Annotated in this window: 82 protein-coding genes and 1 tRNA gene; 18 read left to right on the plus strand and 65 right to left on the minus strand. The window is 67.0% G+C overall.

Translation table 11 applies throughout. The features are described from left to right. Positions 1-647: 647 nt before the first annotated feature. A complete protein-coding gene (dapD, locus tag ACFWP0_RS11270) occupies positions 648-1,625 on the plus strand; it encodes a 2,3,4,5-tetrahydropyridine-2,6-dicarboxylate N-succinyltransferase (protein WP_377842037.1) in 978 nt (325 codons plus the stop codon). A gap of 81 nt (positions 1,626-1,706) precedes the next feature. On the opposite strand, the gene ACFWP0_RS11275 is transcribed toward dapD, so the two are convergent. From ACFWP0_RS11275 to ACFWP0_RS11355, 17 genes are all read right to left on the minus strand, one after another. Beyond that, positions 1,707-2,324 carry a hypothetical protein gene (locus ACFWP0_RS11275; RefSeq protein WP_377842039.1) on the minus strand — a complete coding sequence of 206 codons (618 nt, stop codon included), beginning with the start codon at positions 2,322-2,324 and terminating at the stop codon, positions 1,707-1,709. Between the two features lie 126 nt (positions 2,325-2,450). Continuing rightward, positions 2,451-3,290 (minus strand): class II glutamine amidotransferase, encoded by an 840-nt coding sequence (locus tag ACFWP0_RS11280; protein WP_377842040.1) that lies wholly within the window; start codon positions 3,288-3,290, stop codon positions 2,451-2,453. Between the two features lie 76 nt (positions 3,291-3,366). Further along, entirely contained in the window at positions 3,367-5,430 is a 2,064-nt protein-coding gene (locus tag ACFWP0_RS11285) for a UvrD-helicase domain-containing protein (RefSeq protein ID WP_377842042.1), read from the minus strand. 204 nt (positions 5,431-5,634) lie between these two features. Further along, the gene (locus ACFWP0_RS11290) at positions 5,635-7,725 is read right to left on the minus strand and encodes a primosomal protein N' (RefSeq protein WP_377842043.1); all 2,091 of its coding nucleotides are present in this window, start codon (positions 7,723-7,725) and stop codon (positions 5,635-5,637) included. A gap of 354 nt (positions 7,726-8,079) precedes the next feature. Next, positions 8,080-9,153, minus strand: coding sequence for a uroporphyrinogen decarboxylase (gene hemE, locus ACFWP0_RS11295; RefSeq protein ID WP_377842045.1), 1,074 nt, complete (start codon positions 9,151-9,153; stop codon positions 8,080-8,082). 121 nt (positions 9,154-9,274) lie between these two features. Next, on the minus strand, positions 9,275-10,117 hold the full coding sequence (locus tag ACFWP0_RS11300) for a helix-turn-helix domain-containing protein (protein WP_377842047.1): 843 nt from the start codon (positions 10,115-10,117) through the stop codon (positions 9,275-9,277). 194 nt (positions 10,118-10,311) lie between these two features. Next, on the minus strand, positions 10,312-10,737 hold the full coding sequence (locus tag ACFWP0_RS11305; protein ID WP_013391134.1) for a F0F1 ATP synthase subunit epsilon: 426 nt from the start codon (positions 10,735-10,737) through the stop codon (positions 10,312-10,314). A gap of 9 nt (positions 10,738-10,746) precedes the next feature. After that, positions 10,747-12,150, minus strand: a complete 1,404-nt coding sequence (gene atpD / locus ACFWP0_RS11310) for a F0F1 ATP synthase subunit beta (protein ID WP_171666857.1) — start codon at positions 12,148-12,150, stop codon at positions 10,747-10,749. A 43-nt stretch (positions 12,151-12,193) separates the two neighbouring features. Beyond that, complete coding sequence (gene atpG / locus ACFWP0_RS11315) at positions 12,194-13,099, minus strand: F0F1 ATP synthase subunit gamma (protein WP_377842049.1); 906 nt, start codon at positions 13,097-13,099, stop codon at positions 12,194-12,196. Positions 13,100-13,197: 98 nt separating this feature from the next. After that, a complete protein-coding gene (gene atpA, locus ACFWP0_RS11320; protein ID WP_377842050.1) occupies positions 13,198-14,739 on the minus strand; it encodes a F0F1 ATP synthase subunit alpha in 1,542 nt (513 codons plus the stop codon). A 28-nt stretch (positions 14,740-14,767) separates the two neighbouring features. Further along, positions 14,768-15,307 carry a F0F1 ATP synthase subunit delta gene (locus ACFWP0_RS11325; RefSeq protein WP_377842052.1) on the minus strand — a complete coding sequence of 180 codons (540 nt, stop codon included), beginning with the start codon at positions 15,305-15,307 and terminating at the stop codon, positions 14,768-14,770. 12 nt (positions 15,308-15,319) lie between these two features. Further along, positions 15,320-15,790, minus strand: coding sequence for a F0F1 ATP synthase subunit B (locus tag ACFWP0_RS11330; RefSeq protein ID WP_039882659.1), 471 nt, complete (start codon positions 15,788-15,790; stop codon positions 15,320-15,322). A gap of 144 nt (positions 15,791-15,934) precedes the next feature. After that, on the minus strand, positions 15,935-16,177 hold the full coding sequence (gene atpE / locus ACFWP0_RS11335; protein ID WP_003815363.1) for a F0F1 ATP synthase subunit C: 243 nt from the start codon (positions 16,175-16,177) through the stop codon (positions 15,935-15,937). 119 nt (positions 16,178-16,296) lie between these two features. Continuing rightward, entirely contained in the window at positions 16,297-17,178 is an 882-nt protein-coding gene (atpB, locus tag ACFWP0_RS11340; protein WP_171666865.1) for a F0F1 ATP synthase subunit A, read from the minus strand. A gap of 83 nt (positions 17,179-17,261) precedes the next feature. After that, entirely contained in the window at positions 17,262-17,675 is a 414-nt protein-coding gene (locus ACFWP0_RS11345; RefSeq protein ID WP_377842341.1) for an ATP synthase subunit I, read from the minus strand. A gap of 395 nt (positions 17,676-18,070) precedes the next feature. Further along, on the minus strand, positions 18,071-19,636 hold the full coding sequence (locus tag ACFWP0_RS11350) for a DUF1254 domain-containing protein (RefSeq protein WP_377842054.1): 1,566 nt from the start codon (positions 19,634-19,636) through the stop codon (positions 18,071-18,073). Between the two features lie 254 nt (positions 19,637-19,890). Next, complete coding sequence (locus ACFWP0_RS11355; protein ID WP_377842056.1) at positions 19,891-20,667, minus strand: enoyl-CoA hydratase; 777 nt, start codon at positions 20,665-20,667, stop codon at positions 19,891-19,893. A 28-nt stretch (positions 20,668-20,695) separates the two neighbouring features. Here ACFWP0_RS11355 and ACFWP0_RS11360 point away from each other — a divergent pair, with 28 nt between their 5' ends. Then, positions 20,696-22,474 carry a M61 family metallopeptidase gene (locus ACFWP0_RS11360; protein WP_377842058.1) on the plus strand — a complete coding sequence of 593 codons (1,779 nt, stop codon included), beginning with the start codon at positions 20,696-20,698 and terminating at the stop codon, positions 22,472-22,474. A 602-nt stretch (positions 22,475-23,076) separates the two neighbouring features. On the opposite strand, the gene ACFWP0_RS11365 is transcribed toward ACFWP0_RS11360, so the two are convergent. From ACFWP0_RS11365 to ACFWP0_RS11435, 15 genes are all read right to left on the minus strand, one after another. Beyond that, entirely contained in the window at positions 23,077-24,039 is a 963-nt protein-coding gene (locus tag ACFWP0_RS11365) for a Bug family tripartite tricarboxylate transporter substrate binding protein (protein WP_377842059.1), read from the minus strand. A gap of 35 nt (positions 24,040-24,074) precedes the next feature. Further along, entirely contained in the window at positions 24,075-24,773 is a 699-nt protein-coding gene (locus tag ACFWP0_RS11370) for a 3-oxoacid CoA-transferase subunit B (protein WP_377842061.1), read from the minus strand. Position 24,774: 1 nt separating this feature from the next. Further along, positions 24,775-25,440, minus strand: coding sequence for a 3-oxoacid CoA-transferase subunit A (locus tag ACFWP0_RS11375; RefSeq protein ID WP_377842063.1), 666 nt, complete (start codon positions 25,438-25,440; stop codon positions 24,775-24,777). After that, entirely contained in the window at positions 25,441-26,409 is a 969-nt protein-coding gene (locus ACFWP0_RS11380) for a Bug family tripartite tricarboxylate transporter substrate binding protein (RefSeq protein ID WP_377842064.1), read from the minus strand. A 227-nt stretch (positions 26,410-26,636) separates the two neighbouring features. After that, complete coding sequence (locus tag ACFWP0_RS11385) at positions 26,637-27,266, minus strand: ANTAR domain-containing response regulator (RefSeq protein WP_377842065.1); 630 nt, start codon at positions 27,264-27,266, stop codon at positions 26,637-26,639. After that, positions 27,266-28,420, minus strand: a complete 1,155-nt coding sequence (locus ACFWP0_RS11390) for a transporter substrate-binding domain-containing protein (RefSeq protein WP_377842068.1) — start codon at positions 28,418-28,420, stop codon at positions 27,266-27,268. The genes ACFWP0_RS11385 and ACFWP0_RS11390 overlap by 1 nt, the downstream gene beginning before the upstream one ends. 94 nt (positions 28,421-28,514) lie before the next feature. Then, positions 28,515-30,500, minus strand: coding sequence for a nitric oxide reductase activation protein NorD (locus ACFWP0_RS11395; RefSeq protein WP_377842069.1), 1,986 nt, complete (start codon positions 30,498-30,500; stop codon positions 28,515-28,517). 2 nt (positions 30,501-30,502) lie between these two features. Continuing rightward, positions 30,503-31,309: a CbbQ/NirQ/NorQ/GpvN family protein gene (locus tag ACFWP0_RS11400; protein WP_377842070.1), complete on the minus strand. Its 807-nt coding sequence runs from the start codon at positions 31,307-31,309 to the stop codon at positions 30,503-30,505. Positions 31,310-31,378: 69 nt separating this feature from the next. Next, positions 31,379-32,416, minus strand: a complete 1,038-nt coding sequence (locus tag ACFWP0_RS11405; protein ID WP_377842072.1) for an aliphatic amidase — start codon at positions 32,414-32,416, stop codon at positions 31,379-31,381. A 25-nt stretch (positions 32,417-32,441) separates the two neighbouring features. Beyond that, positions 32,442-33,131, minus strand: a complete 690-nt coding sequence (gene urtE, locus ACFWP0_RS11410; RefSeq protein WP_377842074.1) for an urea ABC transporter ATP-binding subunit UrtE — start codon at positions 33,129-33,131, stop codon at positions 32,442-32,444. A 13-nt stretch (positions 33,132-33,144) separates the two neighbouring features. Beyond that, positions 33,145-33,906: an urea ABC transporter ATP-binding protein UrtD gene (gene urtD, locus ACFWP0_RS11415; protein ID WP_377842342.1), complete on the minus strand. Its 762-nt coding sequence runs from the start codon at positions 33,904-33,906 to the stop codon at positions 33,145-33,147. 32 nt (positions 33,907-33,938) lie between these two features. After that, complete coding sequence (urtC, locus tag ACFWP0_RS11420) at positions 33,939-34,985, minus strand: urea ABC transporter permease subunit UrtC (RefSeq protein ID WP_377842075.1); 1,047 nt, start codon at positions 34,983-34,985, stop codon at positions 33,939-33,941. Positions 34,986-34,989: 4 nt separating this feature from the next. Then, positions 34,990-35,892 (minus strand): urea ABC transporter permease subunit UrtB, encoded by a 903-nt coding sequence (gene urtB, locus ACFWP0_RS11425; protein WP_377842077.1) that lies wholly within the window; start codon positions 35,890-35,892, stop codon positions 34,990-34,992. Between the two features lie 58 nt (positions 35,893-35,950). Further along, a complete protein-coding gene (gene urtA, locus ACFWP0_RS11430) occupies positions 35,951-37,144 on the minus strand; it encodes an urea ABC transporter substrate-binding protein (protein WP_377842078.1) in 1,194 nt (397 codons plus the stop codon). A gap of 399 nt (positions 37,145-37,543) precedes the next feature. Next, positions 37,544-38,446 (minus strand): LysR family transcriptional regulator, encoded by a 903-nt coding sequence (locus ACFWP0_RS11435; RefSeq protein WP_377842079.1) that lies wholly within the window; start codon positions 38,444-38,446, stop codon positions 37,544-37,546. Between the two features lie 98 nt (positions 38,447-38,544). Here ACFWP0_RS11435 and pcaD point away from each other — a divergent pair, with 98 nt between their 5' ends. Then, positions 38,545-39,342, plus strand: a complete 798-nt coding sequence (gene pcaD, locus ACFWP0_RS11440; RefSeq protein WP_377842081.1) for a 3-oxoadipate enol-lactonase — start codon at positions 38,545-38,547, stop codon at positions 39,340-39,342. Here the strand turns inward: pcaD and ACFWP0_RS11445 are convergent. Continuing rightward, the gene (locus ACFWP0_RS11445) at positions 39,339-40,241 is read right to left on the minus strand and encodes an NAD(P)/FAD-dependent oxidoreductase (protein WP_377842083.1); all 903 of its coding nucleotides are present in this window, start codon (positions 40,239-40,241) and stop codon (positions 39,339-39,341) included. The genes pcaD and ACFWP0_RS11445 overlap by 4 nt on opposite strands. A 123-nt stretch (positions 40,242-40,364) precedes the next feature. Between ACFWP0_RS11445 and folB the strand changes: the two genes are divergently transcribed. Further along, complete coding sequence (gene folB, locus ACFWP0_RS11450; RefSeq protein WP_057286296.1) at positions 40,365-40,724, plus strand: dihydroneopterin aldolase; 360 nt, start codon at positions 40,365-40,367, stop codon at positions 40,722-40,724. A gap of 2 nt (positions 40,725-40,726) precedes the next feature. Then, the gene (gene ttcA, locus ACFWP0_RS11455; RefSeq protein WP_377842085.1) at positions 40,727-41,695 is read left to right on the plus strand and encodes a tRNA 2-thiocytidine(32) synthetase TtcA; all 969 of its coding nucleotides are present in this window, start codon (positions 40,727-40,729) and stop codon (positions 41,693-41,695) included. 183 nt (positions 41,696-41,878) lie between these two features. Here the strand turns inward: ttcA and ACFWP0_RS11460 are convergent, their stop codons facing one another. The 5 genes from ACFWP0_RS11460 to apaG form a co-directional block, all read right to left on the minus strand. After that, entirely contained in the window at positions 41,879-42,841 is a 963-nt protein-coding gene (locus tag ACFWP0_RS11460) for a D-2-hydroxyacid dehydrogenase family protein (protein ID WP_377842086.1), read from the minus strand. A 64-nt stretch (positions 42,842-42,905) separates the two neighbouring features. After that, positions 42,906-43,697, minus strand: coding sequence for a DsbC family protein (locus tag ACFWP0_RS11465; RefSeq protein WP_377842088.1), 792 nt, complete (start codon positions 43,695-43,697; stop codon positions 42,906-42,908). A gap of 194 nt (positions 43,698-43,891) precedes the next feature. Further along, on the minus strand, positions 43,892-45,061 hold the full coding sequence (locus ACFWP0_RS11470) for a UbiH/UbiF family hydroxylase (protein WP_377842089.1): 1,170 nt from the start codon (positions 45,059-45,061) through the stop codon (positions 43,892-43,894). Further along, positions 45,058-46,359 carry a murein transglycosylase A gene (locus ACFWP0_RS11475; RefSeq protein WP_377842090.1) on the minus strand — a complete coding sequence of 434 codons (1,302 nt, stop codon included), beginning with the start codon at positions 46,357-46,359 and terminating at the stop codon, positions 45,058-45,060. The genes ACFWP0_RS11470 and ACFWP0_RS11475 overlap by 4 nt, the downstream gene beginning before the upstream one ends. A 38-nt stretch (positions 46,360-46,397) precedes the next feature. Continuing rightward, positions 46,398-46,772 carry a Co2+/Mg2+ efflux protein ApaG gene (apaG, locus tag ACFWP0_RS11480; protein ID WP_056319266.1) on the minus strand — a complete coding sequence of 125 codons (375 nt, stop codon included), beginning with the start codon at positions 46,770-46,772 and terminating at the stop codon, positions 46,398-46,400. Between the two features lie 127 nt (positions 46,773-46,899). On the opposite strand from apaG, the gene rpe reads away from it, so the two are divergent. The 6 genes from rpe (at position 46,900) to trpC (ending at position 52,595) form a co-directional block, all read left to right on the plus strand. Next, on the plus strand, positions 46,900-47,628 hold the full coding sequence (gene rpe / locus ACFWP0_RS11485) for a ribulose-phosphate 3-epimerase (protein WP_377842091.1): 729 nt from the start codon (positions 46,900-46,902) through the stop codon (positions 47,626-47,628). Positions 47,629-47,644: 16 nt separating this feature from the next. Beyond that, a complete protein-coding gene (locus tag ACFWP0_RS11490) occupies positions 47,645-48,352 on the plus strand; it encodes a phosphoglycolate phosphatase (protein ID WP_377842092.1) in 708 nt (235 codons plus the stop codon). Positions 48,353-48,616: 264 nt separating this feature from the next. Beyond that, positions 48,617-50,137 carry an anthranilate synthase component I gene (gene trpE / locus ACFWP0_RS11495; RefSeq protein WP_377842093.1) on the plus strand — a complete coding sequence of 507 codons (1,521 nt, stop codon included), beginning with the start codon at positions 48,617-48,619 and terminating at the stop codon, positions 50,135-50,137. A 62-nt stretch (positions 50,138-50,199) separates the two neighbouring features. Next, entirely contained in the window at positions 50,200-50,766 is a 567-nt protein-coding gene (locus tag ACFWP0_RS11500; RefSeq protein WP_377842094.1) for an anthranilate synthase component II, read from the plus strand. 12 nt (positions 50,767-50,778) lie between these two features. Then, a complete protein-coding gene (gene trpD / locus ACFWP0_RS11505; protein ID WP_377842096.1) occupies positions 50,779-51,810 on the plus strand; it encodes an anthranilate phosphoribosyltransferase in 1,032 nt (343 codons plus the stop codon). After that, a complete protein-coding gene (gene trpC / locus ACFWP0_RS11510) occupies positions 51,807-52,595 on the plus strand; it encodes an indole-3-glycerol phosphate synthase TrpC (protein WP_377842098.1) in 789 nt (262 codons plus the stop codon). Before trpD ends, trpC begins: the two co-directional genes overlap by 4 nt. Positions 52,596-52,608: 13 nt before the next feature. Here trpC and ACFWP0_RS11515 read toward each other — a convergent pair whose 3' ends face one another. Then, a complete protein-coding gene (locus ACFWP0_RS11515) occupies positions 52,609-54,492 on the minus strand; it encodes a sigma-54-dependent Fis family transcriptional regulator (protein ID WP_377842100.1) in 1,884 nt (627 codons plus the stop codon). Between the two features lie 296 nt (positions 54,493-54,788). On the opposite strand from ACFWP0_RS11515, the gene adh reads away from it, so the two are divergent. Together adh and ACFWP0_RS11525 are read left to right on the plus strand one after the other, a co-directional pair. Further along, positions 54,789-56,318 carry an aldehyde dehydrogenase gene (gene adh / locus ACFWP0_RS11520; RefSeq protein ID WP_377842101.1) on the plus strand — a complete coding sequence of 510 codons (1,530 nt, stop codon included), beginning with the start codon at positions 54,789-54,791 and terminating at the stop codon, positions 56,316-56,318. A 67-nt stretch (positions 56,319-56,385) separates the two neighbouring features. Next, positions 56,386-56,763 carry a DUF779 domain-containing protein gene (locus ACFWP0_RS11525; RefSeq protein ID WP_377842103.1) on the plus strand — a complete coding sequence of 126 codons (378 nt, stop codon included), beginning with the start codon at positions 56,386-56,388 and terminating at the stop codon, positions 56,761-56,763. Positions 56,764-56,945: 182 nt separating this feature from the next. Here ACFWP0_RS11525 and ACFWP0_RS11530 read toward each other — a convergent pair whose 3' ends face one another. Genes ACFWP0_RS11530 through ACFWP0_RS11540 form a run of 3 tightly spaced genes read right to left on the minus strand, consistent with a single transcriptional unit; the run spans position 56,946 to position 58,058 of the window. Further along, positions 56,946-57,128 (minus strand): hypothetical protein, encoded by a 183-nt coding sequence (locus ACFWP0_RS11530; RefSeq protein WP_377842104.1) that lies wholly within the window; start codon positions 57,126-57,128, stop codon positions 56,946-56,948. A 43-nt stretch (positions 57,129-57,171) separates the two neighbouring features. Continuing rightward, positions 57,172-57,822, minus strand: coding sequence for a 2-hydroxychromene-2-carboxylate isomerase (locus ACFWP0_RS11535; protein WP_377842106.1), 651 nt, complete (start codon positions 57,820-57,822; stop codon positions 57,172-57,174). Between the two features lie 26 nt (positions 57,823-57,848). Continuing rightward, positions 57,849-58,058: a DUF2917 domain-containing protein gene (locus ACFWP0_RS11540; protein WP_377842108.1), complete on the minus strand. Its 210-nt coding sequence runs from the start codon at positions 58,056-58,058 to the stop codon at positions 57,849-57,851. Between the two features lie 171 nt (positions 58,059-58,229). On the opposite strand from ACFWP0_RS11540, the gene ACFWP0_RS11545 reads away from it, so the two are divergent. Beyond that, on the plus strand, positions 58,230-59,147 hold the full coding sequence (locus ACFWP0_RS11545; protein ID WP_377842110.1) for a LysR substrate-binding domain-containing protein: 918 nt from the start codon (positions 58,230-58,232) through the stop codon (positions 59,145-59,147). Positions 59,148-59,169: 22 nt separating this feature from the next. Here ACFWP0_RS11545 and selD read toward each other — a convergent pair whose 3' ends face one another. After that, the gene (selD, locus tag ACFWP0_RS11550) at positions 59,170-60,231 is read right to left on the minus strand and encodes a selenide, water dikinase SelD (RefSeq protein ID WP_377842111.1); all 1,062 of its coding nucleotides are present in this window, start codon (positions 60,229-60,231) and stop codon (positions 59,170-59,172) included. 139 nt (positions 60,232-60,370) lie between these two features. On the opposite strand from selD, the gene ACFWP0_RS11555 reads away from it, so the two are divergent. Next, positions 60,371-61,468, plus strand: coding sequence for a transglutaminase-like domain-containing protein (locus ACFWP0_RS11555; protein ID WP_377842113.1), 1,098 nt, complete (start codon positions 60,371-60,373; stop codon positions 61,466-61,468). A gap of 23 nt (positions 61,469-61,491) precedes the next feature. Then, positions 61,492-62,031, plus strand: a complete 540-nt coding sequence (locus ACFWP0_RS11560) for a redoxin domain-containing protein (RefSeq protein ID WP_377842115.1) — start codon at positions 61,492-61,494, stop codon at positions 62,029-62,031. 147 nt (positions 62,032-62,178) lie between these two features. On the opposite strand, the gene ACFWP0_RS11565 is transcribed toward ACFWP0_RS11560, so the two are convergent. The 7 genes from ACFWP0_RS11565 to fdnG all read right to left on the minus strand — a co-directional run bounded on the left by ACFWP0_RS11565 (position 62,179) and on the right by fdnG (position 71,321). Beyond that, positions 62,179-62,271: transfer RNA gene (locus ACFWP0_RS11565), tRNA-Sec, on the minus strand. 12 nt (positions 62,272-62,283) lie between these two features. Beyond that, positions 62,284-64,230 carry a selenocysteine-specific translation elongation factor gene (selB, locus tag ACFWP0_RS11570; protein WP_377842116.1) on the minus strand — a complete coding sequence of 649 codons (1,947 nt, stop codon included), beginning with the start codon at positions 64,228-64,230 and terminating at the stop codon, positions 62,284-62,286. Next, on the minus strand, positions 64,227-65,657 hold the full coding sequence (selA, locus tag ACFWP0_RS11575; RefSeq protein ID WP_377842118.1) for an L-seryl-tRNA(Sec) selenium transferase: 1,431 nt from the start codon (positions 65,655-65,657) through the stop codon (positions 64,227-64,229). The genes selB and selA overlap by 4 nt, the downstream gene beginning before the upstream one ends. Positions 65,658-65,660: 3 nt before the next feature. Then, complete coding sequence (fdhE, locus tag ACFWP0_RS11580; protein WP_377842120.1) at positions 65,661-66,593, minus strand: formate dehydrogenase accessory protein FdhE; 933 nt, start codon at positions 66,591-66,593, stop codon at positions 65,661-65,663. A 125-nt stretch (positions 66,594-66,718) separates the two neighbouring features. Beyond that, complete coding sequence (locus ACFWP0_RS11585; protein WP_377842122.1) at positions 66,719-67,351, minus strand: formate dehydrogenase subunit gamma; 633 nt, start codon at positions 67,349-67,351, stop codon at positions 66,719-66,721. Beyond that, positions 67,344-68,243 carry a formate dehydrogenase subunit beta gene (gene fdxH, locus ACFWP0_RS11590; RefSeq protein WP_377842123.1) on the minus strand — a complete coding sequence of 300 codons (900 nt, stop codon included), beginning with the start codon at positions 68,241-68,243 and terminating at the stop codon, positions 67,344-67,346. Before fdxH ends, ACFWP0_RS11585 begins: the two co-directional genes overlap by 8 nt. A gap of 9 nt (positions 68,244-68,252) precedes the next feature. Further along, positions 68,253-71,321 (minus strand): formate dehydrogenase-N subunit alpha, encoded by a 3,069-nt coding sequence (gene fdnG, locus ACFWP0_RS11595; RefSeq protein ID WP_377842125.1) that lies wholly within the window; start codon positions 71,319-71,321, stop codon positions 68,253-68,255. Positions 71,322-71,622: 301 nt separating this feature from the next. Here fdnG and ACFWP0_RS11600 point away from each other — a divergent pair, with 301 nt between their 5' ends. Further along, on the plus strand, positions 71,623-73,125 hold the full coding sequence (locus ACFWP0_RS11600; protein WP_377842344.1) for a DUF1254 domain-containing protein: 1,503 nt from the start codon (positions 71,623-71,625) through the stop codon (positions 73,123-73,125). Between the two features lie 77 nt (positions 73,126-73,202). Next, the gene (locus ACFWP0_RS11605; protein ID WP_377842345.1) at positions 73,203-73,712 is read left to right on the plus strand and encodes an acyl-CoA thioesterase; all 510 of its coding nucleotides are present in this window, start codon (positions 73,203-73,205) and stop codon (positions 73,710-73,712) included. A 45-nt stretch (positions 73,713-73,757) separates the two neighbouring features. Here the strand turns inward: ACFWP0_RS11605 and ACFWP0_RS11610 are convergent, their stop codons facing one another. The 15 genes from ACFWP0_RS11610 to ACFWP0_RS11680 all read right to left on the minus strand — a co-directional run bounded on the left by ACFWP0_RS11610 (position 73,758) and on the right by ACFWP0_RS11680 (position 87,389). Next, entirely contained in the window at positions 73,758-74,765 is a 1,008-nt protein-coding gene (locus ACFWP0_RS11610; protein ID WP_377842126.1) for a sterol desaturase family protein, read from the minus strand. Between the two features lie 2 nt (positions 74,766-74,767). Continuing rightward, complete coding sequence (locus ACFWP0_RS11615; protein ID WP_377842128.1) at positions 74,768-75,568, minus strand: polysaccharide deacetylase family protein; 801 nt, start codon at positions 75,566-75,568, stop codon at positions 74,768-74,770. After that, positions 75,552-76,532 (minus strand): YncE family protein, encoded by a 981-nt coding sequence (locus ACFWP0_RS11620; protein WP_377842129.1) that lies wholly within the window; start codon positions 76,530-76,532, stop codon positions 75,552-75,554. Before ACFWP0_RS11620 ends, ACFWP0_RS11615 begins: the two co-directional genes overlap by 17 nt. A 174-nt stretch (positions 76,533-76,706) precedes the next feature. After that, positions 76,707-77,555 carry a DUF2950 family protein gene (locus ACFWP0_RS11625; protein WP_377842130.1) on the minus strand — a complete coding sequence of 283 codons (849 nt, stop codon included), beginning with the start codon at positions 77,553-77,555 and terminating at the stop codon, positions 76,707-76,709. A 23-nt stretch (positions 77,556-77,578) separates the two neighbouring features. Further along, entirely contained in the window at positions 77,579-79,069 is a 1,491-nt protein-coding gene (locus tag ACFWP0_RS11630; protein WP_377842131.1) for a DUF3300 domain-containing protein, read from the minus strand. 131 nt (positions 79,070-79,200) lie between these two features. Then, the gene (locus ACFWP0_RS11635) at positions 79,201-79,416 is read right to left on the minus strand and encodes a molybdopterin-binding protein (RefSeq protein ID WP_006227327.1); all 216 of its coding nucleotides are present in this window, start codon (positions 79,414-79,416) and stop codon (positions 79,201-79,203) included. A 64-nt stretch (positions 79,417-79,480) separates the two neighbouring features. Then, a complete protein-coding gene (locus ACFWP0_RS11640; RefSeq protein WP_377842133.1) occupies positions 79,481-80,380 on the minus strand; it encodes an ATP-binding cassette domain-containing protein in 900 nt (299 codons plus the stop codon). Positions 80,381-80,415: 35 nt separating this feature from the next. Continuing rightward, positions 80,416-81,243, minus strand: coding sequence for a MetQ/NlpA family ABC transporter substrate-binding protein (locus ACFWP0_RS11645; RefSeq protein WP_377842134.1), 828 nt, complete (start codon positions 81,241-81,243; stop codon positions 80,416-80,418). A gap of 16 nt (positions 81,244-81,259) precedes the next feature. Beyond that, complete coding sequence (locus ACFWP0_RS11650) at positions 81,260-81,922, minus strand: methionine ABC transporter permease (protein ID WP_377842136.1); 663 nt, start codon at positions 81,920-81,922, stop codon at positions 81,260-81,262. Continuing rightward, positions 81,922-82,731, minus strand: a complete 810-nt coding sequence (locus ACFWP0_RS11655) for a methionine ABC transporter ATP-binding protein (protein WP_377842138.1) — start codon at positions 82,729-82,731, stop codon at positions 81,922-81,924. The genes ACFWP0_RS11650 and ACFWP0_RS11655 overlap by 1 nt, the downstream gene beginning before the upstream one ends. Positions 82,732-82,741: 10 nt before the next feature. Then, a complete protein-coding gene (locus ACFWP0_RS11660; protein ID WP_377842139.1) occupies positions 82,742-83,983 on the minus strand; it encodes an acyl-CoA dehydrogenase family protein in 1,242 nt (413 codons plus the stop codon). After that, positions 83,983-84,786, minus strand: a complete 804-nt coding sequence (locus ACFWP0_RS11665; protein ID WP_377842141.1) for an ABC transporter permease subunit — start codon at positions 84,784-84,786, stop codon at positions 83,983-83,985. The genes ACFWP0_RS11660 and ACFWP0_RS11665 overlap by 1 nt, the downstream gene beginning before the upstream one ends. Beyond that, a complete protein-coding gene (ssuD, locus tag ACFWP0_RS11670; protein ID WP_377842142.1) occupies positions 84,786-85,958 on the minus strand; it encodes an FMNH2-dependent alkanesulfonate monooxygenase in 1,173 nt (390 codons plus the stop codon). Before ssuD ends, ACFWP0_RS11665 begins: the two co-directional genes overlap by 1 nt. A gap of 14 nt (positions 85,959-85,972) precedes the next feature. Beyond that, a complete protein-coding gene (gene ssuE, locus ACFWP0_RS11675) occupies positions 85,973-86,566 on the minus strand; it encodes an NADPH-dependent FMN reductase (protein ID WP_377842144.1) in 594 nt (197 codons plus the stop codon). A 22-nt stretch (positions 86,567-86,588) separates the two neighbouring features. Then, a complete protein-coding gene (locus tag ACFWP0_RS11680) occupies positions 86,589-87,389 on the minus strand; it encodes a MetQ/NlpA family ABC transporter substrate-binding protein (protein ID WP_377842146.1) in 801 nt (266 codons plus the stop codon). Between the last annotated feature and the right edge of the window lie 821 nt (positions 87,390-88,210).

Raw genomic sequence — 88,210 nt, forward strand, 5'->3', positions numbered from 1 at the left:
CGAACTAGGTGTCTGACACCCATGAGAACTAGGTGTCTGACACCCATGAGAACTAGGTGTCTGACACCCATGAGAACTAGGTGTCTGACACCCATGAGAACTAGGTGTCTGACACCCATGAGACGGCGGCTCAAGCTGAAGGTTGTCTCACACGGGTGTCAGACACCGGCAGAGCAACGACAGGCCCAGAATTTTCCGCTCGCCGCCAATCGCCATTTCAACTTCACTGCCCGCCGGGCGACCTACGAAGAATCGAGACCAGCGCAACACCCGCGAGGCAACCCGAACTAGGTGTCTGACACCCATGAGAGGCAACGCGAACTAGGTGTCTGACACCCATGAGACGGCGGCTCAAGCTGAAGGTTGTCTCACACGGGTGTCAGACACCGGCAGCACACGGGTGTCAGACACCGGCAGAGCAACGACAGACCCAGAATTTTCGGCTCACCGCCAATCGCCATTTCAACTCCACTGCCCGCCGGGCGACCTACGACGAACCGAGACCAGCGCAACACCGGCGAGGCAACTCGAGCTGCCTCAAAAAGAAACCACAAACGTCGCCCAGGCAGGCACAAACGTAATGCCACCAGCGCCCGGAACATTCGCCTAGAATGTCCCCACCAAGCAACCCGCCAGTCAAAAGCATCATGTCTGACACCCCCACCAGCGCCATCGCCTACGGCCTCGCCACCCTGGCCGCCGACGGCTCCGTCCTTGACACCTGGTATCCGCGCCCCTCGCTGGCCGACAACTCCCCCGCCTCCGGCACTCGCCATCTGACCCCTGAAGAAGCGCGCGCCGCGCTCGGAGAACACGTTCCCACTGCCCTCGTCCGCGACACCCGCCGCAAGGTCGACATCGTCGCCGTGCGCACCGCTATCTCGTCGCTGGACGAGCCGCCCGTCGACGCGCATGACGCCTACCTGCGGCTGCACCTGCTCAGCCATCGGCTGATCCGTCCGCACGACGCCAATCTGGACGGACTGTTCAACGTGCTGTCCAACGTAGCGTGGACCTCGGCCGGGCCTTGCGCGGTGGATCAGGTGGACGCGCTGCGCTGGCAGCTGCGCGCCACCGGGCAGGTCCTGGAGATCCGCGGCGTGGACAAGATTCCCCGCATGACGGACTACGTCATGCCCGGCGGCGTGCGCATTGCCGATACCGCGCGTGTGCGGCTGGGCGCGCATCTGTCGCCCGGCACCACCGTGCTGCACGAAGGGTTCTGCAACTTCAATGCCGGAACGCTGGGCGCGTCGATGGTCGAAGGGCGCATCAGCGCGGGCGTGACCGTCGATGACGGCACCGACATCGGCGGCGGCGCGTCCATCATGGGCACCATGTCGGGCGGCGGCAAGCAGGTGGTGTCCATCGGCAAGCGCTGCCTGTTGGGCGCCAACTCGGGGCTGGGCATTTCGCTGGGCGACGATTGCGTGGTGGAAGCCGGCTGCTACATCACCGCCGGCACGCGCGTGCTGACGCCGGAGGGCGCTGTGGTCAAGGCCGTGTCGCTGGCGGGCCAGCATGGGCTGCTGTTCCGCCGCAACTCCCAGACCGGCGCGGTGGAGGCGCTGGTGCGCACGGCTGCGTGGGGCACCTTGAATCCCGCGCTGCACGCGGGGCATTGAATAAAAAGGGGCCGCTGACAGCGGCCCTTTCTGCTTGGCGCGGCACGCGCACGGCGCGCGCCGCCTGCGGGCGGTCCCGCTTCAGGCGTATTCCGCCGTCTGTCCCAGCTGGTCATAGACCAGGTTCACAAACAGGTCGGAGCTGAGGATGCGCGTGGCAACGCACGAAAACACCGTCTTGCCGCTGTCGTCCAGCAGGCTCACGGTTTCGGTCCAGTCGTTCAGGTCGATGCGCTGGAGCGACTCGTAGGGCCAAGTCGCGCCGTCGATGTGCAGGCCTTGCGCCGACAGGGACAGTTCGCGCGTTTGCAGGTCCGGAAAGTCGCCGCCCACGATATAGCGGAACGTGACGCGCTCGCCTTGGCCGGTCAGGTCTTCCAGCACGGGCAGGCGCTGCGCGACATAATGCGAGCGGAACGCGTCCATGAACTTGCTGAATTCGTCGACGCCGGACGCCACGGTCCAGGCGTTTTCCGCGCGGCTGCGATAGGCCAGGCTGTTGATCAGGCCTGCTGCCGCATCCGGCTGGGAGGCGTACAGGCAAAGGTCCTGGATATCCGCGAATGCGGTGTAGCTGCGGGCGTCGCCTTGCTGGCTGACAACGCCTTCTTCGTGCAATTCAAAGCAATCCGGGGAGCTCCCCGTGCGCGTAAACACCGCTAATGCATCCGAGGCCTGCGGGGTTCGGCTATCTGTCATGCAACTTCCTTATTGAAATTAGGGTGCTTTCGCGCCCCAGGACGTCGCAAAGTCATGCGATCCGTATTCTCCCCTATATGGGCGATACGTGCTTGATGACCCTTATTTCCAGGATTTACGGGCGATTCACTCGCCCGGCGGGATCGGCGCGAACGAATAGTGGCTCACATCGCCGCGCCCGGCGATGATGGCGGTAGCCTCGGGCACTTCTTCCCAGGCGCCGGGCATCTCGGACAGCGGTTCGGACAGCAGCAGGAAGGCGTCCTCGTCCAGCGCGGCGATCTGCGGATCGTTGGGATAGAGCTCGCGCAAGTGGCGCACGCAGGTGTTGTGGAACAGGGTGCGCGAGTCGCCTTCGCTGGAATAGCGCACCGCGATCAGGCGCTCGCCGTCCAGCGCGCAGACGGTCATGTTGATCGGCTGCGCCACGCCATGGCGCCGGCCGGCCTCTTCCACGGCGCCCACCATTCTGGCAAGCGCGCGGATCGGGTCTTCATCCAGGCCGAAGGTCAGCGCCAGCAGGAACATCACCTCGGAGTCCGTGGAGCCTTCCAGCGATCCGAAATACGACGGGGCGATCATCAGCATCAGGTCGCGCCTGAGCAGTGGATAGTCGCGGATGAGCCCGTTGTGCACGAACAGCCACTGGCCGTGGCGAAAGGGATGGCAGTTGGTTTCCTGCGCGGGCGTGTCGGTGGCCGCGCGGATGTGCGCCACGAACAGGGGCGCGTGGATGGCGCGCGCCGCTTCGCGCAGGTTGCGGTCGTTCCAGGCCGGATGCACGCTGCGGTAGCGGAATGGGGGCTCCGGCGGCCGGCCGTACCAGCCCAGGCCGAATCCGTCCCCGTTCGTGGTGGTGGCGCCCAGGCGCGAATGCAGGCTCTGGTCGATCAGGGAGTGCTTGGCCTTGAACAGCACGCTCTCCATCTGCAAGGGACTACCTGTGTAAGCGAGCCAGCGGCACATGATGCGCTCCTTCAATACGGACTGGTCCAGTGTAGGAGCGACGGGCGCTGTTCTACAAGCTCGCCCGGCGCGCCCGCTACTTCTTCAGCAGCGCCTTCAGCATGGCCATGCGTTCCTTGGGATTCATGGCTGCCGTGGCCTCGTCTTCCTGGACGCGCACGTCGCCCAGCCCCATTTCCTCGATGAAGCGCGAGGGCTCGCGCACCAGGTCCTCGCGCGCGCGCCGCCGGCGCTTGCACCAGCTCAGGTTCAGGCTGCGCTGCGCGCGCGTGATGCCCACGTACATCAGGCGGCGTTCTTCCTGGATGCGCGTGGCCAGGTTTTCGGCCGCCCGCGCCGGATCGCCGACCTCGTCGTCCTTGCCCAGGTGGGGCAAGAGCCCCTCTTCCACGCCCGCCAGGTACACGTGCGGATACTCCAGTCCCTTGGACGCATGCAGGGTGGACATCTTCACGGCGTCGGGCTCGTCTTCCTCGCCGCGCTCAAGCATGGTGACCAGCGCCACGTGCTGCACCAGGTCAAAGAGCGTCATGTTGTCTTCCTCGGCCTTGCGCTTGAGCCAGCCGGTTAGTTCCAGCACGTTCTGCCAACGGGTCTGCGCGGGCCGCTCCTCGAACAGCTCGAACAGGTGGCGTTCGTATTGGATGGCCTCCAGCAGGTCGTCCAGGATCGCGCCCGCGGGTTCGGCGGGCGCCGCCTCTTTGCCCGATGCGGCGCCGCGTCCGGCGCGCCACTGCATGCGGCGGATGAACTCCGCGAACGTGCGCAGCTGTTCAAGCTGGCGGGGCGCCATCTGGGTCTCCAGCCCGGTCTCGGCCACGGCGGCCAGCAATGAAATCTCGCGGCTGGCCGCGTACTGGCCCAGCGCCTGCAAGGTGGTCTGGCCGATGCCGCGCTTGGGCGTGGTGGCCGCGCGGATGAACGCGGGATCGTCCTCGTCGTTGGCCAGGAGGCGCAGATAGGCCAGGATGTCGCGCACCTCGGCCTTGTCGAAGAAGCTCTGCCCGCCCGAGATCGTGTACGGAATCTTCAGGTTGCGCAGCGCCTGCTCCAGGATGCGCGACTGGTGGTTGCTGCGGTACAGGATGGCGAAGTCCTTCCATTGCGCCTGGCGCTCGAAGCGCGACGCAGAAACCTTCATGGCGATGGACTCCGCCTCTTGCTCCTCGCCGTCCATGGCCGACACCAGGATGGGCTCGCCCACGCCCAGTTCCGACCACAGCTTCTTTTCGAACAGCTTGGGGTTCTTCTCGATCACCTGGTTGGCGGCCGCCAGGATGCGCTGCACCGAACGGTAGTTCTGCTCGAGCTTGATGAGCTTGATGCTGGGGTAGTCGGTGGTCAGCTTGGCCAGGTTCTCGATGGTGGCGCCGCGCCAGGCGTAGATGGCCTGGTCGTCGTCGCCCACCGCCGTGAACATGGCGCGCGATCCAGTCAGCAACTGCACCAGGCGGTACTGGCACACATTGGTGTCCTGGTATTCGTCCACCAGCAGGTAGCGCACGCGGTTCTGCCAGCGAGTGCGCACTTCCTCGTTGCTGGCCAGCAGCAGCGCGGGAATCCGGATCAGGTCGTCGAAGTCCACCGCCTGATAGGCGGCCAGGGTGGCGGCATAGCTGCGGTAGATGTTGGCGGCCTCCACGTCGCCCGGCGTGATGGCCTCGCGCGCGGCGTCGTCCGGCTCCAGCAGCGCGTTCTTCCACAGCGAGATGATGCCTTGCACATGGCGCAGGCGCGCCTTGTCGGTGGTGGCCAGCAGTTCCTGGATGATCGCCATGGCGTCGTCGGCGTCCAGGATGGAGAACGTGGGCTTCAGGCCCGCATTGCGCGCCTCTTCCCGCAGCATCTTCACGCCCAGCGAGTGGAAGGTGCTGATGATCAGGCCTTTGGACAGCTTGCGGTCCACCAGGGTCTTCACGCGCTCGTCCATCTCGCGCGCGGCCTTGTTGGTGAAGGTCAGCGCCACCACGTTGCGGCCCATGTAGCCGCATTCGCGCAGCAGGTAGGCGATCTTCTGGGTGATGACACGCGTTTTGCCGCTGCCGGCGCCGGCCAGCACCAGGCAGGGGCCGTCCAGGTAAAGCACCGCTTCTCGTTGAGCGGGGTTCATGCCTAGGGCTATCGTTTCGCTTGCGGACATTGGAGTCGGAGAGTCATGCATCGCGATGGCCGCAATGCGGGCGCGGCCGGCAAGCGCGGGGCTTGCGGCCGCCCGTCAGCGGGCCGGGGGAACGCGAGAAAATGGGGACGGGCACAGCCGCCGCGGCGGGCCTGCCGCGCCGGCGCGATAGAGGAGGATGATCATAGAACAATCGGATCGTTGGCGCATCGGCGGGCGCCGTCGTCAGATTTCCAGCGGATCAACTTCCAGTTGCCAGCGCACTCGCGCTTCGTTGGCCAGGTACGGCAGATGGTGCGACCAGGACGCCAGGAACGCCTGCAGGGCCGGACGGCTGCTGCTTTCCACCAGCAATTGCGCCCGCTCGATGTTGGCCACGCGCACCACGCGCAGCGGCACCGGGTCGTACAGCATGATCGCGTCCAGGCCGGGGAAATCGGCCGCCCACTCGCCTTCGGGCAGCACGCGGGCCCGCTCCAGGAAGGCCTGCGCCACCTTGAGCTCGCGCGCTTCGGCGGTCAGCAGCGCCTGGTACACGAACGGCGGCAAGCCAGTGCTTTCGCGCTCGTGCAGCGCGTGGCGGGCGAATCCGGCGTAGTCGTGGCGCAGCAAGGCCTGGTACACCGGCTGCTCGGGGTAGCCTGTCTGGATCAGCACCTCGCCGTTGCCCTGGTGGCGGCCGGCGCGGCCCGCCACCTGCATCAGTTGCGCGAACAGGCGCTCGGGCGCGCGGAAGTCGTGCGCAAACAGCATGGAATCGGCGTTCAGCACGCCCACCAGCCCCAGCCGCGCGAAGTCATGTCCCTTGGCCACCATCTGCGTGCCCACCAGGATGTCGACCTCGCCGGCGTGCACGGAGGCGAACAGGGCCTCCGCGCTGCCCTTCTTGCGCGTGCTGTCGGCGTCGATGCGCAGGATGCGCGCTTCGGGAAACAGTTCGGCCAGATGCTCTTCCACCCGCTGCGTGCCGCGTCCCATGGGCGCCAGGTCCTGGTCGCCGCATTCGGGGCAGGCATGCGGGACGGGGGCCTGGTAGCCGCAGTGGTGGCATTGCAGGCGATGGCCGCGTCCGTCGGTGCGATGCAGCACGGTAAAGGCGGTGCAGCGCGGGCAGTTGCTGACCCAGGCGCAGGACTGGCAGTGCAGCACCGGCGAATAGCCGCGCCGGTTCAGGAAGATCAGCGACTGCTCCTTGCGTTCCAGCCGCTGGCCGATGGCCTCGAGCAGTTGCGGCGACATGCCATGCTTCATCTGCAGCCGGCGGGTATCCACCAGCCGCATGGACGGCAGCGTGCTGGACCGCGCCCGCCCCGGCAGGGTCAGCCGCAGGTAGCGGCCGCGTTCGGCGTGCTGCCAGGTTTCCAGCGACGGCGTGGCCGATCCGAGCACCACCGGGATGCCCAGGTCGTGCGCGCGCCACACGGCGAGGTCGCGCGCCGAATAGCGCAGGCCGTCCTGCTGCTTGTAGGAGGCGTCGTGTTCCTCGTCCACCACGATCAGGCCCAGCTTGCCCAGGGGCGCGAAGATCGACATGCGCGTGCCCAGCAGCATGCGCGCCTCGCCGCGCTGGGCGCGCGCCCAGGCCTGCAGGCGCTCGCCGTCGGACAGGCCGCTGTGCATGACCGCCAGGCCTTCCGGCCCCACCAGGGCTTCCAGGCGGGCGCGCAGCGCGCCTTCGAGCTGCGGCGTCAGGTTGATTTCGGGCACCATCAGCAGGACCTGCCGTCCGGCCGCCAGCACCTGTTCGGCCGCCCGCAGGTACACCTCGGTCTTGCCGCTGCCCGTCACGCCGTGCAGCAGCACGGGCTTGAAGCCCGTCAGCGCGCCGATGGTGTCCACCGCGGTGCGCTGGGCATCGTTCAGCTCGGGCGGCAGGTCGGCCGTGACCGGCGCGCGGACAGTCTTGCGCTTGCGTCCGTCCAGCCGCGCCACCGGACCGCCCGCGGAGCGCTTGCCCTGGTATGCCGTGGGCTTGCGCAGCGGCGGCGGCAGCGTGGGCAGCATCACTTCGCCCAACGGCCGCTGGTAGTAGTCCGCCGCGAAACGCGCCATGCGCAGCCAGTCTTCGTCAAAAGGCGGCAGGTCCTCCAGCACTTCCTCGATCGGCCGGATCTGCTTCGGGTCGAACGAGGGCTCGGCCGGGTTGTCCACCACCACCCCGATCATCTTGCGCCGGCCAAACGGAACGATCACCCGCAAACCGACCGTAACCGGCGTTTCGCTGCGGTAGTCGAAGGGGCCGGGCAAGGGCACGTCCAGCGCCACGCGGACCCAGCAGACCCCTGCGGGATTCGTATTGGCCTGCGCGTCAGACATGGAGGATCGAAGGGGGCATATAACGAAAAAGACCTAGCTGAAAGGATGAGGGCCGGCGGGCGCCGCCGCCGGGGTATTGTGGCCTCCGGACGCGCGCCGCCTCCAGCTCCTGCCTGTGGATAACTTTGGGGAAAAGGCTGGGGGAACATCAGAAATTGGAATATGGCAAGAATGCGCCAACTGTTGCATTCCTGTTGAAAACTCGAATTTCACGTTATAAAACAGTGAGTTATAGCGGCTTTCAAGATTGTAAACCAGCTTCTAGAGGGTTTTCCCTGAGCAAGATTTTATTGTGCACAAGTCCCCGCGGGAGCCCCCGCCGCTTCGGCCCTTGGGGCCGAAGCGTTCACTCACTTACCCCCGCAGCGTCCGGCTGTGTTGGTGGACTTCATCGACCAGTTCGGCTACGGCGTCCGGCGGAGTGAACCGCGAAATGCCATGCCCCAGATTGAAGACATGGCCGCCCTTGCCCACCGGCCCGAAAGCGTCCAGCACGCGGCGCGCTTCCGCGCGGATGGCGGAAGCGCCGCCGAACAGCGCCATCGGATCCAGGTTGCCCTGGAACGCCACGGAGTCGCCGGTGCGGCGGCGGGCCGCCGCCAGATCCACCGTCCAGTCCAGGCCCACGGCGTCGCAGCCGCAGGCCGCGATCTCTTCCAGCCACTGTCCGCCGCCCTTGGTGAAGACGATGGCCGGCACTCGGCGGCCTTCGCGCTCGCGGGTCAGGCCGGCCACGACCTTGCGGGTATAGGCCAGGGAAAACTGCTGGAACAGGCCGTCGGCCAGCACGCCGCCCCAGCTGTCGAACAGCATGACGGCTTGCGCGCCCGCGGCGATCTGCGCGTTCAGGTACTGCAGCGTGGCCTCGGCGTTGATCTCAAGAATGCGATGCAGCAGGTCGGGGCGCGCGTACAGCATGGTCTTGATCAGGCGATAGTCGTCGCTGCCCTTGCCTTCGACCATGTAGCAGGCAATCGTCCAGGGGCTGCCGGCAAAGCCGATCAGCGGCACCTTGCCGTCCAGGTCGCGCCGGATCACGCCGACCGCGTCAAAGACGTAGCGCAGCTTGTCCATGTCCGGCACCGCCAGGCGCGCCACGTCCTGCTCGGTGCGCACCGGGTGTGCAAAGCGCGGGCCTTCGCCCTCGGCGAAATCCAGGCCCAGGCCCATGGCGTGAGGCACCGTCAGGATGTCCGAGAACAGGATGGCCGCGTCCAGGTCGAAGCGCTCCAGCGGCTGCAGCGTGACTTCCGAGGCGTAGTCCGGATTCTGGGCCAGGCCCATGAACGAACCCGCGCGCGCGCGCGTCTCGCGGTACTCGGGCAAATAGCGACCCGCCTGGCGCATCAGCCAGATGGGAGTGTATGGCACGGGTTCGCGCAGCAGGGCGCGCAAGAACACATCGTTCTTCAAACGGGGAGCGGACACGACTAGCCTCGATGATCGGAAGCCGTGAGTTTACTTCCCCTGGCTGACTCGGGGCGCCCGCCCGGGGATCCGGGCTTGCGCCGGCGCAAGCCCCGCCCGGCGGCAGGCTGCGCGTCCCCGCTTACAAGTCCCGTCCGTGCGCGGCCCGGCGGTAAGGCGCGGCCTCGATGCTGTGCTTGCGCATCAGCGCCCAGAACGCGCGCCTGTGCTTGGAGCAGGCGCGCGCGGCCTGCGCCACGTTGCCGCCGTGGCGCGACAGGGCGTGGCGGATGTATTCGCGCTCGAACCCGTCCACCACCCGCGCCTTGGCCAGGCGGAAGGACTCCTGGGCCGCATGCCGATGCTGGAGCGGGTGCTCAGGCTGGTGGCGCATGCTGACCAAGGCGTGCTCCATGACCTTGGTTGCGACCCGGGGCCGGGAGGCCGCCGCGGCCTTCTCCCAGCCTGAGCCGGCGCCGCCGGCCGCTTCCGCGCCCAGATAGCTTGCCGGGAACTCTTGCACGCCGGCGGCCGCGTGATCGGCGTCGCGCCAGGGAGCCTGCCTGCCCAGGCGGCCCAGCCGCACCCGCATGCTTTCGGCGCAGGCCGGCTGCGCGATGAAGTCCGCCGCGCCCAGGTTCAGCAGATCCAGGATGGCCGGCGCCTTCATGTCGTGGATCAGCAGCAGGATGGGGGTGGCCAGCACGTCGCCGGCCTGCTGCAGGGCCATGCGGGCCCAGGCGAGCGAGAACGGCGCCACGGGCAGGATGCAGCCGTCGTAGCGCCTGAGCGCCAGGGCCAGGCGGGCGAGCGCGTCCGGGGACGGCGGCGCGACCTCCGCGCCGCCCTGGCGTGGCCGCGGCGCCAGGGGCACCGGGTGCAGCCGCACGCGCGTCAGCCTGGCCTGCTGGGCCGCTACCCAGTCGTCCATCGCCCTTTCGTGGCCGTGCGCCAGCAGCACCCCGCAATCCAGCACGTCTCGCATGCCGCCCTCTCCGCTCGCATCGCAAAACTGAAGGCTACTGTTGCAGAAGCGGGCCAGCTATTCGTAGTGAACGCATTGCGGTTGCCGCCTGGCGCGGTTGCCGGACCGCCAGGCCAGGCGTACGCGCATGAAAAAAGCGGCCCGCGGGCCGCTTTTTTCAATCCGGGGCGAACCCCGGGGCACTGCTTTGCCGCTTAGTGCGAACGGCCGCCTTGACGCAGCTTGCGCGCCGCGATGGCTTGCGCAGCCAGCATGGCGAGTTCGGCTTCGACGACAGCGATGTCAGCCTTGTCCTTGGCGTTGGCCAGGGCCTGTTCGGCCTTCTGGCGCGCTTCCAGGGCGCGGGCTTCGTCCAGGTCGGCGGCACGGATAGCCGTGTCGGCCAGGACCGTCACGCTGCCCGGCTGAACTTCCAGGATACCCCCGGCGACGAAGATGTTTTCCTCGCCTTGGTCGGCACGAACGATCTTGACCGTTCCGGGGCGTATGCGCGAGATCAGCGGGGTGTGGCCGGGCAAGATGCCCAGTTCACCCGCTTCGCCAGGCAGAACCACGAACTTCGCCTCACCGGAGAAGATCGCTTCCTCTGCGCTGACCACATCCACATGCAGGGTAGCCATATCGGTTCCTTATTGCAGTTTCTTGGCCTTCTCGAAGGCCTCGTCGATCGAACCGACCATGTAGAAGGCCTGTTCCGGCAGGGCATCGCACTCGCCGTTCACGATCATCTTGAAACCACGGATGGTTTCGGCCAGCGGGACGTACTTGCCGGGGGAACCGGTGAACACTTCGGCCACGTGGAACGGCTGCGACAGGAAGCGCTGGATCTTGCGGGCGCGGGCCACGGCTTGCTTGTCGTCAGGCGACAGTTCGTCCATGCCCAGAATCGCGATGATGTCGCGCAGTTCCTTGTAGCGCTGCAGCGTTTGCTGCACGCCACGCGCAACGGCGTAGTGCTCTTCGCCGACGACTTGCGGGTCGAGCTGGCGGCTGGACGAATCCAGCGGATCCACGGCCGGGTAGATACCCAGGGCGGCGATGTCGCGCGACAGCACGACGGTGGAGTCCAAATGCTGGAAGGTCGTGGCAGGCGACGGGTCGGTCAAGTCATCCGCGGGGACGTAGACGGCCTGGATCGAAGTGATCGAGCCCGTCTTGGTCGACGTGATGCGCTCTTGCAGCTTGCCCATTTCTTCAGCCAGCGTGGGCTGGTAGCCCACGGCCGACGGCATGCGGCCCAGCAGTGCGGACACTTCGGTGCCGGCCAGCGTGTAGCGGTAGATGTTGTCCACGAAGAACAGGATGTCGCGGCCTTCGTCGCGGAACTTCTCGGCCATCGTCAGGCCGGTCAGCGCCACGCGCAGACGGTTGCCCGGGGGTTCGTTCATCTGGCCGAACACCATCGCAACCTTGTCCAGAACGTTCGACTCTTCCATTTCGTGGTAGAAGTCGTTGCCTTCGCGGGTACGCTCACCCACGCCGGCGAACACCGACAAGCCGCTGTGCTGCTTGGCGATGTTGTTGATCAGTTCCATCATGTTGACGGTCTTGCCCACGCCGGCGCCGCCGAACAGGCCGACCTTGCCGCCCTTGGCGAACGGGCACACCAGGTCAATAACCTTGATGCCGGTTTCCAGCAGTTCCACCGACGGCGACAGTTCGTCGAAACGGGGAGCCGGCTGGTGAATACCGCGCTTTTCTTCGTGCTGGATCGGGCCGGCTTCGTCGATGGGACGACCCAGCACGTCCATGATGCGGCCCAGCGTGCCGGTGCCGACCGGCACCGAGATCGGGGCGCCCGTGCCCGCGACCTTCATGCCGCGGCGCAGACCGTCGCTGGAGCCCAGCGCAATGGTACGCACCACGCCGTCGCCCAGCTGTTGCTGCACTTCCAGCGTCAGACCCTTTTCGGCGAACGAGGAACCCTCGTCGTCGGCCAGAGTAAGCGCTTCATAGATCTTGGGCATCTGATCGCGGGGGAACTGAATATCCACCACGGCGCCAATGCACTGAACGATGGTTCCGTTGCTCATGTCGATTCCTTGCTTGATAGCTTTTGACGGGATGCTGCCTGCCTTAAACGGCGGCAGCGCCCCCTACGATTTCCGAAATTTCTTTGGTGATCGCGGCCTGACGGGTCTTGTTGTAGACCAGTTGCAGATCGCCGATGACCTTCTTGGCGTTGTCCGACGCCGCCTTCATGGCGACCATCCGGGCCGACTGCTCCGAAGCCATGTTCTCGGCCACGGCTTGGTACAGCAGGCCTTCAACGTAACGCTGCAGCAGGTCGTCGATCACGCTACGGGCGTCGGGTTCGTAGATGTAATCCCAGCTGTAGTCCGACTTCACTTCCGAGGTCTTGGCCAGGCTATCGGCGCCCGTCTGGTACGGATCATCCAAACCGCTGGCCAGAGGCAGCAGGCGCAAGAACATCGGTTCCTGCTTCATCGTATTGACGAAGCGGGTCGAAGCCACGTACAGCGCATCGATGCGGCCTTCCAGGTAGGCGTCCAGCTGCACCTTGATCGCGCCCAGGAGGCGGTCGAGTTGCGGCTTGTCGCCCAGTTGCACTTCCTGGGAAACCAGCTTGGCGCCGATACGGCTCAGCACGCCCACGCCCTTGTTGCCGAAGGCGGTCATTTGCACGGCAACACCGTTCTTGTCGAACTCTTTCAGCTTGCCCAGCGTCACGCGAGTGATGTTGGTGTTCAAGCCGCCGCACAAACCCTTGTCGGTCGTCACCATGACCACGCCGACCGCCTTGACTTCGCGTTCGACCAGGTACGGGTGGCTGTACTCGGGATTGGCCTGCATCAGGTGCGCAGCAATCTCGCGCACCTTGGTGGCGTACGGACGGCCTGCACGCATCCGTTCCTGCGCCTTGCGCATTTTGGATGCGGCGACCATTTCCATCGCCTTGGTGATCTTGCGCGTGTTTTGCACGCTCTTGATCTTGGTTCGGATTTCCTTAATTCCGGGCATTGCGCTTTCCTGTGAAGACTGGCCGATGGGTTCCGCTCACGCCTCAACCATCCGGTAAGGATGGGTGAGGCGTCGCGGACGCCTAACCCATCACTTTCTTAAAAAGCACCGTGCTTCTTGAATTCCTGGACGGCGGTGGCCAATTCGGCTTCGTCGTCCTTGGACAGTTCCTTGGTGTCTTCGATGCGCTGGATCAGGGCCGCATGCTTGGCCTTGAGCTGATCCTTCAGCGACTTCTCGAACGACAGCACTTGGGCGACGTCCACGTCATCCAGGTAGCCGTTGTTGACGGTGTACAGCGTGACGGCCAGTTCCCACACTTGCAGCGGCTGGTATTGCGGCTGCTTGAGCAGTTCCACCACGCGCTTGCCGCGTTCCAGCTGGCGACGGGTCGCGTCGTCCAGGTCGGAAGCAAACTGCGCGAAGGCGGCCAGTTCACGGTACTGCGCCAAGTCGGTACGGATACCGCCGGACAGCTTCTTGACGACCTTGGTCTGAGCAGCGCCACCCACGCGCGACACCGAGATACCGGCGTTGATGGCGGGACGGACACCGGCGTTGAACAGGTCGGTTTCCAGGAAGATCTGGCCGTCGGTGATCGAGATCACGTTGGTCGGAACGAAGGCCGACACGTCGCCTGCCTGGGTTTCGATGATCGGCAGCGCGGTCAGCGAACCGGTCTTGCCCTTGACGGCGCCGTCGGTGAACTTCTCGACGTAGTCTTCGTTCACGCGGGCTGCGCGTTCCAGCAGGCGCGAGTGCAGGTAGAACACGTCGCCCGGGTAGGCTTCGCGGCCCGGCGGGCGGCGCAGCAGCAGCGACACCTGGCGGTAGGCCCAGGCTTGCTTGGTCAGGTCGTCATAGACGATCAGGGCGTCTTCGCCGCGATCGCGGAAGTATTCGCCCATCGTGCAGCCGGCGTAGGCGGCCAGGTACTGCATGGCGGCCGAGTCGGAAGCCGTGGCGGCCACGACGATGGTGTATTCCATCGCGCCGTGCTCTTCCAGCTTGCGGACCACGTTGTTGATCGTGGAAGCCTTCTGGCCGATGGCGACGTACACGCAGGTGACGCCCTTGCCCTTCTGGCTGATGATCGTGTCGACAGCGACGGCGGTCTTGCCGGTCTGGCGGTCGCCAATGATCAGTTCGCGCTGGCCGCGGCCGATCGGGACCATCGAGTCGATAGCCTTGATGCCGGTTTGCAGCGGCTGCGACACCGAGCGGCGGGCGATAACGCCGGGCGCCACTTTTTCGATGATGTCGGTGGCCTTGGCGTTGATCGGGCCCTTGCCGTCGATCGGCTCGCCCAGCGTGTTGACCACGCGGCCTTTCAGTTCGGGACCGACCGGGACTTCCAGAATGCGGCCGGTCGTCTTGACCTGGTCGCCTTCGGAAACGCCGGTGTAGTCGCCGAGAATAACGGCGCCGACGGAATCGCGCTCAAGGTTGAGCGCCAGACCGAAAACGTTGTTGGGAAATTCGAGCATTTCGCCCTGCATCACGTCGGACAAGCCGTGGATGCGGGTAATACCGTCGGTCACGGACACGACGGTGCCCTGAGTACGGACATCAGCCGAAGCGCCCAGGCCCTCGATGCGGCTCTTGAGCAGTTCGCTGATCTCGGAGGGATTGAGTTGCATATTGACTCCTGGAATCCTGTTAGTAGCCTTAAGCGGCGAGCTGATCGCGCATGCGGACCAATTGGGCTTGTACGGAAGTATCGAGCACCTGGTCGCCGACGGCCACGCGCACGCCGCCGATCAACGACTGGTCGACGGTGACGCTGGGCTTGAGCTTGAGGCCGAATTTTTGTTCGAGCGCGGCAACCAGTTCTTTGACCTGGGCGTCGCTCAGCTCAAACGCGCTGGTGATTTCCGCCTGCGCCGTGCCATCGTGACGATTCCGCAGCGCCACGAATTGCGTGGCGATGTCGGGCATCAGCAGCAGCCGGCCGTTTTCGACCAGCAGCTCGATGAAATTGCGGGCGGCTTGCGGCAAATCGGCCTTGATCAGGCCGGTAAACAGGTCGACGCGCTGCTTGTCACCCAGACGCGGATCGGCCATGGCCTCGCGCACGTCGGGGTTGGAGGCGACCAGCGACATTTCGCTGACCAGGTCGGCCCACGCCGGCAAGCCGGCTTTGTCGTCGCGCGCTGCGCTGAAGAGCGCTTCAGCGTAGGGACGGGCAACAGTGGAAAGTTCAGCCATGACGGTCCCGGATTAAAGCTGCGCGCGGAGCTGGTTCAGCAGCTCGGCGTGTGCGCGGGCGTCAACCTCGCGCTTGAGGATCTGTTCAGCACCCTTGACGGCCAGCGCGGCAACATCGTCGCGCAGCGCATCACGGGCGCGCTGGACTTCCTGCGCGGCATCCTGGGCAGCCTGCGCCACGATACGGGCGCGTTCGGCTTCCGCTTCACGGCGTGCCTGCTCGATCAGGGAGGCGGCTTGCTTCTCGGCCTCGATGATGCGTGCGTGGTTTTCGGACTTGGCAGAAGCCTCGATCAGACTGACGCGCGCCTGGGCTTGAGCCAAGTCGGCTTTGCCCTTCTCGGCGGCGGCCAGGCCGTCGGCGATTTTTTGGCGGCGCTCGTCCATCGCCTTCGTCAGAGGAGGCCACACGAATTTCATCGTGAACCAGCCCAGAACGAAGAACACGAGCATCTGGAAAATGATCGTCGCGTTCAGATTCACGGTCGTTCCTTTAACACCTTGCGGCTCCGACCGCACCCGGAAAGGGGCGTCACGGAGCACTCGATACTTTGCTGACCGGCGACGGGGCGCTTGCCCTCATCGCCGCCAGCGTCATGACCCACCTATTTGCCGGCGGGCGGTGCCTTATCCGACGAACGGGTTGGCGAAGGCGAACAGCATGGCGATACCCACGCCGATCAGGAATGCCGCGTCGATCAGGCCAGCCAGCAGGAACATCTTCGTTTGCAGAGCGTTCATCAGCTCAGGCTGACGAGCCGAAGCTTCCAGATACTTGCCGCCCATCAGTGCGATGCCGATGCAAGCGCCGATAGCGCCCAGACCGATGATAAGACCGCAAGCGAGGGCAACGAAAGCGACGTTGGTCATGACAACTCCTTGGTTAGAAATCTGAAGTCAAAAATTGAAAAATAAGAGGTACAGCTCAATGCAAGATAATCTTGCTATCCAGCGCTGGCCGGGAGGCCAACGCCGGAAATTCGGGGGGATCAGTGGCCTTCGTGAGCCTGGCCGAGATACACCAGCGTCAGCATCATGAAGATGAAGGCCTGCAGCAGAACGATCAGGATGTGGAAGATCGCCCAGATGGAGCCGGCCAGGACGTGGCCGATGCCCAAGCCGATGCTGGCGCCGTTCAAGCCGGTCCAGGCGCCGCCCAAGAGGGCGATCAGCATGAAAATCAGTTCGCCGGCGAACATGTTGCCGAACAACCGCATGCCCAGGGAAACGGACTTGGCGGCGTATTCGATCAGGTTCAGCAGCAGGTTGAACGGAGCCAGGACGACAGCGCCCAGGCCATGCGCATGGAACGGCGCGGTGAACAGTTCCTTGACGAAGCCGCCCGGCCGCTTGATCTTGATGCCGTAATAGAACATCAGCAGCAGCACGCCCAGCGACATGCCCATCGGCACGTTAAGGTCGGCGGTGGGAAGAATGCGGTGGTAGTAGAGGGGATCGCCGTGTTCCGCGCCCAGGCCGGTCAGGCGCCAGACGGAGGGCAGCAGGTCAACCGGCAGCAAGTCCAGCGCGTTCATCAGGATGATCCAGAGGAACACGGTGAGCGCCAGCGGGGCGATGAAAAGACGGCTCTTGGCGTTGTGGACGATGCCCTTGGCCTGGTCGTCGACCATGTCGACGATCATTTCCACAAATGCCTGGAAACGGGTGGGGACGCCACTGGTGGCGCGGCGCGCGGCGCGCCACAGGAAGAAAATGACGATCAGGCCCATCAGGCCGGACCAGAACAACGAGTCGTAATTGATGATGTCGAACTGAGCAATAGCGCTCTGTTTCTCGCCGGTATTGTTCAGATGCACCAGGTGATGCTGAATATACGCGGACTGAGGCGACACGTCGCTGGCAGCAGCCATTTGAATCCTACCCTATTTGCTGTATGCCCGGCCCTTGCGAACCGGACGATTCCACGATTTCGTTTGCCGCAACTTACTCGGCGCTAAGACAACTTGCGGAACATCAAGAGCAGGAGGTAGCCCTTCAATGTGAGTATCAGACCGAGCAGCGCGGCAGGCCAAACCAGCCAGTCCTGCGCCACACGCGAAATCAGCCACAACAGCAATGCCGTTGCGAACAACTTGATCAACTCACCAGAGAGAAAGGTAAAGGGATTGGCCCGACCGGTCCGTACGCTGAAAGCCAGGCGCAATGCGAACAACGCATTGGGTATGAAATACGCTCCCGCCCCCGCCAGCGCAGACCAACCTGCCGCCGCCCCTCCGACAACCCCCGCTATTACTGCTGCTGCGAGCCCCATGGCGCCTTGCGCCGCCAATGCCAACAAAAGCCCGCGACTTGCTTGAGCATCCAGCGCCGCGCGATCCGCGTCGCTAAGAATCAGAACTTTATCCACCATGGCCTTATCCAACATGTCCGGATCCAACAATTCCTGGCCCAGACGCGGCTCTTGCTGCATGGAGTTCTGTCGCATCAAACTTCCCCGCTTAACTACTTTTGTCAGAACCGGCGCATCCACCAGCACACGCAACCGGCGCATCTTCCCGCCCGCTGCCTGCCAGCCGCCACGTGTTCTTATCCCGCAAGCGTCAAACCCGCAGAGTATAGCGTGATTCTTTTTACCCAAGCAAATGAACTTTCGGGTGTTTGTAAGGTGCAAACAACGCCCTCGCATGCCTGAAAAAAGGGACGCGAACGCCGCCATGGCGGACGTGCTCATGATTTGCGCAAGCCCTGCGCAAAGACGCGCGGCCTCCCGTCAGGGAGGCCGCGCGCCCGATACCGAAGCGGTCAGTCTTCCCGGACCGGCGGCGGGGCCCACTGGCCGTCCAGCGCGGTGTCCTGCGGCCAGTACAGGCGCATGCTGAGCAGGAACGGACCATCGGCGGCCGGGGTGCTCACCCAGTTCGCGCGCTTCGATTCGCCCGGATCGCGGCGCTGGATATAGATGTCCAGCGAGCCGTCGGCGTTGTACTTCAGGCCGTCGGTGCTGCGCAGCGCATAGCGGTTGGCCGGATTGTCGGCAAACCCGTGCCTGTCGTTATAGACATGCAGCGACCAGAACGCGTTGGCCGGCGGCAATTGGCCCTTGTCGAAGTGCAGCACGTAGTCCTCGTTGGAATTCAGAGGACGGCCCTTGGAATCGGACACGGTCACCGGGTACAGCACATCTTCGGGCGTCGGCGCGCCCAGGCCCGCATAGGCGATGGCGGCGCGGCGCGAGTAGTCGGTGCCGTAGGTGCCGATGCCGGACAGGACGGTGTTCCATCCGTTGATCGGCGTGCCCAGGCGCGAGACCCCGTCGGCGATGCGGCGGCCGGCCAGCGGCTGCGCGTCCGTCAGCGCCTGCTGCGCCGCCGGGCTCAGGCGGCCGTACGAGAACGGCTGCCTGTCGTCCAGCCCGATGCGGCGCATGCGGTCAAGGATGGGCGAGTCGTTGGCATGCGGCGGATTGTTGCGCAACACGTCAAAGAACAGCGCGAAGAACGAGGCCGCGTCCATCGCGGCGGCTTGCTCGGCCGGCGTGCCGTCGGGCACCGCCACCGGCGTCGTCACGGGCATGGGCAGGCCGCTGCCGATCGGCGCGGAGCCCACGCCTGCTCCGGTCTGCGGATACACCGAGCCGGCGTTGCGGTTGCGGTTAGGCGTGGGCGCCGGCGCCGGCGCAACCATCGGCCGGGCCGTCATGCCCGACTGGATCTGGTTGACCGCCGCGTAGTCCTGCGGTCCGCCCGCCTGGGTCCAGCCGATGAGCCAGCCGGTGGAGGTGGGGCTGCGGATCACGTCCACGCCGGCCGGCACGCTGCCCTGCCAGTTGGGGCCGACGATGGCGAAGGACTGCGGGCCGTTGCCGTTGGTGCGCGTGCCGCGGGACGCGAACACGTCGCTCCACATGTCCAGGGCCGACAGCACGGTGTAGCGGCCGCCGGTATCGGGCAGGTTGATGATCAGCGGGGCGCGCGATACGTCGAACCACAGGCTGGAGTACAGGGCGTCGGCGCTGGGCCACGGCGTATCGGCCGCGCGCGGGTCCGGAAAGGCCGCCTTGTGGCCGAACTGGTTCATCGGGGCCTTGCCCTCCAGCGGGCTTTGCACGGCGGTGGCCTGGCGGCGCGCGAGCTCCATCAGGACCATGGGGTAGGCGTAGACGTAGGCGTCGATGGCGGTGTCGCGCAGTTCCTGCTCGCTCATCCGCGTGGCAGGCGCCGGCGCGGAAGGAGGCGGCGTCTGGGACACCTGGCGCAAGGAGGGGCGCGGGGATTGCGATTGCGCCTGGGTTGCTGTGACGAAGCAGACGCTCAACGCGCCGGCAAGCGCCGCGGCGGACCACCGGCGGGTAGCGATAAATGTACGCATGCAAGGCTCCTTCTTGGTTTTGTTTGCAAGCGAGCCGCCGCGCGGGACTTGGCCAGTGTGGACAAGCCGCTCTGGCGCGGCACCTCGGGATGACGCCTACCCAGGATAGGGCCGAACTCTGCAACAAGGTGCTGCCCAGACGTTTCAAGGCGCAACGCGGCCAGGCGCGCCGACTGCGCATGAAAAGCGCGCCCTCATGGGGCGCGCGGCGAAAACGGGCGCCGCCCCGGCCATCGGGGCGCGCGTAACAAGCCTTAACGGTGTTTAAAGTCCGGTTTGCGCTTTTCAGTGAACGCGGCCATGCCTTCCTTCTGGTCTTCGGTCGCGAACAGCGAATGGAACACGCGGCGCTCGAACAGCAGGCCTTCGTTGAGCGAGCCTTCGAAAGCGCGGTTCACGCATTCCTTGGCCATCATCGCCGAGGGCAGGGACATGGAGGCGATCACGGTGGCCGCGTCCAGGGCTTCTTCCATCAGCTTGTCCGCCGCCACCACGCGCGACACGAGGCCGGCGCGCTCGGCTTCCTCGGCGCCCATCATGCGGGAGGTCAGCGCCATGTCCATGGCCTTGGCCTTGCCCACCGCGCGCGGCAGGCGCTGCGTGCCGCCGGCGCCCGGAATCACGCCCAGCTTGATTTCAGGCTGGCCGAACTTGGCGGTGTCGGCGGCGATGATGATGTCGCACATCATGGCCAGTTCGCAGCCGCCGCCCAGCGCGTAGCCGGCAACCGCGGCGATCACGGGCTTGCGGATGCGCTTGAGCGTTTCCCAGTTGCGCGTGATGTATTCGCTGCCGTACACGTCCATGTACGACCAGTCCTTCATCGCGCCAATGTCGGCGCCCGCGGCGAAGGCCTTCTCGCTGCCGGTGATGACCACGCAGCCGATGTCGGCATTCGCTTCGAACGCAAGCAGCGCCGCGCCGAGCTCATCCATCAGTTGATCGTTCAGCGCGTTGAGCGCCTTGGGACGGTTCAGCGTCAGCAGACCGACGCGGCCCCGGGTTTCGACCAGCACAAACGACTCGCTCATTGAATGTCTCCAGTAATAAGATATGAGCATGAAGAAATCAGATGCCGCATCCCCCGTACTTTACCGCCTCGCGCCCCATGATCCCGCCGGACACCGCTACCGGATAACCCTAACGATCGCCTCGCCCTCCCCCGACGGCCAGCGCCTGTCCCTGCCTGCCTGGATTCCGGGCAGCTACCTGATCCGCGACTTCTCGCGCCAGATCGAATCGGTGGCCGCTTACGCCGGCCCCGGGCGCGTGACTGTCGACAAAATCGACAACCACACCTGGCAGGCCGCGCCCTGCCACGGTCCGTTGCGGGTGGAGTATGTGGTGTATGCCTGGGACCTGTCGGTGCGCGGCGCGCATCTGGACGAGACCCACGGCTTCTTCAACGGCACCAGCGTTTTTCTGCGCGTGCATGGCCAGGACCACCTGCCCTGCCTGGTGGACCTGGCTCCTCCGCGCGGCATCGAGGGCTGGAAGGTCTACACCAGCCTGCCGGAAGCCCGCGGCCACAAGGGCGCGGCGCGCCGCCATGGCTTCGGCCTGTACCTGGCGCCGGACTACGACGCGCTGATCGACCATCCGGTCGAGATGGGCACGCCGCAGGTGTCGAGTTTTGTCGCGCACGGCGCCGAACACGAACTGGTCTTCACCGGAGTCGCGCCCAACCTGGACCTGGGCCGCATCACCGCTGACGTGAAGAAGATCTGCGAGACGCAGATCGCGTTCTTCGAACCGCGCACCCGACGCGCGCCGTTCCTGGACAGCGCCGACCGCTACGTCTTCATGACGATGGTGACAGGCGACGGCTACGGCGGGCTGGAGCACCGCGCCAGCACGGCGCTGATGACGGCGCGCAAGGACCTGCCGGTGCTGGGCCAGCAAGGCCAGGGCGAAGGCTACCGGGGCTTTCTGGGCCTGGTGAGCCACGAGTACTTCCATACCTGGAACGTCAAGCGGATCAAGCCGGACGCTTTCTCGCCCTACGACCTTTCGCAGCCCGACCTGACGCGCCTGCTGTGGGTGTTTGAGGGCTTCACCTCTTACTACGACGACCTGCTGCTGCTGCGCTCCGGCGCTATCACGCAGGCCGATTACTTGCGCCTGCTGGCCAAGACCATCACCAGCGTGGCGCGCACGCCCGGCCGGACCAAGCAATCCGTCGCGGAAAGCTCGTTCGACGCGTGGACGCGCTATTACAAGCAGGACGAGAATTCGCCCAACGCGCTGGTCAGCTACTACACCAAGGGCGCGCTGGTGGCGCTGGGCCTGGACCTGCTGATCCGCCAGGAGACGTCGGGCGCGCGTTCGCTGGACGATGTGATGCGCTTGCTGTGGGAACGCTATGGACGCGATTTCTACCGGGGCAAGCCGCAAGGCCTGCCCGAAGACGGCCTGCCCGCGCTGATTCGCGAGGCCACCGGCGTGGACACGCGCCGCTTCATCGCCCGCCATGCGTACGGCACCGCGGATGTGCCCCTGGCGAAACTGCTGGAGCCGCAGGGCGTGACGCTGCAATGGAAGACGTCGGCCAATATTCCGTCGCTGGACGTGCGGACGCGCAAGCAGGGCGATTCGCTGGTGCTGGCGACGGTGCTGGAAGGCGGGGCGGGACACAAGGGCGGACTGTCCGCGGGGGATGTGCTTGTCGCCATCGACGGACTACGGGTGGATGCGCCGGCGGGGCTCGAACTGTTGCTGGCGCAGTACAGAACGGGGGAGCGGGTGACGGTGCATGTTTTCCGGCGGGATGAGTTGAGGGAGTTTCGGGTGCGGGTTAGTGGCCCGGAGGCTTTGGAGTGTGTGTTGGTGGCGGGTTAGCCGTTTGGGTGGAAGATCTTGCGGGGCTCGCCCCCGGCCGGCCCCGCGGGCGGCCCATTGGAGCTTACGCGGTGTCTTGCGGCACGGGAGGCCGCTGCGCGACGGTGACGGTCAGATACCGCCTGACCGAGGTCCGACACCGATGAAACGCCGGACTAGGTGTCTGACACCGAACTAGGTGTCTGACACCCATGAGACGGCGGCTCAAGCCGGAGATCGTCTCACACGGGTGTCAGACACCGGCGGAGCAATGACAAGCCCGAGAATTCCGGCGCGCCGCCAATCGCCATTTCAACTCCAGTGCCCGATGGGCGGCGCGGGCGGTGGGGCTGCGCGAACCAGGTGTCTGACACCCATGAAACGGCGGCTCAAGTTGAAGATCGTCCCACACGGGTGTCAGACACCGGCAGAGCAATGACAAGCCCGAGAATTCCGGCGCGCCGCCAATCGCCATTTCAACTCCAGTGCCCGATGGGCGGCGCGGGCGGCCTACGAAGGACGACGAACTAAAAACTAAGAAGCAGCAAGCACCTGCGAAGCACTGAGACCTGCGAATGCCCAAGACCTGCAAACCACTTGGAAGGTCTACAGCAAAGCCCAGGTCAATTGACCTTAGCCCCAGACACCTCAACGGCCTTCTTCCAAGCCGCCAATTCCCGATCGATATGCGCCCCGAACTCCCCCGGCGTAGACCCCACCACCTCGTACCCATACCCCGCAAGCTGCTCCTTCAACGCCGGCACCGCAACCGCCTCCGCAATCCCCCGGCTCAATGCGTCGACCACCGCTGCCGGCGTGCCCGCCGGCGCCAGCACCCCGTACCAGCCGTTCACCACGAAGCCCGGCACGCTTTCTGCGACGGTCGGCACGTTGGGCAGTAGCGGCGAACGGCGTTCGCCGGTGACTGCGATCGCCTTCAGCTTGCCCGCCTGCACTTGCGGCAGCGACGTGGAGATGCTGTCGAACATCAGCGACACCTCGCCGCCCAGCAAGGCCACGACCGCGGGGCCGCTGCCTTTGTAGGGGACGTGCATCATGTCCGCGCCCGTCTGGTTCTTGAACATCTCGGCCGCCAGGTGGCTGGTGTTGCCGTTGCCGGCCGATGCGAAGCTGAGCTTGCCCGGGTGGCTCTTGCCGTAGGCGATCAATTCAGGGATGGAGTTGGCGGGCGTGGCGAGCGGCGCGGCGACCAGCATGGGCAAGGTGGCGACCAGCGAGACCGGCGCGAAATCCTTGCGCGTGTCATAGGGCAGCGAGGGGTACAGGCTGGGGTTGATGGTGTGCGCCGCCAGCACCATCAGCAGCGTGTAGCCGTCGGGCTTGGCGCGCGCCAGTTGCGCGGAGGCGATGGCGCCGCCCGCGCCCGGCTTGTATTCCAGCACCACCGGCTGGCCCCACTTCTTTTGCAGTTCCGCGCCCAGCGGGCGGGCCAGCATGTCGGCGCTGCCGCCGGGAGGGTACGGGATCAGCAAGGTGATCGGCTTGTCGGGATAGGTCTGCGCGGCATGCGCCGCGCCCAGGCAGAACAGGCCCGCGCAGACGGCGGCCAGGATCGAACGGATCATCAGGGACTCCTTTGCCCGGGGCCGGGCGCAAGACTTCAGGCGTAGCGGGGAGCGCCGGCGTCATCCAGCACGATGGTGCGCGGCGCTTGCGGGAAATGCAGCGGCGCGCCGGTGGCCGAGCGCAGGAATTCGGCGCTCACGCCCTGCTTCATCGCATGGACCTGCAGGCCCGCGGGCGTCACGTCGATCACGGCCAGGTCGGTATAGATGCGCGTCACGACGCCCTTGCCGGTCAGCGGATAAGTGCATTGCCGCAGCAGCTTGGGCGCGCCGTCGCGGCCGCGGTGCTCCATCGTGACCAGCACCTGCCTGGCGCCCACGGCCAGGTCCATCGCGCCGCCGACGGCGGGTATGGCGTCCGCGGCGTCGGTCTTCCAATTGGCCAGGTCGCCCTGCTCCGAGACCTGGAACGCGCCCAGCACGGCGTAGTCCAGGTGGCCGCCGCGCATCATGGCGAACGAGACAGTGTGCTCGGTAATGGAGGCGCCTTCCAGCAAGGTGACGGGCTGGCGGCTGGCGTTGATCAGGTCCGGGTCCACGTCCGCGCCGGCAGCGGCCGGCCCCATGCCGAGGATGCCGTTCTCGCTGTGCAGCAGGATCTCGCGGCCGGCGGGAAGGTGGTCGCCGACCAGGGTCGGCATGCCGATGCCGAGGTTGACGATGGAGCCGTCCGGGATATCGCTGGCCAGCAGCTGGGCGATCTGTTGCCGGGTCAAGCCGGTGATGTCTTGCATGTCAGGCCTCCACCCGCACCACGGATTTCACGAAGATGCCTTGCGTCATGACCTGCTCGGGCACGAATGTGCCGAGCGGCACGACCTCGTCGACCTGCGCGATGGCGTGGCCCGCGGCCATGCACATCACCGGGTTGAAGTTGCGCGCGGCGTGCCGGTACATCAGGTTGCCCCAGCGGTCGCCCAGGTGCGCGCGGATCAGCGCGTAATCGCCCCGCAAGGGCTGCTCCAGCACATAGCCCACGCCATCGAAGACCTCCTGCGGCCGGCCCTGCGCCAGTTCGGTGCCGTAGCCCGTGGGCGTGTAGAACGGCCCCAGGCCGGCGCCGGCCGCGCGCAGCCGTTCGGCCAGGGTGCCCTGGGGCACGCATTCCAGCTCTACCTCGCCTGCGCGAAAGGCGCGGGCGAAGGCCTCGGAGTTGGGCGGGCGCGGATGCGAGCAGATAATCTTCCTGACCTGCTTGCGCAGCAGGAGCGCGGCGATGCCGCGTTCGAAGGTGCCGGCGTTGTTGGAGATGATGGTCAGGTCGCGTCGCCCCGATTCGGCCAGGCATTGCAGCAGTTCGTAGGGCACGCCCGCTTCGCCGAAGCCGCCCACCAGCACCGAGGCGCCGTCGGGGATGACCGCCACGGCCTCGGCCATGGATGCTTGTATCTTGTCGATCACTTACTGCTCCTGTGCAAGGCCCGCCGCATCGACGATCTGTTTCCAGCGGGCGCGTTCCTGGTCGATGAAGGCGGCGAACTCCGCCGGCGTATTGCCGCCGGCCCGTCCGCCCATGGCCTTGAAGCGTTCGCTGATGTCGGGGCTGCGCACCACGTCGCGGGTGGCGGCATAGAGGGTGTCGATGGCTTGCGGCGGCGTGCCCGCGGGCGCGACCAGGCCGAACCAGGCGGTGACCACCATGTCCTGCACGCCGGCCTCGGCCATGGTGGGCACGTCGGGCAGCTCGGCCAGGCGCTTGTCGCTGGTCACGGCCAGCGCGCGCAGCTTGCCGGACTGGATGAACGGCATGGAGCTGGGCAGGTTGTCGATCATGAAGGTGAACTGCTGGCCCAGCAGCGCGGCCACGGCGGGGCCGGCGCCCTTGTAGGGCACATGCGTGCCGGGAATGCCGGCGCGCTGCTTGAAGAGTTCCGCCGACAGATGCGGGGACTGGCCCGCGCCCGAACTGCCGAAGGACACCTTGGCGGGGTCCTGCCGCGCCTGGGCCAGCAGGTCCGCCACCGAGCGGGCGGATGAGGCCTCGTTCACGACCAGCACGTTGGGCACCGAGATCACCAGCGTCACGGGCGCGAAGTCGGCGGGCTTGTAGGGCAGCGTCTTGTAGAGCGCGTAGTTGATGGCGTTGGGGCCGATGTTGCCCATCAGCAATGTGTAGCCATCGGGCTTGGCGCGCGCCAGCGCCTGCGCGCCGATGATGCCGGCCGCGCCCGCGCGGTTTTCCACGATGACCTGCTGCCCCAGTTTGGCGGACAGCTTGTCGGCGATCAGGCGCGCCGAGATGTCGGTGGTGCCGCCGGGCGCGGCCGGAATGATGAGGGTAATGGGCCGTTCGGGCCAGGCCGCGAGCGCCGGGCTTGCGATGGCGAAGGCCATCGCGCCGGCGGCCAGCCAGCGATGCGCAAACATCATGCTTTGTCTCCCTGCGTGATCATTGATTGATCAACTTGTGAGCATGAGTGTGGGCTCGGCGCCGGCAAATGCCTATTCTGGAATGTGGAGGTGAGGCTTCGCCCAAGCTGAAGACGGCGGCTCAGTGAAGACGGCGGCTCAGGCTGAAGATCGTCTCACACGGGTGTCAGACACCGGCAGAGGAATGACAAGCCCGAAAATTCGAGCCTATTACGGGTGCTCGCGCCCTATTTTCCCATCGACAGGATCTCGTTGGCATTCACGATGGCGCCGGCGATTTCCTCGGTGGTGACGCGCTTGTTCATCGCCTGCTCGCGGATCAAGTCGTAGGCCTGCCCTTCGGTGACGTTGCGCGTACGCATGAGGATGCTCTTGGCTTCCGCGATGCGGCGCACGCCCAGCAGCTTGCCCTCGAGCTTGCGCAGGCGGCGGGCATGCGACTTGATGTCGTCGTAGACCTGCCGCGCCACCACGAGGGACGACAGCAGCCCAAATGAACGGACCGGCGACGGCAGCACCGCCTTGGCGCCGATGCGCAGCACCGCCTCGACAATGGTGGGGTTCTCGTATGTGACGATGGCGATGACCATGGGTGCGTCTTCGCTCTTGGCCCATTCGAAGCCCAGGTCGATCACGTCCGGCCGCACCGCCAGGAATATCACGTCCAGCCCTTCCGGCAAGGTAGGCGCCGGCGGCCAAAAGGTCTGCACTTGGCAGCCTATGCGTTGAAGCTGCTGCGTCAGCTGCCTGCCGTCCGCATCGTCGGGATGACAGACCGCTATGCGCAGGGTGCGCAGGTCTTTCAGAAGCGAGGGCGTCGCGCGCACGACGCGCAGTCGGCTTGCCGGCTCCACCATCAGATCTCCAGCGAACTCAGCGTCGCCGTCCAGTCGCCCAGCGAATGGGTGACAAGATACGGATCCGGATGCACCGGCCGCGTGGCCTCGCGCACGATCGTGAATTGCCCCTTGCCGTTGACCCTGCCCACTCTCGGGTACAGACAGGTATGGTGGTTGGTGGGATCGATGCGCACGCGCCCTTGGGGAGCCTGGAACTCGCTCTGCAGCACGCGCGGCAGGATCTGCGCGATCTCGTCGGTGCCTGTGTCTCGATAGGCGTTGGCGAAGATGTGCAGTTGGAAATACGCCGCCTCCCAGCACAGGTTGGGCACGCAGTCGTGGCCAAAGCGCCGCCGCAGCCGTTCGAGGCAGCGCCGGTTGATGTCGGAGTCGATAGATTGAAAATATGGCGCGGAGGTGAAATGCCCTGCCGCCACCTCGGGCTCCATCTGCGAGATTTCCGCCTCGGACGTCGTGAGGCTGGCGATCGGCATGGTCTTCGGGTCGAAGCCCGCATCCGCGTATGCCCGGTACAGGCACGCCGTGGAATTGCCCACCACCGTGGAGAAAATGAAGTCGGGGCGCTTGTTGCGGATGTCGTCGAGGATCTCCCGGTAGTCCCGTTCGGTCGCGGTCAGCGGCACATAGCGCTCGCCCAGCTTGGCGCTTTCCTGGCGCTGCAGCACCAGCTCGCCCATGATGCGGTTGGACTCGTAGGGGTAGATATAGTCGGATCCGATCAGGTAGACGCGGGCGCCGAAGTTGGCCGTCATGAACTCCGCCAGCTGCACGCTGTTCTGGTTCGGCGCGGCTCCCGTGTAGATGATGTTGTTGGAGAACTCGAAGCCTTCGTACAGCGTGGGGTAGAACAGCAGCCGGTTCCATTTCTCGACCACCGGCAGCACCGCCTTGCGGCTGCTGGACATGTAGCAGCCGAAAATGACATTGACGCGATCCTGCGTGATCAGTTTTTCCGCCAGCACGCTGTAGGTGGCGGGGTCGGACCTCGGGTCATATCGCACCGGAACGATCTCGCGGCCATCCACGCCGCCCGCTTCGTTGATCTCGTCGATGGCCAGCAACGTGCCTTGCAGCTGGGAACGGCCTATGGTCGATGTGGCTCCCGTTTCAGAGAACAATACGCCCACGCGGATAGGATCTTTGTTTGCCATGTTAGGAACGCCCGCGAGCGCGGGGGTCAGTCCTTTGTCGAGGTGATCAGTTTCAGCACCGGCGCAGTCCGCGTCAACACGGGGATTCCTGGGGTCATCCCGAAGTCGCGCGGGCATAGGCGCGGATCAGCGCCGGCGCCAGCGCGGCGGGATTCGTCACGATCCGATAATCGCGAAAGCCGAACATCGCCCGCAGTTGCGGCTCGGCCTTCCCGTCCAGCGCCACGCAATGCACCCGCAGGCCTCCGCGCCGCAGCTCCAGCACCGCTTCGCGGGCGTCGTCCAGCAGATAGCGCGGATCATGCGCGTCCACGTCGGAGGGTTCGCCGTCGGTCACGACAATGATGGCCCGCCGCTCCCCCGGCGCGTGCAACGACAGCTGACCCGCATGCCGCAGCGCCGCCCCCAGGCGAGTGGAGTAGCGAGCCTGCGCCATGGCGATCCGGCCCACCGCCGCCGGCGTCGGCGGCGCGTCGAAATCCAGCAGACGGTAATAGTGCACCGCCGCCCGCGTATCGGAACAGAATCCATGCACCGCGATCCGGTCCCCCTCGCCCGACACCGCCCGCGCAAGCAAGGCCGCGGCCTGCTTTTCCAGATCCAGCACGGTGGCCGCCGCCCCGGGCACCCTATCATTGGCCGAAGCCGACAGGTCCAGCAGCACCAGCGTGCTGCAAGCGCAAGCCAGGCTGCCCGGGCGCATGAAGAAGCGCGCGTCCGGCGCCAGGTCCAGCCGCCGGTCGATCAAGACTTCGATGGCCGCGTTCAGGTCGATGTCGTCTCCTTCCCATTGGCGTCTCAGACGCCTCGCGCGGTCCAGCCGGCGGGATCGGGGCAAGGCCAGGCGCTGCTGGCGGCCGGCGGGCGCGGCGGGCCCCATGCCGCTCCAGCCGGGCAGCGTCTCGATCACCGTGCACCAGTCAGGCCGGCTGCGGCCCAGCTTGTAGTCCCATTCTGGATAGTGGTAGCGCCCGAGTTCCGTATCCATGGCGGCCTCCCGAAGGTCGCCCTCGCCCTCCGGCGCGGCATCGCGCCGCTCAGGCGCCGCGCCGTGCGCCCCCAGCACAAGCTCGGGCGGCGGATCGGCCGCATCGCCGTAGTCCCACAAGTATGAGTTGTCGTCACGGTAGGGCACCGGCGCGGCGTATTGCTGGGGGTTGAAGCGCACCCGCATCTGCCCCAGGTCGTTCGCCAGCACCGAAGCCAGGCGACGGAAGGCCGCCGTATCCGCCAGGTCGATGGCCTGCGCCTCGAACAGCGTACGCGCCTTGTTAACCCAATGGTTGTCGTCGCGCAGCTCGGGGGCCATCAGCAGGCGGGTCATGCGCCGGATCAACGCGGCGAACCCCAGATCGGCCGGATCCGGCGGCGATGGCACAAACGGCAGGAACCATCGGCGCACGCCTGGATAGTCGGCCGCCAGGAGCCGTTCCGCGCGCGCGTCCTCGATGGCCGACACGACGGCCACGCCCATCGGCTTCAGGCTCAGGACGGGCAGCGCAGACGGCGAATAGCGCAAGTGGGCCGCCGCGTGCGCCACCACCGCGCGATACAGCGCTGGCCGATCGGCGCCGTCCAGCACGGTATAGCTGTCTGGCACCAGCAGATGCGTGGACGTCAGGATCGGACGCGATGGCGGGCCGTCCAGCACAGAGCGGCGCAGTGGCTCGACCGCAAGCCCCCTGCCCGACAAGCCGCAGAGGAGCCACGACAGGCTGGCGTGTGCCGCCTCCAGATCCTGCGCGTCCGACTCGGCATGCAGGGCTTCGCGGGCATAGGCATCGTCCAGTCGGAAGTAGGCCCGCTGGCGGCCGGGCAGGCGCTCATAGCGCCGCAGTCCAGCCAGCATCCAGCGCCCCAGCCCTCCGGCCGTCAGCCGCGCCATCAACTGATCCAAGCGGTCCACCACGGCCTGGGCGCTATCGGGATCTTCCTCGCGCAAGGCTTCGATCCACCGCAGCGCCTCGGCCGCCTGATCCTCGCCGCTGCGGGCGGCCAGGCGCCGCAGCTTGTCGCCTAACGTATCGGCCAGGCGTCTTCCGGCGCCGACGCTATCTCCCGTGGGCAGAATGGCGCGCATGCTCATCCCAGGTTGGCGTCGATGAGCGCCCTCAAGGCCGCCGCCATATCGGGATCGTCGGTCAGGGCGCGGGTCATGGTCATGTCGCAGCTTTCAGCGGGACTCACGCCGTCGCGGATAAGGATGCCCGCGTAGATCAGCATGCGAGTGGATACCCCTTCGTCCAGCCCATGGCGCTTGAGCTCGCGGGAACTGTGCGCGATGCGAACCAGACGGTCCGCCATGCCGGCATCGATACCCGCTTCGTGCGCCACGATCTCGGCTTCGTGCCCTGCGTCCGGGAAATCGAATTCCAGGGCGGCGAAGCGCTGTCTCGTCGAAGGCTTGAGGTCCTTGGCGCTGCTCTGGTAGCCCGGGTTGTACGACACCACAAGCTGGAAGTCCGGATGCGCGCGCACCACCTCGCCCTTCTTGTCCAGCGGCAGGATGCGGCGCGCGTCGGTCAGCGGGTGAATGACTACCGTCGTGTCTTGGCGAGCCTCGACGATCTCGTCCAGATAGCAGATGCCGCCATGGCGGACGGCCAGCGTCAGCGGACCATCGTGCCAGGCCGTGCCATCGGCATCCAGCAGGTAGCGGCCGACCAGATCGGAGGCCGTCATGTCCTCGTTGCACGCTAGCGTGACCAGGGGGCGTCCGAGCTTCCAGGCCATGTATTCCACGAATCGCGTCTTGCCGCAGCCGGTGGGCCCCTTCAGGACCAATGGCAGCCGATGCGCATATGCATGCGCGTACAGTTCGATTTCGCGGCCCGTCGGGCGGTAGAACGGTTCATGCACAATCCGGTAGGTATCGAGCGGAGGCGGCACGGCTCATGTCCTCGGGTAGCGTCCGGCCGGCACAGCGCCGGACCGGACTGGATGACTGGCGAACCGCGCCTAGCGGTGCTTGGAGTCTTCGTTGGGAATCCCTTCCATCGGGCACTCCGGCGTGCCCACGGTGGACCGGGTGAAAGACTCGACCATCTTGCGCGTGCCTTCCGGGTCGTTGATCCAGTTCGCGTAGAAGCTGTATGGGCAGGCTGCGACGCCGTTGGCCTCCTCGCCGGAATTTATCTTGCCGGTGTATCCGCGGTGCACCAGCTTGAAGAGATGGTTCTGCGACTGCATGTTCTTGCGGGCGTCGCGTATGAGGCTGGTCGACAGCTCCGCATACTGGACGCCCATGGCTTCCTCGCCGCATTCGCCCAGCGTGCGGCCGTCAAAGCCGATGATGGCTGAGTGGCCGAAATAGGAATAGACCCCGTCGAAGCCGGCCGCGTTGGCCACTGCCACATAGACGTTGTTCATCCAGGCCATGGCCTTGGACACCATCACCTGCTGATCCTTGGCCGGATACATGTAGCCCTGGCATCGAATGATCAGTTCCGCCCCACGCATGGCGCAATCGCGCCAGATCTCCGGATAGTTGCCGTCGTCGCAGATGATGAGACTGATCTTCAGGCCCTTGGGGCCTTCCGACACATAGGTGCAGTCGCCCGGGTACCAGCCCTCGATCGGAACCCAGGGCATGATCTTGCGGTACTTCTGGACGATCTCGCCCTTGTTGTTCATAAGAATGAGCGTGTTGTATGGGGCCTTGTTCGGATGCTCCTCGTGCCTCTCGCCGGTCAGCGAGAACACGCCCCACACATTGGCCTTGCGGCACGCGTCGGCGAATATGGCGGTTTCCTCGCCGGGAATGGCCGACGCGGTTTCGTACATTTCCTTCGCGTCGTACATGATGCCGTGGGAGGAATATTCAGGGAATATGACCAGGTCCATGCCCGGCAGGCCACGCTTCATGCCCACGACCATATCGGCGATCTTGTGGACGTTTTCCATCACCTCGGCCTTGGTATGCAGCCGCGGCATCTTGTAGTTCACAACGGCCACGCCCACGCAATCGTTGCTGCTGGAGATATCTCCGTGTCTCATGACAATGCTCCTCGTTGGTTAACGGTCATACCGTCAGGAAAGATCTGACTTTTTCTTGGTCCAGGCTGGCCCGGCACGCCTCATGCACGATGCGGCCCCGGTCTATCACCAGGAAGCGGTCGGCCAGGTCCAGCGCGAATCCCAGCATTTGCTCCGACACGACGATGGCAAAGCCGCGCTCCTCCCGCAGCGCGTTCAGCGCGCGGGCGATGTCCTTGATGATGGAAGGCTGGATTCCCTCGGTCGGTTCATCCAGGATCAGCACGCGGGGATCGGAGATAAGCGCGCGGGCGATCGCCAGCTGCTGCTGCTGCCCTCCGGACAGGTTTCCGCCCTTGCGCCGGCGCATTTCGCGCAGCACCGGAAAGAAGCGGTACAGGTACTCCGGCACCGCCTTCAATCCGTGGCGCTGGGCCCCGGTCAAGATGTTCTGTTCGACCGTCAGGAATGGAAAGATCATCCGGCCTTGCGGCACAAAGGCCAGCCCGTTTTGCACGCGCTGATAGCTCTCCAGGCCCGCCAGCTCCGTTCCGTCCAGCCGGATGCTGCCGGAGCCCGACGGCAGCATGCCGATCAGCGCCTTGAGCAAGGTAGTCTTGCCCATGCCGTTGCGGCCCATGATGGCCACCGACTCCTTCGGCGCGACCTCGAAGCACACGTCGTGGATGACGTGGGATTCGCCGTAACTGACATTCAGCTTGTCGATCCGGAACATTGCGCTCTCCCTTTCAATGGCCCAGGTACACATCCAGCACGCGCGGGTCGGCCTGCACCTCGGCCACCGTGCCTTCGCTCAGCAGGCGCCCCTGATGCAGCACGGTGACCTTGTGGGCGATGCGCTTGACGAAATCCATGTCGTGTTCGATGACCACCACCGATTTGCCGCGGGAAATCCGCGCCAGCAGTTCAGCCGTCAGCTCCCGTTCGCGCGGGCTCATGCCGGCCACCGGTTCGTCCAGCAGCAGCAGTTGCGGGCTCTGCATCAACAACATGCCGATTTCGAGCCACTGCTTCTGTCCGTGGCTCAGGCGGCCCGCCTTCTCCGCCAGCCTGTCCGCCAGGAAAACCTGTTCGGCCATGGCCTGAATGCACGCGCGGACCTCGTCCGTGCGCCTGAACCGCAGGGACCGGATCACGCCGTGCGCGTCAGGCAGCGATATCTCGAAGTTCTCCAGCACTGTCAGATCCTCGTAGACGGACGGTGTCTGGAACTTGCGCCCGACGCCGGCGCGCACGATGTCGAACTCCGCCATCCGGACCAGGTCGCGACCCTGGAACATGACGCGTCCGGAAGATGGCCGCGTCTTGCCGCAGATTATGTCCAGCAGGGTGGTCTTGCCCGCGCCGTTCGGGCCGATGATGACGCGCAGTTCGTCCTGCGCAACGCACAGGCTTAGGCCGTCCACGGCGCGGAACCCGTCAAACGAAACGGTCAGGTCCTCGATCTTCAGAATGGCGCCGGGCGCCGGGCGGTCGCTGCTCATGTCCATGCTGGCGGACTCCCGCAGGTCGAGGGCGGCGCTCATCGCGCGCTCCTGGCGGCGCGGCGCGCCTGGATCTGTCCAAAAACGCCGGCCAGGCCGTTGGGCATCGCCACGACCACTCCGATGAAAATGGCGCCCAGGAAGTACAGCCACACTTCGGGGAAAGTCTCGGACAGATAGGATTTGAGAAAACCGATCAGCAAGGCGCCCACCACGGCGCCAGGAATGGACAGCCTGCCGCCGACGGCCGCGTAGATCACCATCTCGATCGACGCCACCACGCCGATGGCTCCCGGCGAGATCAATCCGACCTGCAGGGTGAAAAAGGCGCCGCCGATGGAGGACAGGACGGCTGCCACACTGAATACGCAAGCCTTCACGTGCGCGGTGTCGTAGCCCGAGAAGCGCACGCGGTCCTCGCGGTCGCGGATGGCGATCAGGATCTTTCCCAACCGACTGCGGACGATCAGCAACGACGCCAGCATCGCCGCCGTCAGCGCGGCGGCCTCTATCAGATAGAGGACTAGCTTGCCCTCGTCGCCCACGATGTCCCAGCCCAGCAGGGTGCGGAAATCCGTGATGCCGTTGGCGCCGCCCGTGTCCCCTTGCTGGCCGATGATCAGTACGGTCAGCGTCATCGCCAGGGCCAGCGTCACGATCGCGAAGTACACGCCGCTGACGCGTTTGCGAAAGATTGCCAGCGAGAAGAGATAGGCCGCCGCGCCCGGCACTGCCACGATCAAGAGCAGGGTCAATGTCAGCGAATGGAATGGCTGCCACCACCAAGGCAGGCTTTCCACGCTGCTCCACACCATGAAGTCGGGCAGCTCCGGGGCGGACGCTTCCAGCTTCAGGAACATGGCCATCATGTAGCTGCCCAGCCCAAAGAAAATCCCCTGCCCCAGGCTCAGCACGCCGCTGTAGCCCCAGGTCAGCACGATGCCGATCGCCACGAAAGCGAAGGCCATGTACTTGCCGACCAGATTGAGCCTGAACGGGTCCAGCGCCAGGGGCAGGACGGCCAGGACCAGCACCGCGACCAGCAAGATCGCGATCTCTTCGGTTTTCCTGTGTAGCTCCTTCATCGCGTCATCCCCGAGTCTTGTTGGCGAACAGCCCGTTGGGGCGGAAATAGAGGACCAGGATCACCAGCACCAGGATGGTGACCTTGGCCATGGAACCGCTCATCAGGTATTCCAGCGTGGTCTGCGACTGGGCGATGGCAAGGCCGGAAAATGCAGTTCCCAGCAAGCTCTGCACCCCGCCGAACACCACCACGATGAATGAATCGACGATGTAAAGCTGGCCGGTTCCCGGGTTGGTCGAACCTATCATCGTGAAGACGCAGCCGGCGATGCCCGCCAGGCCGGAGCCCAGCGCGAAGGTCAATGCGTCGATCCGCCTCGTATTGATTCCCACGGCGCCCGCCATCGCGCGGTTCTGCGTGACGGCGCGCACCCGCAGGCCCCATGCGCTGCGGTAGAGCAACAGATAAACGCCCGCCGCAACCAGCAGAGTCAGGCCCAGGATGAAGATCCGGTTCAGCGGGAACTGCAGATCGGGCGTAGGCTCCCACGCGCCGCTGAGCCACGACGCGAGCGGCACGCTGACCTCTTGGGCGCCGAACACGGAGCGGTAGGTCTGCTGCAGGATCAGGCTGAGCCCCCAGGTCGCGAGGAGCGTGTCCAAAGGGCGGTTGTAGAACCAGCGGATGAAGCCGCGCTCAAGCAGATAGCCGAACGCGAACGTGACCAGGAATGCCAGCGGAATGGCCGCGAACAGGTACACGCCTATCCACCCGGGAGCCCAGTGCTGGAACGCCACCGAAACCAGATAGGTCGTATAGGCGCCCATGGCCATCAGTTCGCCGTGCGCCATGTTGATGACGCCCATCAGGCCGAACACGACCGCCAGACCTATCGCCATCAACAGGAGAATGCTGAAAAGGCTGATCCCATTGAAAAGCTGCATTGCCGCAATATCGAGATTCATGATCACGTTCCAGGCTGCGCCGCCGGCGGTTGGGTTGCGCGCATCCGCGCGCGGTCCACTACAGCTTCGGGAAGGGATTGGGTTCGATCAGATCGGCCGATTCCCACACGATGTCGAACTGCCCGTCCGGACGGGCCTGTCCCACGCGCACTTTTTTCCAGACGTGATGATTGTTCTCATGCATGCGCACGGTGCCTTCCGGCGCCTGCAAGGTCAGTCCCGCCGACGCCGTGATGACTTTGTCCGGATCGAACGACCCGGCCTTCTCCACCCCGAGCTTCCACAGGTACACGCTGTTGTAGGCAACCTGCATCGGATCGCCGATAACACGGCCCTGTCCGTATTTCGCCTTGAAGGCCTTGACGAACTTCTCGTTAGCCGGATTCTGCAGGCTCTGGAAATAGCCCATGCAGGCGTAATAGCCCGCGGCATTGTCCTTGCCTATGCCCTCGATCTCGTTCTCGGACACCACCGTGGACAACAGCACGACACGCGTGCCATCCAGGCCGGCCGCGCGCAATTGCTTGTAGAACGCCACATTGGAGCCTCCCACCACCGTGCTGTAGATGCACTCCGGCTTTGCCGCCTTGATCTTGTTGATGATGGAAGAGAACTCCGTGTGCCCCAGGGGCGCGTACTCCTCGCCCACCACCTTCGCGTTCATGTGCGCGATCGCCGGCTTGGCGATCTTGTTGCACGTGCGGGGGTAGATGTAGTCGGACCCAACCAGGAAAAACGTCTTGCCTTTTTCGCGCGCCATCCATTCCACGGCCGCGATAACCGATTGAGTGGCCTCCTGGGACGGGTAAAACACCCTGGCGTCCTGCTCCTGGCCTTCGTAATAGGTGGGGTAGTACAGCAGCCCCTTGCTGCGCGACAGAACCGGCAGCAGCGCCTTGCGCGACGCCGAGGTATAGCAGCCGACAATGGCCGCGACCTTGTCGCGGTCCAGCAGCTTGCGCGCCTTCTCGGCGAACACGGCATTCTCGCTGGCGCCGTCCTCGACGACTGGCACAATCTGCCTGCCCATCACGCCACCCGCGGCATTGATTTCTTCTATCGCCAATTTCTCCGCATCCACCAGCGACGCCTCTGCGATGGCGATGGTGCCGGACAAGGAATGCAGCAGGCCCATTTTGACGGTGTCTTGGGCGTATGCCTGACGGGGCAGTGCTGCCATCCCCGACGCGGCGCTCAGTAAAACCATTGAGCCGCTGTGCTGCAGAAAGCGGCGGCGGTTGTATTCGCTCATCGATGCGCTCCTGTGCGTTTCTGAAGGCAAGCCTCCGGCTAGGGCTTGCTTGCAAGCCCTGAGCTGCCCGGGATTGGACAACCGCCTTTGCCGACCACATCACGACGAATACCGTCCGGCCGCTGCGTTCTCGGTTCTTCGGGCAAAGCTCCGCCCAGGGCGCATCGAAGCGCCATTCGAAAGAAGACGATTTGCAAACGGAAAACAAAAAGGCCCGAGCCGGAATATCCGGCTCGGGCCTTTTTGCCCTACGCCTGACTGGCAACACTGGCAGTCGGCGAGAATTTGAAGACGATCTTGCGTCTGTGGGCAATTCTGAAGAAGCACGCAGTGCTATGCCATGCGTATTTTCCCTTATCGCTGACCTGCCGCAAATGCGCGGGCAGCCGCCGCGCCGGCTCAGGGCGTTTGAATCTCGCCTGGCTTGTCCTGGAGGTGTCGCCACAGACGGGCCAGCACGGGCCCTTGCGGCCGGTCGCTGCGCCTTGCCGCCACCAGATCCTCGACGCTGCCGGGCAGATGGCGGCTGGCGATGGAGAGCAGGCGCCCGTCGCGCAATTCGTCTTCGATCAGGAAGCGCGGCAGATGTCCCCAACCCATCCCTTGCAGGATGATCTCCTTCTTCATGAGCTGGTCCGGCACCGTGCACTGCGGCGCGCCTTCGATCATGAAATAGTCGCGCGCCGGCATATGGCGGGCGGTGTCGCGCATGACGCACTGCGTGTAGTCGCGCAGGCTGCGGGGCTTGGCGGCGCGCGCCACGGCCCCGGGCAGATAGCCCGGAGCCGCCACCGGGATGAACGGCACCTTGGCCAGATCCAGCCATTCAATGCGCGGATCGCTCTTGTCCACGCGGTGCAGGATCAGGTCCGCCTCCCCGTCCAGCAGGCGCTCCTGCGGGCCGCCCACCGCCTCGAAATGCAGGTGCAGCCGCGTGGCCGGACATTGCGCGAAGAAGCGGCCGAGCAGCCCCAGCATTTCTGGCCGCGGACAGAAGTCTCCGATCACCACATGCAGCTCGCTTTCCTCGCCCATCGCCAGTTGCGCGGCGTGAGTACGCAGGCCCTCGAGTTCACGCAGCAGCGATTGCGCGCGGCGGTGAAACGATTTGCCGGCCGGCGTGGGCCGCACGCGGTAGCCGCTGCGGTCCAGCAGCGTGATGCCGAGCTGGCGTTCCAGCTTGGCGACGGCGGCGAACACTGCGGGATGCGAGCGATGCAGCGACTCGGCGGCCGCCTGGAAGCCGCCGGCGCGAAGCACGGCGTCGAAGCACTGCAGGTCGTGCAGGGTGAATTCGCTCATGTCAGTTTTTCCGACAAAGAATGTGTGAACTTTGTAATTTTTTCTTGATACCCGCGCAACTACGCTTTGAGCCATCCCCAAAACAAGGAAGACTCACCATGGCAAACCTTTCGTTCTTCACCACCGGCGACGGCGTGCGCATCGCCTACCGCCTGGACGGCGACGCCGGCCTGCCCGTCCTCGTCCTCTCGAACTCCATCGGCACCACGCTGCACATGTGGGACGACCAGGTCCCTGCCCTGTCCCGCGCTTTCCGCGTGCTGCGCTACGACACACGTGGACACGGCGCATCCGGCGTTCCGCCGGGCGCGTATTCGCTGGACCGGCTGGGCCGCGACATCATCGAGCTGCTGGATGGACTGGACATTGCGCGCGCGCACTTCCTGGGCCTGTCGCTGGGCGGCATGGTCGGGCAGTGGCTGGGCGTGCATGCGCCGGAGCGCATCGACCGCCTGATCCTGGCCAACACCTCGGCCTATCTGGGCCCCGCGCCGCAGTGGGACGAGCGCATCGCGGCGACCCTGCAGGCGCCCGACATGACGGACACCGCGGAGATGTTCCTGGGCAACTGGTTCCCGGCGCCCATGCTGCAGGCGGGCGGCCCCGTCATCGACGCCTTTCGCGCCATGCTGCTGGCCACCGACCCGCAAGGCCTGGCGGGCGCGTTCGCGGCGGTACGCGACATGGACCTGCGCCGCCCGATCGCGCTGATCGCGCGGCCGACGCTGGTGATCGCCGGCCGCGACGACACGGTGACGGCCGCGAGCCATGGGGAATTGATCGCCGCGACGGTGCCCGGCGCCGAGCTGCTGGTCTTGCCGGCGGTGCATCTGTCGAACATCGAGCGGCCCGCCGAATTCCTGGACGCGGCGCTGACGTTCCTGGCGGCGCGCTAGTCGCCCGCCCGCTCCCAGCGCCGCTGGATGGCCTTGGCCGCGACGACGCCGTCCGCCATCGACGTCACCACGCAGGGATGCATGCGGTGCGCCACCTCGCCCACGGCGTAGATGTCCGGCACGCTGGTCTCGGCGGTGACGAAATCGGTGCGGATATAGCCGCGCTCGTCGCGGGCGAGCCGCAGCCCGTCGGCAAAGGCGGCCTGCGGCTCCCAGCCGTAGAAGACCAGGATCAGGTCGTACTGCCGGCCGTCCACGCTGCGGGTGGCCGGATCTACGCTGTAGGGGCCGACGCGCACGCCTTCCTGGCCGGCGCGCGTCACCCATTGCTGCTGGGCGCGGACGCTGCGGGCATAGAGGTGGACGGCGCGCGCGCCCCGGTTGCGCACGTAGACGTAGTTCTCGAACGCGTTGTCGCCCCCGCCCAGGACCGCCACGGACAGGCCCGAGTAGTCCTGCGCCACGATGGGCGAACCCGGGCCGATCAGCACGCCGGGCCAGGATGCGTCCGGCGGATGGCCCGGCAGGCCCTTGGCGCGCACGCCCGAGGCGATGACCAGGGTGCGCGCCCGTACCCGGGACTCGTCCCCGGCCGGGCCGGCCAGCGTGGCCTCGATGCCGCCCTTGCAGGGCCGCACGCCGGCCACGCGGGTCTCCAGGCGCAAGGGCACGCCGGCGGCGCGCACGCTGGCGTCGATGTTGGCCGCCACCTGCTGGCCGGTGACCCCGGGCAGCACGGCGATCCAGTCGTCGGCGAACGGGTTGTCGTTGCCCAGGCCGCCCAGGCGGGCGCCGGCCTCGACCAGCAGCGGGGACAGCCCCAGCCGCGCCAGCCAGAGGGCGCAGGAGGCGCCGGCCGGGCCGCCGCCTACAATGACCGAATCGTGCATCTGTTGCATTTCACCCCTTATTGACTGCGCCGGCGCCTCGCGGGCGCCCGGACATGGCCGGATTGTAGCCAGCGCGCCAGCGCCATTCCGCCGCCGCCTTACAATTCCGCCTATCCCACCCAGGTTTTCATCATGCCTACTCGCCGCATCATTCTTTCCGGGCTTGCGCTCGACGCCCGCATCGGCATCCTCGAACACGAGCGCCGCGCCACCCAGCCCCTGCATGTCGACGCCGACTTCGACGTGGACATCCAGCGCTCGGTCGACGACCACGACATCCACAGCGTCCTGGACTATCGCCGCCTGCGCGAGGCCATCGTCGAGGAATGCACGCAGGCGCATGTGAACCTGATCGAGACCCTGTCCGAGCAGGTCGCCGCGCGCCTCTTGGCGGACTTCCAGGAAATCCGCTCGCTGCGCCTGCGTATCAGCAAGCCCATGGCCTTCTCCGACTGTGCGGCGGTGGGCGTGGAAATCCAGATCACCCGCTGACCATGAACGATATCGCTCCCCCTGGCGTGCAATGGCGCACGCCCGCCGACGAAAAGGCGCGCCACGAAGCCAACAAGCTGACCAAGCGCCTGGCCCGCGAGACCACCCGCGCGCTGTCCGAATACAACATGATCGAAGAGGGCGACCGCGTCATGGTCTGCCTGTCGGGCGGCAAGGATTCCTATGCCATGCTCGACATCCTGCTCCAGCTGCAAAAGCGCGCGCCGTTCAAGTTCGAGCTGATCGCGGTCAACCTGGACCAGAAGCAGCCCGGCTTTCCCGACCACATCCTGCCGCAGTACCTGAAAGAGCTGGGCGTGCCCTTCCACATCGAGACGCAGGACACGTATTCCATCGTCACGCGCGTGCTGGAAGAGGGCAAGACCATGTGCTCGCTCTGTTCGCGCCTGCGCCGGGGCATCCTGTATCGCGTCGCGTCCGAGCTGGGCGCCACCAAGATCGCGCTGGGCCATCACCGCGACGACATCCTGGGCACGTTCTTCCTGAACCTGTTCTACGGCGGCAAGGCCAAGGGCATGCCGCCCAAGCTGGTGTCCGACGACGGCCGCCACACGGTGATCCGTCCGCTGGCGTATATCGCCGAGACCGATCTGATCGCCTATGCGGAACTCAAGCAGTTCCCCATCATTCCTTGCAACCTCTGCGGCTCGCAAGAGAACCTGAAGCGCAAGGAAGTGGGCCGGATGATCAAGGAATGGGACAAGCAGCATCCCGGACGTTCGTGGAACGTGTTCAACGCGCTCTCGCGCGTGGTGCCGTCGCACCTGATGGACCGCGACCTGTTCGACTTCGTGGGCTTGAAGCCCACCGGCGTGCCGGACGCCAACGGCGACACGGCCTTTGACGCGGTCGATCCCGACGAGGACGCCGGCGAGGCCTGCGGCGATACGCCGCAAGCCCTGGAGCCGGGCGCCATCATCGAAAAAAAGGTGATGTTCTCGCGCGGCTGAGGATCACTGAGGTGTCAGACACCCATGACTGAGGTGTCTGACACCCATGCAGATGCGCTTCAGCTTGCGCGGGTGTCTCCGGGGTGTCAGACACCGGCGTCTCTGGGTGTCAGACACCGGCGTCTCTGGGTGTCAGACACCGGCGTCTCTGAAGGGTGTCTGACACCGGCGTTCCTGCGTTGATCAGGCGCCTGCGTTCAGCACTCGGATCGCCTTGCCCGCCGCCCACGCCTTTACCGCTTCCAGCGCGTTCTGGTAGAACGCCTCGAAGTTCTCGCGGCTGACGTAGCCCAGGTGCGGCGTCAGGATCACGTTGTCCAGGTCGCGCACCGTGTCGGTCGGCGACAAGGGCTCCTCGGGGTACACGTCCAGGCCGGCGCCGGCGATGCGGAACTTCACCAGCGCGTCCATCAGCGCCTCCTGGTCGACCAGGCCGGCGCGCGACGTGTTCACCAGGTAGGCGGTGGGCTTCATCGCGGCCAGCGCCGCGGCGTCCACCACGTGGCGGCTGCGGTCGGACAGGATCAGGTGCAGGCTCACGACGTCGGACGTGGAGAAGAGCTCGTGCTTGTCCACGCGCGTCACGCCTGCGGCTTGCGCGCGCTCGTCGGTCAGGTTGGGGCTCCAGGCCACCACGTCCATGCCGAAGGCCAGGCCGACCTTGGCCACCGCCGCGCCCAGCTTGCCCAGGCCCAGCACGCCCAGGCGCTTGCCCGCCAGCGGTTCGGGCATGGCCGTCTGCCACATGCCGCGGCGCATGGCCGCGTCCTCGGCGGGCAGGTGCTTGAACAGGCCCAGGATATGCGCCCAGGCCAGTTCGGCCGTGGCGGTGTTGGCGTCGGCGCTGCCGGGCGCGCCGCACACGACGATGCCCTGCCCGGCGCAGGCCTGCATGTCGATGGCGTTGTTGCGCATGCCCGTCGTGATCAGCAGGCGCAGCTTGGGCAGCGCCCGGATGCGCGCGGCGGGAAACGGCGTGCGTTCGCGCATGGCGACGATCACGTCGAAGGGCTCGAGCGAGGCCTCGACCTGTTCGTCGGGGATGAAGTTGTTGAAGATCTGCACCTCGGCGTCGCCGCCCAGCGAGGTCCAATCCGCATAGCGCCGGGCTACGTCGTGGTAATCGTCGAGTATTGCGATTTTCAAGTGCTGTCTCCGGGTGGCGTGGCGCGTATCGCGCCAGCCGCCCGGCCGGCGCGAAGAGCGCCGGTCAGTTCAAACGGGCTTTGAGTTGGTCCAGGGGCAGCGCGCCGCTGATGCGCGAGCCGTCGGCAAAGAACAGGGTCGGCGTGCCGCGCACCATCAGTTGCTGGCCCAGGGCCAGCAGCTTGTCCTCGGGCACGTCGCAATTGGCGGTGGCGGGCTTCTTGCCGCGCAGCATCCAGTCGTCCCAGGCCTTGCCCGGATCCTTGGCGCACCATACGTCGCGCACCTTCACCTTGGAATCGGGCGACAGGATGGGATAGAGGAAGGTGTAGACGGTGATGTTGTCCACCTCTTCGAGCGTCTTGCGCAGCTGCTTGCAGTAGCCGCAGTTGGGGTCTTCGAAGATGGCGACCTTGCGCGAGCCGTCGCCCTTGACCTGCTTGATGGCCAGGTCCAGGGGCAGCTGGTCGAACGTGACCGCGCTGAGCTTTTCCTGGGATTCGCGGGTGACGTCGCGGCGCGTCGTGGCGTCTATCAGCGGACCTTCCATGACCCAGGTGACGCCTTCGTCGGTGTAGATCAGGTCCATGCCGAGCTGCACTTCGAACAGGCCGTAGGGCGTGCGGCGCACGGTCGTCACGTCCATGCCGGTGAAACGCTGCTGGAAACGGTCTTTGACGGCCGCCGATACGGGGTCCAGTTCCGTGGTGGAGACGCTCTTTTCGCCCTTCTTGGCCGGTTGCCCCACGGACTGCGTGGACACGGCCTTGTCGCCCTGGGCCGCGGCATGGCCGGACAGTCCCAGGCCGGCGGCCAGGAAACAAGCCGCCAAGGTGGCGGATATGCGGAATTTCATCAGTACTCCTGTACTTGTCTATCGTGTTCTTTGATGGAAAGCGTAACCGATCCGGGCGCGGGGTCCGCGGCGCCGGCGGGGCGCGAGCGAGGGCGGGGTTGTCTATCTGACGCCTGCCCGCCCCCAAGGTTCCACCAGGACCCGCGAGGGCATCGCCAGGGTGTGCTCACACTAAAAGGAGCCTCGCAAAAGCCCTAGTTGGCCGACGCCCCGGCGATCAGGCGGCGCTTGATCAGCGGCGCCCGCTCGACCCAATGCATGCCGGCGTTGCGCAGCCAGACCAGCGGCGTCGCCCGCGATCCGAACAGCTTGTGCAGGCCGTCGGTGGCCAGGCGCATGGCCAGCACCGGCTCGGCCCGCGCCCGCTGATAGCGGTGCAGCACGCGCAGGTCGCCCGCCTCGCGGTAGGGCTCGCGGCCGGCCACGATGCGGGCCAGCGCCTCAACGTCGCCCAGCCCCAGGTTCAAGCCCTGGCCGGCCAGCGGATGCAGGCGGTGGGCCGCGTCTCCGGCCAGCGCGATGCCGGGCGCCACCATCTGGGCGCGCTCCAGCGTCAGCGGAAAACCATGCAATTTGCTGCGGACCTTCAAGCGGCCCAGGCGGCCTTCGGCGGCTTCGCCCAGCAGGGTTTCCAGCCTGGCGGCCTGCTCTTCGGGGGGCAACGCCAGCAAGGCCTGGGCAGGCTCGCTGCGCATGGACCACACCATGGAAACCTGCGGGCCGTGCGCGGTGTCGGGCAGCGGCAGCAAGGCCAGCACGCCGTCGTCGCGGAACCATTGGAAGGCCGTGCCCTGGTGCGGGCGTTCCGCATCCAGGTGCGCCACCAGGCCCGTATCGTCGTAGGACACGGATTCGTGCTTCAGCCCGGCCGCGGTGCGCAGCGGCGAGGCCGCGCCGTCCGCGCCCACGAACAGCTCCGCCTGGATGCGGGCGCCGCTTTCGGTCTGGACGGCGCCGCCCTGGTAGCCCGTGCAGCGGTCTTCCAGCCAGGGGATGCCGAACATGCGCACGGCCTGGATCAGCACGCGCTCGATCTCGCCGGACTCCACGATCCAGGCCAGCTGGGGCAGCGCGGCCTGCCAGGCGTTCAGGTTCACCTGCCCGTCGGCGTCGCCGTGGATCTCCATGGCCTGGACCGGCATCAGCCGGGAGGCGGGCATGGCGTCCCACACGCCCAGCTCGGCCAGAAAGCGCTGGCTGGCCGGCGAAATGGCGTAGACGCGCGGATGATAGTGGTCGGGATCGGCCGCCGGCACGGACGCGCGCGGCGCCAGCACGGCAACGCGCTGGCCGCGCCGGGCCAGCGCCAGGGCGGTGGACAGGCCGACGATGCCGGCCCCGCAAACTACGATCTGATGGCTCATCTTGCGGACGGCTCCCCGGCTTGTTTGGGCCACAGCACCCACATCTGGCCGCGCTGTTTCATGCGGCCGGCCTGCTGGCCGGCTTCCTCGCCGTAACCCCAGTAGAAGTCGGCGCGCGCCGCGCCCCGGATGGCCGTGCCCGTGTCCTGGGCGAACACCAGGCGCTGCAGCGGCCGGTCCGAGGCCGGGAAGGTCGTGACCAGGTACACCGGCGCGCCGAGCGGCACGAAGGTCGCGTCGACCGCCACCGAACGCTTGGGCGCCAGCGGAATGGCGTACGCGCCCTTGGGGCCTTGTTCGGGATCGATCACCGGCTCTTCGCGGAAGAACACCACCGCCGGGTTGGCGTTGAGCATTTCCTGGACGCGCTTCGGGTTGCGCTGCGCCCACGCCCGGATGTTCTGCATGGACGCCTGGTCGGCGGTCAGCTCGCCGCGGTCGATCAGCCAGCGGCCGATGGACACGTAAGGCTGGCCGTTATGGTCGGCGTACGCCACGCGGATGGTCTTGCCGGCATCGGGGCCGTCGGTCAGCTGCACGCGCCCCGATCCCTGCACCTGCAGGAAGAAGTTGTCCACGGGATCGTCCACCCACACCACCACGGGCGGGCGGCGGCCGGACGATTCGATGGAGGCGCGGGTGTCGTAGGGCACCACGCGCTTGCCGTCCAGCTTGCCGCGCACGCGCTTGCCGGCCAGGTCCGGGTAGATGGAACCCAGGTCGATCGTCAGCAGATCGGCGGGCACCGCGTACAGCGGCCATTGATAGGCGCCGCCCTGGCGGCGCGAGCCGCGCACCAGGGGTTCGTAGTAGCCCGTCACCGTATTGGCGGCCGGCTTGCCGTCGGCGGCGTTCAGGCGCCAGGGCTGCAGGTACGTCTGCAGGAAGCGGCGCACGCCCTCGCCGTCGCCGGCCGCGGGCGCGCGGGACGGATCCGCCGCGGCGGCGCACACCGGCTGCCAGGCGCGCGGCGCGGCGCGCGCGGGCGCGGCCAGGTTGCCGCTGGTCGGCCGCATCAGGCCCTTGCAGTTGCGCAGGAAAAGGGGCCAGAACTGGGACAGGTCGTCGTTGCTCCAGCCGGGCATCTCGGCCCAGGTTCCCGGCTTGAACTTGCCCGCCAGGGTGCGCGCCGGGGTATCGGGCAACGCCGACAGCGACGGCACCACGAGCGGGCCGTCGGCCACCGGGGTGCGGACGCCGGGAGCGCCGGACTGGCCGGATTCAGGGGGGATCTCCGTGGGGGTGGAGCATGCCGCCAGCAGGACCGACAGCACGGACAGACTAAGAATGCGCTTCATGAGCAGATGGGAAAACGTGCAACAGATGACCGGACCATTCAGTGCAGGGTGCGCGGCATGGCCAGGACGAATTCGGAGATCGGCACTTCGAACGGGATGCCGTTCTCGCCGACGCAATGGTAGATGCCGCGCATCGTGCCCACGGGGGTGGGCAGCGGACAGCCGCTGGTGTATTCGAAGGTCTCGCCCGGCGCAAGCAGGGGCTGCTGCCCCACGATGCCCAGCCCGCGCACTTCCTGCACGCGCTGGTTGCCGTCGGTGATGATCCAGTGGCGGCTGATCACCTGGGCCGGATGTTCTCCGGTATTGGTGATGCGGACGGTATAGGCGAACACGAACTGCTGCTCGCCGGGATCGGACTGCTCGGGCACGAAGCGCGGAGAGACGGAGACGCTCAGGTCGTAAGGTTTCACAGTCCTTCCCTGTGTGGCTGCGGCAGGCGGCCGGATACCGGCGCCGACGCTTGAAAAACGCAGTTCTCGGACCCGCTGGACCGGGCCATTCCCGATACCGCGCCTCAAACTGCAATAATGGCACATTATGCCCTCCCCAACCCCGAACATCATGTCTACGCAACCGGCCTCCACCCGCATCACCCCCAGCATCCTGTCGGCTGACTTCGCCCGCCTGGGCGAGGAAGTCCGCAACGTCGTCGCGGCAGGCGCCGACTGGATCCACGTGGACGTGATGGACAACCACTATGTCCCCAACCTGACCATCGGACCCATGGTGTGCGCGGCGATCCGCCCCCACGTCGAGGTGCCCATCGACGTGCACCTCATGGTCGAGCCGGTGGACGCGCTGGTTCCCATGTTTGCCAAGGCGGGCGCCAACTACATCAGCTTCCACCCCGACGCCAGCCGCCACGTGGACCGCACGCTGTCCCTGATCCGCGAGAACGGCTGCAAGGCGGGCCTGGTCTTTAACCCCGCCACGCCACTGAGCTACATGGACTACGTGATGGACAAGATCGACCTGGTCCTGATCATGTCGGTCAACCCGGGCTTTGGCGGCCAGAGCTTCATCCCCGGCGCGCTGGCCAAGCTGCGCGAGGCCCGCGCCAGGATCGACGCCTGGATGCAGGCCGGCGGCCAGGAAATCGTGTTGCAGGTGGACGGCGGCGTCAAGGTCGACAACATCGCCGAAATCCGCGCCGCGGGCGCCGACACCTTCGTGGCCGGCTCCGCCATCTTCGGCAAGCCCGACTACGCCGGCATCATCAAGTCCATGCGCGAGCAGATCGCCATCGGCGAAACCACCGCCATCTAAAGATCAGGAAACCGACATGACCGCCTTTCGCGCCGCGCTGCTGGACCTGGACGGAACCCTGCTCGACTCCATACCCGACCTGGCCTATGCGGCCAACGCCATGCGCGTCGAGCTGGACATGACCCCGCTGCGCGAAGACGTCGTGGCCACCTTCGTGGGCAAGGGCGTGGACAACCTGGTGCGCCGTAGCCTGGCCGGCAGCCTGGACGCCGCCGACCCCACGCCCGCCGAGTTCGACCGCGCCCGCGAGGCCTTCTACCGCCATTACCACCTGGTCAACGGCGAGCGCGCCCAGGTCTACCCCGGCGTCATCGAAGGCTTGAAGCTCATGCGCGACCAGGGCCTGAAGCTGGCGGTGGTCACCAACAAGCCCACCGAATTCACGCTGCCGCTGCTGCAGCGCACGGGCCTGGCGGGGTTTTTCGACGCCGTGGTCTGCGGCGACACCTGCGCGCGCCGCAAGCCCGACCCCGACCAGGTCGAGCACGCATGCGAGCTGCTGGGCGTCGCCCCCGCTGAAGCCGTGACCATCGGCGACTCCATCAACGACGCGCAGGCCGGCCGCGGCGCCGGCACGCAGGTCCTGGTGGTGCCTTACGGCTACAACGAAGGACGCGACGTGCGCGAGCTGGATGTCGATGGTATAGTTGACACGCTTGTCGATGCCGCCCAGTGGGTTGCGCTCTGGAATCAAAACCAGAACGCGGCGAAAGTCCCTGCTTGATGCGCCACTGCTGATCGGCTCCACGAATTCAATACTGAACACAGATCAATGAACGTTTCCATCCAGAACCAAATGCTCGGCGCCTCGTGGCGCTGGTGGCGTTTGTCTTCCGGGTGGCGATGATTCCCTTCCCGGCCCTAGACGCGACCAAAGCCGCCTAGCGCCGACACTGTGTAAACAGCGCCCAGCCCGGAACCAGTGACCTGGACCGGGCTTTTTGTTGTGCGCCCGGTCCGAAAGCAAACACCGCTTACGAGACCCGACATGACCGAAATCGAATTCAAGGCCCTCGCGGCACAAGGCTACAACCGCATTCCCCTGGTGGCCGAGACCTATGCCGACCTGGACACCCCGCTGGGCATCTACCTGAAGCTGGCGCACGCGGGCCCGCTGGCCGGCCGCATGACCTGCCTGATGGAGTCCGTGGTGGGCGGCGAACGGTTCGGCCGCTATTCCTTCATCGGCCTGCCGGCCCGCACGGTGATCCGCGCCAGCGGCTCCCGCACCGAAGTGCTGCACGACGGCAAGGTCGCCGAAACGCACGACGGCGATCCGCTGGCCTTCATCGAGCAGTACCAGAGCCGCTTCAAGGTGGCGCTGCGCCCGGGCATGCCGCGTTTCTGCGGCGGCCTAGCCGGCTACTTCGGCTACGACACGGTGCGCCACATCGAGCCCTGCCTGGGTCCGGCGGTCAAGCCCTTCCCCGCCGGCATGGAAGGCGGCACGCCCGACCTGATGCTGATGCATGTGGACGAGCTGGTCATCGTGGACAACCTGGCCGGGCGCATCTACCTGATGGTCTACGCGGACCCGAGCCAGCCCGAGTCCTACAGCCGCGCCCAGCAGCGCCTGACCGACCTGCGCGCCCGCCTGCGGCGCCCCGTGGAGATCCCCTACAGCCACGCCAGCATGCAGACCGAAGAGCGGCGCGACTTCAAGAAAGAGGACTACCTGGCGGCCGTCCTGCGCGCCAAGGAACACATCGCCGCCGGCGACCTGATGCAGGTGCAGATCGGCCAGGTCATCGCCAAGCCCTTCCGCGACTCTCCCCTCTCCCTCTACCGCGCCCTGCGGTCGCTCAACCCCTCCCCCTACATGTACTTCTGGAACTTCGGCGACTTCCAGGTCGTGGGCGCGTCGCCCGAGATCCTGGTGCGCCAGGAGCGCGTGGTGGAAAACGGCGAGCCCAAGTCGCAGATCACCATCCGCCCGCTGGCCGGCACCCGCAAGCGCGGCGGCACGCCCGAGGAAGACGCGGCGCTGGCCGCCGAACTGAAGGCCGATCCCAAGGAAGTGGCCGAACACGTCATGCTGATCGACCTGGCGCGCAACGACGTGGGCCGCGTGGCCCAAGTGGGCTCGGTGAAGGTCAGCGACACCATGGTCATCGAACGCTACTCGCATGTGATGCATCTGGTCTCCAACGTCACGGGCACCCTGAACCCCGGCATGAGCAGCATGGACGTGCTGCGCGCATCGTTCCCCGCCGGCACGCTCACGGGCGCGCCCAAGGTCGAGGCCATGAAGATCATCGACGAGCTCGAACCCGTGCGCCGCGGCATCTACGGCGGCGCGGCCGGCTACCTGAGCTACGGCGGCGAGATGGACGTGGCGATCGCCATCCGCACCGGCGTCATCAAGGACGGCACGCTGTACGTGCAGGCAGCAGCCGGCATCGTCGCCGATTCCAGCCCCGAAGCCGAATGGGCCGAAACCGAAGCCAAGGCCCGCGCGGTGCTGCGCGCGGCGGAGCAGGTGCAGCACGGCCTGGACGAACCCATCTGAGCCCGGCGGCGACGCCCCCGACCCACCGCCCGGGCCGACGAACGGCCCGTCAGGAGAAAAAAATGCTGTTGATGATCGATAACTACGACTCTTTTACCTACAACCTGGTCCAGTACTTTGGCGAACTGGGCGAAGATGTCCGCGTGGCGCGCAACGACCAGATCACGCTGGAAGAAATCGCCGCGCTCAATCCCGACCGGATCTGCGTGTCGCCCGGCCCGTGCTCTCCCGCCGAGGCCGGCATCTCCGTGCCCGTGATCCAGGCATATGCCGGCAAAAAACCCATCCTGGGCGTGTGCCTGGGCCACCAGGCCATCGGCGCGGCCTTTGGCGGCGATATCGTGCGCGCACAGCAGATCATGCACGGCAAGACCGTCCGGATCTCGCACACCGGCACCGACATCTTCGAAGGCCTGCCCACGCCGTACACTGTCATCCGCTACAACTCGCTGACCATCGATCCGGCCACCCTGCCGGAGTGCCTGGCGGTGACCGCCACGGCGCCGGATGGCGACATCATGGGGGTACGCCACAAGTCCCTGCCGCTGTACGGGGTACAGTTCCACCCCGAATCCGTGCTGAGCGAGCATGGCCACGCCCTGCTGCGCAATTTCCTGAACCTCGCCTAAGAAGGACGCATCGTGACGATTTCCCCCACCGAAGCGCTGACGCGCTGCATTGAACACCGCGAAATTTTCCACGACGAAATGCTGCACCTGATGCGCATGCTGATGCGCGGCGAAATGTCGCCGCAAATCGCCAGCTCGCTGCTGATGGGCCTGCGCGTGAAGAAAGAGACCATCGGCGAGATCACCGCCGCGGCGCAGGTCATGCGTGAATTCGCCACCCCCGTGGTCACGCCCAACCCGCAGGACCTGCTGGACATGTGCGGCACGGGCGGCGACGGCAGCCACACGTTCAACATTTCCACCACCGCCATGTTCGTGGCCGCCGCCGCGGGCGTGCCCATCGCCAAGCACGGCAACCGCAGCGCCTCTTCGTCCAGCGGCAGCGCCGACGTGCTGGAGGCCCTGGGCGCCAACCTGGTGCTGACGCCCGAGCAGGTGGCCGAGTGCATCCAGGCGACCGGCATCGGCTTCATGTTCGCCCCGGCCCACCACGGCGCCATGAAGAACGTGGCCGCCATCCGTAAGGAGCTGGCCGTCCGCACGATCTTCAACATCCTCGGCCCGCTGACCAACCCGGCCGGCGCCGCCAACCAGTTGATGGGCGTGTTCCACCCCGACCTCGTCGGCATCCAGGTGCGCGTGCTGGAACGCCTGGGCTCGCGCCACGTGCTGGTGGTGCATGGCAAGGACGGCATGGACGAGGCCTCGCTGGGCGGCGCCACGATGGTGGGCGAACTCAAGGACGGCCAGATCCGCGAGTATGAAATCCATCCCGAGGACTACGGGCTATCCATGATGTCCAACCGGAGCATCAAGGTGTCCAATCGCGAACAGTCGCGCGAGCTTGTCATAGAGGCGCTGGACAATGTCGAGGGCGCCGCCCGCGACATCGTCGCGCTCAACGCCGGGCTCGCCATTTATGCCGGCAACAAAGCCGATTCCATTCCCGAAGCCTTAGCGCTAGCATTTGAACTAATTTCCACCGGCGCGGCGCGAGCCAAGCTGGAAGAATTCTGCGCATATACCCGGACATTCCAGAAATGAACGATATTCTCGCGAAGATCCTCGCCGTCAAGGTCGAGGAAGTCGCCGCCGCTCGCCAGATGCGCAGCGAAGCCGAAGTCCTGCGCGAAGCGCAGGCGCGCCAGGACGTGCGCGGCTTTGCCCAGGCCATCGAAGACAAGATCTCGCAAGGCAAGGCCGGCGTCATCGCTGAAATCAAGAAGGCCTCCCCCTCCAAGGGCGTGATCCGCGACACCTTCGCCCCCGCCGAGATCGCGTCGACCTACGCCGTGCACGGCGCGGCCTGCCTATCGGTGCTGACCGACGTGCAGTTCTTCCAGGGCTCGCACGACCATCTGCGCCAGGCCCGCGCCGCGTGCTCGCTGCCGGTGCTGCGCAAGGATTTCGTGATCGATCCCTACCAGATCATCGCCGCGCGCGCGATGGGCGCGGACTGCGTGCTGCTGATCGTGGCCGCGCTCACCCCTGCGCAACTGCGCGACTACGAAACGCTGGCCATCGAACTGGGCATGGACGTGCTGGTGGAAGTCCATGACGCCCAGGAACTGGACGTTGCGCTGACGCTCAAGACGCCGCTGCTGGGCATCAACAACCGCAATCTGCGCACGTTCGAGACCAGCCTGCAGACCACGCTGGACCTGCTGCCGCGCATTCCCGCGGGCAAGCGCGTCGTGACCGAAAGCGGCATCCTCAAGCCGGAAGACGTGAAGCTGATGCGCGAGCACAAGGTCGACGCCTTCCTGGTGGGCGAAGCCTTCATGCGCGCCAGGGACCCGGGCGCGGAACTCGCGCGCCTGATCGGCTGAACAGGCCAAGCCGTCAGCGCGACCGGGGCAGCCCCAGCGCGGCGGCGCGCCGGTACACCGTGCTGCGGTGCACGCCCAGCGCGCGCGCCGCGCGGCTGACATTGCCGTCGTTCGCGGCCAGCGTGTCGCGGATCGCGGCGTCCGTCATCAATTGCAAATTGGCCGGATCGCTGCCCGAGGGCGGCGCGACGGCTGCCGCGCCGCGGATGTCGGCCGGCAGCATGTCCGCGTCCACCCTGCCCGCCGGCCCCGCCAGCACGTGCAAGGTGCGCAGCACGGCGACGAGCTGCCGGTAATTGCCCGGCCACGGGTAGCCGGCCAGGATGGCTTCGATGGCGGGCGGCAGGACCGGCCCCGCGCCCTGCGCCGCCCACAAGCCGCGCAGGAGCTCCAGGCGGTCCGTGCGCGCGCGCAGCGGCTCCAGGGTGACGGTGTATTCGGCGATCCGGAAGTACAGGTCGGGGCGCACCGGCGCATCGGGCCCCTCGTGGGCCAGCGCCCGGTGGGTGGCGCACACCAGCGTGAAGTCCACCGCGACGGGGCGCGCCGCGCCCAGCGGCGAGACCTCGCGGGTTTGCAGCACGCGCAAGAGGCGCGACTGCAGCAGCAGGGGCATGTCGCCGATCTCGTCCAGGAACAGCACGCCGCCGTGCGCCTGTCGCAGCAGCCCCTTGCTGCCCTGCCGGCGCGCGCCGGTGAAGGCGCCGTCCTCGTAGCCGAACAACTCGGATTCGATCAGGCTTTCGGGCAAGGCGGCGCAATTGACCGCGACGAACGGCCCGGACGCCCGCTTGCTGCGCGCATGCATCTGGCGCGCAAACACTTCCTTGCCCACGCCCGTCTCGCCCTGCAGCAAAATCGACACCCCAGCGTCCGACAGGTGCACCGCGCGCGCCAGCGCGCCCAGGGTGGCGGCGTCAAAGCTGGGGGTGGCTGGACGCGGAGCGCCGGCGGGCCGGGCCGCGGGCAGGGACGGCGCAAGCGGCGCCTGCGGCGCGCGCGTGCGGGGCCAGCGCAGGCGAGCGTGATAGACCGCGCCCAGGCGCGTCTGCACCCTGCCGGCGGCGTCCGGGCAGCGTTCGATGTCGCCGTCGAATACGTCGGCGTAGCGATACACGCCCAAGGCGGTGGCGGCCAGCCCGAGCGCATGCAGGGCGCGGCGGTTGGCGCCGATCAGCAGGTCGCCCTGGAAGGCCAGCAGGGCTTCGCCCGGCGCGCCCAGCCCGGAATGGTCCACGTGCAGCCGCAAGACGGCGCATTGCTCATAGGCCTGCTCGAACAAGCGGTGTTCGATCAGGTCCACGGCCTCGCGCACCAGCTCCAGCACATCGGGGCGGATGTCGCGCGCCTGGCTGGACAGGTCCAGCACGCCCAGCGTGCGGCCCTCGCTGTCGGTGATGGGCACGGCGGCGCAAGTCAGGATGCGGTTGGGTTCGAAATAGTGTTCGGCGCCATGCACGGCGATGGGCCGGCCTTCGACCAGCGCGGTGCCGATGGCGTTGGTGCCGGCCGCGGCCTCGTCCCAGGGCGCGCCCGGCATCAGCGCCACGCGGGAGGCGCGATGCGCGAAGCCCGTGTCGCCGTCCGAGTCCAGCACCAGGCCTTGCGCATCGGACAGGATCACCAGGTTGCCGCTGCCGCCGGCCTGGCGGCGCAGGAACGACATGGCCGGTTCGGACATCCGCCGCAGCGCCTCGTTGCGCTGCTGGGCCTCGCGCAGTTCGCCCTGCGTCATGAGTTCGGCGCGGCGCACGCCGCGCATGTCGAAGCCCAGGTCGGCGCAGCGGCGCCAGGAGCGCAGGATGGGCTCGGCGACCATGCCGCCGGGCACCGCGCCCTGCTGGTTGAACAGCAGGCGCGCTTGCGTCAGCGCGTGCTGACGGGAATGAGTGGCCATGCATGTCTCCTAGGACAGGCGTTCTGCGACACCTGTTCCGCGACAATGTCGCAAAAAACGACGGGAAATGCGCCCCCACGCCGCACCCGCTACGCAGGCTTGCAGCCCCCCGAGGGGACTGCCTTGCCTTGCGGCGGCCCGGCGGCAAAGCCGCCCCTGCTCCATACCCGCATAGGGAAACCTACTTTCGCACGCGAGACCCAGGCTGTCCAGCGGGGATGCCCCGACTGGCACGCCTCTTGCTTGATATGGGACAGGCAGCCGACTGCCGCTATCCCACAATATCGGAGACAAGCATGGACATCGCGACCCGCGTTACCCCGGACACCTATGGCACGCGCCTGGACCTCAAGACGCAGTACGACAACTTCATCGACGGAAAGTGGCAGAAGCCGGCGGACGGCGAGTACTTCGACAACGTCACCCCGGTGACCGGCCAGACCCTGACGCGCAACGCCCGGTCCAAGGAGCGCGACATCGACCTGGCGCTGGACGCCGCGCACCGCGCCGCGCCCAAATGGGGTTCGACCCCGGCCGCCGAGCGCGCACGCATGCTGATGCAGATCGCGGACGTGATGGAAGCCAACCTGGAACGCCTGGCCACGGCGGAAACCTGGGACAACGGCAAGCCCATCCGCGAAGCCCGCGCCGCCGACATCCCGCTGGCGATCGACCACTTCCGCTACTTCGCCTCGTGCATCCGCAGCCAGGAGGGCGGACTGTCCGAGATCGACCACGACACGGTGGCCTATCACTTCAATGAACCGCTGGGCGTGGTCGGCCAGATCATCCCTTGGAACTTCCCCATCCTGATGGCCGCGTGGAAGCTCGCGCCGGCGCTGGCGGCGGGCAACTGCGTCGTGCTCAAGCCCGCGGAGCAGACGCCGCTGGGCATCCTGCTGCTGATGGAACTGATCGGCGACATCCTGCCCCCGGGCGTGGTGAACGTGGTCACGGGCTTTGGCCTGGAAGCCGGCAAGCCGCTGGCCTCCAGCAAGCGCATCGCCAAGATCGCCTTCACCGGCGAAACCACCACCGGCCGGCTCATCATGCAGTACGCCTCCCAGAACATCATCCCGGTCACCCTGGAACTGGGCGGCAAATCGCCCAACATTTTCTTTGCGGACGTGGCCGCGCAGGACGACGACTTCCTGGACAAGGCCGTCGAAGGCTTCGTCATGTTCGCGCTCAACCAGGGCGAAGTGTGCACCTGCCCCAGCCGCGCGCTGATCCAGGAATCCCTCTACGACAAGTTCATGGAACGCGCCTTGAAGCGCGTGGCGGAGATCAAGCAGGGCAACCCGCTGGACGCGGACACCATGCTGGGCGCCCAGGCGTCCACCGAGCAGCTCGAAAAAATCCTGTCCTACCTGGACATCGGCAAGCAGGAAGGCGCCGACGTGCTGGCCGGCGGTTCGCGCGCCCAGCTGCAGGGCGGGCTGGAAGGCGGCTACTACGTGCAGCCCACGGTGTTCAAGGGCCACAACAAGATGCGCGTGTTCCAGGAGGAAATCTTCGGGCCGGTGGTGGCGGTGACGACCTTCAAGGACGCCGACGATGCACTTGCGCTTGCCAACGACACGCTCTACGGGCTGGGCGCGGGCGTGTGGTCGCGCGACGCCAACACCTGCTATCGGATGGGCCGCGCCATCAAGGCCGGCCGCGTGTGGACCAACTGCTATCACGCCTACCCGGCGCATGCGGCGTTCGGCGGCTACAAGCAATCCGGCATCGGACGCGAGAACCACAAGATGATGCTCAATCACTACCAGCAAACGAAGAACCTGCTGGTGAGCTATTCGCCGAAGAAGCTGGGTTTCTTCTGATCCGCCTTGCGCGGCAACCCCGCGCGCCGGGCCTTGCCGGCCCGGCGCGCCAGCCAGGAATCCCGCTATGCCAGAGCACACGCCACGCGTGGTCGCGACCGACGAGGCGCGCCACCTGATCGATACCTTGCGCGCCAAGCACGGCCCGCTGATGTTCCACCAGTCGGGCGGCTGCTGCGACGGCAGCTCGCCCATGTGCTATGCGCTGGGCGAATTCATGGTGGGCGGCTCGGACGTGCTGCTGGGCGAACTGGAAGGCTGCCCGTTCTACATGGGCGAGGACCAGTTCGCATACTGGGAGCACACCCAGCTCATCATCGACGCCGTGCCGGGACGCGGCGGCGCCTTTTCGCTGGACAGCGCGGAAGGCAAGCGCTTCCTGCTGCGGTCGAGGCTGTACTCGGACGATGAGTGGGCGAACGTGGCGCCGGTGACGAAGGGGTGAATCCGCGCAGCGCCTGGCTCTGCGGGTGTCGGTGTCTCCCGGTGTCTGACACCCGTGGCGGGTGTCTGCCGGTGTCGGTGTCTCCCGGTGTCTGACACCCAGGGCATGTCCACTCAGGCTTGAGGTCATATCCACGGGTGTCAGACACCGGGAGACACCGACACCGGCAAAGCCAGACTGTGTCAGACACCGCCCCCACGCTTGCCCCTGACTGCGGACTTGGGCAGGCCGTCGTCCTGCGCGTCGGGGCGGTCGGCCTGCTTCCATTGGAAGGACACCCGGCGGATGCGGGCCGCGCGGAATTGGGTGAACGAACGGCCGCCCGGCATGGGCGCGCCGCGATAGGCGCTGCTTGCGTTTTTCATTGCGGGTGCTGCGTTGACGAGAAAACTTGCGGTGCGATGGCGGTCAGGCGCGCCGGGCCGGCGGCCATGCGCTGGCGGGCGCCACGCGGCGCGTCCAGTCCAGCGCGTCTTCCAGGCGGTCGTTGCCCCAGAACATTTCGCCGTCCACAAAAAAGGTGGGCGCGCCGAACAGGCCCAGGTTGCGCGCGCGGTCCACCTGGCGGCGCAGCGCTTCCTTGGCGGCTTCGGACTTGCCGCGGGCGATCAGCGCGTCGGCATCCAGCGACAGGCCGGTCAGCAGCTCATGCACGACGTCTTCGGCCTGGATGTCCTGGTCGTGCTGGAAATTGGCGCGGAACACCGCCACGCAGAAGTCGCGGCCCCAGGGCTCGTCCTGGCCCAGCAGCGCGATGCGCGCGGGCAGCACGCTCATGCGCGGAAAGAGGCGCGGGCGGTTGTAGACCAGTCCATACTTCTCGGCCAGGCGGGCGATGTCGCGCATCATGTAGGCGCCCTTGCCGGGAAAGAGCCGGAACGGCGTGTCGTTCCATCCCTGGGCCTGGAAGATCGGGCCCAGCAGAAAGGGCCGCAGGTCGACCCGCACGCCCGCCGCCTGCGCAAGGCCGTCGATACGCTCGATCGCCAGGTAGCTGTAGGGGCTGGCGAAATCGAACCACATTTCGATGCGGGGCGAATCGGGCAAGGACGCGGTCATCACAGAACTCCGGGTGGCCTGCAGGACTAGGAAAGTAGCGCGACCTGCGCATCCGGCAGGCCGCTGAGGACGACGTCGCGATTGCTGCCGACGGTAATGGACTCGCCGGCCTGAAGCACGCTGTCATCGAAGCGGCGGTATTCGGATATCCACAAGGTGCCGGCGCGACACACGATGCGGACGCCCGAAGCGCGCTTGAGCAGCATAGTCGACCCGCCGGCCAAACGGAATGACATTCCCGCAGTGCAACATAACTGGATCATGGCGTACCCTCCGGCCGCGGCAGCGGCTATCGCGGCGGATGGCCGGGATTTGCGTCCCCGTCACCCATCGTCTGAGTCATATTGGACGCCTCGTCGTACTATTGCTCAAGCGACATTTCCGTCCGACACGCATGAGTTTTAAGAATGTCATATCCGCTGGCGAAGCTTCCGCCGCTTGATCTCGTCCGAGGCTTTGTCGCCGTCGGCCGCCGCATGAGCATCACGCTGGCGGCGCAGGACTTGCACGTGACGCAGTCGGCTGTCAGCCGCCAGATCCGGGCGCTGGAGGCGCACCTGGGCGTGCTGCTGCTGGTTCGCGGATTCCGCAGCGTGTCGTTCACCTCGGAAGGCGCGCAGCTGTTCCGCATGGCCGACGTCTGGCTGAGCCAGCTGGGCGACCTGACCGAACAGCTGCGCGCGCCCGAGCGGCGCACTCCCGTCACCGTCACCACCACCATCGGCGTGGCCTCGCTGTGGCTGCTGCCGCGGCTGGGCGACTTCCAGGCGGCCTATCCGAACATCGATGTGCGCGTGGCGGCCGACAACCGGCTCATCGACATCGACCGCGAGAGCGTGGACATCGCGATCCGCTACAGCGTGCGAGACACCGTGCCCGACGGCGCGGCCTGGCTGTTCGGGGAAGCGGTGGTGCCCGTGGCGCACCCGTCGCTCAAGGCGCGCGAGCTGGACGCGCGCGAACTCCAGCGCCACGTGCTGCTGGAATTCGACGATCCGACGCGGCCGTGGCTGCAGTGGTCGGAATGGCTGAATGCGCGCGGCCTGGGCCGCGTGCGCGCCAAGGGCATGTTGCGCTTTAACCAGTACGACCAGATCGTGCATGCCGCGCTGGCGGGCCACGGCATCGCGCTGGGCAGGCTGGCGCTGATCGCGCCCATGCTGGCGGACAAGCGGCTGGAGATCGTCGGAGACCAGGCGGCCAGCGCCACCGAGCATGCCTATTGGCTGGTGCGCAACGCGCGCCGCAGCACGCCGGACGCCGACGTCGTCACGCAATGGCTGATGGAGCAGGCGGCGGCCACCGCGCGCGACCTGACCGGCTGACGCGCGAACGCCTGCGCGGGTCTCAGTCGACCCGCACCTGCGCCTCGCCGGCCGCCATCTCGCCGATCACCGCGGCCTGGTCAAAGCCCTGGCTGCGGAACAGGTCCAGCACCGCCGCCGCGGCTTCCGGCGCGCAGGACACCAGCAGGCCGCCCGAGGTCTGCGGATCGGTCAGCAGCGCGCGCTGCGTGTCGGAGACGCCCGCGCCCAGATGCACGGATTCTCCGTACGAGGCCCAGTTGCGCCCCGACGCGCCCGTCATCACGCCCTGCCCTGCAAACGCCTGCACGCCCGGCAGCCAGGGCAGCGCTTGCAGCCGCAGGCGGGCCGTGAGCTTCGCGCCGCGCGCCATCTCCAGCGCATGGCCCAATAGGCCGAAGCCCGTCACGTCGGTCATGGCGTGCACGCCGTCCATCGCGGCCAGCGCCGGCCCCGGCCGGTTCAGGCGGGTCGTCGTGTCGATCATCACCCGATAGCCGGCGTCGTCCAGCAGGTTCTTCTTCAGCGCCGCCGACAGGATGCCCACGCCCAGGCCCTTGCCCAGTATCAGCACATCGCCCGCGCGAGCATCCGCGTTGCGCTTGATCCGCGCCGGGTGCGCCAGCCCCATCGCCGCCAGGCCGTAGATGGGCTCGACGGAATCGATGCTGTGGCCGCCGGCCACCGGAATGCCGGCATCCGCGCACACGGACTCGCCCCCGCGCAGGATGTCCGCGATGACGCCGTGCGGCAGCACATTGATCGGCATGCCGACGATGGCCAGCGCCATGACGGGCGTGCCGCCCATGGCGTACACGTCCGACAGCGCATTCGTCGCCGCGATGCGGCCGAAGTCGAATGGGTCGTCCACGATGGGCATGAAGAAGTCGGTGGTGGCGATAAGCGCCTGCTCGTCGTTGAGCCGGTACACCGCCGCGTCGTCGGCCGTCTCGGTGCCCACCATCAGGTTCGGGTGGCTGGCCGAGGGACCGAAGCGCGCCAGCAGGGCCGACAGCACGCCGGGCGCGATCTTGCAGCCGCAGCCTCCGCCATGGGAAAGCGAGGTCAAGCGCGGCACGTCCGTGGACGCAACATCCTGGGTCATCTCAGTCTCCGTCGGGTCAGTCGAAAAAGGATAGCACCGGCCCCGGAATTGGCCCTATGATGAATCGCAGCATGCAGCAACGGACGGCCGCCCGGCTCCGGGCGCACCGACAGCCAATCTTCACCGTGCGTGAGGGCTTATGGACCGCCGACACTTTCTCCGTTTCTCGGGCGCCCTGTGCGCCGCCAGCGCGGCGCCCCATGCCGCGCGCGCCCAGCAGGCGCCCGTCAACGCCGGCTGGCGCGCCTTTGAACTGACCACCGACATCAGCGTGAAGGATCCCGGCGCCCACGCGCGCATCTGGATCCCGGTGCCCTACGCCACCGACACGTCCTACCAGCGCGGCGTGCAGAACACCTGGCAGGTCAGCGGCGGCGGCGCCGCGCAGCTGATGCAGGCGCCGGGCTACGGCGTGCAGATGCTGGCCGTGCAATGGCCCGACGCGCAAGCGCCGCGCAACGTCACCATGACCAGCCGCTTCCAGACTCGCAACCGCCGGGTGGACCTGACCCAGCCTCCGCCCGCCGACGCCGGCCTCGAAAGCCCCGCGGCCCTGCGCGAATTCCTCAAGCCCACCGCGCTGCTGCCCACCGACGGCATCGTCAAGACCACCGCCGACCAGATCACCCGCGGCCACCAGGGCGACCTGGCCCGCGCCCGCGCCATCTACGCATGGGTCGTGGAAAAAACCTGCCGCACCGCCTCCACCCGCGGCTGCGGCGTCGGCGACGTGCGCTACATGCTCACCGCCAACGACCTGAACGGCAAATGCGCCGACATCAACGCGCTGTTCGTCGCGCTGGCTCGCGCCGCCGGCATCCCCGCGCGCGACGCCTACGGCCTGCGCGTGGCCAGCTCCGAACTGGGCTACAAGAGCCTGGGCAAGGCCGGCGACGTCACCAAGGCGCAGCACTGCCGCGCCGAGTTCTACGCCGCCGGCTACGGCTGGATTCCCGTGGACCCCGCCGACGTGCGAAAAGTCATGCTCGAAGAGCCGCCTGGCGACCTGCCCCTGACCGACGCCAAGGTGCGCGCCGCGCGCGTCATGCTGTTCGGCGCCTGGGAAATGAACTGGGTCGCCTACAACCACGGCCACGACGTCGCCCTGCCCGGCGCCGCGCACGGCCCCGTGCCCTTCCTGATGTACCCCAACGGCGAAACCTCCGCCGGCCGCCTGGACAGCCTGGACCCCGACGCCTTCAGCTACAAGCTCGCCGCAAAGCCCATTCCCATCTGATCTCATCCGCGGAGGGACCCGCCTTGATCAGCCGCCGCCGCCTCCTGCAATCCGGCCTGTCGCTGGCGGCCCTGCCCCTCTGGGCCCGGGCCGCCAGCGACTCCGCCCTCAAGACCGCCACCGGCCCCGACTGGGCCCCCTGGACCGCCCCCACTCCCCCGCTGATCCTGCCGGACCTCTCCGGCCGCGTGCAAAAACTCTCTGCCTGGCGCGGCAACGTCGTCATCGTCAGCTTCTGGGCGACCTGGTGCGACCCCTGCCGCGACGAAATCCCCGTCATGTCCACCATGGCCAAGCGCCACCGCGAAGAAGGCCTGCGCCTGATCGCGGTGAACGTCGGCGAATCGCAGGCAAAGATCTCCGCCTTCCTTGCGAAATGGCCCGTCGCCGGCACGGTCCTGCACGACCGCAACAGCGCCGCATCAAAGAAGTGGGAAGCGATAGGACTGCCCGCCAACTACCTGGTGGACCGCGCCGGAACGGTCAGGTACTGGCACCTGGGCGAACTGGATTGGAAGTCGACCCGCGTGAGCAGCGTGGTGACGAGAATGCTGCGCGCCTGAGGCGCCGGGGCAATGCACCGCGCAAGGTGCACACATGCCAGGCACGCAGTTTTTTCTAGCAGCCCCAAAGCCGCAGGCGGCAGAAGAACCCAGCCACGCCCGCGCGCAGGCAGCCGGCAGCCCCCTGCATCCCAAAAAAGAACCCGGCGGAAGGCAGCAGGAGTCGAACCTACCTGGGAACGTCTGACGCCCCCAACTGGGTTTGAAGCCCAGCCGTGCCGCCGGGCACGAATGCCTTCCGTGGCAGCCCGCCTATGATACCGGCTCGCCCGCTCCCTGCGTCGCCGCATAAGCGCTATCGGCGCGCAGCACATGCGCATCCCGCACCCGCCGCGTATACCCGACCCGATCAAAGAACTCCAGAATCTGGATCGCCCGCTTACGCCCCAACCCCGTCGCGTCCCGGAACACCGCCGCATTCAACCCCGCCGGCTGCGCAGCCAGCCCCGCCGCCAGCCCCGCCAGCGCCCGCACCCGATCCCGGTGATAGAACAGATCCTTCACCACCTGCGCCACCTCCCCGCGCCGCAGCAATTTGCGCAGCAGCTGCCGCACGCGGTCCTCCGGCTCATCCAGCACCCGCGCCAGATCCCGCACCCAGGGCGGATCAAACGCCCCCTCGTCCAGCAGCGGCAGCAGCCGCCCCGCCAGCGCCGACTCCGCCTCGGCCAGCGTCGACGTATGCGCCGGAAAATGCAGCCACGGACCATTGCGCACAATGCGGCCATCGCGCTGCAGGTCATCCAGCGCCGACCCCCAAAGCGCATCCGGCCCCACCGGCATCGCCATCCGGCGCAGCCGCGCGCTGTCCGGGCCTGGCTCGTCCGGCGCCCCCTGATGGAAGGCCTCCAACGCTTGCTCCACCCGTGCCCGCAACGCATCCCACTGCGCGCCCAGGATCAGCGTGCGCGGCGCCTGCGCATTGCGCGGCTCGACCCACAACGCCCCATGAGGCGCCGCGATCTCAGCCATCGGCCTGCCCGTCAGGCGCTGCAACGCGGCCTCGTCCAGCCCCAGCGGCGCATGCTCCAGCACCGGATGCAGGCCGCCGCCGTCCAGCATGTCCGACAGCGCCTGCAGGCCCTGCATCCGCGACGCCGCGCGCCGCTTGCGGTCAGGTGCGTTCGGATCCAGCACCCGGCCGCCGCCCACCGTGCGCGTCGCCTGCGCATTGCGCACGATGTAGCGGTCGCCCGGCATCGCGCAAACGGGTTCATCGAACACCAGCTGCACCCAGCCCGACTGCCCCGGCGCCAGCGACTCCGCGCTGATCGGCACCACGTGCGCCACATGGCGCGCCGCGCCGAGGTGCACATGCAGCGGCGCCCAGGCGCGCACCGGCGCATCGGCCGACGGCAGCAAGGTCAACGCCACATCCACATGCCGCGATGGCAGAAAGCAGCGCGCATCCGCGATCCAGTCGCCGCGCGCGATCGCGCTCTTGTCGATGCCCGCCAGATTCAAGGCGCAGCGCTGGCCGGCCGCGCCCGTCTCGCTGGGCTGGTTCTGCGCATGGATGCTGCGCACCCGCACCCGCGTGCCCGCGGGCATCAGCCGCAGATCCGCCGCGTCGTCGCCCGCCCGCGCCTGGCCCGCGTGCGCCGTGCCGGTCACCACCGTCCCATGGCCCGCCAGCGTGAACACGCGGTCCACCGCCAGCCTGAACAGGCCCGTCGCATCGCGCTGCCTCAAGGCCTGGGCCTGCCCGTGCAGATAGGATTTCAATTCCGCCACGCCCGCGTCGCCGGCCTGCGATGCGCTTGCGGCGTACACCGGCGCGCCCTCCAGGAACGTGCCCTCTGTCAGCGCCGCGATCTCGGCGCGAACGGCCGCCTGTTGCGCGGCGTCAGCGCGGTCGGCCTTGGTCAGCGCCACGGCGCCCCGCGCCACGCCCAGCATCGACAGGATGGCCAGGTGCTCGCGCGTCTGCGGCATGACCCCGTCGTCGGCCGCCACCACCAGCAGGCCGAAATCGATGCCGCTGGCGCCGGCCGCCATCGTGTGCACCAGCTTCTCGTGGCCGGGCACGTCGATAAAGCCCAGCACGTCGCCATTGGCCAGCGGCGTGTACGCATAGCCCAGCTCGATGGAAATGCCGCGCGCCTTCTCTTCCTTGAGCCGGTCGGTGTCCACGCCCGTCAAGGCGCGCACCAGCGTGGTCTTGCCGTGGTCGATATGGCCCGCTGTCCCGACGATCATGCCAGCGGCTCCGCCAGCTGGCCGGCAAAGGCCGCTTCGTCGCGCGCTTCCAGACAGCGCAGGTCCAGCCACAGGGCATCGTCCGCGATGCGGCCGATGACGGGCGTGGGCAAGCCTCGCAGCAGCGTCTCCAGCTTGTCCAGATGGCGTCCCGGACGGCCGCGGCCCGCGTAGCGCACGGCCAGGCCAAAGCTGGGCAGCTGGTCGACCGGCAAGGCGCCGCTGCCGATCTGGCTGAACATCGGCACCGCCTCCACCGCGTAGCTGGGGCCGGCGGCATGCGCCAGCGCGCCGCGCAGCCGTTCTGCTTGCGGCTGGATGTCGCGCTGCGGCCGGGTCAGCAGACGCAGCGTGGTCAGGCGCTGGGCCAGGAACTCCGGCGCGCGGTACAGGCCCAGCACGGGTTCCAGCGCGGCCAGCGTCAGCTTGCCGACGCGCAGCGCGCGCTTGAGCGGATTCTTCTTGATCTTGCGGATCAGGTCGGCCCGCCCCACCAGCAGGCCGGCTTGCGGGCCGCCCAGCAGCTTGTCGCCGCTGAAGGTGACCAGATCGGCGCCGGCGGCGATGGTCTCGCGCACGGTGTCTTCCTTGGGCAGCCCGAACTGCGTCAGGTCCACGAGCGTGCCGCTGCCCAGGTCCACGGTGGCGGGCACGCCATGCGCATGCGCCAGCGCGGCCACCTCGGCCACGCCGACGCTCTTGGTAAAGCCGGTGACGGCGTAGTTGCTGCAATGCACTTTCATCAGCATCGCGGTGCGCGGACCGAGGGCGGCTTCGTAGTCGGCCGCATGCGTGCGGTTGGTGGCGCCGACTTCGACGAGCTTGGCGCCCGCGCGCTTCATGATGTCCGGGATGCGGAAGGCGCCGCCGATCTCGACCAGCTCGCCGCGCGACACCACGACCTCGCGGCGGTCCGCCAGCGCGTTGAGCATCAGCAGCACGGCGGCGGCATTGTTGTTGACCACGGTGGCCGCCTCGGCGCCCGTCAGCTCGCACAGCAGGTCGTCGATCAGCTCGTCGCGGTCGCCGCGGCCGCCGGTATCCAGGTCGAACTCCAGGTTGGCAGGCGAACTCAGCGCGCGCAGCACCGACGCCACCGCCTCGTCGGGCAGCAAGGCCCGGCCCAGGTTGGTGTGCAGCACCGTGCCGGTCAGGTTGTAGACGGCGCGCAGCCGCGGCCGGGACGCCTCGCCCAGGGCCTCGGTTGTGCGCGCCGCCACCGCGGCCGCCTCCAGTTCGCGGCGCGGCAGCTTGCCTTCCCGCGCGCGCTGGCGCAGCGCGTCCAGGTCGCGGCGCAAGGCCGCGACCACCTGGGTGCGGCCGTGGGCGTCCAGCGCGGGGCGCAGCGCCTCGGCGTTAAGCAGGCGGTCCAGCGAAGGGATGTCGGACGCGACGGCCAGGGCGGCATCGGACGGATTGTCTGCCATCCCCTAGTCCTCGGCGCCATGCCACAGCAGCGGATTGCCGCTGGACCGCGAATAGCCGGCTTCGCCCACCAGCACGTCCAGCATCAGGCTGGCCAGGTCGTCGGCCACCGGCTCCACGTACAGGTCCTTGTCCTGGTAGAAGATCTTGCGGTAGGTGTGGCAGTGGTCGCAGGTTTCCGCCTTGATGGCGGGCGAGCGGCCTTCGATGGCCTGGTACGCGACCTTTTCCACGTCCTCGCAGTGCGAGCACTTCACGCGCACCATGTGCCACTGCGTCGAGCAAAGGCTGCAGCACAGGTAGCGGTAGCCTTCGTACTGGCCGCCCACGCGGACGATGCTGGCGACGGGCAGGCTGGCGCATACCGGGCACACGCCGAAAGGGCTTGCGACCGGCAGCTGCTTTGCGTCGTAGCGGCTGGCCAGGTCCGTCCAGTAGACCTGCAGGGCCGCCATCACGAAGGGCGCGGCGGCGCTGTCCACGCCCTGGTCCTGCTCGGCCAGCACGGCTTCGGCCAGGTCCTCGATCGACTCCGGGTCTTCGTCCACGGCGCGGCGCAGCGCGGCGCAGACCTCGACGGCTTCGGCGGGCACGCCCTGGATCCGCGCAACGTCATCCACGAGCTGGGCCAGGATGCGCCGCCACAAGGGGTCGCGCGGCCAGCCCACGGCCTGCAGGGGCGGCATGCCATGCGCCTGGGCAAGCGAAATGCGGTCTTCGGACGCCTCGGGCGCCGCGCAGTCCTTCAGGGCGCGGTGCTGGGCGTCGACCAGATGCGCCATCAGCAGCAGATAGTCGGCCACCGGGCTGTCGGCCGCGAGCTGGCGCAAGCGGGCCGCGCGCGCCGCGAAGACGGACGCGCGTTCCGGCAGCGTGACGCGGGGAATGACGTTGTGGTCTAGCGCTTCGATTTCGCCGCGCGGAAGAATTCGCTGCAATTGCGTCTCCAGAGAAACAAACACGGCTGCCAGCCTCCGGAAGAGGATAGCAGCCGTGCGATCGGTACAGGCGGGCCCAGGAAAAAAGGGCCGCTAGGGGAATGGAGCACCCGCGCCGCGCGGGCCTATTTCTTCACCTGCTCCCGGAACCAGGCGCGATGGTGCTTCCACGCCCAGCCGGCGGTGACATAGCCGCGCAGCATTGCCGTCAACGAACCCTTTACCCAGATCGCCGCGTAAATATGCACAATGATCGCGCAAATCAGCACCAGCGCACAAACCGCGTGCAGCACCGAGGCGGCGCGGACAACCCAGATCGGGAAGTAGAACGCGAAGTACTCGCGCCAGATCACGATGCCGCTGACGAACAGGCCCAGCATGCACAGGATCAGCACATAGAACAGCAGCTTCTGGCCGGCGTTGTACTTGCCGACTTCGGGCAGCTTTTCCTCGCGGTTCTCGACCACGTCGTTGAGCTGCCTGAGCCATTGGCGGTCCGCTTTCGTCAGGAGGTTGTGCCGCCACATATGGCCGGCGAACACGACGAAGCAGACGAACATCACCAGCCCGATGAACGGATGCAGGATCCGCGTCCAGGGACCGCCCCCGAACAAATGCGACAGCCAGTACATGGAGGGATGGAACAGCGCCAGCCCGGACAGCGCCAGCAGGATGAACGTGAAGGCGATGATCCAGTGGTTGGTGCGCTCGCCCGGCGAGTAGCGCCTGATCTGGCGATAGCGGCGGTCTTCACTCATGGCGCACCTCCTCTTCGGCCCGGCGCTCGTCTTCCTCGGTCACCTCGTTGCGGCCCACGCGGGCGTAGTGGAAGAAGCCCGCCAGCGCGGTCAGCGCCATCATGGCCAGGCCCAGCGGCTTGGCCAGCCCCTTCCACACGGACACCATGGGGCTGATCTGCGGATCCGCGGGCAATCCGTGATACAGCCCGGGCTGGTCGGCATGATGCAGCACATACATGACGTGGGTGCCGCCCACGCCCGCCGGGTCGTACAGGCCCGCCTGCTCGAAGCCGCGCGACTTCAGGTCCTCGATGCGTTCGGCGGCGTGCTGGTGCATGTCGTCCTTGGTGCCGAAGACGATGGCGCCGGTGGGACAGGCCTTGACGCATGCGGGCTCCATGCCGACCGCCACGCGGTCGGAGCACAGCGTGCACTTGTACGCCTTGTGGTCTTTCTTGGAGATGCGCGGCACGTTGAACGGACAGCCGGTGATGCAGTAGCCGCAGCCGATGCAGTTTTCCTCGTGGAAGTCGACGATGCCGTTGGTGTACTGGATGATGGCGCCCGGCGAGGGACAGGCCTTCAGGCAGCCCGGATCCTCGCAGTGCATGCAGCCGTCCTTGCGGATCAGCCATTCCAGGTCGCCGGCCGGATTCTCGAATTCCGAGAAGCGCATGACGGTCCAGGAATGCTCGGTCAGGTCGGCCGGATTGTCGTAGTAGCCCACGTTGAAGCCGACCTCGTCGCGCAGATCGTTCCACTCCAGGCAGGCGCTTTGGCAGGCCTTGCAGCCGATGCACTTGGAGACGTCGATCAGCTTGGCCACCGAGCCCGTGACGGGTTCGCGGATGCTGGGCGAGGGCGTGGTCGTGGCGGAGCGCCGCCGGATGTCTAGGGATTGCATGGACATGTCGGTCTCCTAAGCCCGCTCGACCTTCACCAGGAACGACTTGAATTCCGGAGTCTGGGAATTGCCGTCGCCCACGAATGGCGTCAGGGTATTGGTGAGAAAGCCCGGTCTGGCCAGGCCCACGAAGCCCCAGTGGATGGGAATCCCGACCTGATGCACCGTCTTGCCTTCGATGGTCAGGGCGCGCAGGCGCTTGGTGACCAGCGCCACCGCCTTGATGTAGCCGCGGTTGGACGACACCTTCACGCGAGACCCGTTGGGAATGCCCAATTCCGTGGCCAGCGCCTCGCCGATCTCCACGAATTGCTCGGGCTGGAGAATGGCGTTGATGCGGACGTTCTTGGTCCAGTAGTGGAAGTGCTCCGTCAGGCGGTAGGTCGTGGCTACATGCGGGAAATTCTCCACGGTGCCCATCGCCGCCAGGTCGTCCTTGAAGACGCGCGCGGCCGGATTGCTGGTGACGCCCTTGGCCTTCGGATGCAGCGGGTTGTAGCCCAGCGGATTCTCGAAGGGTTCGTAGTGTTCCGGGAACGGACCTTCGGCCATGCCCGCGCGGGCAAAGAAGCGCGCCACGCCTTCCGGGTTCATGATGAACGGGCCCATGCCGCCGTCGGGGTTCTCGTCGCCCTTGAAGTCGGGGATGTCCGCGCCCGCCCAGATCTTGCCATTCCACGAGATGACGCTGCGGCGCGGGTCGAAGGGCTTGCCGGACACATCGCAGGAGGCGCGGTTGTACAGGATGCGGCGGTTGGCCGGCCATGCCCAGGCCCAGCTCAGGGTCTGGCCGATGCCGGTGGGGTCGCTGTTGTCGCGGCGCGCCATCAGGTTGCCGCCCGGCCCCCAGGCTCCGGCATAGACCCAGCATCCGCTGGCCGTGGAGCCGTCATCGCGCAGTTCCGCAAAGCCCGCAAGCTGCTGCCCGCCCTTGCGCATGACCTTGGCGGGGTCCGCGGGGTCGGCCAGGTCCACCAGCGCCGTGCCCGTGTATTCCTTGGCCAGCTCCTCGGCCGAGGGATTCTGCGGGTTGGAATAGGGCCATGACAGGTTGACGATGGGATCGGGGTACTTGCCGCCCTCATCCTGGTACATCTTGCGCAGGCGCGTGAAGATCAGCGCCATGATTTCAATGTCGCTCTTGGCTTCGCCCGGGGGCTCCGCGCCCTTCCAGTGCCATTGCAGCCAGCGTCCGGAGTTCACCAGCGCGCCCTCTTCCTCGGCAAAGCAGGTGGTGGGCAGGCGGAAGACCTCGGTCTGGATCTTCGACGGATCCACATCGTTGGCTTCGCCGGCGTTGCGCCAGAACTCGGAGGTCTCGGTGACGAGCGGGTCCATGATGACCAGGAACTTCAGCTTGGCGAAGCCGTCGTTCAGCTTGGCCTTGTGCGGCGCCGCCGCCAGCGGGTTGAAGCCCTGCGCGATGTAGCCGTTCATCTTGCCGTGGACCATGAGCTCGTAGACCTGCAGCATGTCGTAGAGCTTGTCCAGCTTGGGCAGGTAGTCGAACGCCCAGTTGTTCCCGGCCGTGGCCGCGCTGCCCCACCAGGCCTTCATCAGGCTCACGTGGAACCTGTGGTAGTGCTGCCAGTAGCTGAGCTGGTTGGGCCGCAGGGGCTTGAGCGTGCGCGTCTCGATGTACTTGGCGTAGTCCTGCTCGGGTTCGTTGGGCAGCGTCAGGTAGCCCGGCAGCAGGTTCGACATCAGGCCCAGGTCGGTCAGGCCCTGGATGTTCGAGTGCCCGCGCAGCGCGTTCATGCCGCCGCCGGCGATGCCGATGTTGCCCAGCAGCAGCTGCACCATCGCCCCGGTGCGGATGATCTGCGATCCGATGGAATGCTGCGTCCAGCCCAGCGCGTACAGGATGGTGGCGGCGCGGTTGGTGGCGGCGGTGGACGCCAGCATGTCGCACACCTTCAGGAACTTGTCCTTGGGCGTGCCGCAGACGCGCTCGACCATGTCTTCGGTGTAGCGCGAATAGTGCTTCTTCAGAAGCTGGTAGACCGTCCGCGGATGCTGCAGCGTGGGGTCCGTCTTGACGAAGCCGTCCTCGCCGCGCTCGTAGTCCCAGCTTTCCTTGTCGTAGCTGCGCTTTTCGGCGTTGTAGCCGGAGTACAGGCCCGCGTCGAACGTGAAGTCCTCGCGCACGATGAAGGAAAAGTCGGTGTAGTTGCGCACGTACTCGTGCTGGATCTTGTCGTTGTCCAGCAGGTACTTGATGACGCCGCCCAGGAAGATGATGTCGGTGCCGGTCCGGATGGGCGCGTAGAAATCCGCCACGGACGCCGAGCGCGTGAAGCGCGGATCCACGACGATCAGCTTCGCCTTGTTATGGGCTTTCGCTTCCGTGACCCATTTGAACCCGCAGGGGTGGGCCTCGGCGGCATTGCCGCCCATGATCAACACTACGTCCGCGTTCTTGATGTCGACCCAATGGTTCGTCATCGCTCCACGGCCAAACGTCGGGGCAAGACCTGCCACCGTCGGGCCATGTCAGACACGGGCTTGATTGTCGAACGCCAGCATCCCCATGCTGCGCACGGTCTTGTGCGTGATGTAGCCCACCTCGTTGCTGCTTGCCGAGGCGGCCAGCATGCCGGTGGTCAGCCACCGGTTGACCGTCTTGCCGTCCGCGGTCTTCTCGACGAAGTTCGCGTCGCGGTCGGCCTTCATGAGCTTGGTGATGCGGGTCAGGGCGTCGTCCCACGACATCCGCACCCATTTGTCCGATCCGGGCGCCCGGTATTCCGGGAACTTCAGGCGGTTGGGGCTGTGGATGAAGTCGATCAGGGCAGCGCCCTTCGGACAGAGTGTGCCGCGGTTGACCGGGTGGTCGGGGTCGCCCTCGATGTGCATGATGCTGGCGCGGGCGTTCTTGGAGCCGTCGCCCAGACCGTACATCAGCAAGCCACAGGCGACCGAACAGTAGGGACAGGTGTTGCGCGTTTCAGTCATGCGCGCAAGCTTGAACTGGCGCACTTCGGCCATGGCCGTACCGGGGGCAGCCCCCAGCAATGCCAGGCTGGAGCCCGCGAGTGTCGCACCGGTCACCTTGAAGAACTGGCGGCGATTCATGTTGACCATGAAGCACTCCTCTCCGGGTGTATGAAGGAAGCCGGACCTGCCAAAGCGAAAAGCCCTACGGCCTCCGAGGGTTCGCAAGCCAGTATATGCCTGCAATCGTGCAGGCGCCATGCCTCTTCGGACTGGGTTTTTGACCAGGAGGAAGGAATTTGACGGCAAAATCAGCGTTTTTCGCGGATTTTGAAGCATGGCGGCGCTGCTACCATTGCTCGCCGCCCGCGTGTATCCCGGCCAGCTCCTGGCCCCGGGACGCCGCGCGAACCGGCCGTCCCTTGTTTCCCGCATGACCGTTGGAGCGCCGATGCGCCGCTTTGCCCGCCTGGCCCTGTCCCTGTCGCTTGCCGCCCTGGCGTCGGCGCCCCCGGCCGCCGTCCATGCCGCGCCCGCCGCGATGACGCCGGCCGCCGCCGCCACCGAGGCGGCCTATCAGGCGGCCATGGAGGGGTATCTCTATTTCTACCCCCTGGTCACCATGGACCTGACCCGGCGCCAGTTCACCCACCCCGCGCAAGGGGCGCAAGGAGCGCCGGCCAACGCCTTCCTGCACGGGCGCACGCTGCCCCGGCCGGGCGCGGCCACGCCCTGGGCCAATCCGGACATGCTGCGCAGCGTCGCCTGGCTGGACCTGACGGCGGGCCCCGTCGTGCTGTCCGCGCCCGACACGCAGGGCCGGCTCTACACGCTGACGCTGCTGGACATGTGGACGGACGTGTTCGCCACGCTGGGCGCGCGCAGCACCGGCACTAGCCGGGGCAATACCGTGATCGTGCCGCCGGGCTGGACGGGCGTCCTGCCGTCCGGCATGCCGCGCATCGACGCGCCCAGCGCCCATGTCTGGGCGAAGAACCTGATCCAGGCGGGCGCGGCGGACTACGCCGTGGTCAATACCTTGCAGGACGGCTTCGTCCTGACCCCGCTGGCGCAGTGGAACCTGCCGGCGCAGGCGCAGCGCGTGAAATCGGATCCCTCGCTGGAGCTTGCGATCCCGGTGCGCGAACAGGTGGAATCCATGCCCACCGACGCCTTCTTAACCTACGCCGCCGAGCTGCTGCGCAAGCACCCGCCGCACGCGACGGACCAGCCCGTGCTGGCCAAGCTGCGGCGCGTGGGGTTCATACCCGGCCGCACCTTCGATTTCGACAAGCTCGACCATCCCGCCAAGCAAGGCTTGCGCCGAGGCGTGCGGGCCGCGCGCGAACGCATGGAAGCCGCGGCGGGCGGCAGCCTGCGCGGGGTGAACGGCTGGCAGCAGGAAACCGCCAGCATCGGCGTCTACGGCAATTCCTATCTGCGGCGCGCGCTGGCCGCCCAGGCGCAGCCGGGCGCCGGCCTGCCCGACGACCTGACGGTGCTGCTGCTGGCCACCGACAGCCAGGGCGCCCTGCTCGACGGCGCGCACCGCTACGCGCTGCGCTTTGAAAGCGGCCAGTTGCCGCCCACGGATGCGCTGTGGTCGCTGGCGGCCTATGACGGCCAGGGCATGCCCGTGGCGAATCCGTTGAACCGCTACGCGCTGGGCAGCCGCGATCCGCTGCGCTACAACGCCGACGGCTCGCTGGACCTGGTCATCAGCAACGCCGCGCCCGCGCCCGAGGAACAGGCCAACTGGCTGCCCGTGCCGGCGTCCGGCCCCGTGGGCGTGCTGCTGCGCGTGTACGCGCCGCGTCCCACGCTGCTGGATGGATTGTGGACGCCGCCCGCCGTGCGGCGGGACGAACCGGAGGCGGCCGCCCCGCAGGACGCGCCGGCCGAGGCGCCCGCCGCCGAACCCGCACCCGCGGCCGCCGATGCGAAGAAACCCTGAACCGCGCGCTGATGACGGCGCCATGACAGGCGCCAGCCGCTACCATAGGCGTTTTATTCATGAATGAGCCGCCCGCCATGGACGACGCCTTTAGCCACCAATTGTCGATGACCATCCTGATGACGCCAGACATGGCGAATTTCTCGGGAAACGTACACGGCGGAACCATCCTCAAATACCTGGACCAGGTGGCCTACGCCTGTGCCAGCCGGTACGCCGGCCAATATGTGGTGACGCTGTCCGTCGACCAGGTCGTGTTCCGCGAACCCATCCACGTGGGCGAGCTGGTGACCTTCCTCGCGGCGGTGAACTACACGGGCCGCACCTCGATGGAAATCGGCATCAAGGTGGTCACCGAGGACATCCGCAAGAAACTGGTGCGCCACACCAACAGCTGCTACTTCACGATGGTGGCGGTGGACGAGCATGGCGCCCCCACGGCGGTGCCGCCCCTGGAGCCCCGCACGCTGGAAGAGAAGCAGCGCGTCAAGGCGGCCGGCCTGCGCCGCGAGCTGCGCCAGGAGATGGAGCGCCGGCACGGCGAGATCAAGCGCGAGACCACGCACGACGCGCCGCCGGACGCCTGAAGGGCGCAGCCGCATGAAAAACGGGCCTGTGCAGGCCCGTTTTTCTTATGCGCTTTCGATGCCCGCGGGAGGCTTGGGCGGCGCTGCGGCAGGCTCGCGGTCGCGGCCCGCCAGGCGCTTGATGCCCAGCCATTGCTGCGACCAGAAGCTGCGGCCGTAGTCGCGTCCGCCCAGTTCCGACTGCTGGTCGTGGATGCCCGTGGGGCCGTAGCCCACGCCGAAGCGGGCGGAGCGGAACAGCACGTCCCAGATGGGGAACAGCGCGGCGAAGTTGTAGCCGCCGGCCGGGCCCGGCGACGAGGCGTCGTAGGCGATGGAATGGTGATGCCGGTGAAAGCGCGGGCTGACCAGCAGGCGCTCGCCCAACGCGCCGAAATGCAGGCGCAGGTTGGCGTGCGAAAAACTCTGCGCGAGCTGGGTGATCGCCACCACCATCACGAACTGCGCGGGCGGCACGCCCACCAGCTGCGACACGAACACGATCAGCACATCGCGCAGCATGTCGTCCAGCAAATGGTTGCGGTCGTCGCTCCAGATGGTCATCTGGCGCTGGCTGTGATGCACGGCGTGCAGCGCCCAGAGCCAGCCGAAGCGGTGCTGGGCCCGATGGTAGAAATAGTCCACCGCGTCGAACAGCAGCAGGTAGATGATCAGGCTGACCCAGGCCTTGTCCGTCACGCCGGGCCAGTACTGGTCCAGCTGGAACGGCGCGAAGCCCCAGATGTGCAGCTGGCCGAAGACGCTGTCCCAGAACGGATCGATCGTGAAGAACAGCACGAGCCGGAACACGCCCAGCCGGTGGATCAGCGTGTACAGCACGTCGATGCCGATCTGGCGGCGGTCGGTGACGGGCTCCACGGGCCGCAGCCGCTGCAGGGGGCCGAACACCAGCACCAGCACGGCGACCTGCAGCAGGCCCACCAGCAGCCACATGGTCGCGTCGTAGCCGTCTTCGATGAAGTTGCTCATGCCCAGGTGGAACAGCGCGGGCTGAATCGCCGTCTCGAAGAGCCATTGCTGGCACTCCCCGAAGAGTTGACTAAGCGTATCCATGTTCAATGATGCGTGGAAATCCAGTCGCGGTAGGCCGGATGGGTGTTCAAGGTAGCGAAACAATAGCCCTTGCGCTGCAAACCTTCAATCAGCGGTTCCAGCACGGCCGGCGCCCAGGGGTCCTGGCGCGACCAGATGCCCAGGTGGGCCAGCAGGATGTCGCCGGGCTTGATGTTGCGCAGCGCCTGGTCCAGCAGCTTGGCGTTGGGGTATTTGTCGCTGGGCAGCTCGTCGCCCAGGAAGCCGGCGGGCGCCCAGCCCACGTGCTCGAAGCCGCAGGCCTTGGCCGCCTTCAGCAAGGCGGGCGAGGTCTTGCCGCCCGGCGCGCGATAGAGCGGCAGCATGTTCTGCCCCGTCATCTGGTGAAAACGGGTGACGGAACGCTTGATCTCGGCGCAGTACTGTTCGGCGGTCCATTCAGCGCGCTTGCCGGCGTCCGGGCCGGCGCTGGGCTTCACGCGGAACTTGCCGCCCGGCAGGTCGCCCTGCCAATAGACGTGGTCGTAGGTGTGCGAGCCGAAGGCATGGCCTTCGGCCGCGCGCGCCTTCCACCACGGCGCCCACACGTCGTCCAGGCTGGAGCCCTCGGTCAGCGTGCGTTCGTTGGCCAGGAAGAAGGTGGCCTTGACGTGGTGGCGGGCCAGCACGTCGGCGATCAGCGGCGCCACGCCCATATGGCCCGTGTCGAAGGTCAGGTAGACGGGCTTGTCGCAGGAGGCGGGCGCGGCTCCGACGGTCGAGGCGGCCATCGCCAGGCATAGCGCCATGGCGTAGGGGCTGCTGCTCCTATCGCGTAGGCGCATGGTTCAGCGTCCAGACGCCGTGGGGGGACTTGCCCACCGTTACTTGGTTGACGACCTTCTTCTGCTCCAGGTCCACCACGGTGAGCTTGCGGGCCCAGCGCGAGGTGACCAGCAGCGTCTTGCCGTCGGCCAGCACGTCCATGCAATCGGGGCCGCCCGGCACCGGGAAGGTGTCGGTGACGGCGAGCGTCTGCAGGTCGATGCGGCTGATGGAGTTGGCGGTGCGGTTGCTGACGAACAGGTGGCGGTGGTCGCCCTGCGCGCGGAAGGCGTGCGCGCCCGCGGCGGTCGGGATGCGCTTGACCAGCTTGGCCGGGCCGTTGCTGACGTCGTAGGCCTCGACGTAGGAATCGCCGGTCAAGGCCACCAGCAGGGTCTTCTGGTCGGGCGTCAGGAACACGTCGGCGGGCGTCTTGCCCACCGGCACCGTCCACTTCGGCGTCTGCGTGGCGAGGTCGATGGCGATCAGCTGATCGCTGTCCTGCAAGGTCACGTAGGCCGTCGTGCTGTGCTTGTCGATCATGATGTGGCTGGGCGTCTTGCCGGCCGGAATGCGCTTGACCAGCTTCAGGTCAAAGCCCTTTTCCAGCGGTTTCCAGGCATAGATGTCGATGTGGTCCAGGCGGTTGGCCGCCGTGACGAACCACTTCATGTCCGGCGAGAACTGGAGCTGGTAGGGATCGACGATGCCGGTCAGCGTGCGCTGCACTTCGCCGGTCTTGGGATCCATCAGAGTGATCGAGTCGCCCGTGGCGTTGGCCACCATGAGCGACTTTTCGTCGGGCGTCAGGTACAGGTGATGCGGCTCCTTGCCCGTGGGTACGCGCCGCAGTTCCTTGTAGGTGGCCGGATCGATGATGCTGACGTTGGCGTCCAGGGAGTTCAGGACAAAAATCGGGGCTGATGCCGCCGCCGCGCTAAGCGCCATCCCTGCGCCCAACAGGGCGCAGCGGACAAAATGCATGGGGTTCAATTTCTAGGTCCGGCAAAGGAGAATCGGGCAGGGTCCCGGTGCTCGCCATTTTAGGCACAGCCGCCTGACAAAAAGGGCCACGGCGCAGGCTTTGTCGACAAACGCGCACGCCTGTTGCGACCTCGCAACAGGCATGCGCCGGTCACGCCATTCGACCCCGAAAAATCATTTGGCGCCAACGGGTTGCGCGTCGGCGGCGACCCAGCTCCCGGCCGTGATATCGCGTTCGCGCAGCGCCGCCGCGCGCGTCGCGGAGGAAGGGCCAAGATCGGCCTCCAGCACGCCGCCCTCGGGGCCGACGACAAAGGATGCGATGCCTGTCTGTCCGTAGCGGGCCGGCCAGGCGACGATGCGGTACGAATTATCCTGCACGCCGGGAATCACCTTGTAGCGATAGCCGAAGTACGCGTCGTCCAACGGCACGTCCGGCCCCATCGCCAAGGCGTCCGGGCCAAAGGCCTGCGGCGGGGCGTCCGGCAGTTCAGGCCAGTACAGGCCGTCGCGTTCGCCCGGCCGGCTGACCAGGCGGCTCGCATAGCGCCCCTGGCCCACGCCCTGCTGGTAGCTGGCCTGGGCGGCCCGAAGCTTTTCCAGGGTTTCAATGGCGGCGAGCTCGTTGCGGTCGATGGCGCGGCGGCGGATTTCCGCTTTGCCCGCCGCCGGATCGAAGCGCCATCCCTGGCCGGCACGCACGATCGGAACGGGCAGCGTCCATCCGGAGTCGCCGACCGCCACCCAGGAGCGGCCGCCGTCGGCCACGATATCGTGCTTGCGCACCCAGGCCGCGAGATACCGGTAGATATCCTCCTGGTCCACGCCGCCTGGCACGATCTGCCGGTGGTTGGGGCCCAGCACCTTGGCCAGGGCCTCGATGTCATTCGTGGCCAGCGCGTCGGTGAACGCTTGCGCGGCCGCCTGGGCGCTGGGATACACGCTCTGCGCCATGGCGGGGACCGCGGCGCCGAGCGCAAGCACCGACGCGGCGCAAAGCGCGCGTAAACGAGCAATCGTCATATGAACTCCGTTGTCCATGGTGCTTATCTCCGGCCGCCGAAACCTCCGCCCCCGCCCCGGCCGCCGCCGCCCCCGCCCCGATGGGGAGCGCTTGCGCCGCCTCCGCGATGCGGCGCGCTCGCGCCGGTGCTGCGAGTGGAAGCGCCGCCCCGGTTCAATTCGCCGCGCTGGTTCTGCTGCCGCATGCGGTCGCCGTCGCCCGCGCCGCTCAGCGCGCTGTGGCTGTTGGACGCGCGGGCCCGGTCGCGCGCCGCGGATTCGTCGGCGCGCTGGCGTTGGGCCGCGGCCTGCCGGTCCTGCGTGGAGACGCTGGATGCGCGGTCGCCGCCGGGCCGGTCTTGTGTGGACGCGCCGGCCGCGCGCCCTTGCGCCCTGTCCTGGGTGGAGACGCTGGACGAACGGTCGCGGGCGCCCTGTCCGCCCTGCGCCCCTTGGCCCTGCCCCCGGCCCGTGGCGCCTTCGCCCCGGCCCGCGCCCTGCCCGCGCGCCCCGCCCGCGCCGGTGTGGCCGGCGATGGGCTGCCCGGTCCGCCCTTCGAAGGACTGGGCCGCGCGTTCTCGGGCGGCGTCGCGCGAGCCGGCTGCCGGCGCCGCGCCGGCCGCCCGCCCTCCCTGACCCGCGGCCTGGGAACGGCTCTGCACGCCCGCCTGCCGCTGGCTGTCGAAGCGCTGGCGGCTGGCCTGGTCCGCATAGGGCGCATTGCCGCGATTGGCGGCATTGTGCTGCCACGTGGACCGGTTATTGGTGACGTTGTTGCGGTCGATGCGGTTGTTGACGTTGATGTTGTTGTAGCGGTCGACGTCGATATCGATGTCGCCATGTCCCCAATTGGCGTCGCCCCACATGGAGTTGATCGCGGCGACCCCCAGGCCGAATCCGATGCCGGCGACCAGCGAGGTCGCGAACATCGACCCCGGCGGCGGCGGATAGTAGTAAGGGGGATAGGAGGGATAGGCCCACGCCCCATAGACCACGGTGGGGTTGTAGCTGGGCACGTAGACCACCTGCGGGTCCGCGGGTTCGATCACCACGACGGTCTTTTCGTTTTGGGTCGTGGTTTTCACCGTCTGCTGCGGCGTGCTCTTCAGGTTGCCTGCCTTCTGGGCCTGCGTGCGCAGCCGCTGGACGGAATCCATGACGCCGTCGGGCTGCGCCAGGAAGGCGTCCCCGACGGATTTAACCCAGTTCGGCTCGCGGCCCAGCATGTCCATGACCGACGGGAAGGCGACCAGCGACTTGACGCTGGGATCCCAGGATTCGCCCTCGACCGCCTTGACGGCGTCGTCGCCGGATTGCGTGGCGTGCGCGGCCGACCATTTGGCGGCTGCCGCGATGTCGTCCGGATAGGTGGATCCCATGAGGATCTGCGACAGCAGCGCATCCGGGTACAGCGCCACCGGCGCCATCAACTGGTCCAGTTGCGCGTTGGTCAGCTTGGTCTGCGCAGCGGCGGGGAAGCAGACCGCCAGCCCCAGGCACAACAAACCGATGAACCACTCTTGCAGTCGCCGCATTTCCGTTCTCCGTTCGCAAAGCATGTAACTACAAGCCAGGAGGGAACCGCCGGATATCGCAGGGACAATATATGCCTAACGCCGGCGGTTTGGAAGCGCCGGCGCAGTGCGTCTTTCCTACGCCTTCCAGCCTACAGCTTGGCCACGGAAACTTCGGTCGCCTTGACGAAGGCCAGGACTTCGGTGCCCACCTGCAGGTCCAGCTCCTTGACGGAACGCGTGGTGATCACCGAGGTGACGATGCCGGCGGGCGTGTCCACGTCCACCTCGGACACCACCGGGCCCAGGATGATTTCCTTGATCTTGCCGCGGAACTGGTTGCGGGCGTTGATGGATTGAATGCTCATGGTCTTGCTCCTGAAGTAATGGGCGGCGCCGTGGCGCCGGGTTGTGGATAGCGGCCGCGCGGCGTCAGACCGCGAGCTTCAAATGCCGGATCTGGATGACGGGCGCCAGTGGCCTGTCCAGATCCGGCGGGTCTTCCTGGCGCAGCGCCGCGCGCAGCACGCGCGCCTCCAGCGCGGCAAAGGCCGCCGAGCCGCGCGCGCGCGGCCGCGCCAGATCCACGCGTTCGTCCAGCACGATGCCGCCCTCGTCCATCACGAGGATGCGGTCCGCGACCGCCACGGCCTCGCCCGCGTCGTGCGTGGCCAGCACAGCCGTGAAGCCCTGCCGGCGCCAGACGTCTTCCAGCAGCCGCTGTGTTTCGATCCGCGTCAGCGCATCCAGCCCTTTGAACGGCTCGTCCAGCAACAGCAGCCCCGGGGAATGCGCCAATGCCCGGGCCAGCGCGGCGCGCTGGCGCTGCGCCTCGGACAGCTGCGCGGGCCAATCGCCGCCGTGCTCGCCCAGGCCCACCTGCCGCAGCGCAGCAAGCGCCTGCGCCTTGCCCGGCAAACCGAGGGCCACGTTATGCAGCACGCGCTTCCAGGGAAGCAGCCGCGCGTCCGGCAGCAACAGGCGCACGCGGCTGTCGGACGCCCACTGCGGGAAGTTGTCGAACAGCACGGGCGAACGGGCCGGCGCGCCGCCCTGCTCGCCGCTGGGCGATTCCTGGCCGGCCAGCAGGCGCAGCAAGATGCTCTTGCCGCTGCCGCCGCGCCCGACCACGGCCACGAACTCGCCGGCCGCAATCTCCAGGTCCAGCGCCTGCAGCGCGACGCGGTCGCCGTAGCACTTGGCCAGCTTGCGCAAGGTCACGCGCAGCGCAACCTGGCGTTCGGCGCCGTCGGCGGGACCGGTGTCCGGCTCGGTGCGCCCGGGCACGTCCAGGTGCTGCAACAGCTCGAACTCGTTGGGATGGATGAACATGGCCGCGGCCTCCGCGCTGATGCCGGCGGGCAGCCCTAGCGGGCCGCCTCCAGTTTCTGCTGATAGTCGGTCTTCACGAAACCGGCGAACGACTGCTCGGTGACCGCCAGGAACTCGCGCGACGCATAGGCCGCCGCGATGTCCTTCACATAGGGCTTGTCGCGGTCCGCGGTGCGCACGGCGACGAGGTTCTGGTAGGTGGGCGTGGTTTTCTCCAGCGCCAGCGCCTCGGTCAGCTTCAGGCCCGAGGCCAGCGCGAAGTTGCCGTTCACGAACGAGTAGTCCGTGTCCTCGAGCGAGCGGGGCAACTGCGCCGCCTCCAGCGGGATCAGCTTTATCTTCTTCACATTGAGCGCCACGTCCTTCTCGGACGCCTGCAGGGGGTCATAGCCTGCGCGCAGCTTCACCCAGCCCAGCTCCTCCAGCACGACCAGCGCGCGCGCCTGGTTGGTGGGGTCGTTGGGCACCGCCACGCTCACGCCGTCGGGCGCCGCGGCCACGCTCTTGTACTTCTTGCTGTAGATGGCGATGGGCGCGGTGGGCACCTTCACCAGCTCGGAAAGTTCAAGCTTGTTCTTGGCCGCGAAGTTCTTCAGGTACACGACGTGCTGGAACGCGTTGGCGTCCAGCGCGCCCTGCGCCAGCGCGAAGTTGGGCTGCACATAGTCGTTGAACTCGACGATCTTGACCGTGTAGCCCTGCTTTTCCAGGATGGGCTTGATGCCCAGCTTGATCTGGTCGCTGTAGGGGCCGGCCGTTGCGCCGAAGACGATTTCCTTCTTGGCGGGATCGGCCGCGTGGGCGGCGCCCGACAGCGCCAGCACGGCCAGCGCCGCGCTCAGGATATTGCGGGAGTATGTCATGGGGAGTCCTTGGAGTTCAGCGTTTGTCGATGCGTCGCGCGACGGTGTTGCCGGCGAACTGGATGATCTGCACCAGCACGACGAGCAGCGCCACGGTCAGCACCATCACGTCGGTCTGGAAGCGGTAGTAGCCATAGCGGATGGCCAGGTCGCCGATGCCGCCGCCGCCCACCACCCCGGCCACGGCCGAATACGACAGGAAGCTGACGGCCAGCACCGTCAAGGCCAGCACCAGGCCGGATCGCGCCTCGACCAGCAGCACCCGGCGCACGATCTGCAATTCGGACGCGCCGGCCGCATGCGCCGCCTCGATCACGCCGCGCGGCACTTCGCGCAGGCACTGCTCCACCAGCCGGGCGAAGTAGGGAATGGCCGCGAAGGACAGCGGCACGGCCGCCGCAACCGGCCCGATCGACGTGCCGGCGATCGCCCGCGTGAACGGCACCAGCGCCACCAGCAGGATGATGAAGGGGAAGGAGCGCACCGTGTTCACCGTCCAGCTCAGCAGGCGATGCGCCACCGGACGGTCCAGCGACTGCCCCGGCCCGGTCAGGAACACCAGCACGCCCAGCGGTCCGCCCAGCAGGACGGACGCCGCCAGCGCGATAGCCAGCATCAGGAAGGTCTGCCCGACGGCCACGCCCAGCTCGGGCAGCAACTGCACAAAGGTATCCAGCATTACGCGACCTCTTCATAGGGATGGGTGGCTTCGCGGATCAGTTCGCGGCCCAGCGCCGAGGACAGGTGCACGTTGGCGCCGGCGATCTCGGCCTGCTCCAGCACCTGGCCGTTCTCCATCACCGCCACATGGCGGCACAGGGCCCGCACCACCGCCAGCTCATGCGTCACGATCACGATGGTCACGCCCAGGCGCTTGTTGATGTCGCGCAGCACGCTCAGCACCGAGCGCGTGGTCTCCGGGTCCAGCGCGGACGTGGGCTCGTCGCACAGCAGCACGGCCGGCTCGCTGGCCAGGGCGCGCGCAATCGCCACGCGCTGCTTCTGGCCGCCGGACAACTGCGCGGGATGGCTGGCGGTCTTGTCCGTCAGCCCCACGATCTCCAGGCATTCGCGCACGCGCGCGGCAATCCGTTCCCCGCTGCGCCCGCCGTGCACGCGCAACGGAAATGCGACGTTCTCGAACACGGTCTCGTTCTGCAGCAGGTTGAACTGCTGAAAGATCATGCCGATATTCTGGCGCGCGGAGCGCAGGCCGCGCTTGGACAGCGCGGTCAGCTCGGTGCCGGCAACCCGCACCTGCCCGTCGTCCGGACGCTCCAGCAGATTGATCAGGCGCAGCAACGTGGACTTGCCCGCGCCGCTCTTGCCGATGATGCCGAAGGTGTCGCCGGCCCGGATCGACAGCGACACATTGCGCACGGCGTCAAAGCGCCCGGCGCGGGTCGCGAATGACTTGCTCACCGCGTCCAGGCGGATCACCGGCTGCGGCACGGCGGGAATGTCGGACAAGAGGGAAATATCGGTCATCGCGGGGCCATCAGGAATAGGCGGTGGGTTCGGGAACCTGGTCCAGGAGCGCATAGCGCCCCAGGTCGCGGATCTTGTAGGCAACCGGGTCGTGCAGGGTATGCACGCGGGCGTTGCGCCAGTAGCGGTCCAGCCCGTAGCGCGCCGCGGTGGAGCTGGCGCCGGTCACGTCGAACAGTTCCGATCCCACCGCCAGCGCGGCGCGATGCGCCAGCACCTTGGCCTGCGCGCCCGCCACCGCCACCTCGCCGCGCTCATCGGCGGTGACGGACGGCCCGCGGGCCAGCGCCGCGTCCAGCTTCAGTCCGGCATGATCGGCCAGCGCCTGGGCGGCCTCTACGCGCAGCCAGAATTCGCCGAACCGCTCCTGCACATAGGGATCGTCCGCATGCCGCTGCACGCCTGCCGCGAACCACGGCCTGGCGTCCTCGCGGACATAGCGGCGCGCTTCCTGGAATGCGCCGCGGGCGATGCCCAGGTAAAGATTGGTCATGATCAGCTGCGCCACCTGCGAACGCAGCGTGGACCGCGCGGTGGGCGCGGCCCCCGGCGCCTGCAGCACCTGTATGGCTTCCAGGCGGACGTGGTCAAAGCGCACGGTGCCGCTGTCCGTCTGGCGCTGGCCAAAGGAATCCCAGTCGGGATTCACCGTGATGCCTTCCGCGCGCGTGGGCAGGGCCGCGATCAGCGCGGTGCCGGACGGCTTGTGCCAGGCAGAAAATGTCAGCACATCCGACCCGACCGAACCGGAGCTGAAGCTCTTTACGCCGTCGATGCGATACCCGTCCAGTTCAGCCCGGGCAATGACCCGGCGGTCCAGGGGATTCAAGGCATTGCCCCAGAACAACTGGCGCTCGACGGTGGGCTGCAGAAAATACGCCTGCTGCTCGGGCGTCCCGTACAACAGCACGCCCGCGACCTGCAGATGATGAAAACCGAACACGTGGGCCAGCGCGCTGTCGACCTCGGCCAGCTTGCGCACCGCGGCCAGCACCGCCGACCAGCTTGCCCCCGCGCCGCCGTAGGCGGTGGGCACCGACAGCTTCAACAAGCCGCTGGCGCGGATCAGTTCGCGCTCGGCGGCGGCATGCCCGCCTTGGCGGTCGCGCTCGATGGCGGTGGCGGCCAGCTGCGCCGCCAAGGTTTCGAGCGCGCCGGACGAGCCGGCGGCGCGGGCCGGCGCGGCGCCCGCGCGCCCGGCCCCGGCGTCATCGCCCAAGCGCGCTTCCTGCGAGGGTGGGATCTTGGCCATCAATGGATTCCTGAAAGAAGTTCTGGACGGTGGGCCGGGCTCCAGCGCAGCAGGCGGCGCTCCAGCGCGGCGGTCAAGGCATCGGACGCCTTGCTCAATGCGGCGTACAGCGCGATGCCCAACAGCAGCGCGTCGGCGCGCGGCGGCTCGCCGGCAGGCAGCGCCAGGCGACCGATGCCGGAAGGGGCGGCAAGGAGTTCCAGCGCGGCGAGGACCAGCCACGCCAGGCCCAGCGCCTGTCGCAAGCCCGCCAGGACGGACGGCAATGCGCCGGGCAGGATCACGTCGCGGTACAGCGGCCATCCGCGCAAGCCGCAGGACCGGCCCGTCTCGATCAGCGCCGGGTCCACCGCCCGGATGCCGCGAACGGTATGGAGGTAGACAGGAAAGAACGCGGCCAAGGACAGCAGCGCCAGCCGGGCGATTTCTTCAGCGCCGACCCACAGCAGGATCAGCGGCGCGAACGCCAGCACGGGAACCGCGGCAAGCGCACGCAGGATGTCGTCCGCCCGCGCAGCGGCCTGGCGAACCATTCCGTTGAGCACGCCCAGGACCAGCCCCGCCGCCCCGCCCAGCAACAGGCCCGACAGCGCGCGCTCAATGCTGATGCGCGCGTATTGCCAGAGCTCGCCGGACTGCGCCAGCGTGGCCGCGGCTACGAACACGGCCGATGGCGCGGGCAACAGGAGCGAGGGCAGCCAGCCGACCCGGGCGGCCAGCTCCCACAGGGCCAGGACCAGCAGGGGCGCGATCCAGCGCGCGATCCTCGCGTCCGGTGCGCCTGGGTGGCGAGCGGCGCCCATCAGCTTGCCGATTCCTTGGGCACCAGCTCGGTCGCCATGACTTCGCCAAAGGGGCCGGTCAGCACGGTGCTGCCCGGCTTGCGCTCGCCCTTTCCAGGCAGCAGCGGGAACACCAGTTCGGCAAAGCGGTACGACTCTTCCAGGTGCGGATAGCCGGAGAAGATGAAGGTCTCGATGCCCAGGTCCGCGTACTCCTGGATGCGATCGGCCACGGTCCGCGGATCGCCCACCAGCGCGGTGCCGGCGCCGCCGCGCACCAGGCCCACGCCCGCCCACAGGTTCGGCGAGATCTCCAGATGCGAACGCCCGCCCTTGCCGTCGCCGAGCTTGCCGCCATGCAGGGCCGCCATGCGGCGCTGCCCTTCCGAATCCATCTTGGCGAACGCGGCCTGCGCGGCGCGCACGGCGTCTTCGCTGAGATGGCTGATCAGTTCGTCGGCCGCCGCCCAGGCGGCCTCCTCGGTTTCGCGCACGATGACGTGCAGGCGGATGCCAAAGCGCACGCTGCGGCCATGGCGGGCCGCGCGTTCACGCACGTCGGCGATCTTCCTGGCGACCGCGTCGGGCGGTTCGCCCCAGGTCAGGTACACGTCCAGCTGCTCGGCGGCCAGTTCATGGGCGGCCTCCGACGACCCGCCGAAGTACAGCGGCGGATAGGGCTTTTGCACCGGCGGATAGATCACCTTGCCACCCTTGGACACCAGTTGCTCGCCTTCAAAGCTGAAGCCCTCGGCCTGGTGGCTGTTCTCCAGGATGCCGCGCCAGATCTTGAGATAGTCCGCCGTGATGGCGTAGCGCTCGTCGTGGCTGGCGAAGACGCCGTCGCCTTCCAGCTCGCCCGGATCGCCGCCGGTCACCACGTTGACCAGCAAGCGTCCTTCCGACAGGCGGTCGAAGGTGGCGGCCATGCGGGCCGAAACCTGCGGCGAGCTGACGCCGGGGCGGATCGCCACCAGGAACTTGAGCTGGCGCGTGACGCCGATCAGGCTGGAGGCCACCACCCACGCGTCTTCGCAGGACCGACCCGTGGGCAGCAGCACGCCGTCATAGCCCAGCGTGTCGGCGGCCACCGCGACCTGGCGGAAGTAGTCGTAGCTGGCGGCGCGCGCGCCCCGGCTGGTGCCGAGATAGCGCGAATCGCCGTGGGTGGGAATGAACCAGAAAACATCCATGGGATAACTCCAGGTCAGACGCTGAAGCCGCCCGCTAGCGCGAGTCGGCCCAGGTCGTAGGCTTCGTTGACGGCGGCGCCGCGCGGCAGCACCTGTTCGGACAGGCGGTCCACGGAGTCTTCCAGCCGCTGGCGCACGTCGTCGTCGATGTCGGCCAGGCCCAGCTCGCCCACGCGCACCTGCTTGTCGGTGGCATAGACGCCCGCCAGGATGTGGCGCGCGCCCAGCGCGGACAGGACGGGCTTCAGGCCGTACTCCAGCGCCAGCAGATGCGCGGGACTGCCGCCGGTGGCGATGGGCAGCACCACCTTGCCCGCCAGCGCTTTTTCGTCCAGCAGGTCCAGCACCGCCTTCAGGCCGCCGGAGAACGAGGCCTTGTAGACGGGCGTGGAGATCAGCACCGCATCGGCCGCCGCCACCCGCGCGCGCAACGCTCCCGCGGCCGCGCCCGTGTAGTGGCCTTCGATCAGTTCTTCGGCCGGGATGTCGCGCAGGCCCAGCTCGCTGATTCCCAGGCCTCGGGACCGCAGGATCTGCGCGGCGTGGCGCAACAGGGCCGAGGAACGGGAACGCTGCGACGGGCTGCCCGCCAAGGTAAGAATGCTCATGATGATTCGCCGGGGCCGTGCGTTAGAAAGCGGGAACGAGCGAACCCTTGAATTCGCGCTCGATGTAGGCGCGCACTTCGGGCGACTGGTAGGCGGAAACCAGCTTCTTCACCCAGGGCTGGTCGCGGTCCTTGGCGCGCACGGCGATCAGGTTGGCGTAGGGACCGTCGGCCGCCTCGCGCCCGATGGCGTCGCGCGCGGGCACCAGGCCGGCCTGTTCGGCATAGTCGTTGTTGATGGAGGCGGCGGTCAGGTCATCCAGCGAACGCGGCAACTGCGCGGCGTCCAGCGCCACCAGCTTGAGCTTGCGCGGGTTGGACACCACGTCCAGCGGCGTCGCGTTGTTTTTCTGTTCGGCCTCGGGCTTGAGGGTGATGAGCTTGTAGGCCGCAAGCAGCCGCAGCGCGCGGTTGCCGTTGGAGGGATCGTTCTGGATGCCTACCGATGCGCCTTCGGGCAGCTCATCCAGCGATTTGACCTTGCGGGAGTAGAAGCCGAGCGGGGCGGTGACGGTCAGGCCGACCGGAACGATGTCAAAGCCGCGTGCCTTGATCTGGTTGTCCAGGAAGGGCTTGTGCTGGAAGGCGTTGGCGTCGAGGTCGCCGGCGTTCAGCGCGGCGTTGGGGAGCTGGTAGTCGTTGAACTTGACGAGCTTGATCTGCAGTCCGTCTCGTGCGGCGACTTTCTGCACGATGTCGAAGATCTTCTCGGCGGTGCCTACGGAGATGCCGACGGTGATCGAAGACTTGTCCTGCGCGTGGGCGCCGGCGGTGAATGCGAACGCGAGCGCGGCGGTGGAGAGCAAACGGCGAAGCGAGGACATGGGGTCGGTTCCGTTGGGGTGATTTTTTGTAGACGAGTTGATTCTGGCATCGCGGGTTCGGGTCTAAAAATACTTAGTCGATATGAGGTTATGTGGGGGGAGGGGTTTGGGTTCTTTTGGAAATATGCGGGGGATTGCTTTTGGGTGGTTTGGCTTGATGGCGTTGGTTCTTAAGGCGCCTGGCGTGACGGGGGCCTGGGGCGGGCGGGGTTCTTAAGGTTCTCGCAACGGGTGGGGTGGTGGTGGATCTTGCGGGGCGCGCCCCCGGCCGGCGCGGGCGGCCTTTTGGGACTTACGCTTCATCTTGCGTCGTGATGATGGCGCTTCGCGTGTGGCTGCGTTGGGTTTGCGCTTTTGCCGTGTTTTTTGGGCTTATGGAAGATCAGAATAGGTGTCTGACACCCATGAGACGGCGGCGAAAGCTGGAGATCGTCTCCACGGGTGTCAGACACCGGCAGAGCAAGCAGATGCCGTCTGACCAGGATCTGATGCCGATGAGACGCCGAACTAGGTGTCTGACACCCATGAAACGGCGGCTCAAGCTGAAGATCGTCCCTCACGGGTGTCAGACACCGGCAGAGCAGTGACAGGCCCAAAATTTTCGGCCCGCCACCAATCGCCATTTCAACTCCAGTGCACGATGGGCGCCGGGCGACCTACGAAGAACGATCGAACGAACGCGAACTAGGTGTCTGACACCCATGAAACGGTGGCTCAAGCTGAACATCGTCCCTCACGGGTGTCAGACACCGGCAGAGCAGTGACAGGCCCAAAATTTTCGGCCCGCCACCAATCGCCATTTCAACTCCAGTGCACGATGG

Origin of the sequence: Achromobacter sp. NPDC058515 (genome assembly GCF_042721735.1) — a bacterium.
Taxonomy (GTDB): domain Bacteria; phylum Pseudomonadota; class Gammaproteobacteria; order Burkholderiales; family Burkholderiaceae_B; genus Achromobacter.

Bases quoted from the DNA above. Each gene is read 5' to 3' on its own strand.
- dapD (WP_377842037.1), top strand. From the start codon at position 648: ATGTCTGACACCCCCACCAGCGCCATCGCCTACGGCCTCGCCACCCTG.
- ACFWP0_RS11275 (WP_377842039.1), bottom strand. From the start codon at position 2,324: ATGACAGATAGCCGAACCCCGCAGGCCTCGGATGCATTAGCGGTGTTT.
- ACFWP0_RS11280 (WP_377842040.1), bottom strand. From the start codon at position 3,290: ATGTGCCGCTGGCTCGCTTACACAGGTAGTCCCTTGCAGATGGAGAGC.
- ACFWP0_RS11285 (WP_377842042.1), bottom strand. From the start codon at position 5,430: ATGTCCGCAAGCGAAACGATAGCCCTAGGCATGAACCCCGCTCAACGA.
- ACFWP0_RS11290 (WP_377842043.1), bottom strand. From the start codon at position 7,725: ATGTCTGACGCGCAGGCCAATACGAATCCCGCAGGGGTCTGCTGGGTC.
- ACFWP0_RS11300 (WP_377842047.1), bottom strand. From the start codon at position 10,117: ATGCGAGACGTGCTGGATTGCGGGGTGCTGCTGGCGCACGGCCACGAA.
- ACFWP0_RS11305 (WP_013391134.1), bottom strand. From the start codon at position 10,737: ATGGCTACCCTGCATGTGGATGTGGTCAGCGCAGAGGAAGCGATCTTC.
- atpD (WP_171666857.1), bottom strand. From the start codon at position 12,150: ATGAGCAACGGAACCATCGTTCAGTGCATTGGCGCCGTGGTGGATATT.
- atpG (WP_377842049.1), bottom strand. From the start codon at position 13,099: ATGCCCGGAATTAAGGAAATCCGAACCAAGATCAAGAGCGTGCAAAAC.
- atpA (WP_377842050.1), bottom strand. From the start codon at position 14,739: ATGCAACTCAATCCCTCCGAGATCAGCGAACTGCTCAAGAGCCGCATC.
- ACFWP0_RS11325 (WP_377842052.1), bottom strand. From the start codon at position 15,307: ATGGCTGAACTTTCCACTGTTGCCCGTCCCTACGCTGAAGCGCTCTTC.
- atpE (WP_003815363.1), bottom strand. From the start codon at position 16,177: ATGACCAACGTCGCTTTCGTTGCCCTCGCTTGCGGTCTTATCATCGGT.
- atpB (WP_171666865.1), bottom strand. From the start codon at position 17,178: ATGGCTGCTGCCAGCGACGTGTCGCCTCAGTCCGCGTATATTCAGCAT.
- ACFWP0_RS11350 (WP_377842054.1), bottom strand. From the start codon at position 19,636: ATGCGTACATTTATCGCTACCCGCCGGTGGTCCGCCGCGGCGCTTGCC.
- ACFWP0_RS11355 (WP_377842056.1), bottom strand. From the start codon at position 20,667: ATGAGCGAGTCGTTTGTGCTGGTCGAAACCCGGGGCCGCGTCGGTCTG.
- ACFWP0_RS11360 (WP_377842058.1), top strand. From the start codon at position 20,696: ATGAAGAAATCAGATGCCGCATCCCCCGTACTTTACCGCCTCGCGCCC.
- ACFWP0_RS11365 (WP_377842059.1), bottom strand. From the start codon at position 24,039: ATGATCCGTTCGATCCTGGCCGCCGTCTGCGCGGGCCTGTTCTGCCTG.
- ACFWP0_RS11370 (WP_377842061.1), bottom strand. From the start codon at position 24,773: ATGCAAGACATCACCGGCTTGACCCGGCAACAGATCGCCCAGCTGCTG.
- ACFWP0_RS11380 (WP_377842064.1), bottom strand. From the start codon at position 26,409: ATGATGTTTGCGCATCGCTGGCTGGCCGCCGGCGCGATGGCCTTCGCC.
- ACFWP0_RS11385 (WP_377842065.1), bottom strand. From the start codon at position 27,266: ATGGTGGAGCCGGCAAGCCGACTGCGCGTCGTGCGCGCGACGCCCTCG.
- ACFWP0_RS11390 (WP_377842068.1), bottom strand. From the start codon at position 28,420: ATGGCAAACAAAGATCCTATCCGCGTGGGCGTATTGTTCTCTGAAACG.
- ACFWP0_RS11395 (WP_377842069.1), bottom strand. From the start codon at position 30,500: ATGCGCGCCATTCTGCCCACGGGAGATAGCGTCGGCGCCGGAAGACGC.
- ACFWP0_RS11405 (WP_377842072.1), bottom strand. From the start codon at position 32,416: ATGAGACACGGAGATATCTCCAGCAGCAACGATTGCGTGGGCGTGGCC.
- urtE (WP_377842074.1), bottom strand. From the start codon at position 33,131: ATGTTCCGGATCGACAAGCTGAATGTCAGTTACGGCGAATCCCACGTC.
- urtD (WP_377842342.1), bottom strand. From the start codon at position 33,906: ATGGACATGAGCAGCGACCGCCCGGCGCCCGGCGCCATTCTGAAGATC.
- urtC (WP_377842075.1), bottom strand. From the start codon at position 34,985: ATGAAGGAGCTACACAGGAAAACCGAAGAGATCGCGATCTTGCTGGTC.
- urtB (WP_377842077.1), bottom strand. From the start codon at position 35,892: ATGAATCTCGATATTGCGGCAATGCAGCTTTTCAATGGGATCAGCCTT.
- urtA (WP_377842078.1), bottom strand. From the start codon at position 37,144: ATGAGCGAATACAACCGCCGCCGCTTTCTGCAGCACAGCGGCTCAATG.
- ACFWP0_RS11435 (WP_377842079.1), bottom strand. From the start codon at position 38,446: ATGAGCGAATTCACCCTGCACGACCTGCAGTGCTTCGACGCCGTGCTT.
- pcaD (WP_377842081.1), top strand. From the start codon at position 38,545: ATGGCAAACCTTTCGTTCTTCACCACCGGCGACGGCGTGCGCATCGCC.
- ACFWP0_RS11445 (WP_377842083.1), bottom strand. From the start codon at position 40,241: ATGCAACAGATGCACGATTCGGTCATTGTAGGCGGCGGCCCGGCCGGC.
- folB (WP_057286296.1), top strand. From the start codon at position 40,365: ATGCCTACTCGCCGCATCATTCTTTCCGGGCTTGCGCTCGACGCCCGC.
- ttcA (WP_377842085.1), top strand. From the start codon at position 40,727: ATGAACGATATCGCTCCCCCTGGCGTGCAATGGCGCACGCCCGCCGAC.
- ACFWP0_RS11465 (WP_377842088.1), bottom strand. From the start codon at position 43,697: ATGAAATTCCGCATATCCGCCACCTTGGCGGCTTGTTTCCTGGCCGCC.
- ACFWP0_RS11470 (WP_377842089.1), bottom strand. From the start codon at position 45,061: ATGAGCCATCAGATCGTAGTTTGCGGGGCCGGCATCGTCGGCCTGTCC.
- ACFWP0_RS11475 (WP_377842090.1), bottom strand. From the start codon at position 46,359: ATGAAGCGCATTCTTAGTCTGTCCGTGCTGTCGGTCCTGCTGGCGGCA.
- rpe (WP_377842091.1), top strand. From the start codon at position 46,900: ATGCCCTCCCCAACCCCGAACATCATGTCTACGCAACCGGCCTCCACC.
- ACFWP0_RS11490 (WP_377842092.1), top strand. From the start codon at position 47,645: ATGACCGCCTTTCGCGCCGCGCTGCTGGACCTGGACGGAACCCTGCTC.
- trpE (WP_377842093.1), top strand. From the start codon at position 48,617: ATGACCGAAATCGAATTCAAGGCCCTCGCGGCACAAGGCTACAACCGC.
- ACFWP0_RS11500 (WP_377842094.1), top strand. From the start codon at position 50,200: ATGCTGTTGATGATCGATAACTACGACTCTTTTACCTACAACCTGGTC.
- trpC (WP_377842098.1), top strand. From the start codon at position 51,807: ATGAACGATATTCTCGCGAAGATCCTCGCCGTCAAGGTCGAGGAAGTC.
- ACFWP0_RS11515 (WP_377842100.1), bottom strand. From the start codon at position 54,492: ATGGCCACTCATTCCCGTCAGCACGCGCTGACGCAAGCGCGCCTGCTG.
- adh (WP_377842101.1), top strand. From the start codon at position 54,789: ATGGACATCGCGACCCGCGTTACCCCGGACACCTATGGCACGCGCCTG.
- ACFWP0_RS11525 (WP_377842103.1), top strand. From the start codon at position 56,386: ATGCCAGAGCACACGCCACGCGTGGTCGCGACCGACGAGGCGCGCCAC.
- ACFWP0_RS11530 (WP_377842104.1), bottom strand. From the start codon at position 57,128: ATGAAAAACGCAAGCAGCGCCTATCGCGGCGCGCCCATGCCGGGCGGC.
- ACFWP0_RS11535 (WP_377842106.1), bottom strand. From the start codon at position 57,822: ATGACCGCGTCCTTGCCCGATTCGCCCCGCATCGAAATGTGGTTCGAT.
- ACFWP0_RS11540 (WP_377842108.1), bottom strand. From the start codon at position 58,058: ATGTCATTCCGTTTGGCCGGCGGGTCGACTATGCTGCTCAAGCGCGCT.
- ACFWP0_RS11545 (WP_377842110.1), top strand. From the start codon at position 58,230: ATGTCATATCCGCTGGCGAAGCTTCCGCCGCTTGATCTCGTCCGAGGC.
- selD (WP_377842111.1), bottom strand. From the start codon at position 60,231: ATGACCCAGGATGTTGCGTCCACGGACGTGCCGCGCTTGACCTCGCTT.
- ACFWP0_RS11555 (WP_377842113.1), top strand. From the start codon at position 60,371: ATGGACCGCCGACACTTTCTCCGTTTCTCGGGCGCCCTGTGCGCCGCC.
- selB (WP_377842116.1), bottom strand. From the start codon at position 64,230: ATGATCGTCGGGACAGCGGGCCATATCGACCACGGCAAGACCACGCTG.
- selA (WP_377842118.1), bottom strand. From the start codon at position 65,657: ATGGCAGACAATCCGTCCGATGCCGCCCTGGCCGTCGCGTCCGACATC.
- ACFWP0_RS11585 (WP_377842122.1), bottom strand. From the start codon at position 67,351: ATGAGTGAAGACCGCCGCTATCGCCAGATCAGGCGCTACTCGCCGGGC.
- fdxH (WP_377842123.1), bottom strand. From the start codon at position 68,243: ATGTCCATGCAATCCCTAGACATCCGGCGGCGCTCCGCCACGACCACG.
- ACFWP0_RS11600 (WP_377842344.1), top strand. From the start codon at position 71,623: ATGCGCCGCTTTGCCCGCCTGGCCCTGTCCCTGTCGCTTGCCGCCCTG.
- ACFWP0_RS11605 (WP_377842345.1), top strand. From the start codon at position 73,203: ATGGACGACGCCTTTAGCCACCAATTGTCGATGACCATCCTGATGACG.
- ACFWP0_RS11610 (WP_377842126.1), bottom strand. From the start codon at position 74,765: ATGGATACGCTTAGTCAACTCTTCGGGGAGTGCCAGCAATGGCTCTTC.
- ACFWP0_RS11615 (WP_377842128.1), bottom strand. From the start codon at position 75,568: ATGCGCCTACGCGATAGGAGCAGCAGCCCCTACGCCATGGCGCTATGC.
- ACFWP0_RS11620 (WP_377842129.1), bottom strand. From the start codon at position 76,532: ATGCATTTTGTCCGCTGCGCCCTGTTGGGCGCAGGGATGGCGCTTAGC.
- ACFWP0_RS11625 (WP_377842130.1), bottom strand. From the start codon at position 77,555: ATGACGATTGCTCGTTTACGCGCGCTTTGCGCCGCGTCGGTGCTTGCG.
- ACFWP0_RS11630 (WP_377842131.1), bottom strand. From the start codon at position 79,069: ATGCGGCGACTGCAAGAGTGGTTCATCGGTTTGTTGTGCCTGGGGCTG.
- ACFWP0_RS11635 (WP_006227327.1), bottom strand. From the start codon at position 79,416: ATGAGCATTCAATCCATCAACGCCCGCAACCAGTTCCGCGGCAAGATC.
- ACFWP0_RS11640 (WP_377842133.1), bottom strand. From the start codon at position 80,380: ATGTTCATCCATCCCAACGAGTTCGAGCTGTTGCAGCACCTGGACGTG.
- ACFWP0_RS11645 (WP_377842134.1), bottom strand. From the start codon at position 81,243: ATGACATACTCCCGCAATATCCTGAGCGCGGCGCTGGCCGTGCTGGCG.
- ACFWP0_RS11650 (WP_377842136.1), bottom strand. From the start codon at position 81,922: ATGCTGGATACCTTTGTGCAGTTGCTGCCCGAGCTGGGCGTGGCCGTC.
- ACFWP0_RS11655 (WP_377842138.1), bottom strand. From the start codon at position 82,731: ATGACCGATATTTCCCTCTTGTCCGACATTCCCGCCGTGCCGCAGCCG.
- ACFWP0_RS11660 (WP_377842139.1), bottom strand. From the start codon at position 83,983: ATGGCCAAGATCCCACCCTCGCAGGAAGCGCGCTTGGGCGATGACGCC.
- ACFWP0_RS11665 (WP_377842141.1), bottom strand. From the start codon at position 84,786: ATGGGCGCCGCTCGCCACCCAGGCGCACCGGACGCGAGGATCGCGCGC.
- ssuD (WP_377842142.1), bottom strand. From the start codon at position 85,958: ATGGATGTTTTCTGGTTCATTCCCACCCACGGCGATTCGCGCTATCTC.
- ssuE (WP_377842144.1), bottom strand. From the start codon at position 86,566: ATGAGCATTCTTACCTTGGCGGGCAGCCCGTCGCAGCGTTCCCGTTCC.
- ACFWP0_RS11680 (WP_377842146.1), bottom strand. From the start codon at position 87,389: ATGTCCTCGCTTCGCCGTTTGCTCTCCACCGCCGCGCTCGCGTTCGCA.